Genomic DNA, 115,343 nt, shown 5'->3' on the forward strand with positions numbered 1-115,343 from the left:
CCCGTATCGCTGCGATTGTCCCGGCAAGTGCCCATGGCCAGCGTGCGAACAGAAACAGCGTCGCTTCCCAGCTGAGTATCTTGGCATCAACCGGCCTGAACGTGCCGGTACGGCGCCAGCGATAAGCGAATGCGATCAGCAGGAACGATTGCGGCAGGAAGTGAAGCAGAAAATCGGGATAGGACACATTGACGAAGTTCCGTCTTCCCATGAGCGCTATTATAGGCAGCATGAACATCAGCGCCATGAACAGCGAAAACAGCGGGTACCAGAGTTGAGAGAACAGGAATTGCGCTCTTAGCCGCGGTGGCAGGCACGGAAGCAGCTTCGGTGAATATTGCAGCAAGATCATCATCAGGCTGCGCGACCACTGGAACTCCTGCGTGATGAGGTCGGTAAAGGTGCTCGGACCATCGCCGTGAGCAATCGCATCGATGGCGTGAACGCCGCGCCAACCATGTGCATTCATCATGAGCGTTGTCGAATGATCCTCGGCGAGTTCGGGTCCGAGACCGCCGATCTCTTTCAGAGCCGCAGTGCGGACGGCATAGTGCGAGCCGATGCAGAGCGGCGCCAGGCCATTGTTGAAGCCGGCTTGCAGCGATCCATGCATGCTCGCTTCGGCATAAAGGCGACCCCGCGCGGACCAGCTCTCATGTGCGTTGCTGTCGCAGATGCTGGGCGCGGATACGTAGCCGATCGCGGGATCGGCGAACGGACGCAGCATCTGGTAAAGATAGTCCCGGCTCGGCACGTGATCGGCATCGAGCTGAACGACGAAATCATAACGTTCATAGCCATAATGGTCATAGAAGAAGGCGAGGTTTCCCTCCTTGCAGCGCGTGCGCCGCGGCCATGTCTGGCGGTGATAATCGTCCCGCCCTTTGCGGGTGGACAGCTGAACGCCGTGCCTGCGGCACCAATCGATTGTCGCAGGCGAAGGATCCTCGTCAGCGAGCCATGTGTCGTGCGGCACTTCCTGTGCGAGCATGGCCTGTAGGGTGCGGATAACGATATCGAACGGTTCCGACGGCGCCTTTGTCACCACCATCGCCACCCGGCTGCCTACCGGTAGGCGTAGCGGCCCGTTTGTCTTCCGCGCGCGATAGAATACGGCGACGAAATAGGCTGGAAGGAGGCTCGTCCATGCCAGAACGGTGGTGATCAGAATGGATCCGAGCGGATCGATATGGTGGCCCGGCAGGAGCCACCACCACCAAAGATAAGCGAGTGCGGCAAACCATATCGCGGCACAGACGATATATTCCGTGCGGCGATAGCCTGAGAGGATGGGAACCATCAGTGGCTCGTCCTGCGCGGCGGATCTTTTTATCTTGGGCATCCTCACGATTGCGTCTCCAATCCGAAGAATGGAGCTGCCGTTCGGATGATGGTTCCGATATCGGAGTACAGGGGTTGAAAGCCGAGTTTTTCGGCGGCGAGATCCGACGCGGCATAAAGCGCCGGCGGATCACCCGGCCGGCGAGGGCGCATCGCAACCGGCACGGAGCGTCTCGAGGCAAGTCCGATGGCGTCCAGAACCTCCCTGATCGACGTCCCGCGGCCGGTTCCGAGATTGATGGCGAGATTGGCGCCGCCCTCCATCAGATATTTGACCGCGAGAGCATGGCCGCGCGCCAGATCCATGACGTGGATGTAGTCGCGGACGCAGGTGCCGTCCGGCGTGTCGTAGTCATCGCCATAGACCTCGAGGCAGTCGATGGCGCCCGTCGCGGCGAGCAGCGCGCGGGGGATCAGATGCGTCTCCGGAGCGTGCCATTCGCCGAGCTCCTGCTCGGGGTCGGCTCCCGCCGCATTGAAATAGCGCAGCGCGACATAACGAAGCCCGTAGGCTGCCGCGTAGTCGGTCAGCATGTGTTCGGCGATGAGCTTCGTGCGGCCATAGGGATTTATGGGACGCTGCGGCTCACATTCGCGGATCGGCAATTGATCCGGTATGCCATAGACCGCGCAGCTCGATGAAAAGATGAGCTTGTCGATACCGGTGGTGCGGCAGGCTTCCAGTAGCGAATGCGTACCGTTGACGTTGTTGGCATAGTATTTTGCCGGCTGTTCGACGGATTCGCCGACATAGGCCGAGGCTGCGAAATGGATGACCGCTTCAGGCTGATATCTCCTGATGGTCTCGACCAGGCGACGCGTGTTGAGAATATCTCCCTCTATGAACGGTCCCCAGCGGACCGATCGAAGATGGCCGGTGGAAAGATTGTCATAGACGACCGGTTCGTAACCTTCTCTATGCAGAAGCTTGGCCGTGTGGCTGCCGATGAAGCCGGCACCGCCCGCGACGAGGATGGTGCGCGCAGACATCAGATGACCTCTACGAGTTCGCTGCCTTGCCGATGAAGCTGGCGTTCGAAATAGGCAACCGTCGACTTCAGGCCTTCGGCCAGAGCGACCGTCGGCTCCCATGCCAAGTCCCGTTTTGCGATCGTGATGTCGGGACGACGCTGGCGAGGGTCGTCGATCGGCAGCGGTTTGTAGACGACTTTCGACGGCGAACCCGTCAGCGTGATGACCTGTTCGGCAAGTTCGCGGACGCTGAACTCGGCCGGATTGCCCAGATTGATCGGCGAATGAAGCGCGGCGGGGCTGCTCATCAGCTGAACGAAGCCTTCGATAAGGTCGTCGACATAGCAGAACGAGCGCGTCTGCGATCCGTCGCCGTAGACGGTAATGTCCTGTCCCTTGAGTGCCTGGACGATGAAATTGGAAACGACGCGGCCATCATCGGGACGCATGCGCGGTCCGTAGGTATTGAAGATACGCGCGATCCTGATGTCCACGCCATGTCTCATATGAAAGTCATAGAAAAGCGTTTCGGCCGAGCGCTTTCCCTCGTCATAGCAGGAGCGTGGGCCAAACGAGTTGACATGGCCCCAATAGCGCTCCGGCTGGGGATGTACCTGCGGGTCTCCGTAGATTTCCGAGGTTGAAGCCTGGAATATGCGGGCCTGGTGCCGTGCCGCCAGTTCGAGCAGGTTCAGCGCACCGAAAACGCATGTCTTCATGGTATGGATCGGGTCTGCCTGATAGTGCACGGGCGATGCGGGACAGGCCAGATTGTAGATCTCGTCGACCGGCAGATCGATGGGATTGACGATATCGTGACGAACGAAGCTGAAGGCGTCGTAGCGAAGCAAATGCCGCAAATTCTCCGTCCGCCCCGTCGAGAAGTCGTCGGCGCAGATGACCTGACAGCCATCCCGCAATAGCCGCTCACAAAGATGAGAACCCAGAAAACCCGCGCCGCCAGCAATCAGAATTGTACGGCGTTCGGAATTTCTCGAATATAAATTCGTATATCTGAGCGGCATATTCATAGAACTCTCCACTTTTACGATGATACACAAACATAGATGCGACGGCTGTACTGCACACACGCCGTGTTTTTGCCTCGCAATCAAATATAGCTCCGGCGAGGACTATTGTTAATAAATTACTAATGTCTGAGGTTTCTGTCGTTATCAGGGAATTCGAGATTTTTACAATCTGTACATTTGTTGGCCGCGAAAGACTTTGGGTAAGCGACATGAAACGCCGCCAGCAGAAGCCGTCGCTGACCGCTTTCAAGCAGGGTCGTCCGGCATCGGCAGTCGGAATTGCCGTCTTTTCTGCTATTTGCCGCTGGGCACGAAGCATTGCTTTCGTCGCCAGCTAGAAAAACTGCCTTTGGATTCCAGACATTCGCAACGATCATTTTTGCAACGGGACGCTGTGCCCTGGCGGGTACGATACGCTTTGACAAGCGCTTCAAGTATGCGACCTGGTCGCTGCCGGCATTCCTTGAGCGATTATTATTGCGCCAGCATATCGGCCAGCGCATGCCGCATGGACGTGCTCGGGATACCGAAAAGGCCGCCATAGGGAAGATCGAGATCCAGGATGACAAACATGACGCTCGCCACCGAAACGATGGCGACGGCGACAATGGAGCCTGCAAGCGGATTTCTGGGGGCCTGAAGACCGAAGCTCAGAAACACCAGCATAAGCCAGAAGATCAGGACATCGAGAAACGGCGCTGAAAGCGAGCCATGCGCATCTTCTATGACGGTCCATCGCGCGACCATGAGATTGCTGAAGAGCTGATTGCAACGGGCGACAAGCAACTGATGCAAGGGATCGGTCGGCTGCTGGCGGGCAATGCCCAGCCCTATGTCGTTCAGGAGTGTCCCCAGGGTGGGTGCTTCGCCAATCAAAGGCAATTTTGATACGTCGGGATATGTCATTCCCGGCGGAAGCGGTTCTCCCGGCCATGTACTGGCAATGACGGCGGCGGTATAGCTGCGCAGGAGTTGTCTTTCACTGTCCAATGCGGCGCCGTAGTTTTTGAGGCAAACGTCCATTTCCGCCAGACCGGCGGCGTAGCGGTTGCGATCGTGGGACGCTGTTGTGAATGCGGTCAGCTCCGATGCCAAAAGCAAGCTCATGACAAGTGCCGCAAAAGTCACAAGCAAGGCCGTCACGACTCGAAGAAAGTCTATCGTCTCGGTGCCGCGGTGCGGAGCAGGCAGTCTGGTGCGCAATATCGAACCGATTGCGGCGCTCAATATCAGGAGAATAAACAAAACCAGCGTCCAGACGGCTTCTCGCGGCATCGAAAAATGCTCCAGCTACATCTGGCCATTGATTATGTCATGTATATCGATGGAGCGGGAGGGACAAAAACTTCGCGATCTCTCAGCATGAAGGCGTATTTTACTTGCGATATTCACATCGATAATGGAGATAGCGGGACAAGCTTGGAGTTGACGACATCGCTCCCTTCAAGACGAGCTCGATCCGTGGCCATTACCCGAAGAGCCGGGAGCGCAACCTGCGTCGATGACGACCCTAGCGGCACTAAAAATTGATCAGCATTATCAGGTGCTTAATGCAAAATCACTGGAGGTGAGTATTCGCGAGGATTCAAACGCTTGCACGATCGAGGCTTTCTACTGAGGTTTTTATAGCGGTGCTATCCTGTCGGCATTCAGTCAGGCTGTGGTGCGCAGGTAGTTTCTCCATAAGACAGCTCGCAGGCTAACAAGACCGGATGGTCGATGCTCGGCACGGGCTGCTCGTTGAGAAGAACCTCCACAGCGGCTGTAGCGATCTTCTGAATTGGTTGCTTCACCGTTGTTAAGCGCGGGATTGTCATATCGGAGAGCGGGATGCCGTCGAATCCAAGGATGGATAGCGCTGCCGGTATTGGGATACCAAGGTCATATGCCGCCCTCATGCAGCCGATCGCCTGCTGATCAGAGCTCGCAAAGATGGCGGTCGGACGTTCGTTGCGGGCACGCGCCAGCAGATAATTTCCCGCCAGCCGTCCGCTCTCATAATCGAAGTTGGCCTCGGCAACCAGCGGCGGGGCTGCGGTTCCCACGCTATTGCCGGCTTGTATCATGGCATCGAGATAGCCCTTGAGGCGATCATTGGCTGGAACGGAATGTTCAGGCCCTGAAATGAAGCCGATACGGCGATGCCCTAGCTTCAGGAGATATTCGACGCCAAGGCGAACGCCGTTGCGATGATCTGAGGCTATACCCGAATATCCCGGCATAAGACGGTCGACGACAACGATTGGCAGCCCTTTCGGCAGCTTGATCGGATGGAAATCGTTGCTCGGAACGAGAATGATGCCGTCCACCTTGCGGCTCGTCAGTTGCCGGAGACGGTCGGCTTCCTTCGTAGCGTGATCGAAGGATGTCATGACGATGATGTTGTAACCGTACGTGGCTGCGGCTTGCTCGGCAGATTGGACGAGTTCGGAAAAGAATGGATTGGTCAGGTCCGGGATGACGATGCCGATGAGGCGGCTGACCTTGCTGCGCATGCTTCTTGCGGACGGATCCGGCGTGTAACCGAGTTCCTCTATGATGGCGTTGACCCGCGTCCTTAATTCGTGCGTGACGGATGGGTGATCATTCAAGACTCTCGAAACGGTCCCGGTAGAGACCTCTGCGAGCTTGGCAACGTCGCGGATTCCGACCTTCAGCATAACGGAACATATGTCCTTTCTCTTCGGAACCAGTGGCCTTACCAAGAGCCTGATCCAAGCATCCCGCTAGCGGTCTCTACCGCCTTCATCAAAAGTCTGCACGTTAAACTTGATCGACCTAACGGAAAGCATTTCGCAGCGTCGTTGGAAACGGTTCATCGCATATACTGCAGCATACAAGCGAAAGTGCAACCCGTGCCATTTTTTTCGCCATTTCCACCGCCTTGACAATTTTCGGAGGCATTGTTACCCATTACGTGGTGAAACGGTTCATTGTCGTTGACAACTCAGGTGGAGCTGAGCCCAGGACCGTCCGGGAGGAGAGAAATGTCCAATTCTAGAAAGCCTGAATCCGTCTTGATCAGCGTCCCGCGTCGTGCGGCGTTGAAGCTTGGTCTTGCAGGCACCTTGGTACTTGCGCTGTCTTGCGGCGTGTCGCCAGCCTTTGCGGCCGGTAAGCCTAAAGTCGGCCTGATCATGAAGTCCTTGTCGAATGAGTTCTTCAAGCAGATGAAGGCGGGTGCCGACAAATATGCGGCTGAAAACAAGGAGAAGTTCGACTTCAAGGCCGTCGGCATGAAGGACGAGCGTGATTTTGCTTCGCAGGTCGATGCGGTCGAAAACTTCGTGACGCAGAAATACGATATCATCGTTGTCGCACCGGCCGACTCGAAGGCGATGGCCACTCCGCTTGCGAAGGCCGTAAAGGCCGGCGTCAAGGTCATCAATATCGACGTGCCGCTGGATGCCGACGCCAAGAAGGCGGCCGGTATCGATCTTGCCTTCTTCGGGCCTGACAACACTGAGGGCGCCAAGCTTGCGGGCGATGCGCTTGCCAAGGATCTGGGGCCGGGCGCGAAGGTCGTGATCCTGGAAGGCAATCCTGAGGCTGACAACGCCAAGGAGCGCAAGGTCGGCTTCATGGATTCCATCAAGAACGGCAAGCTCGAGCTTCTCGACAGCAAGACCGCGCATTGGGAGACGGAGGAAGCGAACACCGTCATGACGAATTTCCTGACGAAGTATAAGGATATTCAGGGCGTCATGGCCGCAAACGACTCCATGGCTCTCGGTGTCGTCAAGGCGCTCGATGCATCCGGCCAGAGCGGCAAGATCAAGGTTGTCGGTTTCGATAATATCCCGTCCGTCAAGCCGTTGATCAAGGACGGCAAGATGCTTGCCACCGTCGAACAGTATGGTGCCGAGATGGCGGCCATGGGCATCAAGTATGGACTTCGCGAGCTCGCCGGCGAAAAATTCACCGGTTGGGTCAAGACGAACGTCACGCTCATCACCGCCAAGGATATTAAATAGTCGAGGGTCCTTGGCTTCGAGGCTGAAGGAGGCGCCGGCTGCTTGGCCGGCGCTATTCGCTGCCCGATCGCTTTCCTGTTGAATGCTCCGACGTCGCTCGTTTTCGAGCGGCCTCGGCGTCAGCTATGGGCGGGTGCCATTTCCAATCCGAAATAGACCATGCGCGAGGTGGACGTGCCAAGCACACCAGATGACTACATCCTGAAGCTGGAAGGAATAGGCAAGCGCTTCCCGGGCGTCGTCGCGCTCAAAGATGTTTCCATTAGCATCGGTCGCGGCAAGGGACACGTCCTTCTGGGCGAAAACGGTGCCGGAAAATCCACGCTGATCAACCTTCTTGGTGGTGTCTTTAAGCCGGATGACGGTCATATCGTGTTCGACGGCGAGCGCTACGATCCGGCGTCTCCTCTGGAGGCCTTCAAGGCCGGCATTCGCGTCATCCATCAGGAACTGCATCCCCTATCCAACCTCAGCGTTGCTGAAAATCTTCTCTTCGAACATCTCCCGCGCCGATACGGCCTGGTGAACTACAAGCAAATGAACGCCAGGGCGGCAGAGTTGCTGGCCGAAGTCGGCCTCAACGTGGCGCCGACGACGCTTGCCAGCAGCTTGAGCGTAGCGCAGCTTCAGCTTCTCGAGATCGCCAAGGCGCTCTGTTACGAGAGCAAGCTTCTGGTTCTTGACGAACCGACGGCAACGTTGACCTCCAAGGAAGTCGATCGTCTCTTCGAAATTCTGAGGCGGCTGAAGGCGCGGGGCGTAACCACGCTTTACATATCGCACCGGCTCGAAGAGATATTTGAGGTGGGCGATGACGTGACCATCCTGCGCGACGGCCAACATGTGATCACGCGGCCGCTTGAAGGGCTAGGAATTCCAAAAATCGTTGAACTGATGGTAGGGCGCGCACTCGCGGAACATGACGCCTTTCGCGGCGATAGTGTCATATCGGGTGAGGCGCTCGGTATCTCCGGTCTGAAGGTGACGCACAATAGTCCGGAGATATCATTCTCTATCGCCAAGGGTGAAATCGTCGGCATTGCCGGGCTTGTGGGCAGCGGTCGGACCGAGGCAGTTCGCGCCATATTCGGCGCCGATGCAAAGGCCGCCGGAGAAATCCGCATTAATGGCGAGCCGGTCGAGATCAATTCGCCGAGGGATGCTGTCGCCGCAGGGCTGTGCCTGGCAACCGAAGACCGCAAGATGCAGGGCCTGATGCTCGACATGAGCTGCGCCGAAAACACCACCATCACAGATCTCGGCAAAATCTCCCGCAATGGCCTGATCAACCGGAAGATCGAGAATGAAAACTCGCAGCGCCTTGTACGCGAGCTGCGCATTAAAACGCCATCCATCCACCAGGTGGTCAGGACATTTTCCGGCGGCAACCAGCAGAAGGTCGTCATTGCCAAATGGCTGTTCCGCGGTCCCAAAGTACTGATTTTCGACGAGCCGACCCGTGGGATCGACGTGGGTGCAAAGGCCGAGATCTATGATCTTCTGTGGAAGTTTGCCGCCGAGGGAAAGGGTGTTCTGGTCGTCTCGTCGGACCTGCCGGAGCTCATCGGCATCTGCCACCGCATCATTGTTTTGTCGAATGGCAAGATTGCCGGCGAAATCGCCCGAGACCAATTCGAAGAGAGCAAGATTCTGTCACTCGCCTACAAGGAATACAGTCGTGTCCGGCAACATTGAAAAGAAGACCGAGGTCAAAGAGTCCAGCTTCTGGGACAAGCTCATTCGGATATCGATGAAGGAAGCGGGCGTTGCCATCGCCCTCGTTCTGATCCTGATCTTTTTCTCGGCGACAGCGCCATATTTCGCGACGCCAGAGAACTTTCTGAAGATCTTCGTGCAGATCGCCATCAACACCGTGCTCGCCTCGGGCATGACCTTCGTCATCCTTACCGGCGGCATCGATCTGTCGGTCGGCTCGCTGCTAGCGCTTTGCACTGTTATCGGTGCAACGATCATGGTCGATCCCAGGCTTTCTCCCTGGCAGGCGATCGTGCTGGCTTCGATTGCATCGATGGGAGCAGGCGCCGTGCTTGGTGCGATCAATGGATGGGTATGCGAGAAATGGAAGCTTCCGTCCTTCATCGTTACGCTTGGCATGTTGAACGTCGCAAGCGGCCTGGCGCGCGTCGTCAGTGACAACTCCACCATTACCGGCCTGCCTCAGCCTTTTGTCGATTTCGGTAACCTAATCTTCTGGGGCGTCTTTCCTTCAATCTTTCTGGTTGCGATCGTCGTCGTGTTTATCGGCTGGTTCGTGCTGCGTTATACTGTGTTTGGGCGCTTTGTCTTTGCGATCGGCACCAATGAGGAAGCCGTCCGGCTGTCAGGGCACGAGCCCAAAAGGTTCAAGATTGCCGTCTTCACGATTTCCGGGCTGACGGCAGGCATTGCAGCTATGGTTTATCTGTTGCGCCTCAATGTCGGCAGCCCGGTCGCGGGTATTGGCTATGAGCTCAATGCCATTGCAGCTGTGATCATCGGCGGCACCAGTCTTTCTGGCGGCAAAGGATCGATTGTGGGTACGCTGGTAGGCGCATGCATTCTGCAAGTGCTATCCACGGGCCTGCAACTGCTCGGTGCCGACGATAACATCAAGCCGATCGTCATTGGCGCAGTCATCGTGCTGGCCGTCATTCTCGACAGCTATCGCGGTCGATTGATGAGGATATTGGAAACGCGATGAATGATATTCAACATGGCAGGCCCCAATATTGCTTCCCTGCTCGAAGGTGAAGTCGTTTCGATAATCTTGAGCCGACGAATGTCTTCCTCACCGGGGACCCAGTTTGGGTGGTATCCGAGATCCACTTCTGAGACTGGCAAATCGCAGTGTCGCTATTCCACCATTCGAGAAGTTTCCGAACGCTCGCCTCCCTGATCGGATAGGCACTGACGGCTTTCCATCGAGGTGGGGTGGGACCGCTGTCCGTGCTTGATCGGTAAAAGGTGTCAATTTGTGGGGATGGCGCCGTACTGAAACACGATCGAGGTCGTGCGAAGCGACGGTTGCTGACATGATTTCATTCTATTGCTTTCGAGCCGCCGTAGGTGACTGTCATGCTTTTTATTCCATTTCCCTTCGCTGTCGCTATCGTGCTGCTCGTCCTGTTTGCCATGGTGTTCAAGCGAGGTGACGAACGGCCGGCCAATGTCCCGTTCCTGGCGCTTATCCTGGTCAGCGCTTTCCAGTCCGCGCTGTCCGGATTGCGATGGGGTTACGGGATCCAGGCCGTCATGTATGTGACACCCTTGGTCGCGGCGACCATGCCGCCGCTCGTTTACGCGGGCGTGTTCCAGCTGGTTAGGAAGAGTGCGCGACCGCCCTTCTTGCGCATCGGCATCCATATCCTGCCGGCAATCCTTGTTCTGATATCGATGATCGTTTGGCGCGATGCGATCGACGTCATCCTCGTTCTTACCTTTATCGGCTATGCAATCGCCATATTGCGCCTGATGCGGCCGGGAATGGACGCGCTTCGCCTTGCCGCCTTCGATGAAGCCAGGCCTGCCTATTATGCGATCCTGTTTGCGGCCGCCTCGCTGCTTCTTTCGGCGGCGCTTGATACGGTCGTGGCCTTCGATTTGATATGGATGCATGGCCGCTACGCGCCGACGCTCATTGTCGGTGGGAACCTCGTGGCGCTCATTATCTTGTCCGCCGCCGCCGCCGCCGCCAGCCGCAGCGGCGCGGCAAGGGAAGCGCCTGAGATCGCCGAGGTCCCGAAAGCGGATGCGGGAGATATCGAGACGATGGCTGCCGTTCAAGCGCTGATGTCGGACAAGCGGCTCTATGAGGATCACGACCTGACCTTGAACAGACTGGCGCGCAAGGCCGGCCTGTCGGCGCGTCAGATTTCCGAGGCGATCAACCGCGCCACTGGAAAAAACGTCTCGCAATATGTCAACGAGTTTCGTATCGCCGCCGCCTGCAAGCTGCTGACCGAAACCGAAAAGTCGGTCATCGAGATTATGTATGCGGTCGGCTTTCAGACGAAATCCAATTTCAATCGTGAGTTCCGGCGCGTGACCGACGTCACGCCCCTGGAATGGCGGAAGAAGACCCTGGCAGCCGCATAGGGGAGGCAAAAGTACCAGATCGCGATCAAGGACGATCTGGAACGCGTTCGAGGTCGAATTTCCTCCCGTCCCGTTCATGTTGGCGGCATGAACACGATCACCGAAGACAATCGCAAGCTCGCGGAAACGCTCAGGTCGCTTTCTCTTGAGCCTTCGTTCCAATCAGTGGAGCCGCCGCCCTGGAAAGATCGGCGGCTTGTCCCCTTGAGTATCCTGCTTGCGCTCGGCGCCAGCGTGATCGCAGTCACCGTCTTCTGGCCGGATATCGCACCTCAACTCAAAGGAGCATTGCAGCAGAAGCCGGACATCGCTCTCGCTCCAAGCATCACGCAGACGAGCGGCCAGGCAAGCCCGACAGCAAGCCAGGCGACCGCGAGCGTCAACGCATCCATTCCCGCTCTCAATCCGCCTCAATTGGCGGCTGTGTCCGAGATAACCGGTTCCGGCTACGTCGTTGCTCCCAGTATCGTGACCGTCTTTTCCAAATATGAGGGAGAGATCGCCTCAGTCGCCGCTCAAATCGGCGATCAGGTCGAAGCCGGGCAGGTTCTTGTTGGGATCGACGATATCAGCGCCGATTTTGCGCTTGAGCAGGCCAAGGCGGATAGCGATGCAGCGAAGCTTGTACTGGACGGAAAGATTCTCGAGTTGAAGCAGGCCGTCAGTTCACTGCAACGCAACGCAGCGCTTTCCGGGAAGAACGTTGTTTCGATCCAGGCCGTCGAAGAAGCGCAAACTGCGAGAGATACCGCACTCAATGCGGTCGATCAGGCGCGTCAAAGTTATGCCAAGGCGCAACTCGGCGTGAGGATCGCTAAGGAACATGTCGACGCGCTGATCGTGAAAGCTCCGATCTCGGGCAGGGTGACGCGGCTCGACGCCCATGTCGGCGGCCGGGTCCTAGCCCGGATAGACGGTATCAAGGAAAGTGAAAGCCTTCTGACGATCACCGATACCAAAAGCCTGGTGATCGACGCGGACGTGGCCGAAACCAATATCGGCGCGCTTCGGCCGGGCCTTCGCGGCGACGCCGTCCTCGACGGTTTTCCAGACAAGCCTTTTATCATCGAGATCTTGCAGCTTTGGCCGACCGTTTCACGCGAGAAAGGCACGATTACCCTGCGCCTTGCGCTCATCGAGCCACCCGAGGGCATCATGCCCAACATGGCCGCCCGCATTCGTATTTCGACCGTTCCAGCACAACAGCCAGGAGGCGCGCTTCAATGACCTCTTCGACAAGCAAAGAGCCCTACATCGCGCTCAGCGGAGTCAGGAAGGGATACAGGATAGGGACTGAGGCCGTCCCGATCTTTGCCAATCTGGACCTTGAGATAGCGCAGAGCGAATTCGTCGCCATCATGGGCCTTCCGGCTCCGGAAAATCGACGCTGCTCAATATGCTGTCTGGCATAGACCGGCCGGATCAAGGCCGCCTGCGTATCGGGGTCAGCAATCTCGATCAGATGGGCGAGTCGGCTCGCTCCTCCTGGCGCGCCCACAATATGGGGATTGTCTTCCAGTTCTATAACCTCCTGCCGATGCTGAATGCGGCCGAGAATATCGAGCTGCCGCTTCTATTGAAGCCGCTTTCGTCCCGGGAGCGTCGGGCTCGCGTCGACAAGGTCCTGGATCTGGTCGGACTTGCCGGGCGTCAGAAGCAATATCCGAAGCTGATGTCGGGCGGACAGCAGCAGCGCGTCGGCATCGCGCGTGCCATCGTCGCGGATCCGGCCCTGCTCCTCTGCGACGAGCCCACGGGCGACCTCGATCGCAGATCGGCCGACGAGGTGCTGGAAATGCTGCGCTTTTTAAACCGTGAGCTGGGCAAGACCATCATCATGGTCACCCACGATCCGCAAGCCGCAAGCTATGCTGGCCGAACGTTGCATCTCGATAAGGGTCAGTTCGTCGAGGAGGGGAGGGCCGAGGCATGACGTTCCTCGATCTCGTGCGAAAGAGCGCATGGCGAAAGCCGCTGCGTACGGTGCTGCTGATGATCAGCGTGGCCACGGCCTTTCTCATCTACGGCCTGACGACGAGCTTCATCGAAGGTAGCCAGGGTTCGTCGGCGGCCAGCGACGACATTCTCGGCGTCATGAGCGCGGCGGGCCGCACCCAGCCGCTGCCGATCTCCTACGTGAACCGAATTGCAGCCGAACCAGATGTGGCAGCGGTCGGCTACATGTCGCGCCTGCGGGGATTTGCGACGGTCGAGAAAAACATCGTTCCCGTGAGTGCTGCCGATCCTCAGCGTCTTTTGAGCTCGAATGGCAAGGAGCTCGGACTGACATCGGATCTGATTGCTGCACTCGGCAAGGACCGCAGTAGGGTTCTTGTCGGTCGCGCGCTCGCAGAGGCGCAAGGATGGACCGTCGGACGGAAGATCACGGTGGCCAGTTTCGATATGGCAAAGCAGGATGGCAGCCGCGACTGGCCCTTCGAAATCGCTGGCCTCTTCGAGGGCGAGAACGCGTCCACCGACACCTATTTCATGGTCGCGCAATATGACTACGTGAACGCGCTTAGAGCCCGCAACAAGGACACGGTCGACGCCTTCATCGTCCGACCGCAGCCGGGTGTATCGGCCGGAGAACTCGCCTCAAGGATCGACCAGTTGTTTGCCAATTCGGCCACGCCGACGCAGACCAGGTCGGAAAAGCAGTTCCTGGAGGCCTTCCTGCGCCAGTATGCCGATATCGGACTGATCGTGAACATGGTTGTCGGGGCGGCGTTCGTCACGCTGCTGATGATTGTCGGCAACACCATGGTCTATGCCGTTCGCGAGCGCACCTTCGAGATCGGTGTCCTGAAAACCCTGGGCTTTTCCGGGGCATGGATCATGGCGCTCATCCTTGGTGAAACGCTGTTCATATTTGTGGTCGGCGGGACCATGGGATTGGTGCTTGCATTGCTTGCAACGAAGATCACGGGGCCTGCAATCGGCCTGGTCTTTTCCAACGCCATTTTTGCAAAAGCTCTGGCGATGGTCACTCTGCTTGCGCTTGTATCCGGGGCCATTCCAGCCCTGAACGCGCTCAGGACCCCGATCATTTCCGCATTCAGAACGAGGTAGATCCATGTCTTCCAATGCCAGGCAAGCATTCGTCATGATCAGGGCAAACCTGTTCAGCCTGCCGCGACGCGTCTCCATCTCGGTCTCCATGGTGATCTCCGTGGCGCTGGTCGTTTGTGTTCTCACAGGTTTTCTGGCGATGGCGAGAGGCTTCGAGATCGCTCTGCAAAGTGCCGGTTCGAATTCGGTGGCAGTCATTCTGGGCGGAGGCACCAATCAGGAGGCTGGTTCAGACGTTCCGGCCTCGGTCATCCGCACGCTTGGCGCGATGACCGGCGATATCGGCATCACACGGGATGCCAACGGCATGCCGATCTTCTCGCGTGAAATCGTCGTCGCGGTCGATTGCAAATCGGGCAACGCTGGCACGGGCAGACTTTGGCCTTACGGGGTATGGACGCAAGCGGTCCGTCGATCCGTGACAATATAACCCTGTCGGCCGGGCGCCTATTTGCAGCCGGCACGCGCGAGATCGTCGTCGGAGACCGCCTCGCGCAGCAGTTTGGATTTTCGATCGGCAGCGTGGTGCGGCTCGGTACGGTCGACTGGACGGTGGTCGGTCTCTTCTCTGCGCAAGGCAGTGCGTTCGAATCCGAAATCTGGGCCGATCTCGACGCGGTTCGATCGGCCTTCGATCGTCAGGGGCAAGTGCAAAGCCTGCGCATGCGCCTTGCCGACCCCGCCTCGTTGTCACGACTGCAGGATAGGCTCGACGCCATCAAGACCACGCCGCTGCGTGCCGTCATCGAAGCCGAACTTTATGCGGCCCAATCGGCTCGCACCGCAAGCCTGATCCGGTTGTTCGGATGGCCGCTTGCGCTTTTGATGGCGGTTGGCGCAACCGCTGGCGCGCTCAACACCATGACGAATTCGGTCTCCGACCGCACCGTCGAGATCGCAACGGTCCGGGCTCTGGGCTTCAGCCGCATATCGGCGTTTCTTGGAACCTGGGTGGAGGCAGTCCTGCTCGCCGCCATGGGCGTGGTGGCCGGGCTATCGGCTTCGTGGCTCGCCTTCAATGGCTGGCAGGCAAGCACCGTCGGCGCCAATGGCGCGCGCATGGCCTTCCAGCTTTCCGTAACCGGCGATGTCATGGTAACGGCCGGTCTGCTCGGACTTGCAATCGGCATTCTGGGCGGCGCCTTGCCAGCGACCGTTGCAAGCAGGCTTCCCTTGACCGCAGCCTTGCGATCACGCGGATAAGATCCTGGCGTGACGTGGCAAAGCGTATAATTTGCAGAAATTTCAGGCGGCTTGATCGCAGTTGTCCTTCATGTTCCCTCTCGAGCAATATTCGAGTTCGATCTCGAGCAGCCTTGTCGCCTGGGCAAGCGCATCTTCCGCCTCCGCGAACAACAGTGACTTATCACCCATTCTGGCCTCGCCATAATTTTGGGCGCGCAGCAAGACGAGTTCGGCCAGATCGATGCATTCCGGCGTCGGTTGGATAAGGTTCAGGCAATAGCGCAGATTGATGGCAACCTCGATGGCGAATTCGGCGGCCGAGAAGCCCAGTATGGCGCCCGGCGGGGCTGAACGGGCCAGAAATATCCTCCAGTGTTGGGTCATAATACTCTCCCATCGGACCGATCGCGAAGGTGCTGCCACATCGCGCGTGCCAATTTTTTCAGAGACGTTATTAGGATCCCGACCACCGCATCTGCGTCGGCAAGGCCCCGGCGTGCCCGCAGTCATATCGGCCGGAGAAAATCGCTTTCAATCATGCAATCAGGCAATTGGGCTTCAGTCCGTCTTCTTCTCCGACGTTGGTCTGATGCCATGTCGACAGAAGGTCCCGGGCGCGATTGCTGAAGTCCAAGCCGGGCCTTGCCCATGCGATAAAACTTGACCCCTCGCGGTGTTGCGACGATCTGATATGGAGATCGGAATCTGCCAATCGGCGATTAAGGGCGGCGCTTTCGTGCCGGGGAACGATGACCGCCCGTCGCTGGAACGACTTCAAGCCTCAGGAGGCTACGGGTGTCATTGCGTCGAAAGCTTATTGCTGCCTTGCCATGCTTGTTGCTGACCCTGGTCAGCACGGCAATCCCCTACACTGTCAAAATTCACGGCGGTTCCGCGACATTTGCGCAGCAGATGGCGGAGGCCAAGGGAGGGAACGGCAATGGCGGTGGCAATGGTGGTGGCAATGGCGGCGGAAACGGCAATGGCGGAGGCAATGGAAACGGCGGCGGCAACAGCGGCAATGGAGGCGGTACACGGCAATGGGAAAGGAAACGACAAGGGCCAGTCGTCCAGCACCAAGAGCGCGACGCAAAGTCGGTCGATGCCGATCAGTCTACCGACACCGAACGGCTCGATGACCGTTCGCCACAAGGATGGCATGAGCGAAAAGATACAGAGTGGACGCTATGGTGATGCAGGATTCAAAGGCCCGCACGATCGTCAATCGCAATGCCACGGTTGCGGACGACAGCGGCTCAATCCTTCCTTCACTGACGGCGCCTTTCAAGTTCATCCCGGAATGCCATCGCAGCTTCCGTTCTGTTGCTCACTTCAAGCTTGGTGAAGATCTGGGTCATGTGATGCTTGATGTTTTTTCATGCAGATCGAGCTTCAGGCCGATTGTTTTGTTGCTCAATCCGGCGGAGGCCATTCCAGTACTTCCCGTTCCCGATCCGTCAGCGCTTTGAAGGTTTATTTGAGTGCTGGATCGGTTTCCGAAATCAGGCGAGCCGATAGTGTCGGTGCGACATAGCTGTCACCGGCGGCGATGCTGCGAATGATATCGGCAAGCATCCGAGACCCGACGCCTTTCAGGACATAGCCCTTTGCGCCGCTCTTAAGCGCCGCCATCACGTCATCGCTTGCCTCTGAGACCGTCAGCATCACGATCTTCTGGTCGGGTATCCGGTCGAGTATCAGGGGACAGCCTCCAGCCCTCCTCCGGCATCGAGATGTCGAGCAGCAAGATGTCCGGCCGGCATTCCGCTGCGATCCGCAGTGCGTCCTCCCCTGCTGCTCTTCGCCGACGACGCTAATCCGTCCATTTCGGTCAGACTTCGATGACGCCTTCCCTGAAAAGCGGTGATCGTCGATGACTGCCAAGCTGTATTGCAGCTGTCATCCTGTTCCTTTCCTCGATGTTCAAAGACATTCGAACGGTGGTTCCCCGGTTCGATGATAACGCTGAAACGGCCGCCAAGGCGTTCGACTCGATCCCTGAGACCGGCGAGGCCCAGTTTTTGCGGCCCGACGTCGTTCGGGTCGAATCCCGGCCCCTCATCGGCGACCTCGATCACGACCTGGCCATCTTCCAAGGATTGCACGACCTTTTGCCCGATCCCGCCGGCATGACGATAGCCGTTGTTCAAGGCTTCCTGGACGAAGCGATAGAGGCAGATCTTTGCGGAGGTGGAAAGATCAGCCGGTATCGCGCCCACGAAGAGCGCGACGGTGACGCCGGTGCGCCGCTCATGCGCGCGGATCGCGCGCCTCAGGAGATCGGTCAGGTTGTCCGTCTCGATGTGGGGCAGCATCAACCCGCTGCAGATGCCTCTGATTTCCGTCATCGCGTCGTCGAGGCTGGCTTTGATGGTGCGCAGCGATGCCTCGCGGTCGTCCGGCGCGGTAGCTGCACTTGTCAGGGTCTGGCTGTCCAGGCGCAAAGAGGCGTAAGCGACCAATTGCGCGGGACCATCATGCAGGTCGGCGCCGATTCGGCGCAAATAGCTCTCGTTGAGCGCAGCTGAACGCTGCGTCGCGCGTTGAACGCGCGCGCGCAGCGCCTCATTCTGCAGAAGAAGCGTCGACAACTCCCCAATGCGGCCGTTGAGCGCCTTGCGCTGATTGTCGATGGTGCGGCTGCCGCGCAGGACGATGATCGACAGAAGCGCGAAGAATGTCAGCGTAAACAGGGCAACCACAAGCCAGCTCAACAGCCGGGCCTGCGTCAGGCTGCCTTCGAAGTCGTTGGCCACCTCGTAAAACTCGGAAACGGCGACGACCTTGCCCGACCAGGGCTGCAGCACCGGATTGTAGATCTCCAGCAGCGGCTTGCCGCTATTACGCTCGGCAACGCTTTCCACATCATCGATCCGATTGAATTTGGCGACCATTCGACCGGAAAACGCGGTTCTGAGACTGTCCGAGAGTGGAAACTGCTTGCCGGAAAGATCCTTGTTGTTGGAGTAGAGGATCGTCCCGTCGTTGCGCCACAGCCGGAATGAAAACAGCCGCGTCCCAAGCGCGCCCTGGCCGAGTGTCTCGTCAAGGGCCCGTGTCACCGTGTCATCGAGGGCCCGGTTGGTTTGCATATCGGGTAGAAGCGGGGCGATGACGCTGTCGACGTAAAGGGCCGTCGTCGCCGCGGAATTGCGCGTTACCGCGTTTTCGATCAGGCTGGCAACGAAGTAGCCGACAACGAGCATCGCACAAATCGCGACGAAGCCGCCGGCGAGCAGAAACTGTCTGGCCAAGGATTGAGAGTTCCAGCGTTCGATCAGACCTGCCAGAGATAGTTTGTGTTTACGATTTTCTCGCGGAACCGGCATGGTCAGCACTGATCTCCCAACCCCTTATAGCTAGCCCAGCAGGATCGAGTGTCAACCATTGCCCGTCCGTATCGGTCATGTCGTTACCTGAAGACGGTATTGCTACCCGGCCGCCGCAATCTAAACGACCATCGGGCCGGATCAATCAGACAATGGTCCGAATGCCCAAGGCATAGGTCCGACCGCTGTAGAAACGTGGGATTTCGGCAATATTATAGTGCGCAATGATTTGCCGGATACAGCCGTTGCCTCGGGCGCCCGCCGTCTTTTTGAAGGAAATACGCATGAAAATCAGTTCTATCATTGGTACCGCAAGCCTCGGCCTGGTGTTGGCTGTCGCTCCCATGGGAGGAACTGCCGCCGGTTTCATACAGACGGCATTCGCAAAGGGCGGAAATGGCGGCGGCAATGGAAATGGTGGTGGTAACGGTAATGGCGGCAGCCATGGTCAAGGAAAATCCGACCACGCAAAGTCCGGTGACGACGACGCCAGCAGCACTTCCGCGAATGCGGCCACAGCGCCAGGCGCCTCATCGTCGTTGATGGCGCATCATTCCGAAAAGCACTCCAGGTCACACAGCGCAAGCGCGAAGTCACATGTCTCGAAGCCGGGCGAGGGCAGCCTCAATTCGCTCAGAAGAGACTACCACGCCTATTTGAACTCGAAGGATCCCAAGATGGCGGCGCTCTCAGCCTATGTGAAAGCATATGCAGAGTTCGAAATGCAATATGGAACGACGGCCGTGCCGACGGATCCCGCGCTCAGCGACAGCGCCTTGCGTTCGGCGCTGGCGCAGCTGTCGAACAAGCCAGTAACAGACCAGAGGCTCGCTGAAGCAAAGAGCATTCTCGGAGCCGGAACGAATAAGGGAAAAATCGCCGAGGTTCGTGATGCATTGGAAAAGCAGTCCACAACATCGGCCCCGGCTCAAAGCGATACGGTGACGGACGATTGAAGCGCCGCAACAACGGCTTTGCGAAGTGAGCATAACGACCACCGTGCGTCCGTATCGACAAGGTCCCAGGTCAACGTTTTGAGGGGCCGCGCGGCTGACGCCATTTCATAGCCGGTCCGCCCACCGGCTCTATCGCCGGGTCGAGCTTTCCCCCCGGACGCTGCTCGATCCGGCGATAGGCAATTTTCAGCCTGATATAGAGCAATTCCAGGAAAGTGCAGCGGCTTTCCTGGAGCAAACAAAGAGATGGAGCAGTTCGGAGTTTCCGTGAAAAACCGAACTGCTCCAGGCGATGATGCATAGCTGGTCGTTTCCACCAGATTGGATGCCGCAAGAGCTAAGCCTTGGGAGAGATGGAGAGCGTGTTTCCGCTCTCCATTTCGTTCGGTCACTCAAGAATCTGGATGACCTTGCGCGATGATGGTTCAACGATCACGCGTTCATGGTTGACCACAGCGTATGCATATCGGTGGTTTGTCGGAACGGTTCTTACGACGACCGTAGCCGGCAACGGCCGGCCGACGACCACCTGTTCGCGGACTACCATTCCATCATCGGGCAGGGGCTGTTCGCGGACATAGGTAACCACTTTCTGCGGCGGCGGATCGATGGCGGTGCCGACGATGGCGCCGGCCACGCCGCCTATGGCAGCTCCGACGGGTCCGCCGACTACGGCTCCGGTTGCGGCGCCACCTGCCGCGCCGGTGACGGTCGACGACTGGGCGAAGGCACATCCGGCGGCCAGGCCAAGTGAGAGTGCCGCAATACTAAGTACTTTCGTTTTCATCAGAATCTCCTTTCACCTGCTATTCGTCCGTCATTGACGGAGCTGTTGGTAAAACAGGACCCGGCTGCAATCTGTTCCTTTCCTTGGGCTTCAGTCGATTGAATTGGGACGAGGGTCGCAAGGGTGTTCGGACCAAAGCCTCAGCAGAGCGGACTCATGCTCATTTGAAGCTCCATTGCGGTGCGATCGTTGTCTTTCACGGGGTCCGTTCGATCCGCAGCGGAAATTTGCCAGGAACGAGAAGAGGTTCGAAACCAGCCTCGAACCGGCCCAGCCGGATCAATCCGGCCGAATAACGATAGCTGCCGTAGAACAGCGCAAGATTGCCCCAGGGAGCGAAATAGCAGAGATCTCCAGGCCTTTCGTTGCCGAAGGGGCCACTTCCAGCCTGGGTCAGTTTTCGCGGCAAGTAAGCGATCTTTTCGTTGTTCGCATAGTTATCGATCGTCAGCTCGAGCGGCAGCAAGGATGCGAAATCCGCCGCCGATGGATTGTCATAAAGGCTCGCGACCATGATCCGATTGTTGAATGTGAAACGTACCTTCATGCCATAGGTCTCCTCACTTGCCGGATTGCTGCCGTTCTGTCCGTTGGTATTGCCGGGGCGAATGACGGTTGCGATTGCGCCCGCGAGAACCAAACGGCGAGAGAGTGATCCAGCCTTCATGTCAAAGCCTGGTTGCCGAGCGCCATGCGACGATGGCAAAGAGCGACGACGCAAAGAGCAGCGTTGCGGCAAAGGCAAAAGTGATCCACCAGCCTGCGGCATCGAAGAGAGCGCCGCCAGCCGACGCGCCGATGGTGATGGCAAGCTGGATGGTCGCGACCTGCAAACCGCCTCCGGCTTCTGCGTCATCCGCCATGTATCTGCTCAGCCAGGTGCCCCATCCAACCGGGGCTGCGGTGCCGAAGAAACCCCAGCCCATCAGAAGCAATGCGGTAATGAAGGACGATGTGCCGAACAGGACGAGCCCCATTGCAACGATCGCCATGACGAAGGGGATTGCGGCAAGGACACTGAACAGCCGTATGCGCAGCAAATGGCTGACGGCGTATGTTCCCGCTACCCCCGCAAGGCCCATCAGCAGGAGAAGGAGCGACAATGTGGAGACGGAGACATCGGTGACGGTCTCCATAAACGGCCGTAGATAGGTGAATAGGGCGAACTGGCCCATGAAGAGCATCATGACCGAGGTCATGCCAAGCGCGACCTGAGGCCGGGCGAGCAGACGAAAGACGTTCGGCGCCAGCTCCCTGTCCCGCGAGGGCAGGGGCGGCAGGCTGATCCATTGCCAGACCAGAGCAAGCAACGCCAGCGGCACGACCGCGAAGAAGGTGCCGCGCCAGCCTATATAACTGCCCAGCAGGCTGCCCAGCGGAGCAGAAATCGTGGCTGCAACGGCATTTCCCGCGTTGAGCATGGCCAGGCCCTTCGGCACCGATTCCTCGGGCATGAGGCGCATGACGATGGCTGTCGACATCGACCAGAAGCCCCCGATCGCCACCCCAAGCAGGGCGCGTCCCATCATGAGGACGGCATAATTAGGCGCCAGCGTTACGATGATACCCGACAGGATGAGGACGGCGGAGAAGCATATGACCACGAGCCGGCGGTCCATGCCTCGCGTGATATTTGAAATGAAGAGGCTCGTCAGCACCGCGAAGACGCCCGAGATCGATATGGCCTGTCCCGTCCGGCCCTCCGTCACGCCGAGATCGCCGGCGATCGGCGAAAGCAGGCTGACAGGCAGGAATTCGGAAGCGATGAGGACGGCGACGCAAAGAGCCATCGACAGCACGGCACCCCATGCGGCGGGACGCTTTTCCGGGGTTGCCGTCGGTACGGATCGGGAGCTGTCATGCGGGTCGGCGGTGTCGCCGTCCAATGGTCGTGCGAGTGATTGCTGTGTCATGACCGTAAGATAGACGTTGCTCATTCCCATGATTAGCCATTGCAATTCGCTTGGACTTATCGATCTTTGACATCAATCGATTGTCGAGTCGGAGATCAGCGATGAAGCGTGAAGACCTGAATGAGATGCTGTGGTTTCTCGCGGTCGCGGAGGAACGGAGCTTTACGAAGGCTGCGGCGAAACTCGGTACGTCCCAGTCCTCGATCAGCCACGCGGTCAAGCGCCTGGAGGCTCGCATGGGACTTCGCCTTTTGACGCGCACAACCCGCAGCGTCGTGCCGACGGACGTGGGAGAGCGGCTTATCCGGTCGCTTGCACCACGACTTGCGGAGATCGAGACCGAAATAGACGAACTCATGGTGTTTCGGGATAAGCCTTCCGGCTCCGTGCGCATGACGCTCTCGGACCACGCTCTCAACAGCGTCGTCTGGCCGAAGCTGCGCCCCGTCTTGAAGGAATACCCGGACGTAAAGCTGGAGCTGAACATCGATAACGGCTTTCGCAACATCGTGGAGGAAAGGTTCGATGCCGGCGTCCGGCTTGGCGAAAGCCTGGACAAGGACATGATCGCCGTCAGGATCGGTCCCGATTGGCGTCTCGTTGCCGTGGCATCACCGGAATACTTTTCCGTGCATGGGGTTCCGGACCATCCGGAGGAGCTTGTCGTCCACATCTGCATCAATCACCGGCAGGCACGATCGGGTGGCCTCTATGCATGGGAGTTCGAGAAAGAAGGCAGGGAATTGCGCGTGCGCGTCAATGGGCAGCTGACCTTCAACACCTCTTACGCGATGATCGACGCAGCCTTGAGCGGATACGGTATCGCCTACCTGCCGGAAGATCTGGTTCAAGCGTCTATCGCGTCGGGACGTTTGGTTCAGGTTCTGGACGATTGGTCGCCGGTCTTCCCCGGCTATTATCTCTGCTACCCGAGCCGGCGGCAGAATTCGCCCGCATTCAGGATCATGATCGATGCCCTCCGACAGTGAGGGTGGCGACCCATGGGTGCCGTCGCGGGCGAACAAAGATCTCGGCTGCGTGGTTCCTTAAATCGGCATCGACATGGGAAAAATTATGAAGTATTTCAATATGTTATGGCGTCATCGGGGTGTCTTGAAGCACACCTGTTGCAGACAATCGTTCACCGGACGAATGCCTGCCTCGTCCACGACAGGTGCGATTTGAGGTGATCTTGAGCCGAATTTTTCACAATACCGGGGGCGGGACATTAGATTGGAGGAATGGTCGTTGCCCTTCACCTCGTCCGAAACAGGGTCGGCCAATCTCCGAGTTGGCTGCCGCCGCAGGTCCCCTGATAGGAAACCTCCGCCAGTTGAAACTGCATGCCATCCCATACCCATTCGGCAGTGAGCCCACAATCGCCGACTGCGCGCCCCCTGCCTGCCATCCGCAATGCTCCCGTATTCATATCGAAGCCCGGTTCCGTCAGTATTTTCAGTTCGGTTTCGTCGCCGCCGAAAGGAAGTTTCGGCTGAAACGGAACAGGGGCATCATTTCCATTCCGCGGCACGATGAAAGCCAGCGACGATCCTTGATAGGCGCCGATGATGCAGGGAATGAATACAAGGGCGTGATCTGCGTCGAGTGGGTAAGCTTCCTCCTTCAGATCTTCCCCTGATGTGTTGCCCTGGCATTCTTCCGCCTCAAATACGGCCTTGCCGGAATTCTTTGCTTGCAGGATAAGACGTTGTCCCTCCTCATCCGATAAAGCGATATCAATCTTTCGACGCGCGAGGATGGGCAAGGCAGGCGCGGCCGCGACGCTCGAAGCAGGAGCGGTTCCCCTCGTGATCAGAGCGGTCACATTCCCGAGGCGGTCTTGACGGTCATCCATATGCAACAGAGCAGCGACGATGCCATCGAGCGGAATCACCGCGTTGCCGGCCCCAACCTCCAGCTGGGCGGCGTTGCGCAAATCGGAAAGCAGTTCCATCACCGCCGCAGGATTGCTGGTCGAGATCGTTGTTGCGTCTTCGTCGCGGCTGAGCTGCCAGGCCGGTCCAAGATCCAACGATATCCCATCGGCGCGAAAATCGTTCAAGCCGACTGGAAAAGGGACGCCGATCGTCACCTCGGTGACTGCATCGGGACCGGCGGCGCGGTGAACGTGCATATCGGGACTGCTTATGACACCATTCTTGAAGCCCTTGGCTTCGCAGGTCAGACCGTTGTCGCATGCAATCAGCCAAGACTTGTAGCGATCATAGGAGGGATCCGCCGCGTTTGCCGCGCCGCCCAGAGCGAGGCTCGCCAGCAGGAGTGCCATGAGGCGCTTATGGAGATGCTTCATGCAGATCTTCCTTATCGGTCGCCTTGAATGAAGTTCAGATTTCTAATTTAGAAAATGCGCTCGAATAAACACTCAATACGTCCAGCCGGCCTATTGCCACAAGCTATGGTTCGCCTATGTATGCTTCGCAGGCCAAAAGAGGGCCGGGATTGCATTCATGGCGCAGATATCGTCCGATTTAATCTACAATTTTTCGACCCTCAATTTTCCCGAGAAAGATCGGTTTCATCTTTGGGTCAAGGACAATCACTGCGACTGCAGGTTACGGGACTTTGAATCCTGCCCGTTCGACGCAGAGGCGACCGGTGCCGCGCTTGGTCCGCTCATCCTGTCCGGTCGAAGGCTTCTTCATCAGGGTCGATCTCCGGCTTATGAGGTTCTCAGATCAGACCGGCGCATCCGGACCGACGGGTATGATTTTTACCGATTTACGTCAATTCTGAGTGGTCGCTTCACCTATCGATCAACCAACCCTTCGTCGATCAAGACGGCGGGCGACTTGTTCATACTCGATGCCGCCCAGGTCAACGACTGCCTGGTCGAGGCCGACAATGTCATTTCGGTTGCCGTTCCGAGGGATTTGTTGCCAAGTCAAACAGCGCTCCTGCATGGACATACGCTTACGACTGGCGTCGCACGTCTCCTGACCGATCATCTCGTTTCGCTGTTGCGCAATCTCACCAGGTTGCGGCCGCAGGAAATCCCCTATGTGGTGCAATCGACACTGCAGCTCCTGACATCAGTGGTTTCGTCCGCATCGGATGCGATGCAGGAGGGAGCCGGTCCGATACGCGAGCTGTTGCTTGGTCGTATCTTGCGCTACCTCGATGCGCACTTGCTCGAATCCGATCTGACGCCGGACCGAATTTGCCGCGATGTCGGGGTCTCGCGTGCGAAGCTTTACCATTTGCTCGAGGGCAATGGGGGCATCATGCGGCAGATACAGCGTAAGCGCTTGCGCCGGGCCTATCAGATGCTGGCGAATCCGAGCGGGCCGAGGCTCCATATAGCGGAGCTTGCGTGGAAACATGGTTTCTCGAACGAGAAGTACTTCTATCGCCTGTTCAAGGCTGAATTCGGCCATACGCCGGGCGAGACGCTGGAAATCATGTCCCGCTCGAATTTAGCGTCTGGATCGATTGCCCATGCCCACGAAAAGCCGGTGGACAGCCCCTCGGGCTGGACGTTGCCCTTTGGCGTGCCGGGCCGCTAAGTTCGTTTCGAGCATAAGATGTACGAATGTGCACTCGAAATGGACATGAGGAAACCGGCCGCTGACCAGGATGCCTTGAAGGATGTTTGGGTGTTGACTAGAAATCACCAAGTTTTCAACCGATCGGCACCCTCAATCCATGCTTGCCTCCAAACGTCTCTCCATTCTCCCGGCGGGCTATGGTCTGCTGATCTTCGCCGCGCTGACCTCGGCGGGTTCGGTTGCCGCTCCAGCGAGCGCGAAAGACCGGATTGCCCTGAAATCCGATGTGCCGGGTTTGAAAATTACCCGTCTTGCAAAATTGCCTGACGCACCAGACTCGGGCTCCTCCGGAGCGCCGTCATGCGGTGTATTGCCCGAGACCAAAAGCGCGGGTGGCAAGATTGCCTCTGATCTCGGATGGGGCGTGACCGGCGAGGCGAAACTTGGCCCCTATGAGGCCGTCAGCTTCGCGGGTGAGTTCGATCAGGCGGCCGGTTCGGCCTGCGCCATAGATCAAGGCAATGTCGCGCTCTTTGACGGTTCGAACTTGCTGGCTCTGATTTATGCCGACAAGAGCAGCAAGCTGACGATCGGCAGGATCACCGCGGTCAAGGACCATCTGCGCCTCCTCGCCGGCGATCTCGTTCAGATGCCAATTGGCGAGATCTGGCTTGGCGAAGGCCGGGACGTGGACGTGAAACCACTGGCGGCCGAGGAGCAGGTTTGTGACGGCAAGACAGTGGTGCCGAACGTCCATGGCAAGCCCATCACCGAAGCCCGACAGGCGATCATTGGCAAGGGGTGGCAGCCATTTCAGAGCCCGCCGCCATCCGACCCGGATCCTTTCGGCGATAGTATTCGCAAGATGGGGATTGTCGAGGCGACCGATTGTGCCGGCACCGGTTTGGCCTATTGCAGCTACTACTACCGCAAGGGTGACATGGAGCTGGATGTGAGCAGCTTTGGAGACGGCACACCGACGGTCTCGGATTATGATGCGGTCTGCGAGCGGTCGAAATGGCATAAGGCGCAGTAACGGCTGACGTCCGTCCGCGTTTTCATCCGAGTTCAAGTTCGATCAGCCTTGCTCGAGGTGACCTTGTGCCCCTCCTTGGGAGGAGAGACTGCGATAGGTCGTCTTGTCTCACTCACGCAGATTGCAAATATCCGGGTGCTGTTGGTCATATGAAATTCTCAAGGTTAGAACCTACGTGCACTTGTTATGGACGAGACTGCACAAGATGAATGAACTGCTGTCGTTGCCCGGAAGGGCTTTTCTGCTATCCTACTGAAATAGAATGGAAATTTGTCAGGAGCCGCAGTTCATTTTCAAAACCTCCGCTGAGGTCGTCTCTTATTCATCGTCGCGGCTGTTATGACGCGTTACGCTCCCTATTCCCGGCGCAAAGGGAACGAAGCTTTTCAACGCTATATGGAACCAAGTGACAGACCGGCCCGGCAGTCGCAAAGCTCGGTCGTGACCACGGCATGAGCAATCACGGAAATATGCATCAGTAGTTCGTCAACAGAGGAAATTCCCTTGCGTAAGATAATTTGCGGTTTTGCATTTGCCGCCCTCTCCTTCACGCCCGCCGCCGCCAGCGTATGTTCGCAGCACTACCAAAGCAGCGGTGTTCCCCTTGTCACTGGCGTGACCTATAAAACCTGGATGGAATTCCCCTCCGTCGGCCCAGCCGCTGCCTTCGATAAGGTATCGAGGGCGGTCCTGGCCGAAGGTTTTGTGGATGTGAATGTCGAGAAACAACTCGGTACGCTGACAGCTCAACAGGAAACGACAGGATCCGGCCGCCCGCAGACCTTGCGCGTCGTCGTCCGGAAGAGCGGCAAGGGCAGTCGTGTCGATGCCGTTTTCATGGTGCCACAGGGGCAGGTCGCTCCCAGCATGAGCGACAATCTCTGCCGCATCGTCAACGCGGTGGCTGAATAAGTATTGCGGCCATCGCCGAAAGTACTTGGCGATGGCATGCCGCACATCTCAAACGAAAGAGAGGCCGATGCCTCCCGCGCCCATCAGGAACACCACCACCCACGGTGGCGCGCGCCAGGCGGCGAGCAGCACGAAGCCCATCAACGCCAAGGCAAAATCATAGGGCCGTAGAACCGCGCTGGTCCAAACCGGATTATAAAGCGCCGCGCCAAGAATCCCGACGACCGCAGCACTTGCGCCGCGCAAGGCTGCCTGCGCTAGCGAATAGCGACGGAAATCGTCCCAGAACGGCAAGGTGCCGACCAATAGCAAGAAACCGGGCAAGAAGATCCCGACAAGCGCAATCGCCGCCCCGACGACGCCGTGCGGGGGAGGGCCTGTCACCGCGCCGAGATAGGCAGCGAAGGTGAACAGCGGCCCGGGGACAGCCTGGGCTGCGCCATAGCCCGCCAGGAACGTGTCCGCATTGACCCAGCCGGTGTTGACCACCTCCGCCTTCAGGAGCGGCAGCACAACATGTCCGCCCCCGAAGACAAGCGCCCCCGAGCGATAGAATGCATCAAACAGGGATAACCCCTGGGACCCGATAATGTTGGCGGCTATCGGCAACAGGACAAGGAGACAGAAAAATATCAACAGGCACGAAACGCCAATCCAGCGGGGAACTCCGAAAGAAAAATGGTGGGAATCCGACGATATCTCGCTACGGCAAAATAGCATTCCCATGAGCGCCCCTGCCATGATCGCCGCGACCTGACCAAACGCGCTCGAGACGAACACGACGATCAAAACCGCCGCGAGTGCAATGCTGGCCCGCTCCTTGTCGGGCGTCAAATTGCGTGCCATGCCCCAGACGGCCTGCGCGACGACTGCGACCGCAACAATCTTGAGACCATGAAGCAGGCCGTTTCCAATCGGTCCGCTGAAGGCAGTAGCCGCCATGGCGAAAGCGACCAACAGCAGCGCGGACGGTAGCGTGAAGCCAGCCCAGGCGGCGAAAGCGCCTCGAATTCCCCCGCGCAGCAAGCCGAGGGCAAAACCGACCTGACTGGAGGCCGGACCGGGCAAAAACTGGCACAGCGTCACCAGATCGGCATAGCCCTCTTCGCTGATCCATTTTCTGCGCGTGACAAGCTCATTACGGAAATAGCCCAGGTGGGCAATAGGCCCGCCGAATGACGTCAGGCCAAGCTTCAGAAAGGTTAGGAACACCTCGCGGGGCGTTCCTTGCGGGCGGCCGGTGGCGGCGTCAGGGATTGCTGCCGTCGAGGACTTCACGAAATAGCTCCTTGGCCTTTTCTCGCGCTATTCCCAGAGCTTCTTTTCCGAAAGGAGTCGCATTGTAAACTCTGCGATGGGTACGCCCGACGCGCTCGGTGCGCGAGGTGAGATAGCCTTTCTTCTCCATCGAATGAAGCATCGGATAGAGTGTGCCGGCACTGACCTTGTAGCCGTGATGCGCCAGTTCCTCGATCATCCAGAGCCCATGCAGGTCGTCTTCGGCTGCGTGAAAGAGGACATGAAGCCGGATGAAGCCGGAAAGAAGATCCTGATGTTCCATTCCTCACCATAAAACAATCTCACTCTCGAATTCCGATATCGGAAACCAAGATTAAGCACATCCCGTCAGGTAAGCAACTCAGCGACCGGCAGATTGCGCGACGGAAACTGCACGCCAACTTCGGCTAAGCCCGGAACCAATTTGGTTGCGGGGCAGTTAGGATCAAACAGAAAGAAGGAGCAGGCAGAGATAGGAGAATGTCATGTCGAATGTTTCGAGAACGGGAACCGACGATATCAACAACGCAACCAGCCGTACAACGTTCGGACGATCGGTCGAGAGCAAAGCCCAGTTGCAAGATGCAGCTACCCTCTCATCAGCAGTCGATGGTGTGGAGATGCTGAATATCTATCGCCTGGAACCCACCGCCGCTCCGGATGATCCGCGCTGGGACAATGCCCCCAATCAGGGCACGGTCATCGTCGCAGCCAGAAGTGCGGGCGATGCGCGCATCGTGGCGGCGGGCAACGAGCTTGATTTTATGGAAGTCGATGCGGCCCCCGCCGAAGATGTAACGACCAGTAATGCAAGTGCGTTTCGAGACGATAAGCTCTACACCGTCATCGAGATCGATCGCGGCCGAACCGACCTGAAACGAGGCTTATTGGAGGGCGAGGTCTCGGTCGATACGATCCTTCCCGTGCAAGTCGACCGCTGATCATCCAGCCTGACGGCGAGCCTTTTGGTGTCCGGAGCAGATCGGGTGGTGCAATTAAGTCGTTGGAACAAATCTTTCAAATCGCCGTTGCGTTCACAGGAGCGCCCCCCATACCGGCGGCCAGCGCTCACGCTCCTCGAAAGACGATTCTCCGTTCAATCTGAAATCATGACGGTGGAGGAATTCCTTTCCGCCAGATGAAGGAAGCGGCCGCTTCCTTGAATTGCCGCGATGGTCCGCTACATCCGCCTCCATAAGATCGGAGGAGATCTGCCATGCCCCATCGCGCTCCCACAGGAAGCGATTGCCGAATGCTCGCTGAAGCTGTGTTGCAATGGTATAGTTTCTATGAGGTGCCACCAGATGATAAGGCTTCGAGCGCCCTGGTCGGTGCGGCCATCGAATTCTTTCATGATGGTTATCACACGACTGAGGACGTCGCCGTGATGTTGATCGGAACCTATGTCGGCATCTGGCCGACGAAGATCAATGCGCCCACTTCGGCCGCCATTCACTGATGCGACCACTGGCATGGTCTTCTGAGGCGATTTACGGGGTGTCCTCGATGTCGAAGCGTGCGATCTTGCCGTTCGTCATGTGAAAGATATGCGTCACCCTTTTGTCCTTCAATCCATGGGGCTGGTCCTTTAGCGGCTGGCCATCGAGATCGAATACGGACTGGATCACCTCGACGGCGACGATACCATCATCGGTTGTCCGAATTGCAGCCGGTTCGACATGTGGACTGACGATCGCCCATTGCCGTGTCCAATAATCGCGCACGGCCCCACGCCCATGGACGTGGCCTCCCTCCATGCCGTTGGCCCAAGCAACATCGTCGGCAAGTTCGATGAGCACGCCGTCAATGTCTCTTGCGTTGAACGAGTCGTAGATGCGCTTGATAAGTTGCGTATGAGTTTCCGACATATCGTTTCCTCACGCTGGATTGAAAGCATCGCTGGGCACGACAGGGTCGAGCTTGCCAGCACGTCTGCCAATATATATATGTACATATGTAAATCACAGTCAACACGGGCAGAGGAAAAGCGGAAATGCAAGACGACGTGCTTTCCACGCCGGGGCATCTCATCAGTCTCGCAGCGCGCGGGTTTGCCCGTCTAAGCGAGGCACGCCTGAAGCCTCTTGGGTTTGGCGTCGGCCAATTGCCGGTGCTGGTCGCGCTGCAGAACGGGAAGGCAAGCACGCAGCGCGATCTTGCCCGCTTCGCCAAGGTCGAGCAGCCGCCGATGGCGCAAATGCTCGCTCGCATGGAACGGGACGGTTTGATCCGGCGAAACCCCCACCCGGAAGACGGGCGAAGCAGCCACATAATTCTCACGAAGGCCGCGAGGGACCGCATGCCTGATGCAATCGAAACCCTGTTCCAGGGAAATCGTGATGCACTTGACGGGTTTACGGAAGAGGAAGCGGTACAGTTCGTCGCCCTGCTCACGCGACTGATCGCAAATCTGGATCAAATCACCGGCGCGGAAGCTGACCGATCCAGCGACCAGGAGCAGAGGTGAGCCGGTGTGAGGCGTCGCCGCAAGCTGACGCGCTCAGATGACTTTGCGAACTTCCTGCTCAAAACTGAGGACATGATGCAGGGCAATCCGTTCGGCGGTATCGGCATCTCCGCGGCAGACGGCCTCGAGCATGAGTATCTGCTCCTGCACGACCTTATCGAGTTCCGGCGAGAGCTCAGGAAATCGCCGCATCGCAACGTGAAGTATGCGCAGCGAGAGATTGTGGTAATGATCGAGCGTGTCGAAGAGATACCGGTTCTTGGCACTTCGATAGATAAAGCGGTGAATACGTCGGTCGAGCGCAAGCAGGGCGTCGAGGTCCGTCGGCAGGGAGAGCGCCTTCAGCGCTTCGACCAGCTTGCCGGCTTCCAGGCGTTCCGGCTCACGCATACGTTCGGCCGCTAATCGGGTCGCCCAGGATTCGATCCTTGCCCTGGCTTCATAGATTGCCGTGAGGTCGCTGATATCGATCCTGCTGACGAATGTGCCGCGGCGCGCGTTGACGTCCACGAAGCCATCACGCTGCAGCCGCAGGAATGCCTCGCGTACGGGCGTGCGCCCGACGTCGAGGCGGCGCATCACGTCGTTCTCACGCAGGATGGTGCCGGGCGGCAGCTGCACCGTGATGATGTCCTCGCGCAATTGCAAATAGGTGCGCTCCGCCAATGTCAGCGTCACTTCCGGATCATCGAGCATTTCTTCCGACATCCAAGTGTCCATCCGTATCGTCTCCATCCTGAGAGTGATCCGGAGCGCGTCTCGCGGAATCACTTGACAATGTACTTCGATAATATACGCTGTAATATATTACAAAAATATAAGGAGGGTGAACATGATTAGCAACGATATTTTCCGCTATTTCCGGTTCAAACGGGGGATGGCTGCAATCCTGAGCTTCGGGCTTGGGCTGATGGCCGCCGCAACGGTTGTGAAGGCCGAAGACCTCGAAACCTTGAAGCCGGGCCAACTGCAGGTGGCCATCGAGCCGTATATGCCTTACACGGCATTGAAGGATGAAAAGCTTGTCGGGCTCGATAGCGACATTCTCGACGCAGTCGCCAAGAAGCTTGGCCTTAAAATAGAGACCACGGTGACCGATTTCCCCGGCATGCTCGCGGCAGTACAGTCGCAGCGCGTCGATATTACGATCGGCGGCATCGCATGGTCCGATGCGCGACAGAAGGCGGGGTTGTTCACCGATCCTCCCTACTATTCGCCGCCGGCCATGGCCGTGCATGGCGAAGCCACGTATCCCGACGTACAGAGCCTCGAAGGCAAGGCGCTTGGCACCGTAACCGGATATGTCTGGGCCAAGTCGATAGCCGAAGTCCCAAAGGCCGATGCGCGTACATACCCGACGGCCGACAGCGTCTTTGCGGATCTTTCGTCGGGAAGGCTGGATGTCGGCTTCCTCGATCCGCTGCTGATTATCTATCAGCAGCAGCAGCGGCCCGACATGAAGTTTCGGGTCGCTTATCTGAATGCCCCGACTGCGGAACAGGTTGCTGCGCATTCGGATTACAAATATTTCCAGCCCTATATGACCGGCTTTTACATTCCCAAGCAGGCTCCGAAGCTTGCCAAGGCGATCTCGGATCAGATCGACGCGATGTACAAGGACGGGACGCTTACCGCGCTCGTCACCAAATGGGGCGGCGATCCCAAGCAGTTCCTGGTTCCGTCGCCGGATATGGCGGCGCAGCGTCGTGGCGTGGATCGGCCACAGACCTGGTCTCCACCGTCAATCGCTGACTGACTTCCGGGAGAACGGACATGAACCTTTGGCAACCTCTGGCTCAAATGTTCCAAGTTCCCTGGAGCGAATATGCAGGCAATCTCGGCGAGGGTCTTTTACGGACCCTTGCCTACGCGCTGGCCAGTTTCATAGGGGCATCGGCTTTGGGTCTCGTGCTCGCTTTGATGCGCCTTCATCGGTTGCGCGTCGTGCGTCTGCCTGCTTCCATCTACACGGAGGTCTTCAAGAATGTTCCCCTGCTCGCCATCATCTTTGTCACCTATTTTGGCTTGCCTTCGGTCGGCATAAGATTCAGCGTTTTCGTCGCCGGCGTATTGAGCCTGGTATTGTTCTACGCAGCCTATCTGTCGGAGATCTTTCGCGCGGCGATTGCCGGCATCCATTCCGGGCAGAACGAAGCTGCCCAGGCGCTGGGGCTCAGCCGCGCGACGACCTTCGGTCATGTGGTCCTGCCCCAGGCTCTTCGTCTCGCGCTGCCGGGAACCAATACGATGTTCGTCGATCTGCTGAAGTCGACGTCGTTGCTGGTGACCATCTCGGCTGCAGAACTGATGACAAGGGCGCAATTGATCGCTTCAGAAACATTTCGCTCGCTCGAAGTCTATCTGGTGATCGCAGCGGTCTACTTCGCCGTCTGTTACCCCATCTCACAAAGCCTGCTCTGGCTTGAGCGCACTATTCACGCAGGCGTGCCCTTGTCGCCTGGCCGCCGCCGACGGCTGCGGCTGGTAAAGGCGTTGATTCAAAATGGGGGTTAGGCGAATGGCACATCTGACAGTCGAAACGGCTGGCATCGCGACCCGTTCCGATGGCGCCGCGGCAATCAAGATCAGGGACCTTCGGAAATCTTTCGACGGAAGGCTGGTGCTTGATGGGATCGACCTTGACGTTCCACGCGGGCGCATCGTCAGCATCATCGGCCAAAGCGGCGGCGGAAAGACGACCCTCATGCGGTGCGTCAATCTGCTCGAACAGCCCGACGGCGGCTCCATCGAAATAAATAGCGAGGCGATTTTTGTAAAAGGTATTGTCGCTTGCAAGGATCTTGCCGGGCTGCGCCAGCGCGTCGGCATGGTATTCCAGCGCTTCAATCTGTTTCCGCATTTGACCGCCGTGGAAAACGTCATCCTGGCACAGATGCACGCCGCGGCTGTCGGGGAGCGCGAGGCGGTGGAACGGGCAGTACGATTGCTGGCCCGTGTCGGGCTTCTGCACCGGGCGACGGCCTATCCGGAACAAATGTCCGGCGGGGAACAGCAGCGTGTCGCCATCGCGAGGGCTCTTGCTCTTTCGCCGACCGTGCTCCTGTTTGACGAGCCGACATCTGCGCTCGATCCGGAGTCGACCGGCGAGGTGTTGCGCGTGATGCGCGAGCTTGCAGGCGACGGTATGACGATGATCATCGTCACGCACGAGCTGCCATTCGCCCGGGAAGTGTCGGATTGGGTCGTCTTTATCGATGGCGGCCGGATCATCGAGCAGGGTCCGGCCGCGGATGTGCTCGACAATCCCAGGGAGTCTCGAACGGCCGCCTATGTCGCGAGATATGCAAAGCCTGCCTGACCGCAAGGTCCCGCCGGCGTATCCGCTTGGATGTTGGGTACGCCATCGATTGGGCTGTCTAAAGAATCATGGATGAGATGAATAGGATTTCGACAGATATCGCTGTCGTGGGCGGCGGCGTCATCGGCTTGGCAATTGCACTTCGACTTCGCGCCGATGGGCGTGAGGTTATGGTCATAGAACCGCGTGAGCCGGGTTCCGGCGCCTCTTACGGCAACGCCGGGACGGTCGCCGACTACGCGGTCATACCCGTTGGAACGCCGTTGGTCCTTCGAAATTTCATGTCGCTTCTTTTCGACCCGAACAGTCCTTTATCCATCAGGGCCTCGGCACTGCCAACCCTGTTTCCTTGGCTGGCGCGATTTGCCTTTGAATCCCTCCCTCACCGCTACCGGGAAAATGCCGGCCGGATTGCCGAGCTCGTTTCGGATGCCTCGTCGGCCTGGACCGAATTTGCCGCCGAAATCGATGCTTTGAATTTCCTGTCGGCAAAAGGCTGCCTCTATCTCTACCAAACGCGTGAGGCATTCCGGGCCGCGGGCGCCGACATAGATTTGCGCCGTCGCTACGGCGTTTCGCAGGAGCTCTTGTCGGCCGGCGACGTGCTTCAGCTCGAGCCACGGCTTCCGGAATTCGAAGGCGGCGGCCTCTTTTTTCCGAACGCGATCAATCTCAGCGATCCAGGCGAGGTGATGCGACTCCTCTCCTCGGCGGTGAAGCGGGCAGGTGCTGAATTCGTCCAGGCGTCCGTTACCGGTATTGCGCGCGAGCGGCACGGCGTTCGCATTGCGGCGCCGCCATATGACGTGCGCGCCCGCACCGTTGTCATCGCCGCAGGCGCCCATTCGCGCAAACTGGCCGCAGAGATTGGCGATCCCGTGCGGCTCGACACCGAGCGCGGCTACCACGTCGAATATGACATGCCGGAACTGCCGATCGAGCGGCCGGTTTGTCCGACGGAGCACGGGTTCTATTTTTGCCCGATGAGGGGCCGCCTGCGTGTCGCAGGCCTTGTGGAACTCAGTGGTCTGACGGCTCCGGAAAATGTCCGGCTCAAACAGACCCTGGCAACGCATGCGCGCAAATTCTTTCCTGAACTTGGGACGCCAAGTCGTTCCTGGTTAGGATTTCGGCCCTCAATGCCCAATTCCGTGCCGGTCATCAGGCCATCGAAGGGAGGGCGGGACGTTATTCTTGCTTTCGGGCACGGGCACATCGGCTTGACGTTGGCTCCCCGCACCGCCCGGCTGGTCAGCGCAATGCTGGCCGATTAGTTCATTCATCACGACCAGGTCCTGGCTTTTCAACTCACACTCGCAATGCGCGGTTAAAGCAGCGCCGTCTGAGTTGAGAATGCATTTGATTTGTCAACTCCTCAGCTGTGTTCGGTATGAACCAAACGAGGCTGTTTGATCCATCGACCACGCCTCGAATAGCGCGGCCCAAAGTCACGACGGCAAGGGTCCGTGGCTGGTCGAGCGGGACGGATCGGAAGCTTTGCCGCGCTTGCAGCCATGCGTCGAGCCGTCACAAAATGGCGGAGCTTTACAAAACGAACTAGTTCGTACATTATTACCATGAGGAGTGAGGGATGCTGCGTTAGCAGCACCGATGACCGTCAGGATGAACTTGAATGTCCTGCGACCGAGTCCGGCTAAAACCTGGATTCATCACGGTCGCGGCACTCTTTCGACATCGGAATGCTTCGGGGAGGAGCGACAATGACAACACAGGTTGAACATAAGACGCCCAGGCGGGCAGCGCTTGCGAGTTGGCTCGGAAGTGCGGTCGAGTACTATGATTTCTTCGTCTACGGGACAGCGGCTGCGCTTATTTTCCCAAAAATCTTCTTTTCGGCGGAAGATCCGCAAACGGCGGCCATCGCCTCATTTGCAACCTTTGGTGTTGCCTACATCATGCGGCCTCTGGGTGCGGTCGTTCTCGGTCACGTCGGCGACAAGTTCGGCCGCAAGAAGGTGCTGACGTTCACTTTGCTCCTTATGGGCTTTTCGACCTTCATCATCGGTTGCCTGCCGACCTACAATCAGGCTGGCATTCTGGCGCCTGTCCTTCTGGTTCTGGCGCGATTGCTGCAAGGCATTTCGGCCGCAGGCGAACAGGCCGGTGCCAGTTCCATGACGCTTGAGCACGCCCCTGAAAACCGGCGCGCCTTCTTTACCAGCTTCACATTGAGCGGAACGCAAGCCGGCCTGATCCTTGCAACATTGGTCTTCATCCCGCTTGGAAGGCTTGATGAAGCCGCATTGATGTCCTGGGGCTGGCGCGTGCCCTTCTTTCTGAGCTTCGTGGTTGTTATCGTCGGATTCTGGGTCCGCCGAACGCTCGCTGAAACGCCTGCCTTCCTGGAGGAAACAAAGAAGGGCGACGTCGCGAAAGTACCGCTCGTCTCGCTTTTCACCAACTATTGGGCCGATGTCCTTCGCATCATCTTTGCCGCGTTGATTTCGGTCGTCAGCACCATCTTCAGCGTCTTCACGCTGTCCTATGCGGTCAATACCATGCATATCGATCGCTCGACGATGCTGACCGTTCTGGTTCTCGCCAATATCGTGGCACTGGGCGCCATCCCGGCATGGGCCATTCTCGCAGATCGCATCGGCCGCAAGCCGGTGTTCATCTTTGGCGCCATCGGCTGCGCGGTGTTGATCTGGCCCTATATCTGGGCCATCAGCCAGAACAATCTCATGCTCGTCTTCGTTCTCGGCATTCTGCTCTCGGGCGTGGTTTACAGCGCTTCCAACGGCATCTGGCCGTCGCTCTATGCTGAAATGTTCGACACCCGCGTGCGTCTGTCCGGCATGGCGGTCGGCACCCAGATCGGCTTTGCGCTCGGCGGTTTCGCGCCGACGATCAGTGCCGCCGTGATGGGCACCGGGCCGATGGGATGGGTGCCGGTTGCCGTGTTTACCTCGATCACAGCCTTGATCGCTGCCGTCTCCGCGGCAACCGCTACGGAGACCTACCGAACGCCGATCGATCAACTTGGCAAGGACAGGCGAGGCTTTGCAGCCTCGGTTCGCCACGCCGACAGGACGGTCTAGCCGTTAGTCTCCTGACAGCGATGACATCAAGCGATCGCGGATGAATTTGTTGAAAATCGCCAAGTGAACGGGATGAAACAATGAAAACCTCGATCGCGACTGTTTCGATCAGCGGTGACCTCAAGGAAAAACTCCAGGCCATCGCCAAGGCCGGCTTCGATGGCGTCGAAATCTTCGAGAACGATTTCCTCGCTTTCGATGAATCGCCAAGTCAGGTCGGCCGAATTGTTCGGGACCATGGGCTGGAAATCACGCTCTTTCAGCCGTTCCGGGACTTCGAGGGCATGCCTGAGCCCCTGCGCAGCCGGACTTTCGATCGGGCCGAACGCAAGTTCGATCTGATGCAGGAAATGGGGACCGACCTCGTTCTTGTCTGCTCGAACGTCTCGTCCGCGGCGCTGGGCGGCATCGACCGCGCCGCGGCCGACTTCTTCGAACTCGGCGAGAGGGCGGCCAAGCGCGGCCTGCGGGTTGGGTATGAAGCACTTGCCTGGGGACGGCATATTCACGACCATCGTGATGCCTGGGAAATCGTCCGCCGGGCCGATCATCCGAATATCGGCCTCATTCTCGACAGCTTCCATACGCTTTCGCGCAAGATCGATGTCAATTCGATCCGGTCGATCCCGAAGGAGAAGATCTTCATCATCCAGCTTGCCGATGCGCCGCTGATCGACATGGATCTTCTCTACTGGAGCCGTCACTTCCGCAACATGCCGGGGGAGGGCGATCTTCCCGTGCTCGAATTCATGAAGGCCGTCGCCGCGACCGGTTACGACGGCTATCTGTCGCTGGAAATCTTCAACGACCAGTTTCGCGGCGGCTCGCCGACCGCCATTGCCGTCGATGGCCGGCGGTCGCTCGTCTATCTCGGCGACCAGGTTCGCCGTGCGGAGAACAGCAGCCTCACCTTGCCGCCCATGCCGGCGCGGGCCGACGTGGACGGCATCGCCTTTATCGAATTTACCGTGGACGAAGCCGAGGCGCCCGTTCTTTCAGATCGGCTCCGGGCGCTGGGCTTCCGACATGTCGGACGCCACAAGACAAAACGCGTCGATGTCTTCCGGCAAGGCGACATCAATCTGGTCGTCAACACCGATCCGGACGGGTTTGCCGGCGCCTCCTATGCTTTGCACGGGCAGTCGGCCTATGCGATGGGATTGTGGGTGGATGACGCCCAGGCTGCGATGGCGCGGGCCGTGGCACTTGGCGCTGAACGTTTCGAGCAGCCATTGAATCCCGGCGAGATCGAAATGCCTGCTGTCAGGGGTGTTGGCGGCGGTATCCTGTATTTTCTCGACCGCAGAAGCGCTCTTGCGCGCATATGGGAGATCGAGTTCGATCCTGTCAACGACGAGACAGATCTGCGACCGGTCGGCCTGACGGGGATAGACCATGTCGCGCAGACGACGAAATACGAGGAATTGCTGACCTGGCTGCTTTTTTACACGGCGATATTGAATGCGCATAAGACGCCGATGGTCGATATTATCGATCCTGCCGGGGTCGTTCGCAGCCAGGTCGTCGAAAACGAGCCGGGTAGCTTGCGCATCACGCTGAACGGTGCGGAAAATCGCAACACCTTGGCCGGGCGCTTTATCGCCGAGACCTTCGGTTCGGGCATTCAGCATCTGGCGTTCGCAACAGACGATATTTTCACGGCAGCGGCTGCCTTATCGAACAACGGTTTTGCCACCCTGATGATCTCGCCCAACTATTACGACGATCTGGAGGCGAGGTTCGGTTTGGATCCGGCCTTCACCGATCGCCTGAAGGCCCACAACATCCTTTATGATCGCGACGATCACGGCGAATATTTCCAGCTCTACAGCCCGACCTATGGCGAAGGCTTCTTCTTCGAAATTGTCCAGCGCAGCGGCTATCGCGGATATGGTGCGGCGAATGCCATCTTTCGCATCGCCGCGCTCCGGCGTCACCTGCGGCCGATTGGTCTGCCGAAACTTTAGGCTCTCCCCATTCGCGTAAAGCCTGTGTTAAAGCTTTGATCTTCAATGATGGGCAGGGGACAGACCCAGGAAGACGGGCAGGGCATGACGAAAGCGCAAGCGGCCAAGATCGAGCGTCTGACGCGAAAGAACGATCCAGACGCGACCAAGGAAAATATTCTGAAGATCGCCACCGAGGAATTTGTCGCAGCCGGTTTTTCCGGTGCGCGCGTCGATGAGATCGCCGAGCGCACCAAAACGTCCAAGCGCATGATCTATTATTATTTCGGCAGCAAGGAAGGGCTCTATCTCGCCGTTCTCGAGCAAGCCTATACGAAGATCCGCACGCTCGAGAGCGAGCTCGATCTCGAAAACATGCCGCCCGTTCAGGCGATGGCGCAATTGATCGCAAGCACCTTCGATCATGATGATCAGAATCCGGATTTCGTGCGCCTGGTCAGCATCGAAAACATCCATCGTGCCGAGCACATGAAGCGTTCGGTCGTCCTGTCTGAGATGAATATCGCAGTCATCGATACCATCACGGATATCCTCGAACGCGGCTATGCCGACGGTAGCTTCGTGCGTCGGGTGGATCCCGTCGATCTGCATATGATGATCAGCGCCCAGTGCTTCTTTCGCGTTTCCAATCGCCACACGTTCGGTGCGATCTTCGAGCGCGACCTGTCCTCCGAGGAGCTGAAGAAGCGGCACAAGTCATTGATCGTCGATGCTATTCTCGCTTTTCTGAAAAATCCTTCCTCCGTGCCATCATTATGTATATAAAATAATGCTTTAGCAGATTGTGGGGCAAACGTGTAATCATGAAAATTGATTATCTTTCTACACGCTATGTCTCGCGAAATTCTATGACGTACCCTCGGGTCACTGAGCTTAAACCGGCTTGAGGCTAGTATCTCCCAATTTGTCGGAACGGCTGCTCGTTTGCTTCTTCCCACGCAGGTCAATCACCTCCTAAAATATCCAGTTTTAGCGGCCAATGAATTTGGTGAGAAAAGTAAATACAATTCTTTGTCATATACTTAGGCGCTTGAAACTTTAAATTTTAGTACTGATGTAATTTTACAATATCTGCGCGCAATAAGTCGTATAAATTAACTAAAGTAACGACTAGGGGAGCGCTGAGGATGAAAAGTAGAATTTTTATGCTTGCTGGCGTAACGTTTATATCAGGATGCACATCTGTTCCTCGTTTTGATGGAGAAGACCCCAAAACAATCTCAACACTGTCGAGTGTCATCAAGTGTGAGGTTCAGGATACATTTAGGAGATTTGGCAAAGGATCGAACATTGATCCCGAGCGTTGGCTTCTCACATATACGATAACATCCAAAGCAGAAGAAACTGCTAGTGCGAGCGCTGATCCACTTGGATGGATTATTCCCGCACATATCGACAAGCTGGTCTTTAGCGGAAGCGCGTCAGTCAAAAGGGACGCGACTAGAACCGGCACGGCGGAATACAACATGCGTCTCAACGACAAGGATCAGGCAGCATGTAAGGACGCAAGGAGTTCGCATATCACCGTAACGCCGGCGGACTTTAAACTGAGGGAGTGGGCCAAGCAATTGGAAGTATCGAGCGGGAAACCCGACGCTTTTAGCTATACCGTCGATGTGGTCATCACAACGACCGCCTCGCTCGGCAGTGATCTAGCCAATGGTCACTTCTCAGGAACGTTGGGAACAGACGGCATGCGGCAAACGACGAGAACTGTAGAGTTCAATTTTGCCGAGCTTGTCGACAAGCGTCCAACAGAAGTATACGTCACTAACTTCCCTGCTAAATCGTTTGTCCTGCCTTCTGAAGGCGGAAAACCGTTCCACGGTGAACTTAAAGAAATCCTTCCGCAAGGATCGGTTATAGTACCCACTTCACCTTCGCGTAAGTTGCGGCCAGAGCTCGATATCGAAAAAGCGATTGAGCAAAATCGCCAGCAACGAGGTCAGAATCGTATTGATGACATCAGGAGAGGTCTGGATTTCTGATCATCGTTTTCTCTTTGCAACGGCTTCATAGGGTAGGTAATCAGAAAGGCGCGAACTTGGTCGCCTTTCTGACCCCAGCTCGTTGTTGATTTCCACCTCTTAATCAGCCGTTCCCCCTTTGAAATGGCGCATCGCCGTATCGAAAATGATATCCGCGATCCACATCGCGCCGACACCGAGGACAAAGGTGATGGCATTCAAAGCCGAAATGGCCTGACACACAGCCGTTTGATCTGGACCGGGGATCTTCCTGGAGCGAGAAAGCATGCCTCATATTGACTTTACGTACTAGTTCGTACATTTTGCAGGCAAGCCTGTGGCATGGCTTTGATTTGCCGCTCGGGAGGAAAAATTGAATACTCAAGCCGCCATTATTCCGCGCCAGCTTCATGTTGGATTGATTGGTGCCGGCATCGGCCGCTCGCTGACGCCGGCCATGCACATGCGCGAGGGTGAGCATTGCGGCCTGTCCTATCGCTACGATCTCATCGACCTGGATGTTCGTGGCCTTTCCGTGTCGGACCTGCCGGCTCTCATCGATGAGGCCGAGGCGCAAGGTTTTGCCGGTCTCAACATCACCCATCCCTGCAAACAGGCGGCCGTCGCCCTGATGGACGAGCTGTCGCCCGATGCGCAGACGCTGCGATCCATCAATACGGTCGTTTTCCAAGGAAGCCGCAGGATCGGCCACAATACCGATTGGTGGGGATTTGCCGAAAGCTTCCGACGCGGGCTGGCCGGCGTTTCACTCGATCATGTCGTGCAACTGGGTGCCGGCGGCGCCGGCGTTGCCGTTGCCCATGCGGTGGCTGAGATGGGCGTGCATTCGATCGAGATATTCGATCTGGACCCCATGCGGGCAAGGGCACTCGTGGATCAGCTCCAGCCGGCACATGCTGACTGCCGCTTCTCGGTTGGCCATAATCTTGCCGCGGCCCTGGATGCAGCTGATGGCCTGGTTCACGCAACGCCAACCGGCATGGCCGCCTATCCGGGGCTGCCGCTCGACGCACAGCTTCTATCGGATCGCCTCTGGGTCGCCGAGATCGTCTATTTCCCGATCGAAACCGAATTGGTAACGCTCGCAAAGAAAAAGGGATGCCGCGTGCTCGATGGCGGCGGCATGGCGGTATTCCAGGCGGTGAAGGCTTTCGAATTGTTCACGGGCATCCGTCCGACGGCCGAGCGTATGATGCAGCACTTCAATTCTCTGCGCTCCATAATCTGACGACTGGATGGCCTCCCGTCCGCCGTGGGCTGAAGCATCTCCTTTGCCAAATTTTGCCATTGCAGCTATAGCGATTTGCATGAGTACGATGAACATTTCTCTGCCCGAACATCTTAAGACCTTCGTCGACGAGCAGGTGGCGGGCTGCTAACGATTTGCTCCAACGATGGACATAAAGCTCTCAGATCTGAAACTCCGGTCGACGCTCCTGATGGCGCGCTCCCGATAGACAGGTGTCAGAAGGCCGCCAACAAACCGCGCTGTCCGGAGATCAGTTTCGCCCGTTCGATGTCTTTGCCAGCATCTCGCTCAGCGTTGCCGCCGAGAGCATGGCTTCGGCCAAAAGCTTCTTGAGCTTCTGGTTCTCTTCCTCCAGCGCTCTCACCCTTTTGGTGTCGAGACCTGCATTTCCAAACTGCAGGGATTGCCACCGATAGAAGGTCGGCTCACTGATGCCGTGTCTATGGCAAACATCTGCCACCTTCACTCCAGCTTGGTGCTCTTTCAGAATGCCAGTAATCTGGTCGTCGTCGAATTTTCTCTTGCCCATCACCGCTTCAGTCCTCACGAAATGCTCTGTTGAAGCTGTCAAGAAGTGGTCTGACGGCATAGAAGGCCACGCTGCTTTTGCCCGTTTCGATCAGTGCCTGTGCGGGCATGCCCGCGACCAGTTCGACATCACTCATTTTCGCCAGCCGCTCGTCCGTTACACGGATTGTCGCTGCAAAGTAGGGCTGGCCGCTCTGCGCATCGGTGAGGCGGTCCGCTGATACATACTCGACCCGGCCTTTCAGGAGTGGAACGCGCCGCTGATTGTATGGAAGGAGGTGAACCTGTGCCTCGAGCCCCGCATGGACGAGATTGATGTCTTCCGGTCTGAGGTGGGCAGACACGATAAGACGATCGGCGCGCGGGAGAAGATCGACGAGCGGTTCGCCCGCGCCGATCACCCCACCGGCTGTATGGATGCGCAGGTTCATGATTGTTCCATCGTCGGGCGCACGGATATCGGTCCTTGAAAGTTGGTCGTCGATCGCCCGCAAGCGTTCGCGCAACTGCATGATCTGGCTTTCCGTATCGCGCATGCCTTGTGCGACTTCGCTCAACCGGTCGCTCTCGAGCTTTGCGAGATCGGCCTGTGACTCGCTGATCACCTGGTAGGCGCGAGAGATCTGCGCCTCTACTTGACCCTGCTGGCCATCCAGGTCTGCTTTTTCCCGCTGGAGGTTGAGAAGTCTGCTCTTTCTTTCCAGTCCTTTGGCGCTGAGGAGCGTAACCTGATCCAGTTCTTCCTGCGAGATCGCGGCTCTATCGGTCAGTGCTGCCTTCTGCGCGCCAAGTCCGACGATTTCCTGCCGCACCTGCGCGATTTTTTCATTGGTGATCCCGACTTCCGCCTGCATGACCCGGCGCCGCGCTTCGAAGATTTTCTGTTGCCCGGTCAGAATCTCGCTGACCGAAGGATCTCTGTCCATTGCCGCCCTGAGGTCTTGCGGATAGGCGACATGGTCGCCGCCTGTCTGCTCCACAAGCAGACGGGCGCGGCTTGCTTCGGCGTCCCAAAGTTGCCCTTGAATGCTGTCGCGCTCCGAACGAGACTTCGTATCGTCGAGTTTTATAATGATTTGCCCGGCCGTGACCGCATCGCCGTTTTTGACGAGTATCCGTTGCACAATTCCGCCTTCCAGATGCTGAATGGTCTTACGGCTGGACTCCGGTTCGATAACGCCCGGTGCAATCGCAGCGCTCTTCAGCGGCGCCAGAACCGACCAGATTCCCAATCCGACTATGAAGATGCCGATCAACAGGTTACCTGTCCAAATGACGCCTCTGAGCCTCGGCATGGGCGAAGGGGGCGCAGGTCCGCGCTGCTTCAACTCGTTTACTGGCGAATAGGCCGCCTGTCGCGCGGCTGTGGCTGCCGATTGCTGAGCGAGCCGCTGGCTCGTCCTTGACGAATTTGAAAATCCCGCCGGCATTGCGTCCAGTCGAACAAGGGTCATGGCAGCGTCCTCCCTACGTTCCCGTTCGCGATGATGGTTGAAGATAAGTTTCATAAATCTGTTCGCTATCGCCGAAGGCAGCCACCGTCCCGTTGCGCATAATGGCAATCTTGTTGGTGACGGGCAGGATTCCCATCCGGTGAGTTATGATAACGACGGTCATCCCCCTGGATTTCATGCGCTCGATCGCCTTGAACAGCATGCGTTCGCCGTCATAATCCAGGCTCGAGTTCGGATCGTCGAGAACGATAAGAGACGGATTTCCATAGGCCGCCCGTGCCAGCCCCAGCTGTTGGCGCTGAGCTCGAAGGAGCAGGTTTCCGCCTTCGCCGATATTGGTCTCGTAGCCCTGGGGCAGCCGCATGATCGCCTCGTGCAATCCAACCAGCTTCGCGGCGTCGATCGCTTTGACGGGATCTCCTCCGTCCAGCCGGCCTATCACATCCTTGATTGCTCCGCCGAAGAGTTCGATGTCCTGCGGCAGGTATCCGACGTGGTGGGTCCCCCCGCAAAGACGCAGAGCTGAGATATCTACCCCACCAAGAAGAGCACATCCGCTCGTTGCTTGCACAACGCCGGCCATGACGCGACCCAGTGTCGATTTTCCCGACCCCGACGGGCCGATGAGCGCTACGCAATCACCCGGCGCGAGGCGCAATGTGATGCCAGTCAATATTTGCCTGTTGGCGAATGGCTGAATATAGCTGACGTTATCGAGAACGAGGCCATTGGGTTCCGGTTGCGGCACCGTTCGGGCATCGTGTTCCGATGCAACGGCGATCAGCATTCCGTTCAAGCGATTGAAGGCATTCCGCGCAAACGTAAAGGAGCGCCATGCACCTATTGCACCCTCGATTGGTGCGAGCCCGCGCCCGAGCAGCAAGCTTGCAACGAAGATGATTCCGGGACTGCTGTTGCTCGCAAGCACCAGCCATGTAGCGCATCCCATCATCAGGATTTGCGCGAGCGTGCGGATTGCTTTGGAGAAACCGAGAATGATCTCCGTTCGATGCATCGCGCTGTCCTGCGCCCTTCTTGCCATTTCCGCATCGCGATATACGACCAGCGCTGCGCCATACTGCATGCCCATGGCCCGGATCACCTCGATGTTTTTGAGGGCGCTCGCAAATCGCAGGTAGCTCCTCGAAAGGGCAAGATTGGCGCGGCCAAGCGGCTCTCGCGTCGCCAGTTCCGTCAGGAACGCAAACAGCAGAAGTGCCACTGCGCTCAGAAGACCGATGGTCCCCAGCAGCGGATGAACAAGAAAGAGCAGGAGGAGGAAGACCGGCGCCCAGGGAACGTCAAAAAAAAGGGAGCTGGCCGGTGAATCGAGGAACTGGCGTAATGCGGCCAGGTCCCTGTAGCATTCCGTGGCGGCTCCTGCTTCGGCGCGAGCGGCATATTCGAATGATGCGGTGAGCACCATCGGCCGCAGCCTGTGATCCAGCCAGCTGCCGATGCGCGAAAGAGCTGCCCTGCGCACGATATCCAGCGTGGACCCGACCAACACGGCCATGGCGATGATCATCGTCAGCATCAGAAGCGTGTCAGCGCTTCGGCTCGACAAGACCCTGTCATAGATCTGCAGGAGATAGATGGAAGGCGCCAGAAGAAAAAGATTGTAGCCGCAGCTATAGAGGAAAACCAAACCGAATGCTCCGGCACAAGCCCGGAGCGCAGCAACGAGCTGCGTCTGTGGGCGCGATAGCTTTGCGGAAAGCGTTGCCATTATCAGATCTCGCTGCATTTGATACTGACAAGAAGAGGCTACTGGCTGGTTTCTCAACCTATGAGGGTCGCCGGCAGAAGCCGGCGACCCTCAGGATCTGAGTTCATGAGCCAAGATGGCTGAGATCGATATGACCGAAGTCGTTTGCGAAATGATCGAGAGCGTTGTTCACCGTCGTCGTTTCCGGATCCGTGTGAACCAATGCTGACGAGATATCGCCGCCCCGAGCCATGTTCCCGTTACCGCCGTTGCCGCCGACGCCTGCGAGGATGGTGGCATGCTGATCAGCCAGAAGCTGCGTATATTGTGTCGCGGTCGTAGCGGCACTCACCGCGGCCACGTCGCCGCCGCTCGAGTTTCCTTGATTGCCGTCGGAGTGGGAATCTCCCCCCGCGCCGCCGGCGCCGGTGTTCGTGACCGAGGCCAGGAAACCGTTCTGGGCCTGAGCAAAGCCACCAGTTCCGCCAGTGCCGGCGCCCCAATCTGCTGTCTGCCAAACATGATCGCCGTTGTGCAGATCGGTGGATGCTCCTTCGACCGTTTGCACATTGGCGACATGCGCGACCGGGTTGTAGTCAATATTCCCATAGTTGTAGCCACCACCACCGTTGCCGGCATTCGCGTCGCCAGCATCCGGGTTATTGAGTTGAATCGTGTCAGACATTAGTGGAATAGGCATTGATGTCCCTCCTTCTACTTCGTTTCGTCCGGGTTTCTTCTACGGCGTGGGTATCCAGCATCTCATCGCCAGCCAATACAACCACAGGTAAATACTACCCGCAATTTGAATTGCGAGCTATCTAGCTATTCGGCGATGTTCCTTCGGGCGTATGGTTGGAGGCGACGGAGCGTTATTCTGACTTAGCAGTTGGTGATTTGGCGCGGGATCGCGTGATCATCATCATGTCTGCGACCCGGTCGAAGCGACGCCGTTTTTCGAAGCAAGGGCCGCCCAAGCGAACCGGCTGAATTCCGGGATTCTGATCGGGCTGCGCTTGGCGGAGGAGATCCTGTTCGGGACCGAAAAAACTAGTGTGTTCCGGCGCGAAAATGGGGTGCACGATGTCGAACCTGTAATCCAAAATTGGACTTAGTGGCCTCAAACGCGCACAGCGGGGCGCTGAATCCATGACAGCCAAATGGCTACAGAGCTAGCCAATCGGATGTAGACGAATTGCAGGCTCTGTTTTTCTCACCTTCAGATGCACAATGCCCTGAACAATTCGGGCGGCATATGCTGCCCGCTTGGTGGACCTGCGGTTGATCGTGGAATGGAGACGGTAATGACGGAAATTCGTCCCTTATCGGAAGACTTGCCCAAAACAGGCACCGATCAAAACCTCGCCTCCAATTCGGCTGCGGGGCATCTGGCGCTGGTGCCGACCTGGCTTCCATTGGATGTCGCTTCTGGCCCGATCTACAATTCAGCCGGCAGCGGCGGTGACGGGATAAGCGTAGGCGTGATCGACAGCAACGCATTGGCCGTCTTCATGCCCTCCAATGCCGCTATTGCGGGACCTCATTCGAGTGCCGACGCCTTCCAAGGCAATGATGCGCTCATCAATCAGCATCCCACCGAAATGGCTGGGATCGGCGGGAATGGCGGAAGCGGCAATGCTGCCATCGGCGGCGGCGACGCCAATCATGCCGGCACCGGGGGCAATGGTGTCTTTTACGGTGGTCTCGTAAGCACCGAAGTCGCGCTGTTTGCCCCCGTGAACACCGCGGTGGCGGCGGGCCCCGGCGCAGTGGCCCACTCTGACCAATCGAACAACGCACTGTTCTTGCAGGGCGCAACCCAGATGGGCGGCATTGGTGGCTCGGGCGGAGACCATAACGTCGCGGGCCATGATGCATCGATGAGCCCGGGAACTGCACTTACATTTACCGGCGACAATTATGCGGGCCACGGCGGCGGTGGATTTTTCGTCGGCAGCATGGTCGACGTGAGTGTGGCCATCTTCTCACCGATCAATATCGCCGTGGGCGCCGCGGGCGGATCGGCGGAGGCCCATCAGACAAACAATGCAATTTTTGATCAGGGCACCATGCAGATTGCCGGCATGGGCGGCGACGGCGGCGGCTTCAACATGTCGTCGGGGACGATCTTTACCGGCAGTCATGAGGGTGGCGGTGGCGGGATCGGATCGGCAACCGGCAGCATGGTAGACGTCAATCTCGCCTATTTCCACCCCATCAACATTGCCGTTCCCGCGGGTGGGACGGCGGACGCCCAACAGATCGATCATGTCCTCTATGATCAGCATGCGCTTCAGCTGGCCGGCATCGGCGGCCATGGCGGAGGCGGCAACCTCACGGATGCCCATTCGGCTCTCGTGGACGACATTCTGAGCTTCATGCATACCTAGCGGATAGCCTCCCCACTTGCATTTCGGAGGCTCAATTGCGCGAAACCATTCTTCCTGCCATTTTTCAAGCCATATGCTGGATCAGTTCCTCTGCTCGGGCTTTCGCCTCTTGAGCCGATATGGCGAGGAACGCGCTTCATTGATATACCCAACATTCGACCATGACCTTATCGGCATTGTGCTCGATTTCCGCTGCTTTGAGTTGAGATATGGAATCAAACCCAGGTTGATGGGCAGCTTGTCACATCCAACGACCCTTTCTGTATGGGTTGTAGCAGATCGATTGTCTTTTCAGTGTGTTTGAAAGCTTTGTTGACTCGCTTGCTGCATGTGAATTCGGCAAGCATTGTAAGATGTACAACGACAAGTCGATTCTAGTATGTTCTCATAGATAGGTATTTCAACACGTTATACATGCCTTGGTTGTCTATCGCTGAGGTCTCGTAGACTATGAGAATTATCGTGAGAGATAAGACTATTGATATCGAGAATACCTCTTTTTTCTGTCATGACATGAAGAAAGAGCAGGAATAATATGTGTCGCTGTTGGTCTGCAAATTTTCCGGGGAGCACGCAGGTGTCCAACAGTGCTAAAACCAAGCGCCCGATGCGGCGCAATGTACCGACTATTGTCGTTATTCAGCATTCTACACTGGCGCGGACGACTGTGGTGAAGCTTCTTGAGCATGAACTCGCCGGGTGGAATTTTATCGATATGATCTCGACCGAGAGTCTTGATAGAGCTCTTGGAGCTGAGGTGCGTTTGATTGCACTAGATCTGGCCGGCAGAGGTGTTGAGAGCACAAGCCTGCGTGATGATCTCGCGGCAATTGCTGTACGTTTTCCTGAGGCGCCTATCACATTGCTCTTAGGAACGGATGACGTCAACATAGTCCGTCAGGCGCTCGAGATGGGCATCCGCGGCTTTTTCTCGACTTCACTTCCCATTGACATTGCCCTTGCCGGTCTCCGCCTCGTTCTGGCAGGAGGAACATTCTGCCCGCAGCTATTGGGAGCTGTTGCAAACGGCTCAAACGAGCATACTCCGGCCAGAAATGAGGCCGAAAAAAGCTTGGATGACAGGACGCAGTATTTGGCGATTGCCGATTTCACTCCCCGCGAGGCGGATGTCCTCGCGGAGTTGCAATGCGGCTGCTCGAATAAGGTAATTGCAGGAAAACTCAATTTGTCGGGGCATACGGTGAAGATGCATTTGCAACACATAATGCGTAAGTTGCAGGCGCAGAACCGCACTGAGGTGGTTGCCCGCTTGATTCAAAGAGCCACCGGCGGGCCTGATGCCTCGCCAAGTTAGGCGATGTCGCCCGTTCGGGGGAACCGTCGCAATGTTTTGGTTGGGTTTCGGAGCACGGTTTGACCCCACATAGACGCCGAGGATTGCTCCCTGACTCGCAACCTTGCCACAAACTTCGCCGGGTCTTCCCGTGGGATGCGGGGCGCCTCCTTAAGAGGTGCCCTGCTTGGGTTCTGGCGCGAGATGAGCCTGGCCGCGGTGCGGTTGATCGTGCATCAGGAGTTGGAGGCGGCCTCGATCGCGAAGTCGCGATATGAGTGCAGCTTACGGCCCAGAAGTTTGGTCAGCCGTTCGACATCGCCAGCCTCCGGGATCATGCCATCGCTGACATAACGCTCGGCCATCAGCCGCATCTCATAAGCGGTCCACCTGGGCATGAAGGTTGCGAGGTTCTGCTCGAAGCCACTGGGGTCATCGCCGCCATAGGCAATCGGACGCCCCAGAACATCCGACCAGATCGCCGCCACGTCTTTGCCGGTAAGCGTGTCGGGGCCGACCAGATTGATCGTCTCGACCGGTAGCTTGCCGGAGGCTTGGTCACGACGGACGAGCTCGATCGCAGCGATTTCGGCGATATCGCGGACGTCGACCATCGCGATCCCCTTGTCGCCGATCGGCATCGGATAGACACCGTGGTTGAAGATGACGTCCTTGATCATGAGTTCATTGTCGATGAAGTAGGACGGACGCAGGATCGTGGCGTTGAAGCCCATCTGCTCGATCATCCGCTCAGCCCCGGACTTGACGGCAAAGTGCGGTACGTTGACGAAGCGGTCGGCGTGAATGACAGACAGGTAGACGACCCGATCGACGCCAGACTCCCGGGCGATGTTCAGGGTGATGATCGCCTGGGTGAATTCGTCTCCGGTAACGGCATTGAGCAGGAACAGCGTCTTGACGCCGCTGAAGGCAGTACGCAGCGCGTCGATATCCAGCAGATCGCCTTGCGCGACCTCGACGCCGGCCGGGAAGGCGACCTTCGAAGGATCACGGGTGAGAACGCGCACGCGGGCGTCACGCTTGACGAGCTGCTCGACCACATGGCGGCCGACACGACCGGTGGCACCTGTAACGAGAATAGTCATGGTGTTTTCTCCGGGTTGGTTTGCTTGACACCCGGACTATGATCGGTTCACCACAGAGCCGATAGCCGCCGAATTTGGACGCACCGTCTCATAGGCGGGACGGATTGCTAAACCCGAAGAGGCCGCGACGAGCTAACGCGTCGCATCATAGAGCACAACACGAAGGCCGGGCTTGTCTTCCGAAACCAGAATGCTGAGGTGGCGGGTCAACCAACCCACTTGTGGATCGCGCAGCTCGATTTCCGTGTCGCCAATTCGAACGATTTCGGGATCGACCCACCAGTCGTTTATGCGCAGCATATTGGGCCGTGGCGCCCGAAAATCTTCAAACAGGAGGTAGGCGGCCTCGTTGAAGGCCAGCACGTCCCAAGACCAGGAACGGGCATGATGCCTCGCTGTGTCGGGCTGGTTGACACCGCGAATATGGATGGTCCACTGATAGTCCGATAGACCGTCAATCGGGGATGCGCTGTCTCGCAGGTGAAACATAGATGGACCTTCTCGCTCTCGCCGATTTCAATCTTGTGGCCCGTTACGGCGGCTTCGGCAAAGCGGCGCGCGCCACCGGCCGGCCGAAGGCGACCCTGTCGCGGCGCGTCGCGGAGCTGGAAAGCGGTCTCGATCTGAGGCTCTTCGAGCGAGGTGCCCGTGACCTGAAGCTCACCGAAGAAGGGCGGGCGCTGTTCGAACGGACAGGCGTTCTGCTTGCCGAGCTGGAAGAGACAGCTTCGGCGATTGCGTCCGGCGGCCACAAGCCGAAGGGGCGACTGCGGATCAGCGCGCCTCTCTTGTTCTCGCAGACTGCGATGGGAAAGATCGCAGCCGGCTTTGCCCTCGAATATCCTGAGGTGAGGCTGGAGGTGACCACCGAGGACCGGGCGGTCGACATGATCGAGGAGGGCTATGATCTGGTCATCCGGGTCAATCCGGATCCAGATGAGACCTTGGTCGGGCGAGCGTTCCTGCGCGATCGGCTGGTTGTCGTGGCTAATCCCAATCTTCTCCGGCCGATTGGCGATCTTCCCGTGCCGGGCGTCGTGCGGGGATCGAGCGACCGGCAGACATGGGAGGTCAGGACCGCCGCCGGCCGGTCGACAATCATGATCGAACCCGTCCTCGCATTGTCGTCACTTGTCATGGTTCGGGATGCAGTCAGGGCAGGCGTTGGTGCGGCACGTCTTCCTGTTTCGCTGATAAGTCACGACCTTGCCGATGGGGCGCTCGTCGAATGGGGCGAGATCGACGCACCTGAGATTACCTTGTGGGCGCTTTATCCATCGCGACGGTTGCTTAGTGCACGCGTCTCGGCATTTCTCGATTTTCTGAAACGAGCCTTCCCCCATGGAACACCTGATGAGCTTGCTGCCTATGTCGGCAAATGACAGTAGACTCAGCACCGAAGCCGTGATTTGGCACAAGATGCGCCAGAATTTTCGTGAGCGCCGTGGTATCGCGCACGGCACGACTTCCCGCGAAAGCTCCTCAAGCCCTTCCAAAAACCTGACCAGGCTCAATTCTTGCGCCGCGGTGCTTTGCCCTGGGGCATGCTGCGTTTCGGTAGGGAACGCCGATCTTTCAGGAGGTGCAAAAACAGATTCCGTTTTCTCCCGTGCTGGACAAGATCAATGTCACTGACAAGTTTTGCACCACCCGCGCGTCGCTCCAGGGTGATCTTGCGACTATGGAAGGCTTCCAGCTCAGCTCGATGCGCGACGCTTACGATGGTAACTTTCGGCAATTCGTGGATCACCATCTCCATCATCTTGTCTTGGCTCTTCTCATCGAGTGCAGACGTTGCCTCATCGAGCACGATGATATCGGGATCATGTAGCAGAAGGCGTGCAAATGCGAGCCTCTGCTTTTCGCCACCCGACAATGTCTGGTCCCATGGGGCATCTTCCTCGATCTTGTCGTTCAGATAATCGAGTGCCACTTTGTCAAGGGCCGTCTTGATCTCATCCAGCGTCCAGCTATCGGCGGCGGCGGGATAGGCGACTGCGCGGCGAAGTGTCCCGGAAGGGATATAAGGCCGTTGCGGCAACATGAACAGCCGTCTGTCGACGTGGAAATTGACGCTGCCGTCACCCCACGGCCAAAGACCCGCGATGGCTCGCACCAGCGTGCTCTTGCCTGTACCGGATTCTCCGGCTACGAGCACCCGCTCGCCTCGTTCGATCACGACCTGGGTTTCCTTGACCACGGCGGTGCCGTCGTCCAACGACACGGAGAGATCGTTTAGGCTGAGCATCGCATCACCTTCAGTTTCACCGCGCTTGATGCGTCCCAAGGCGTCGCTCTGTTCCGCCCGCTCGAGCCCGTCAAGCGACATCATCAGCGAAGCAATGCGCCGTGCACAGGCGTTCCAATCGGCGAGACGGGGGTAGTTGTCGACCAGCCATCCGAACGCGCTCTGAACGATGGCGAAGGCAGAGGCAGCCTGCATGACCTGTCCAAGGGTCATGCTGCCTTCGAGAAATTTGGGCGCGCAAAGCAAAATCGGCACGACCGGCGCAAACAGGCTCGACCCCTGCGACACAAGCGTCGTGCGCATGTGCTGGCCTGCAAGGAAGGCCCATTGCCTGAGCACGTTGGCAAATGTCTTGTCGAGGTCGTTACGCTCCTCCTCTTCGCCGCCGAGCAATGCGATGCTCTCGCCGTTTTCCCGCACATGCGTCAGCGTATAGCGAAATTCGGCTTCCGCCTGATTTTTGACCTCGGAAACATGGACGAAATGGCGACCGATGACCGCCATCGAGCTGGAGGTGATTGCGGCGTAGAGGACCGCAGTGATGACGAGGAAGCCTGGAATAGTGACGGTCGAACCTCCGATTGTCAGGGTCAGGGCGCCACCAATCGTCCAGAGCACCACGATGAAGGTCGAAGCCGACAGGAATGCGGAAATGACACCAGCGATGAAATCGACAGGCGATTCGGTGGCGATCCGCAAATCCTCCGAGATGCGCGCTTCTGGGTTCTTGTGGTCGCCGCCGATGAGGTTCAACTGATAATAGCGGCCGTTTGCGAGCCAACGCGCGATGACTGAGTTCGTGAGCCAGGAACGCCAGCGACGCTGAATCGCCATACGAAGGAAGACTTGTGTAACGACAAGGGCTACACTTCCGAGCGCGAGTGGCAGGAAGACGGCGCTTAGAAAATATACGACGTGAGCATTGCGCTGCTCTATCGCGTCAAAAATTGCGCGATTCCAGATATTGATCCCATACTGGAAGCCGACATTGGTGCCAATCAAGGTCAATAGGCCGATTGAGCACGGCCAAGCGAGCCCATCGCCGCCGCTGCCCCAATAACCGCGCGCGCTAATCCAGAAGCGCGTCAGCAAATACCTTTTTCGCGCCTGCTCGGCCTCGTCAGGCGTCAATGCTGGATCGGGTTCAATGGCATCTGGCGGCTGCTCGACCTCGACAGTCGATGCCTTCTTTTGGCGCGACCTCTTGGCACCACGGAGCTTGATGCCGTCGACCGATTTCGGTTTGGATTTAGCGTCGGTCATAGGCACGACAACGGCTTAAAAATCAAAAAGTTTCATGAATGCCAGTGTTGAACATGGCATCGGAGGGGTCGCCGGCAGTCTGTCACGCAAAATGATGGTGTGGCTGTTCGACGGCCTTGGGGAACCGTCCGTCGCAAATGACGTTTCAGTATCAGGAGGAATTCACTATGTGCCCGCAAAAGCCAATAACTGCACCGGTCTGCGCGCCCGGATTTGGATTGCCGAACCCCATACAACATTACCCCCAGCAATTGCCCCCTCTTGCCGCTTCAGAGAGCGAGAAAGAGGCGTATGAAGAGGGAATCAAAGCTGGAAAGCGTGAGGCGGAAGACAAAAAGAATCCCTATCCCGCCAGCAGCGAACAGGCCAAAGCTTATGAGCATGGCTACCTCGATGGTCAGAAAATCCGATTTGAAGATTTATTTTAGCGATGGACGATTTCGGCGCGCTGCGCGGAAGATGAGCATGCAACAGGCACGGCACATCTCAGCGACATTGCCGGCCGTTCGACGCTTGGTCGGCGCTGCGCTACGCTACCGCAGCACCAACCACCTCTACCGTGTTCCCCGTTGCCGAATTAGGTTCCAGCCCTCCAAAGTAGTGCTGGGGCATGACAGATACGCTTTGTGACTTTAAAGCTGCTTTTATCGATACCTGACGCGTGTTACCGTGCTATCAATCATCGTAATGAGGGATTTTACTAGCTTTTCAAAACAGCAATCGGAACTCTTTTAACATAGTGCATAGCTGACTTTGAGTACTTTACTGGAACGTTGTGAATTCGCGGGAGACCTGCGAACATAAAGGCGGTTTCTCTTCTGGCGATTTCCTCATGGACAAAAAATTCGATGCGATCGATGTTGAAGTTGGATCACGCATCCGACTGCGCCGGGAGGAATTGTCAATTGCGCAGGATATATTAGCCGAGAAGCTTTGCATAAGCCCTCAACAGCTCGACAGATGTGAATGCGGCATCGAAAAACTCGGTGCCAGTCGCCTTCTCCGCATTTCTGAAATCCTCGGTGTCCCGGTCATGTTTTTCTTCAGAAGCGTATCGGACGACGCCCTTCCTTCTATGGAGGCGATAGCTGATTTTCGACTTGCCAAGCATCATAAGGCCGTTCTGCACACAGCCTTATCGGGGATTGAAGACAAGCGGTTGCGGGCAAAGATCCTCGCTTTTGTGCAATCAAGCAAACCTGACAACGAGCGCTGACCTAGCAAGATGACATTTCATTTAACGACACTCGGCAGTTGCGCCCTTTATGATGAGAAGGGTGATCGCATGAACGTGCCAAAACAGGCGCTGCTCATGCTTGCCTATCTCTATGATTGTCGACGATCGATGCCACGGAAGGATCTGGCGGCTTTTCTCTGGCCCGGCAATCTTCAGGCCGCCGGCGCCAATCTGAGGTCGACCCTCCTGCGTTTGACGACCGCGACGTCCAAATCCTCCAGGCAGCTGATCAGCGATGTTGCGGCGAACCTCACATTGAACTTCGACGCATTGCGGTGCGACCTGGATACTATCGAAAATACGTCCGGCGTTGCCAGGCTTAGTGCGCTCGCCGATGCCGTCGCCAAGAATTTTCTGCCCACTTACGGCAGCGGCTCCGGAGCCGTGGCTGTCTGGGTGCGCGACGTTCGGGCACGGCTGGCAGGGGAGCTGCGAGCGGAATTCTTCAAGACAATGGGCCAACCCTCCTGGTCCCAAAATCGCAGCGAATTGAAGCGTGCAGCCATGCTTCTGCTGGATTGGGACCAGACCGATGATGAGGTCAGGGCGGCGCTTGGCGAGAAAATCACGTCTTACAGTCAGTTGATTGGCGGAACGAAAGATCCGAATTCAAGCCATTCGGCTCAAGATATGCTTCCGGTTGCCGCCGACAACCTAGTGCCGCGTATCGCCCTGCTTCCGCCTGAGACGCTGGAGGAGTCAGAGCGAGCCGGATCGGTCGCAAATGCTGTTATCGAAGACCTGACGATCAGTCTTTGCGTCGACCGAAGCGTATCCGTAGTCGCTCCCTACACCGCCGAGCAGATCCGCTCCTCAAACGACAAGGCTGGGCTTCTCAAGCAACATAACGTGGTCTATGCGCTCGATACGAAGAGGACGGGCGACAGCCTTTTCGCACAGCTGATTTTCATGCCGCGGGATGAAATTGTCTGGGCAACGCGCGTCCAGCTGAATAGCGCGGCCATAACGGAGCATCGCAACGCGATCGCCACTGCCATCCAGAACTCCATTATCGAGCGTGTTGGCGCCTTCCACCACATAGTTTCCGATTTTGGTTGCAAGCCTGAGGCCTATTTTGCCTATCTCGAGGGCGTGCAATGCCTGTCCCGCCTAGGTCTTCAGAATGTCCGTCGCGCGCGCAAGCATTTCAAGCAGGCTCTCGAGCATGAGCGGGGTTTTGCGGCGGCACTTGCGGGCATCGCTAGAACGTTGACGATGGAATGGGTTCTGACGGCCCGCGGCGATGGCGATCTGTTGCATCAAGCGGAAAAAATGGCGGCGGATGCAATCCGCGATGACAGCCAGTTCGCCGGAGGCTTCAAGGAAATCGGCGTAGCCCGGCTCTACCGCGGAAATATCGACGGCAGCCTCGAGGCCTTGTCGAATGCCGAGGACCTTAGCCCGCACTATGCTGATGTGATTTGCAGCCACGCCGACAGCCTTACCCATGGCGCCAATCCGAAAGCGGCATTGGAGAAGGTTGCAACTGCGCTTGATCTTAATCCGCTTGCCCCGGACTATTATTATTGGACCGCGGCAGGAGCCAGCTATTTCCTTGGGGAATATACCGAAGCATTGGCTTATCTGGACAGGATGAGAGATCCAGGGCCGGCAAGCAGGCTCGCGGCCGCAAGTTGGGCAATGCAAGGGGATCTTGCCAAGGCTAAGACATATCGACTGCGCGCCCTGCGCGATAATCCGAATTTCGATCTTGAGGCATGGTTGTCCATGATTCCAAACAAGGAAAAGTGGCAAACAGAGCATTACAGGGAGGGCCTATTGAAGGCCGGCTTTTAAAAGGAAGAAATTATGGCAGGTGCAGTTCTGATTGGGATTAAAGGCGAAAAAGGGCTCTGGCTGGTTGACCTCGAAAAGGGGACTGTCGTGCGATATACGCACAGGCTGTCGGGTGATCTGGCGAAGGCTGAATCCTGGCGGGCGAAAGGGGTCAGAGTGGAGAAAGATGTCGATTTCGCCGTGGCGTTAAAGTCGGCAAGCTCCGCGGCCTCAGGCCTTTATGAGGGTTAGGCGCTCGTTGATCGGTGTCAAACGACTTTAGAGCCTGCTCTCCCGGCGAAACCTTGTCGAGGGTTTGGCCCTATCTGGGTCGGCTTGGCATAACCCGTGTCGGCCGCCAGACCGAGCTCGATCGAATAGGCATTCCCGTTTGGTGCGCCTACGCCCCGAACTCCAAGGCGATCGTCGTCGCCCAGGGCAAAGGTCTGGACGACGTTTCCGCGAAAACATCCGCGGTGATGGAAGCGATCGAGCGATCGGTCGCGACCCAACCCTACTGTTCAGCGTTGATGGCAAGTCAAGATGATCTTGCCTCCGGCGACTATCCGATGGATTGCCTGGACGATCTGCTGGCGATTGGCGCGCAGCCGGTAGAAACCACTGAACAGATCAGATGGTCTCAAGCCCGCGATCTGGCGAAGAACGCCTCGATATTCGTCCCTTTCGAGGCCATTCATCTTGACCGAACGCATGTCAGCCCACGCTTTTGGGTGTCATCGGACGGATTGGCGTCCGGGAACACTTGGCACGAGGCAGTCCTGCATGGGTTGCTGGAGCGGATAGAGCGGGATGCTTGTGCCCTCTGGAATGTTGGCGAGCCGGAGTGTCGGTACGCACGCCGGATAGATCCGCATAGCATCGAAGATGAGGATATTCGCGAGATGCTGGAGAGGATTTTCTCGGCGGACTTCGATCTCGCCCTTTTCGATGTGACGAGCGATCTAGCCGTTGCCTCCATCGTCGCGTTGCTGCGGCCGAAAGGGGATGACGGCGCGCTCAGATATGCCGACTTGACCATGGGGGCAGGCGCATCCTTATCCCCCAAGGTGGCCGCAGCCCGGGCAATTTCCGAGGCCGTGCAATCTCGAATGACGTTCATCGCCGGCGCTAGAGATGATCTTGTGCCTGAGCTGTTCTCACGCCGTGCCGATCCCGCCCATCTGCAATCGTTCCGGGTTCGATACACGACGAACCTCAACGAATTGCCGACGATGCCCGCCGAGTCTGCGCGAGATGCACTCGACCACCTTGTCGAGACTCTGTTGGGATGCGGTATTGACCAGCTTTATGCAATCGAGCTGGCACCCGAATGGTTGCCGGCATCGGTCGCAAAGGTTTTCGCGCCGCAACTCGAACATCCGGACGGGGATCGCCGAATTCGTTTCGGCAGCCGCGCGCTGTCAAAGGGTTTCCTATGAAAATGATCTTCGTAGGTCCAAGCCTGCCCGATGCCATATCGTTTGCCGACAGCACGATGGTCATACGACCGCCGGCGTGCCAAGGCGACGTCGTTAGAGCTCTTGAGGATGGCGCGGCTGGCATCGGCCTTATCGACGGTCAGTTCGAGTTCGTCGCGCCGGTCTGGCACAAGGAGTTACTCTTTGCCCTATCCCGAGGTATCCCGGTATTTGGGGCAGCCAGCATGGGGGCGCTCCGCGCGGTGGAATGCCAGGCTTACGGCATGGTCGGCGTTGGTCGGATTTTCGATGATTATGCTTCCGGGCGCCGGGAGGAGGATGCCGACGTCGCGCTCCTTCATGGCCCGGCGGAATTGGGCTATCCAACTTTGTCGGTACCACTGGTCAATATCGATGCGACACTCGAGGCTGCGATTGGCCAAGATATTATCGGTAGGCAAGAGGCTTTACAGCTCTCCCAGGCAGCCCGGCGTGTATTTTTCAAAGATCGGACCTGGAAGCGTGTTGCCGAAGCCGCCGATATGGACACGGAGCAGGTGAGGGCGCTGGTTGCAAAAGCCTGGACCGACCAGAAGCGTCTGGACGCCATCGAGCTCATGCGCGCAATTGCCAAAGCGCCGTTGCAAGGGCGTACGGTAGACTGGTCTTTCAATGCGACACCGCTGTGGCGCAAACTCTTTCCACAACTTATTCGGACGTAATTTACCGATAAATACAACTAATGCATGCGCAACGTTTTTGCAACGCACACCATCAATCGAAATATGGCAGTCTCCCCCTATCAAATCATTTGTTGAGGCTTGTAAGCGTGAGCGATTTTGAAGCACAGGAACGTCAGGGCGAGATCTTGGCTCTTATAAGAATGATGCGGTATGCCGGCCAAACCGCCAGTGGACTCGATGTACCGCAGGCGACGTCTCTTATCGAGGCGGCACAAGCTGCTCTTCTTTTGGTTTTAGGGATCGAGTTCCCGATGCTGTCAGCTGCGCATTTGAACGCGCTTGTCAGTGACACGTATGGTCACTGCTAGCAAAACATTGGCGACTTAAACATCGACTTGATACCGAGCTGGCAAAGAGAAACTTCAAGAGATCCAGCTTGTTGAGAAGGGCGTTAATCAAGGTGGGCTTGCCCGTGAGAAAAATAGGTTCCACCGATACAGTGGGCATCGTCGCAGACTTCAAAGAACCTCGAGGAAACAAGAGGATCCTGCCCGTGGCGTTTGCAGCATTTATTGTCGCGTGGCTTGCTCTCGTCTGGGATATCTGCCGTTCGCTGAACTGGCTTTGATCTCCGACTTTGAAAAGGCATGTTGAAATGAGCCCGATCCGGCCTGCCAGGACATCATTTGTCGTGCCTGTAGGCGTGGTCAACGGCCGAAAAAAACCTAAGAGAACTCAGCCGGCATAGGGCAGTCGCTGCCGATGCCAAGCTCACATGGAGTTGCCGGCGGTCTCGCGGTGGAGACGATCATGGAAGGGTTGAAACGTTTTACAAAAGGCGATTTGTCGCAAAGCGAACTCGAAGTCATAAAGCAAGTGTTTGACTTAGTTACGAGGCAGAGCTGGTTCGACGATACTCAATACAGCCGGGAGGGTTTTGCCGCCGCGCTGGTCAGCTTGTTTCGATGCGGAATGATTAATCCGACGCAGCTGGAAAGGATCGCGATGTTTTGGGCATTGAGCGACTTTTCCCAGAGCATGTCGAGTGCCCAACGGACTAAACTGAAATCACTCTACAGTCGAGGCGAGGTAGAGCGGCAAGTTTGCTATTGAAAGGAGTCGAGCCTTCGATCGGGCTGATTTCGACTTGCCTACGGCCATGGAAATCAAACAGATAGAAAGTGTTTGAGGCGCATGCGATTGCAGGACCATGGCGGTGACAATTGCGCTTTTTCCCGCGGTCTCAAGCCAACCGTCTCCTCGGCCGCACCGCTCACTCTCGTTCAGTTCAATACTTTCAGGACGACTTTGCCTCGAATGTGCTCGTCCTGGAGCGCCTTTTGTGCCGCCGCCGCCTGACGAAGTTCGAAGGTGCGGTCGACGCGGACCTTTACCTTGCCGCTGTCGACGAGGCTGGCGATCTTCTGGAGCTGGGCGCCATTCGGCTGCGCGGTATAACGGCCGGTCCTGATGCCTTGGGCCTCGGCGCGCTGTCTGTTGGGCTCCGCCAGGGTAGAAATCAGCGCACCGCCGCTTTTGATGACCGAAAAGCTCCGTTCCTGTGTCTCGCCGCTCACGAGATCGAAGACGAGATCGACCGGTTCGACGATAGTCTCGAAGCGTTCGGACTTGTAGTCGATGATCTGGTCGGCGCCCAAGTCACTCAGGAAGTCCCGGTCAACCGCTGAAGCCGTGGTCGCTACCCAGGCACCCCTGGCTTTCGCGAATTGAATTGCGAGGTGGCCGACGCCGCCGGCGCCGCCATGGATGAGAACGCGCTGGCCGGCTTGCAGCTTGCCGTGGTCGAAGAGACCTTGCCATGCGGTGATACCCGCAAGTGGCACCGCCGCGGCTTTGACGTGGTCCAGAGTTTCAGGTTTCCTGGCGATTTCGTCCGATTTTGCGATCACGAACTCTTCGTAGCCGCCGTGATCCGGTGCCAGAAAGGCGAAAACGTCGTCACCCCTCAGAAAACTTGAAACCGACTCACCTGCATCAGCGATTTCACCGCTTACGTCGCGACCGAGCACATAAGGGAAATCTTTTTCAGTGACGACAGGATACTTGCCCTCGCGCATCTTCGCATCGACCGGATTGACGCTCGCGGCAAAGACTTTGATGACGACTTCGTCGGTCGCTGGTATCGGCTGCTCGATTTGGTCGAGCTGCATGACCTCCGGTCCACCAAAACGATGAATTCGTACGGCTTGCATCGTTGAATCTCCTTGCTGATTAAATCTCCGAACCGCAATCGGCCGATGTGATACCGGCGCATGCTCGTGTCATCCAGGCGATACAATCACAGCCCGTCGCGGCGCTTCGCAGGCCCCTTGAGAAGTGAGAGTTCTCTTCTCCTCTCAAGCAGATAATCGACATAGCCGATGCAGGCGCAGACAAGCAGGCTACCGCTTACAGCAAAAATCATCAGCAATCCGGTCACGATCAGTATCGTCATCATTGGCACCTGATTGAACCGCGGCACCTGACCGCAACCGAACAAGCCACTTTGTCGGAAGTTCCCAAAATGTGAGATACGAAGAACGAGTGAACGAGAGCGCTTATGCCCGCTTCAAATATCGCCATGCCGCTATGCTGCCGAGAAGTTGAGCGCTGCCACCACAAAGCATGGCCGTGATGAAGCCGAGCGGCGGTTCATGGAAAAATGCAAAGACCGATCCGAGTGCTGCCACGCCGATGGTTGCGCCGACCATGCGAGCGACGTTGATGAGTGCGCTTGCGGTTCCGGCGCGTTCGCTGCCGACACTTGACACCGCGACCGCCGTAAGCGGCCCAGTTGCCAAGCCCATGCCGATACCGGTCAACAGCAGACCGAATTCCTCGGCGATCAACAGGTTTTCGACGAAAGCAATACCGAGCAGCAGGTTTCCCAGACCCATTGCCGCCAGCCCCAGCGTAATCATTCGCTGCTTGCCAAGATGTTCTGAAAGCGAGCCGGAGAAAGGCGATATCGCCACAAAGCTCAGTGCCATGGGCAGGAGCGCCAGGCCGACTTCGGTCGGACTCAATCTGTCGAGGCTGAGCGAGGTGAGCGGAAACAGAAAGAGCGTGCCATACATGCCGAAAGTCATTGCGGCCGTTCCCGCCATAGCGCCGCTGAATTGCCCGCTGGAAAACATCGGGATCGGCACGAGGGCGCGCTGATCCAGGCGCCGTTCCACCACGATGAAAAGCGAGAGCAGAACGAAGCCGAAAAACGCCAGCAGAACCGTCCAGAGCACGGGAAGATGCGAGGATTCAATGGCTGCAAGGGTAATGGCGCCCAGCGATACTATGCCCAGCATCTGACCGAGCGCGTCGAACGATCTTCCCTTCCGGTCCGCGCTCTCCGAGACCCAAAGCAATGCCCCGATGGCAGCGACCACACCGATGGGAACGACGACCAAAAAGACTGCCCGCCAACCGAAGCCGTGGATCAGATATCCGCCGAGGCTCGGCCCGATGGCAAGCGACACACCGTTGCATCCCGCCCAGATGCCGAGCGCCTGGCTACGAACCTTCTCGTCCGGATAGATCACCCGAATGAGCGAGAGAGAGGCCGGGATCAGAAGCGCCGATCCAAAGCCGGTTACCGCGCGGGCGGCGATCAGGATCGCGATCGTCGGAGCCAGGGCACATCCAAGGCTTGCGATTGTGAAGATGATGCAGCCGATGATGAAAATCAGGCGCCGCCCGTAAAGATCAGCCAGCAGGCCGCCGCTGATAAGAAGGGCGGCGTAGACGAGATTGTAGGCATCGACGACCCACTGCAATTGGGTCACCGAAGCCGCGAGGCTCTTGCCGATCGGTTGAACAGCGAGATTGACAACCGAGGTGTCAACTTGCGCGACGATCACGCCCAGGCAAAGAATGACGAGCGAGGCGGGATGCAGTTTCGAAAGTGATTTCTCGCGTTGCGCGATCGAATGCATGATGGTTCCTTTCGGAAACAAACGTAGCGCAATTAAATTGGTTTCACTTCGAGCGCGATCGAAGTGTTGTGGCAGACCCATTGTAAAATCGGCGCCGGGAATGGTCGTTCGGCTGCCGCTGCCTTCAGAGCGTCGCAGGGCCTCGCCCGTCGCATCCGCAAGCCTTGGCTTAGGAAGACTTCGTTCGACGGGTGACAATTTCATCCTTGCGCGATGACCTCGGCGCTACGCTCGTGCATTTAGCCACCTGATCCAGGGTTAATTTCGCATTTCCTATTGCGCGCCGCCTGATGCGGCGAGGAACAAATGTCCGGGGTCGTCGTTCAATCGAGAAGATGCGGAAAGCGAGGAAATGCGGAGCGTTCGGTCGACTGCACGAACGCTCGCGACAGCCGTTCCGGGCGCGGAGTTGACGGTGGACCACAAATCCAAGGGAGAGCAAGATATCCGCACGACGCCGGCGGCCTATTTAACCTGAGAGCCGATTGCACCGAATAGGGCGATCCGCAAATCTGGTCGGGTCCGAAGCCGGTATTTTCGAAGGCCTCGAGCCGTGGATAAAAGGCGACGAGCGCAGTTCAACAAAGTGCCTGGTGCTGAATGTCGACCACCTGTGTCAAGATCGACATCTCTGTTTCCGAATGCCGCACCATAACCGGGTGGATCTCATCCAATACGTGCCGATGCAGGAGGGCAAACAATGCGTCGTTCATGTTTGCACCATCGAAGATTTCGGGATCATCACAGGCAACATTGATGGTCCGTTCCACCACGCGGTTTACAGCCGCTTCGCTGACGAGAAACCTGCGCGCCCTATTTATCAGCATGGCGCGGAGTGTCGGATCTTTTGGGAGTTTTGGCGGTTCCAGAGGGGTCATTATGCTTTCCACGTCCTTGCAGGCGGGAGCGCATATCAACCCTCAGTCGTCACTGCCTACGAGATCGGTTGGCGACGATGTTTCGATAGTACTCCTTCGCGGATAGGAGTCCATGTCGAATGCGGTGGCAAGGCAATGATGACGACCGGGATGTTCAAATGGTAGCCGTCATAGCCTCAAAAGCCGACAATGCTGCAGCTAAGCGGCTTTGCTGATGCCGTCATCGCAAGCAAAGCTATCGCCAGAACCGCTTGGCGTCGAGGACGTCGTCGAGGGCCGCCTGCGCGGCAGCGATCAATGATCCCTTGTCGGCGTGCAAGATGACCGATGCGGCCTCGGCATGGTCTCGCAGGCCGTGCTTGTCCAGCACGCTGGGGCCGGTTGCCAGGTCGTTCAGCGCTCCAAGCCGATCCTGCAATTCTCCCATGGTCTTTATGAAACGCTTGTGGCGACGGGCTTTCTTGTGGCCGGCAAACAATGATTTGAAGAATTCCGCGGCGTAGCGCAGCTTCTTGGCGTCCTTCCTTGCCTCGTGCCGCCGCTCGTCGTCGACACGTGCGAGATCGCGGCCGTGCTTCTTCAGCTTTTTCCGCATCTTGTCGAGGGCCTCGACCGCCTGTTCGGCGATCGTCTTGTCTTTCGCCGGCCCATCCAAATAGGTGCCCGTGTGCAGCCATTCATGAAAATCCAACAAGAGCGCTCTGGCGCGGGGCGATCCCAGCGCTTTCTCGGCCTCGTCATAGGCCGCCTCGCGGGCTTCCTGCAGCCTGTCCGCCAAACTCCCGTCTTTCGCCTTCGGCAGAAGCACGTCGATGTTGCGGGCTTCGCCAAGCACGCCAGCCAGCCAGCGGAACTCGTCGGATAGTCGACCAGCTTCATCGTCCAGGAGCGGCTTGAAGAGCGAAATGGCGGATCGCAACCGCCGCATCGCGACGCGTGCCTGGTGAAGCGCTTCGGCGCTTCTCCGGTGCAGCAGCACGGTCTCGTTCAATCGAAATTGGCGGAAACAGGCTTGTGCTATGGTTTGAAACCCTTCCATGGCGCTCGATCGCCACTCCAGGTCGATTTCCTCTGATTTATATACGTGCGGCATTGCGTCGAGCAGCCGGTAGCCGCGCTCGGCCTTGGAGTGGACGCTGAACCTGAATGGAACGATCGCCTCGATCTTGCGCGCGAGAGCAAACAGGTCCTTCGGGTCGCCGTCCTTCAATTCCAGCTCTATCTCGCAGATGGGCGTCTGCCGTTCAGCCTCCGCGGCGGCGCCCCGATCGACAGCGAGTTCGATCTTGGAGCCGTTCTCGATCAGGCTCCAGATCCTGCGGTCGATGGAAACCTCGAACTGGGGAAAGAGATCTCCCCGGATGTCACCGAACTGATTGAGAAGAGGGCTCGTATGGTCGAGGACGGGGACGTCCGTCTCGACGGCGGTCTCCCATTCCGACCGGGCGAACAACGACGCGCCGGGACCGGTGGCCTTCACCGTCTGTGTCATCGCAGCACCGGAACGGCGAATCCGGAGTGTGAATCCTGCGTCGAAGAGCCTGCGGTCGTCCGTGTCGAAATAAACCGAATGCTGCTCGACCGTCTCGGCGGGTTCGCCAAGAAGGTCCGAAGAGACGAGGCTATCCATCTCCAAACGTGACAGGTCAAGCTTCAGTTCGATTTCAGCCACCTTGATACTCCCCGTGCCCCTGTGATCCGTGGAACGTTTTCGCAGTAGGGATAGTTCAATCGTCTCACATCCAGATGAAAGCACGCTTTCTCCGCAAGATCACCGTCTGACGTGATGAAATCGACCAAAAGCAAGGGTGGGACCACGGTAAAATCGGAGAAACGGCCAAAGGCCTGCCCTCGATTATCGCGGGTTTTCTTCCGTTGAGCATCGCAGATGACGAGAAGGCGACGTCGTTTCGCTGGCGGCCGGCTAATGGTGCTTGAAATATTGCACCTCGCGCTCGTGCTTCTCTGCCGCCTCGCGGGTTTTGAAGGTGCCGAGATTCCTGCGCTTGTTTGTTTTCGGATCGACCTTGCGCGAGTAAAGCCGGTATTCGCCGGATTTCAGTTTGCGGATCATGGCCATGTTCTCCGTTGAAAAGGATTTAATCCTCACAGGCCTGTTCTGGTTCCAATGGAACCGATTGGCGCAATGCGGTCGCGCCCCCGGCCACATCGTGAAAGCCGGAATGATCGCAGGTGCTGCCCTCACCTAGATCACGTCCGGTTTAATCAGGGTCATATTCGCTATGCGTCCGGCAGGCGTCTCATGGCGATAACGGATTAGTTGCCATCAGATATCGCGTCTGCTTACCTCAACCAGCTATCGAGGTCCGATATTATCGGCGATTCGCGGAGGGAAATATCAGTGCCAGCAAAAAATGCAACATCGACCGGCCATGAAGCGAGTGATGCAAGCTGGCTCGATCTTCATTTTGAGTCATCACGGCCGGAATACGAAGACGCACTTACCCAGGTTGGAATGCAACAGGGCTGGAGCGTACTCGACGCGGGATGTGGGGGCGGAAGCTTCCTCCCGCTCATCTGCGAGCTGACTGGTTCCAACGGGACGGTGGCAGCTCTTGATCTTGCGCCTGAGAACATTCAACGCGCCGAGAGCTTGATTAAGGAGGTCCCGGATCGGCCGAAGGTGGTCACCCGCGTCGGCAGCATTCTGTCACTCCCCTTCAATCATGCTTCCTTCGATTGCGTGTGGTCCGCCAATGTTATGCAATATCTCACGCCAGCGGAATTTCAGCAGGCGACGGATGAGGCGAAACGCGTATTGAAGCCCGGCGGCATCCTCGCCGTGAAGGATTTCGATTCAACGCTTCTGCAGATATTGCCTATGGATCGCGGCGTATTTACCCGCTTCATGACGGCGCGATTGCAGACGTTCCGCGACAAGGGTGTGCTTGGCACCGATTGTGGCTCTTCGCTTCCCACACGTTTGCGTGACGCAGGGATGGAGATCGTATGGCGCAAAGGCTGGCTCGTTGAACGGTGGGCCCCGACTGGCGAGCACACGCGCAATTATGTACGCGACTTAATCTCCTATTTCACGACTGTAGCGCCGGATTACGACCTTCCTGAAAGCGATCAGTATTATTGGAAGGAACTGGCAGCAAATCCAGAGAGCCTGCTTGATCAGCCTGATTTCTGCTACCGCGAATTCTTCGTTCTAACGGTTTGCAGGAACGCGGCAATCTAAGAGCACGTCCGTTTTTTAATCAGGGTCATATCCTGCAGCCGCGAAGTAGTTGGCGCATTCGTAGGGCCTCTAGGTCACCGACTCATAAGATCGTAGCCAGATACGAATTGAGGCGAGCTGGATAGATGCGAGGAAGTTGTCGTCGCGTTTGTCATATCGTGTTGCGATGGCCCGGAAGTGTTTGAGTTTGTTGAAGAACCGCTCGACAGCGTTGCGTTGTTTGTAGAGCCGTGAGCTGAAGGCAGGAATATTGACCCTGTTTGGCATGGGACGGATACAGCCCCATGCTCCACGTGCTTTGAGGTCTTGTCGCAGCCTGTCGCTATCATAAGCGCGATCAGCCAGAAGTATTTGACCAGGCCCGATGGTCGCAAACATATCGGTCGCCGAGCGTCCGTCATGGGCCTGTCCGGCTGTCAGCTTTAAGCGGATCGGTCGGCCATCGGCATCGACAAGAGCATGGATTTTGGTTGTCAGCCCGCCGCGCGAGCGACCCATGCAACCGGATCGCTCGTCTTTTTTTGACCGTTGGCAGCATGTTGGTGAACGCGGATCGACGAGCTGTCGATCATCTGGATGTCGCCATCGTAAGCTTCTGATATTGCATCGAGAATACGTGCCCAATGCCCCGCATGACGCCATCGGTTAAAGCGGTTGACACAGGTCGTATAAGGGCCATAGCGCGCGGGAATATCCGCCCACGGCGCACCAGTTCTCAGCCGCCAGAAGATCCCATTCAATACGCGTCGGTCATCAACGCGGGCCTTACCACGAACCTTTGTCGGCAGAAGGGGTTCGATCACCGACCATTCGAAATCCGTCAAATCAAAGCGCGCCATCTCTGCCTCCAAGCCTGACAGACAGAGAATCACAAATCATTCAAATCCAAAACTATTTTATGGGTATGTGACCTAGATCGGCGGCATGCGGAATCTTCCGGGAACAATTGGCCATTCGTCTGGTTGTCGCTTAGGCGGCAACGAGAAGCTTAGAGATGACCGCGCTCGCTATGTGCTCCGGCTGCCAGGCAAGGGCGCGGGGCTTTCGCGGAGCGGATGTCAGCCGGGAAACGCGTCGGCAGGACGTGATTGCCCGATATGGGCTCGCCCGAGGCCATTTTTCTGGCCGTTTATGCCTAGCGCCTCATTACATTCATGACCAGGGAGACAACGAAGAATATCAGGAAGATGAAGAAGAGCACTTGTGCAATTGACGCCGAGGCACCGGCAATGCCGCCAAATCCTAGGGCGCCCGCGATCAGGGCTACGACCAGAAATACCAACGCATAGTAAAGCATCTTACTCTCCATTTGTTGTTGAAATGGAGAACGGAGCAGCTATCAGTTTGTTCCATAGTCAATAATAAGGTTTAAGCGGCAAACATCGCTTCTCGCGAGTAAGCCTTGCGGCCATCGTCAGCCGGCGGCGGCGGCTCGGCGGCTTCCAGATACATTCCCGCCGGCACAATGAGCGCGAACCAAAGACTGGCGCCAAGCAGAAACAAGGCTGTCGCCCCGTCGTCGACATGAACACAGAAGGGAAAGACGATAGAGGTGAACAGCACCGTCAGGCGAACGGCCCATTCGCTTTCGCGCTTGCGAATTGCAACGGCAGCCAGTGCACGATAGGCGCGCACATCATAGGTCCCCGTGGTCCGACCGAACGCCAGCATCCGGATCGATGGAATGGAGAGCATCAACAGCGCGGCAAAGGTCAGCCTGTAGACAGTGCCTGCCAGAAAGAAGCCGCTCGCGGACAGAAGCAACAAAATGACCAGGAGATTCCAGAAAGGAGCAAGTGTCCGCGGCGATTGACGTGTGTGCTCGTGCCACATCCGCAGCGCCATCGCTCCACCATCAAGCAATGGTCGATCAACATAACGATTGATGAATTCCATTCCGCGCCCTTCCAAAGCCGTGGGGAAGCCAAAACCAGAAAAATTCGGCATCAGCGTGGCAAGCGACGATTATGATGAAAATAGACGCTGATCCCAGTGCCGTGCGGCGGCGAGAGGGAACAATCCGTTTTGAGCTTGGTTCATTGGCTGATCTTGCGGATTCGCGCCCGTTCGGCGGGCATCCGAGATGCCTGGAGGCCCTGAATGTCATGAAGCACCTTGACCAAGCCATACAGATCGCGCTCGAAGCGCATGAGGGGCAGACCGATAAGACGGGGCGCCCCTTCTTCGAACACTGCCAGCGGATCGCGCTTCTCGTTTCCGGCGAGGAGGCCCGCACGGTCGCCTATCTTCACGATGTCGCCGAGAAGGGAAGGGGGTGGACGCTCGATCGATTGAGAGAAGAGGGGTTTCCTCCAAGGATCGTCTCCGCCGTCGACGCGCTGACGCGGCGATCGGACGAGCCGGACGACGAATTCGTCTTGCGGGCGGCGTCGAATGCACTGGCGCTGCCGGTGAAGAAGGCCGATCTGGAGGATAATCTGTGGCAAAGCGAGCAAATCGGCAAAAGCGGCGAGAAATATCAGCGTGGTTTGCAGATCTTGCTGATGATTGCTGGGAAAATCTAACGCTGCGGTCCGCCGCCGATCCTCATTTCAGCTGTTTAATTCAGGCGATCACAGATGAAATCCGTGTCTTCCGGCAAGGAGGGATGATGCCTTGCGACGGTGGCTTTGCTCGGCAGACTGCTTGAGGGAATCGGCGATCTTCTTGGCGCTTCGCTGTTTGAAGACGTCTTTGCCGAGATCGCTTGCGTGACGGGTGCCGTTCTGCGGCATTCGCATAGCAATCGGCGTCCGTGATCCTTAGCGGCCTCATTGAATCCGCTGAAGTAACAGCCGCTGCCAAAAAATTGATGGCTATCCGGAACATCCGCGCGGTGTCGCGGTTCGGCATATCTGGATGGGCAAGCCAAAGGTATTCGGCTCGTGGTGAGCGGAGGTGGGCTGTGCCGATATACGATTTGAAGGATTGCGATCGATGAACCAGTCTTTACAAGAAGAAGCCGTGCGCTTGCGCGCCTATCAAATATGGCAGGACGAAGGGCAACCGGAGGGTCAGGAACTTATCCATTGGCGCCGGGCAACCCAAGAGATCCTTGCCGAAGACGGGCGACAGCCAATGGAGATGGATGAGACGGAGGCCGTGACGCAGGCGCCGCCGCCGCCGCAAGCACCGCCGGTTCTTTCGTCCGAGCAGAAGTAGCGCCGGCGCCCTCAGACGTCCCCACGGGCATCGGTGTCTTGTCCCTCCGAGAGTGGGCAAAAGACGGCAGACCTAATGTCGAGTATAACCGACCTCAACGCCGGCGGCCCCCCGCCGCTTTCCATGGCTGTTGATTAAGAAAAGGGAGAGTACAATGATCCGGAAATCTCTACGAAATCAGACCTATCCGTTGACTCCGACCGAACTCAAGCTTTGCCAGCGCGCCTTCGACGCCTTCCTTGTCGAGCGGAGTGCTGCGCGGGACAGCGAAGAAGCAGAAGTAGCGGCAGCGCTGATCATCGAGCTATATCAAAAGGGCATCCGGGATGAGAAGCAGCTCTTGCTTCTGGCGAAGGCCGCTGACGGACGAGCCTGATTTTCCGCTCGCATCATGACTTGGCCTCATACGCGTGGCGGTGGAGCATAGTGTATGGGATCACGGTCCGGCGGATCGTAAAGGCCGCGCTTCTCGTCAAATTGCTCCCAGCCGCTTTGAGCGTAGAATGCCCGGCGCGCCGCAATATTGATCCGCGGCACGCGATCCAGAATTTCATTTGCAAGCGGAACTTGCGCCTGTCCGATGCGGCCGATGACCAGCGTACCGCCTCGGCGTACGCTTTCGGCATAAACATTGGCATCGTCGTCCGAGATGCCCGAGCCGGTCAATGTTCCCATGACACCTCCCGTCGCGCCGCCGAGGACGGCGCCACCCGCCGTGCCTACCAGCATTGCGACAAGCCAGCCTGCGGCGACAACGGGACCTACACCGGGAACCGCGACGATGCCCAGGCCAGCCAGAAGGCCGCCCGCCGCGCCCGCTACGGCTCCGATGCCGGTGCCCATGGTCGCATCCGTTACCGTTTGGGTTTGCCCTTCGTCGATCCTGCGACCATCAAGCGTGCGAGAGATGATGGAAATGTCCTTGGACGCAATTCCGGCATCTTCCAGCAGCTCGACGGCAAGCTTTGCCTCGCAATATTCATCGAAAAGTCCGGCGATCATCGGCATGAACGGCTCCTTTCGTTGGCTGAAGCGATCGTCTGCAAATTTAACTATTTGAAAGACCACATGTTCCGCACTCACGCCTACTATTGAAGGCTCATCGAGTTCCCGAAGGTCATCCTTCCCATCTGACGAGGCCTGTCGGAATCCGCGAGGCGGCCGCTCAATTTGCTTCCAGCCAGCGCAGCACCGCCAGTTCGTCCTCTTCCATCCATTTGAGGATGGCAGCTCTTCTTCGCACGCGCATCTTGACGATCTCGCCGAGGCGGCCGTTCTCGAAATCCTCGAATACGCGGGGATGGATATAGGATCCGCGACAGACGGCGCGCGTGTTGACCAATTTCGCCGCGACGCCGTCGATGACATTATTGATCTGTCTTGCTCTTCCTCTTGCGGTGTCCGCCGGCTCGAGCGCTGAAAGCGCCGTTGCCGCCATGCGCGTGGCGCCCCATATGCGAAATTGACGCGAGCTGAAATCGCAGCTCATTGCTTCGCGAATATAGGCATTGACGTCCTGCGAGCGGATCGGATGGATCAGCCCGTTTTCGTCCGCATATTGAAACAAGTGCTGGCCGGGCAGCTCCTGAAGCATGCGAATGGCGCGGATGATCCGCCTGTCCGTGACGTTGAGGCGCCATTCCTTGCCGGACTTACCCTTGAAGCGGAACCGCAGGCGTGATCCGATCGCTTTTACATGGCGACCGCGCAGTGTTGTCAGGCCATAGGAGCCATTTTCAAGAGCATAAGCCTCGTTGCCGATACGAATAAAGAGATTGTCCATCAGCGAGACCACGGTTGCGAGCCCCTTCGCCAGACCGGGTTTGCGTCGCCGGAGATCGGCATCGACGCGCTTGCGAATGGCAGGCAACGCTCGTCCAAACTCGGCCAGTTGCGCAAATTTCTCGCTCTCGCGCATGGCGATCCAGCGGGGATGGTAACGGTATTGCTTGCGCCCCCTTGCATCGCGGCCGACCGCCTGCAGATGGCTGTTCGGATCCGGCGATATGATCACATCCGTATAGGCGGGGGGAATTGCCAGGGCAGATAGCCGATCGAGCTCTCTCGCGTCGGTTATTCTTTGTCCATGTCGATCATAGTAGGTAAAGCCTGCGCCGCTTCTTTTGCGGGTTATGCCTGTCTCAAGGCCTGCCAGATAGACGATCTCTTCGTTTGCCGAGGCGGACCGATTGTCGATCTGCCTGCCCGATGGCCTGGCTCGCGCACGATCGACTGAATCTTCTGCGAGACTACCCTCCGCCGTCGATGCATCGCCGTTCTCATCGGGTATGATGGCCTCTGTTTTCACCCACGCACCGCCGTCAATCGTCGCCCTTCTGTTTCAGGGCATCGGAGACCCGGCGCTTGCGCGGGTGATCGATATTCTCGCCGCCATCCTGGGCTGGACGATATCCGGCCGGCTTTGACCCGGCCGGCCCTTCCCATCGCGGTGATTGCTCCGCGGTCCCGGGTGCGCTGTCGCGTGGCTGTTGATGTTTCACTGCGCTCTCCCTTTGAACGTTCGATATGTCAGATCGTCGTGACGTCTCGTTTTCGCCAGTGAAACCGTTGGCACGCTGCATTGTTCCTTGCGGCCCGGCCAAGGGCCAGGGCTGTTGGGTGATCTCACCAGGGAGCGTTCTGGCGAGGGGTGGAACTTTCAATCCCAGTTTTCGTTTGTCCTTATTGTGCTTCAGACCGCTTTGCGCTTTCCGGCGCGGCGTGTGCTGCTGCAGGTTTTGGCAAGAACAACGATAGGAGGACGCTATGAGTAGCAGACCACCACCGGTTCCCGAAGAAAACCGAAGCCATAAGGGCGTTGGCGATCACGCCAGACCGTCCGTATCCGACCGTCGCAAGCCTGATATGTCGGTCGATCCCGACAAGAAGGGCGAGCAGGGAAACAGCAGGATCAACACCAGCCACCAAGGTCATCAACAGGATCGATAGGAGGTGCCAATGTCCACCTCGACCAAGACGCCGGCCAGCATCCGCCAGGGCGGTCCCGGCGCATCGCATAAAAATGCCAAGGCGCCGCTGAATACTCCGAAGCCGCCCGCAGAGCCAGACCGGCGCGACCGCAGCAAGGTTTCCGGCGGCGGCGGAGAACGTGATCGTCATCACGGCCACGATCCGACGCGGAAAGGCGGCAAGTAGGACAGGCGTTCAAGCAATTCCAGGAAAAGTGCACAGCAGTTTTCCATCGGGAATTGCAGGCTCGTCTTTCCGGATGGCGGCTTGCAATTTCAGCAATCATCGATCCTCCGGCTCTCTATCGGAGACGGACGATCGATAGGGTCAAGAAGCACCAGCTTGTCCGCTTCTGCTAGACGCCGGTTTGCGAGTGTCTGCCGCCTGGCCTGGAAATGTTTGAAAGCGCTGATCCGGCCGCTCCGCCGCTGGCCTTCACAGCAATGTCCGCCAAAGACAGAATGCCGACCAGGCGTTTGTCACGGCTGACCACGGGAAGGCGGCGAAGTTGCTGGTCGCCGAGATTTTGCATGACGTGATCAATCTCTTCGTCCTCGAAGCAGTATTTGATATCAGAGCTCATCACATCGGCAATCTTCGCGTCCGGTCCCTTGCCTCGGGCAATGGCGCGGATGGCGATATCTCGATCCGTAATGACGCCGACAAGGCGGTCATTATCGCCGATCGGGACCACGCCGGCGTCGATATCCGCCATGATCAAGGCGGCATCCCGGATCGATTGGTCGGGACGGGCAATGCGCACGTCGCGTGTCATAGCTTCACTGACTTGCATGATGGACCTCCATTTGGCACTTGCTCCCACGTGCACGCCGAACAAGCGCGGGATGTAAATGTTCCCGGCCTGATCGGATGCACGGAAAATTTGAGCGACCCTAACGCGAGAGACCTCGAATAGCCCTCTGCTTCCCCGTTTGGAGCGGACGACGCAGCCGCTACTTGTCTTTGCCAGCCAAGCTCTTAAGTGAATCCATAGCGTATCCAATGGAGGTTCCGGTGTTCAAACATCTGGTTTTGCTTACCCTTGCGCTCATCCCGACAGCGGCATTCGCGCAATCGACCGATCTCGAGGCAACCTGCAAAACGGTGGCCAAGAATTTTTTCCTGTCCGATGGGCTCTCGATCGGCGCGATCCAATCCTTTCCCGAACTGAAGCCGCCCGGTGTGCGCATGGCTTATTCCACCCGGCAGGGAACGGCGCCCTCGGAGATGAGCGACACGTTCGAATGCGAGTTCGACAGGGCGGACAAGCCTCATAACCTTGCCAAGTTCTGCGTATCGACCACCTGTTACGCGGCTAATGACCAGGATGCCGACCGGAAACGACGGTTCGAGGAAATGCGCATTCTTTTGCAGAGAGCCGAAAAGTAAGCGGCATCTTGCAGCGCCCGGTTCACGTCGCGATCGCTGTCGAGCCATACCGTCCATTCGCCCTGACCCGGCGCAAACGCGGCTTAAAGCCTGCCCTCGCAAAACTGTGGGCGGTTCTGCGATAAAGAGCGGGTAGGTTGCAGGCGAGTGCGGCAACCCATTCGGGTAGGTACGTCTAACTTACGCTTGATGCTAATATTCTAAATGTCGGCCCGGACGCCACCCGCGAGCCGAAAAGTGCAGCGTCCGGCGGCAATCAATATGCCCCATTCATTGTCGTCGGACGCACACCAGCTTGAAAGAGCGGCTCGCTCAATAAGGCCCCGGGAGGCGCCGAAATACCCATGCTGAATGCTTGCTGTATCAGTTGTTCGTCAAAAATGGACGTAGGAGCCGGATAGGGATCTGCCTAATGTCCCAGGCCATGAAGGCAGAGTGATCGCGATGTGACAGTGAACCGTCGGCGAGCGTCGATTGGAGGAAGGCGGCCTCATGGCCCCTGTGCTGATAGGGCAAATTCACCTTCAACGATGCAACCGTTCGCGAAACTATACGAGCGATAGTGTTTGGAGAAAGCACAATGGAGCGTTTTCGCAGTGTAACGAGTGGCTGTCTGTCGCCGGAGCAGACCGATACACTTCATAAAGTGCTGGCTAGCATCACCAATCAACCATGGTTCGACAAGAGTGAACGCTCTTGCGAAATCTTAGCCGAGCGGCTGACGATTTTGATCAAGATGGGAATAGAAAACGCTGCTCACCTTCAAACTATCGGCGTTTCCTGGGCGGTGAACGACTTTATTCGCAACGGCGCAAAAACGGATCGGGCGAATCCGAGGAATAATGCGCTCGGGATCGAGCGGCTTTCGATTCCAGCGCCGCGCGTCTTTTAGGACGCGTCAAGGACGCTGTAACGCTTTGAAATGCTGCAGAAGCCTCCGCCGGTGGCGGAAGCTTCAAGGTGCTCGGAAAGACGGGCGCTGTTCGAAACGTCCTGATCGCGGCTCACTTTCGCACGACTTGCCTAGTGCTGGCCGATGAGATTCCTGCATGCGCGGATCGTCAAAGCCATGACGGTGAGGGTCGTACCGGCGATACCGCTGCCGGGGAATGCGCTGGCGTCCGTGACGATGACGTTGGATACGTCCCAAAGCTGGTTATAGGGGTTGAGCACGGAATTACTGGGGTCATCTCCCATCCGCGCGCCGCCCGTCTCGTGAATTGCCGCGCCCATGCACATGGTCTTGCGGAACCATTTGCGGAACATGAAGCGGCTGAAGGGATCGGCGTCGGGGAAGGCGCCCCGTCCCATTTCCCTGAGGCCGGTGGGGGAGCCGATGAACTCCAGATCTCCGCCGACGCCACGCACCATGTCGATCAGTACCTCTTCCTGCTGACGGAGAAGCGCCTGTTCCTCTTCGCCCATGACGCAGCGGATGTGGGGAACGGGAATCCCCCAGGCATCCTTTCGCCGTGCGTTGAGGCTTATGCGATTATCCGCATAGGGCAGCATGCGGCCGAAGCCGAAGAATGCCAGCCGTGCCGGCTCGTCATCGGGCGTGGGTGCCCGGCCGATGCTCCCCTGGTAGTCGAAATCGCCTCGCTCTGCGTCGCCGGTTCCGAAACGCGGCACGAAGATGCCGCCCGAGGGGTTATAGAACGCATCGACAGGCGCGGAATCGTCCAGCGACCATCCCTTCGCCTTGGCGAAGGAGCCGAAGGCAAGGCAGGGCAGCTGATCCATGAAATAGCGCCCGAGCGCACCCGAGCTGTTGCCAAGGCCTTCGGGATGGCGCGGGGATGCCGAGTTCAGAAGCAGCCGCACGCTTTCGATCGGCGATGCCGAGAGCACGACGAGGGCGGCGCGTGCGGTCTCGACCTTGCCAGTGACACGATCGATGAACTCGGCACCCGTTGCACGGACGCCTTGATCATCGGTCACGATGCGGCGGACGATGGCATCGTGGCGGATGGTCAGCCGGCCGGTCGCAAGCGCCTCCCTCAAGGGCTTCGGCGTACGGTCGGCATCGGGTGCGATATAGCGCCAGGACACGACATGCCGTTGCGGCCAGAGACCCTCAACCTCGTTCTTGAAGACCTCTTCGGCCGGCGTCAGTTTCGCCGGACGAGCGTAGATGCCGTCCGGCAGCGTTTCCACCCCGTCGGGATTGCCGTAGAGCCCGAGAGAGGTTTCGACCTCGTCGTAGTAAGGCACGAGATCGTCGTAGCCGACCGGCCAATCCACGCCCTTGCCGGTGCGAGACCGGATCTTGAAGTCGTCGTCGGTCCAGCGCAGCAGCACGCGGCCGAAGCTGTGCAGGCGGCCGCCGCCCTGCCGGCCGCGAATCCAGAGGAAAGGCGCGTCCTTAGGGGTCGTGTAGGGATTTTTCCGGTCGTTGACGAAGAAATGGCTGAAGCGTTCGGTAAAGAAGGCAGCGCGCGCCTGTATCGGCTGCCCCTTTATGGTAGCGCGTGCGCGCTCCCAGATGTTGATGCTGCTGGCCGGCAGCTTCTTGCGCGACGGATCGAAATCCCCCTGGCTTACCGCCGGACCAGCTTCGAGCAAAAGCACGGAAAGCCCTTGAGCGGTCAATTCCCTGGCGGCAAAGGAGCCGGCGGCGCCGGAGCCAATGACCAGCGCGTCATAAACAGTCTGAGACATAGATATATTCCGTATATTTCAGAGACGGACGCCGTCGGCGTCAAAGAGGGAGGCCTTGGCGATATCGATGCCGGGCGAGATTGCTGCGCCGGGCTGAAGCACCGCGTCGCCCATGATGCGATAGGAGAGGCTTTGCCCGGCCCAATCGAACCAGACAACGGTGTCGGCGCCCATCGGCTCGACCACGGAGACGATGCCGGCGATGGTCGGCAGGGCTCCCGCTCCTCCGTCCGGAGCAATATGTTCCGGACGGATACCGAGTGTCACGGGACCCGCCTTGACGGACGCCAGAAATGGATAATTGGTGAGATCGATGGTCAAGCTGCCGCTCTCGAAGACCAGGGCAGCAGCGTTGATCGCGATCTCACCCTTGATGAAGTTCATCGCCGGTGCGCCGATGAAGCCCGCAACGAAGAGATTGGCGGGGCGGTGATAGATCTCAGAAGGGCTCCCAAGCTGCTGGATCACGCCGTCCCTCATGATGGCGATGCGGTCCGCAAGGGTCAGCGCCTCGATCTGGTCGTGCGTCACATAGATCATCGTATTGCCGAGGCTCTGGTGCAGCTTCTTGATCTCGACGCGCAGTTCGTTGCGAAGCTTGGCGTCGAGATTGGAGAGCGGCTCGTCGAACAGGAAGACATCCACCTCGCGGACCAGCGCCCGGCCGATCGCAACGCGCTGGCGCTGGCCGCCAGAGAGTTCCGAGGGGCGGCGATCGAGCAGATTTTCCAGATGCAGCAGAGATGCGGTGCGGGCGATGCGCGCCTCGATCTCCGGCTTGGGCAGGCCGGCGACGCGCAGGCCGAAGGAGAGGTTCCTGCGCACCGTCATACGAGGGTAAAGCGCATAGGACTGGAAAACCATGCCGATCCCGCGGTCCTTCGGTTCCTCCCAGGTCACGTTCTTGTCCGATATCCAGATCTCGCCATCGCGAATGTCCTGCAATCCGGCGATCGCGTTCAGGAGCGTCGATTTCCCACAGCCGGATGGGCCGAGAAGCACCAGAAATTCGCGCGGAGCGATGTCGATGGAGAGCTTCTCGATGACGCTGTGGTCACCATAGGCGATCTTGAGGTCTTTGACCGATACGGCAGGCTGCATGGCATTACCCTTTGACGGCGCCGGCTGCAACACCGCGCAGGAACCAGCGGCCGGAGAAGAAATAGATGGCGAGCGGAACGACGGCGGTCAGGATGGTGGCGGCCATGTTCACATTGTAGGCGCGTTCGCCCATGGTGGTGTTGACGATGTTGTTGAGCTGGACAGTCATCGGCAGGTTGTCGCGCCCGGCAAAGACGAGGCCGATCAGGAAGTCGTTCCAGATTCCGGTGAACTGGAAGATGGAGGCGACGACCACCATCGGCACCGACATCGGCAACATGATCTCGAGAAAAATGCACCAGAAGCCGGCGCCGTCGACGCGGGCAGCCTTGCAGAGCTCTTCGGGGATGGCGACGAAATAGTTGCGGAACAGCAGCGTGACCAGCGGCAGGCCGAAGATGACGTGCACGAGGACGACGCCGGCCACCGAATTATAAAGGCTTAGATTGGCGAGCAGCCGCACCAGGGGGTAGAGGAAGATCTGATAGGGGATCAGGCCGCCGGCCATCAACAGCCCGAACAGGAGGTTCGAGCCCTTCGGCCGCCAGAGCGATAGTGCGTAACCGTTGATCGCCCCGATGAAGACGGAAATGACGACGGCGGGCACGGTGATCTTGACCGAATTCCAGAAGCCGACCCGCACGCCGAGGCACTGCGTGCCCATGCAGGCTCCCGACCAGGCGGTCTTCCACGCATCGAAATCGATGGTGGCGGGCAGGGCGAAGATATGGCCCTGGCGGATTTCCTCCATAGACTTCAGCGAGGTCACGAGCATGGTGTAGAGAGGCAGCAGGAAGAACAGCGCCGACAGGATCAGGAAGGCGTAGAGCCCGATCTGGCCGCCACTGAGCCTGGACGGCTTGGGACCACGAGGATGGGGGTGGGTTGTCATCAATGCGCTCCCCTCCTTCTGGCGCGTATGGCCAGCGCATAGCGGAACGGGGCGACGGCCATGACGACGGAGAGCACCAGCACGGTTGCACCGGCGCTGGCGAGCCCGAGGTTCTGGCGTTCGAATAGATTGTCCATGATGAATTTCGCAGGCACTTCGGTCGAGTAGCCGGGGCCGCCGCCGGTCTGCGCCACGATCAGATCGTAGGTCTTGATCACGCCCATGGAGAGCAGCATGCCCGAAGCGGCAAGCGCCGGCCCGAGTTGCGGCAGGATGATTGAAAGATAGATGCGCCAGACCGGTATGCCGTCGATCTGGGCGGCTTTCCATTGCTCCTCGCCGATGCCGCGCATGCCTGACAGTGCGATGACCATGACGAGACCGGCGCCTTGCCAGACGCCGGCGAAGACCACCGTATAGATCGCCATGTCGCGATTGACGATCCAATCGAAGACGAAGCCCTGCCAGCCGAGCGCCCGCACGGTTGCCTGGATGCCGAGGGTCGGGTTCAGCATCCATTGCCAGATGAGCCCCGTGACCACGAAGGACATGGCATAGGGATAGAGGAATATCGTGCGGAACGCGCTTTCGAAGCGAACCTTGCGATCAAGGGCCGCCGCCAGTACGAAGCCAAGGGCGAGGCATCCCGCGACATAGAGCACGCCGAAGATCAGCACATTCTCCAATGATGCGAGCCAGCGCGAATTTTTAAACAGCCTGGCATATTGGGCAAAGCCGACATAGTTCGACGACGGGAAGATCGTCGAATCCGTGAAGGACAGCCGGACCGACCAGACCATGGTGCCGATATAGACGAAAATTGCGGCGATCCATGTCGGCAGGAGTGCAAAGGTCGCAGCCAGGGAACGTCTGCGCTTGGCTTGCATGAGCAAACCCTCTCAAAAGAACGGAATGAGCCGATCGACGATCACACCGTCGACCGGCCGAAACAAAGGCGCTATTCGAAGATCCCGAAAAACTTCTCGGCACCGGAGGCGCTGCCTTCCGATGGGTTGCTCCAGAACTCGTCGACGAAGTCGTTGAGCGCGCCCGCCTGCTGCGGCGATAGGATCAGCGCCTGATCCGGAACGATCTTGCCGGCGCTCATCAGCTCCAGGCCCTTCTGCGCGCAAACATCGAGTTTCGACTTGTCGACGTCGGTGCGCATCGGCACCGAGCCCTTCTTGAGCGAGAATTCGACCTGCACGGTCGGATCCATGGCGACTTCGGCCAGCAGCGCCTGTCCCTTTTGCGATGCCGCATCGGCGATCTTCGGGAAGGAGAAGGCGTCGGCGACATAGACCATGCCGGGGGATTGGGGAGCGAGCATGCAGCCGTAGTCCTTGCCAAGCTGCTTGCCCGCCGCAACGAATTCGCCCTTGGCCCAGTCGCCCATGAATTGTACGCCCGCCTTGCCGGTGATGACCATCGCGGTGGCATCGTTCCAGTTCCGCCCGGGCGCGCCCTCATCGACATAGCCGCGCAGCTTGCCGAGAATATCGAGCGTCTTCTTCACGCCCTCGACGGATGCATCACCCTTATCCTTGTCGCCATAGATCTTGAGGAAGCCGTCGATACCGACCTGCGTCAGCAGGATCATGTTGAAGACCTTGGATTCCTGCCAGGATTGGCCGCCCCAGGCAACCGGCTGCACGCCGGCGGCCTTAAGCTTGTCGAGTGCCGCGAAGAATTCGTCCCAGCTCTTGGGCTCCTCGTTCACGCCGGCCTTGGCAAAGGCATCCGTGGAATAGAAGACCCAGCTCTCGCCATGGGCACCGGTGGGCGAGAGATAGACCTGGCCATTATAGGTGATGAGGTCATGGATCGATTTCGGCAGCACATCCGCCCATTTGCCGGCCTTGGCGATATCGTCGATCGGGTTCATGAGCCCCTGACTGACGAAATCCGTATTGGCAAGGCCGATCACCGCTTGCTTGGCGGCCGGCGGATCGCCGGCGACCAGCCGGTTCTGGAAGGCGGCATCGGCGGCACCGAAGCCGGCAATGGACGAATCCTTCCAGACGCCGCCGCGCTTTTCGAACTCCTGCTTGATGACATCGAGGGCGGCTGCCTCGCCGCCTGATGTCCAGGAGGTCATGACTTCGGCCTTTGCCTTGTCCTCGGCATCGGCAGGCGCGGAGGCCGCCGCAAGTGCTGCCCCCAACATGAGCAATTTCATCGTATTCTTCATTGTTCCACCTCTTCAAGAAGGCCCTCTTTGCGGGGCCATTGGTTTTCAGGTCATGAAATCAGCGATAGATTGGCAGCAATGCCTGCCGCACGAGCGTCAGGCCGTTGGCGATGTCGCCGACCGGATCGGGCGCGGCATCCAGCTCGAGAATGGCCCAGCCTTCGAAACCGCGGTCCCGCAGCAGCCTGATCCAGCCCGGCCAGTCGACACGGCCGAGGCCGAAGCCGCAGAAATAGGGACGGTGACGATCGTGGATATGCTCGTCGATCGGCGTGTCGGCGGGCATCGGCCCGAGCGCATCCTTCCAATGGGCGATGATGACCCGCTCGTGATGGCGTTCGACGACCTGGAGTGGGTCGGAACCGGCAACGATGATATGGGCCGTGTCGGGGCACATGTGGACATAGGCCGGATCCGTCAGCAGCATCATGAGATCGACATCGCGCGAGGCTGCAAAGATCGAATGCGCTTCCGTGTGCAGGGCAAGCCGCACGCCCTTTGTGTAGAGGATTGCGCCAAGGCGGTTGAGAAAATCGGCAATCTTGCGGGCCTGCGCGAAATCGAAGAAGCGCACGGGCTCGGAACCCGGCGTCTGGCGCAGCGGCGCGCCGATGACCATGATATCGCTGCCGCAAGCCTTCAAAAACGCGGCATATTTCTCCGCCTTTTCGATGATGGCTGCCTGCGCCGACGCTTCGGTGAAATCGCCAGCTGCCTCGAGTTCGGCAAAGAAGCCGCTTGCCAGTGTCAGGCCGCGCCTGGAAAGCTCGGTCGCGAAGGCTTCGACCGAACCGTAGGTTTTCGTCGCATCCTGCCAGTTGAAAGGAGAAAAGGTCAGCTCGACACCGGTGACGCCGGATGCCTCAACGGCATCGAGGATCTTGTCCCAGAAGGCGCGGGGTTCGCTACGAGAAAGGGCGATGATGCCGTCGTAATCCTCGACGCCCCAGAAGTCGGGATGGAAAAAGGTGACGAGATCCACGCCAAAGCGAAGCCGTTCGGTCGAGCTCATGATGCAGTCCGTTCTCAAGGATAGGGACAATCGCTTGCGGAACGCAGTCCGCAGCGAATAATCCATAATGATTTCATTGCGCTATCATTTGGCAATCGTTTGCCATATCGTGATAGTAGACCAGTCGTTTCCATATGCAAGCGATTTTTGGCAAACGTTTGCTAAACGAAGGGAACTGCCATAGCATCCGCCGCGTCAGGCATCGGGAAGGAAACAAAAAAGTGAAAGATAACAAGGATATGCCCCTTGAGGAGCATTCCGGGCCGTTGATGGCCGATGTCGCGAGGCTGGCAGGGGTCGCGATCTCCACGGTCAGCCGTGCCCTTGCCAATCCCGGACGTGTCAACGAGAAGACGCGCGCCAAGATCGATGCGGCCGCCAAGCAGCTGGGCTATACGCCGAACGCCATGGCTCGCGGCCTGCGGGTCGGCAAATCCAACACCATCATGATCATCCTTCCAGGATCGCTCTACTACGGCGTCTCCCAGGTCATCCCGCAGGTCCTGCAGAGCATCAACAAGGCCCTGCTGCAGAATGGCTACAACCTGATGATCGCCAATCTCGGCCGCGACCCGGAGTCGGAACGGCATATTCTCAATCTCGCCTTCGGCGGCACCATTCGCGGCGCCATCATCCTGTCGTCTAAGCTGCCGGAGATCGATGGCCGGTCTCTGGCCAATGCCGGCCTGCCGATCGTCTCCATGCTGCTCGACATGAGTGACGCCGGCGTAGCGAGCGTCGTGACCAATGATCGTGAGGCGGTACGGGACGCGGTTGCGGAACTGATCAGGATGGGTCACAGGCGCTTTTTCTACATCGCAGGTCCGCAGGACAATTATCACGATGTCGAGCGCTATGGCGGCGCCCTGGAAGCCCTGCGCGATGCCGGGATTTCGAAAGAAGCGCTGCGGCGGTCCGGAGGCAATCTCGATTACCAGAAGGGCTTTGAGATCGGCGTCCAGGCTGCCGCCGATTTCGTCCTGCTGAAGGATCGGCCGACGGCGGTGATCGCCACCAGCGATGACATGGCGATCTCCTTCGTCAGCCGCATACGGCAAACGGGCCTGCGCATTCCCGACGATCTGTCGGTGATTTCCTTCGACGGTGCGCCGGTCTGCGAATTCTGCTTCCCGCCCCTCTCGACGATCGAACAGCCGTTCGAGGAAATGGGCCAGGCCGCCGTCGCTCGCCTGCTTGATGCCCTCGGACAGGCGGCGAAGGTGCAGGACCTGCGCGTCACAATCCGCAGCAGGCTGATCCTGCGGGAGAGCGTCGCCCCGCCGAAGAATTGAAGCGAGTGCGCCATGTGATGCGATTCGGGCGATCTGAGGAGATGGCCGCCACCACCCGATATCCCAGGGGCGCGGCTTGCCATGAAAGATCATCAGGCGGGGGCTTTATGCGCCTTGCGCTCTTACGAGGCGATGCTGCGCGGCTCGACCATGATGGCTTCGATTCCCGCCGCCTCTTCATCGAAGAACGATCGCCGTGCTCCGCCGCGGCGATAATCGCTCCATCTGTGCTCATGACAGAAAAACTGGTTTTCCCCATCGCCGACATCGTAGCCAAGGCTGCCCCGCTTCAGGCAGCCAGGATATTCGCAGTAATGGCTCTCCAAGGCGTGTATTTCGCGGGAGAGCGTCATCTCGGCTGCATCGTCGGTCATCGTCGAATCCTTTTTGCCTCGTCCCGTCTTGCCCGAGCCAGACATGGAATCAGTTCATTTTCGGAAGCGTCGGTGCGAACGGTAGGTTTCAGATGGTTAACCGACGGTTTCGGACGCGCGGCACAATGGGTGCACGGCTTCGGTTGAAGATCACGGTGAGGAAGTGAGCGGGCGGAAAAAGCGGCGCGTCGGGAACATGCCCATCCCGGCGTGGCTCTCAGGTTATGATTCCGCAAATGATCTATTGCAGCGTCGTGCTATGCGGCTTAGCGGCAAGGGCCGGCAATTGTGCTTCAAGTCCGCGTTGAACGGCCGCGACGACCTGGGGATTGCGAAGTCTGACGGCCTTGCGGATCATCAGCTCCTCGTTGATGATCGCCCGCATGCCCACCGTGAACTTGTGCAGGCTGAATTGCTCGGCATGTGCCCGCAGCGCTTCGGGGTGAAAGCGATGCTCCGTCGCCTCAAAATCGAGCACGGCGTCGATCAGGGCATCGACAGACTGCGTGTTGAACAGAACACCGCTCAGGCCGGGCACGACGGTCTCCAGCGCTCCGCCGCTTCCATAGGCGATAACCGGCCTTCCGCTTGCCATGGCTTCGACCGGAACGATGCCGAAATCTTCTTCGCCGGGAAAGATCAGGGCGCGGCACCGCGCCAACTTCTCCTTCAGCACCGCAAACGGCGTTCGGCCCAGGAAAGTGATGGTGGGACCGGCAATGCGTTTCAATTCGTCCATCTGCTTGCCTTCGCCGATGATCACCAGCTTGCGGTTCATCCGGGTGAACGCCTGCACGGCGAGATCGATCCGCTTATAGGGGACCAGCTGGCCGGCGCAGAGATAGAAGTCTTCGATCGATGCGGCCGGGGCGAAGTCATCGACATTGACCGGCGGATAAAGCACCGTCGCGGGACGCCGGTAATATTTGCTGATGCGATCGCAAACATGATGCGAGTTGGCGACGAAACGATCGACGCGCAGGCTGGTATTGACGTCCCAGGAGCGCAAAAGCGGCGCGAGCACCGGCAGCATCAGCCGTGATGCGAGCCCTGCGTGGGATCGGTAGAAATGATAGTGATCCCAGAGGTAGCGCATCGGCGAATGACAATAGCAGACATGCGTTGCCTGCGGCGGCGGAATGATGCCCTTGGCCGGGCCTGACTCGCTGGAGATGATCAGATCGTAATCCGAGAGATCGAAACTCTCGAGCGCGAACGGCATGAGCGGCAGAAGCGATTGATAGCCCCTGACCGCACCTGGAATCCGCTGCAGGAACGATGTGACGATCTTGTGTTTGCGGATCTTCTCCGAAACGCGGCTTTCGTCGTAGACGAGAGTGAAGATGTCGGCGTCGGGATACATGTCGCAGAGCGCCTCGACGACTTTCTCTCCACCCCGCATCGACACAAGCCAGTAATGCACGATCGCTACCCGCATTGTTCTTCCCTCCATGGGTCGAAACAACATTGGCCAGACGGCAACTTTTGCGACAGGGCCCACATCGGTTCACTACGGCATCCAAATGGCCGAAGGGAGTAACCAAAAGATTTAGCCGGGGATCGAAGCCTGCACACAAGGATATACCCACCCGCCTAAGAAACTGCAGGAACATCTCCTTCCCTGTCAGAAATGATAAGCCCTGTTGCTTCGGTAGGGGATTTACACGCTATGCGTTCGACTGCTGATCTCGTTGCATGGCGCCCTCGGTTGCCTGACGGCGCAAGCGACACGAAAGCGAGATTTCGGCTCATGTTTAGAGTTTCAGCTTTGCCTTACCATTCCATCTCCAGGCCGCCTCGGCTCATGGCGCCATGGCTGCTGGCATTGATGCTTTCCAGCGCGGGCGTGTTCCAAACCACCAATGTCGCCGCGGCGAGCGAGGTGTACCACGTCGGACCGCAGGCCCGGATCAAGATCGCCATTGTCGAATGGATCGCCGCAACCGGCGAATACAAGGAATGGACGGCGCTGAACGGCGAATATGTCGTGTCGCAATCGGGCTCGATTTCAATTCCGATGATCGGGCAGATGCAGGTCGGCGACAAGACCGTCGACGACATCAGTGCCAATATCGGCGAAAGGTTGAAGCAGATCACCGGCTTGGCGGTGGCGCCCACGGCTTCGGTCGAGGTTGTCAAATATCCGATGATTTACGTGTCCGGCGCAGTGGAGAAGCGGAGCGAGCTGGAATTCAGGCCGGGCCTGACCGTCAGGCAGGCGATCGCCATGGCCGGCGGGCGCGAGCGCCGCTCCAGCCAGACGGGGGATTCCTCCGAGGCGCAGCAGATCAGCTATGCGGGAGAAATCAGCCGTATGGAGCTGCAGCTGAAGCAGCTCGGCGCGCGGCGGGCGCGCCTGATGGCGGAGCTCAATGATCAGCCGGCAATCACATTTCCGCCGGAGATCAAGGCAGCGCCGCAAGGATCGGCGGTCTCGCAGATCATGACGAGCGAGCTCGATCTGTTCAATGCCAGGGCCGAGGCCTTGCGCCAGCAACTTGCCGCGGCCGCGGATCTGGAAGTGCTGTTGCGCAACGAAATCAACATTCTCGATGAGAAGATGTCGTCGCAGGACGAGCAGGTGAAGATTGCGCAGGATGAATTGAGCGATATTTCCAAGCTGGTCGACACCAAGATCCTGACGACGTCTCGCAAGACCTCGCTGGAACGGATCGTTGCCGAGATGCAGGCCGGCAAGCTGGACCTCGTCGTCGCATCGATGCAGGCAAAGCAGAAGCTGAACGAGACCGAGCGCGACGCACTCAATCTCAAAGGCCAGCGCAAGACGGAAGCCGGACAACAGCTCCAGATCGCCGAGACGGAAATGGAGGATACGAAGCTCAAGCGAAACACGACGCTGCAGCTGCTGCAGATTTCCGGCGCCTCGCTCACGCGTAGCCAGAGCATGAAGGCGCTCGATCTCCAGCCACTTGAATACTGGATCACCCGAAACGGCGACGAGGCCGCAGCCATCAAGGCGTCGGAAGCGACCGAGCTGCAGCCAGGGGATGTTCTCGATGTGCGCTACAATATTTCCGGAAGCCTGGACGGCACGACGCTTTCGTCGGTCGATGCCGGTCAATCGCAATAACGATAAGTGAGCCAAGGGGGCGAGTGATGGTAGTTCACGAGATCGGCAAAGGCTTGCGCAGCACGCCGTCGGACAGCAAGACCATGGGGGACAGCGAATATATTTCGTTTCGCGATGTCTGGCGTTTCGTACAGCGCCACTGGCTGATTTTTGCCTTGTTCACCGCCGCCGGCCTTGGCATCGGCATCTTCTACACGGTCACGACCCAACCGATCTATCTGGCGACTACACGCCTCGTCATGGATCCGGACCAGGGGCGCATCGTCTCGCAGGATGCATTCACCGGCACGGTCATCATCGAGGCCGCCGAAATTGCAAGCCAGGTCGAGATCGTCAAATCGGAGGCGATCGCACGCGCCGTTGTCCAGAAACTCAACCTCACCGAAGACCCCGAGATCATAGGCGGCATGTCATGGCAGGCCGCCTTGCGCGACAGGATGCGCGCGATCGCCAGTTATTTCAGGTATGGCGACGACGGCGCAAAGACCGAGGCCAGCGACGACGACGTGATGCGCCGGACCATGGCATCATTCCTCTCTCGGGTTTCCGTCAATCGCGTCGGCCAATCCTATATTCTCGAGATCGGGTACAGCTCGGTCGATCCCACCAAGGCGGCGCAGGCGGCAAATGCAATTGCGGAAGCCTATATCAGCACCGGCCTGTCCGACCGCGCTTCCGCCGCGCAGAGCGGCGCCAGATGGCTGGAGACACGCCTGATCGAAGTCGGCAGGCAGGCGCGCGAAGCATCCATGGGCGTGGAGGAGTTTCGCGCCAAGAACGGCATCATGGAGATCAGTAAGTCCTCATCCCTCGATCAGCAGCAGCTGTCCGAAATCAGCAGTCAGGCCGTTGCGGCCAAAGCGCAGACCGCGGCCGAATCGGCCAAGCTTGTGACTCTCAACCAGCTGATGGCGGGCAGCAAGATTGAGGGGGATGTCGACGAGACGATGAACAACCCGCGCATACAGAAGCTGCAGGAAGATCTCGGAGTCGCAACGACCAAGCTCAACAACCTTAGAAGCCGGTATGATGCCGACAATCCAGCCGTCATTGCCGCCCAGCAGGAAATCGATCGGGTAAAGGGTGACATGCGCAAGGAGTTCGAGCGCATCCAGTCCGTCTACAGGGCAAATCTGGATGTCGCCAAGACCCGCGAGAGGCTTCTGAGTGACGAGTTGACCTCATTGAAGGATGCGGGAACGGACAAGAACTTGGCGCGGGTGGAGCTGTCGGAGATGGAAAGCCGGGCCACCACCTATCGCCGGATGTACGAAAGCATATTGCAGCAGCTGATCGGTGCGCTGCAGAAGGAATCCTTTCCCCTTGGCAATGTTCGCGTCGTGACGGCTGCCGCGGTGCCGCTTTCAAAGACCTGGCCGAAATCCTCTTTCGTGCTGCCCTTTACGGCCATGCTTGGTCTGGCGGCCGGCGTCATGGCGGCTCTTTTGCGGGATGGTCTGGATCGGCGCGTCAGCTCCAGCGAGAAACTGCGGCGCGAATTGGGGATCAGCTCCCTGGGCCATGTTCCTGTCTATGTAAGCCCACCGTTCCTGTCCGGAAGCATGGTGGCGACGAATGCCACGTGGCGACGAACGATGCTGCCGCTGAGATCCGTGCTGGATACGCCCTATTCGCAATTTTCCGAAGCCCTGCGCGGCGTCAAGCATTCGATCGACTCCGCTTTCCCGCCGAATGCGCCGATGGTGGTCGGCATCACCTCGGTCGGCACCGGCGAGGGCAAGACCACGATCGCAACCAATCTCGCACAACTCTACCAGCATGAGGGCGCATCCGTCGTGTTGATCGATGCCGACTTCCTCAATGCAAGACTGAGCTGCGTGGTGACCGAGTCCGGCACGGAATTCGGCATGGAGGCGCTGAGCATCAACGACGTGCCGCGCCGCTATGCAGTTGCCCAGGAGGGTGGCCTGCTCGTTGCCAAGTCCGATCATGAGCCCGAGGCGGAAATCGTGCAGGGCCATGGGGGTGTTCCGGTCGTCACCGTCGACGAGACCGAAAAATCCGTCGCCACCTTTCAGCGCTATGGGCATCTGCCGGCGCTGAAGGCCGAGATCGACCTGCTGCGGCGGCGATACAAGGTCGTCATCGTCGACATGTCGGCTTTCGAGGATTCCGCCGATACCCGCGTCATCTGCAGCTATCTCGAAGGTATCATCGTGGTCGTCGGCCAGACGAACAAGATGACCGTCGAACGATTGTCGGATGCGCTTGCAAGCTTCGGCACGTCGGCGATCAATGTCCTCGGCATCATCGCCAACCGCAGCTACGAGAAACGTCATGGCCAGCAGACGCGCCTTTGGCGTCGCAGACTGGATGGACGTCAGGTGCGTGCGTCCGCAAGGCGCCTCACGGGCCACGCGACGAGCCGTCCCTTGAAGATCGCCCTAGGCATCGCAAGCTCGGGCCGCCGCGATATCCTGTCGTCCATTCTTCCGCATATCGCCAATCAGACGCGCAAACCCGACGAGATTATTGTCTGCCTGTCCTCGCCGGAGGATATCGATCCGAGCTGCCTTCGAAATCTCGACATTCCAGTCCAGGTTCTGATCTCCGAACGCGGTCTTTGCCGTCAGCGCAACAGGATCCTCGACAACGTCAAGCATGCGGACGTCGTTCTTTTCCTCGACGACGATTTTCTGATGACCTCGACCTATGTCGAGGAAGCGGAACGGCTGTTCCAGCTCCAGCCGGACGTGGCCATGTGTACCGGCAAGGTCCTGGCGGACGGCATCACCGGTCCTGGCATCTCCGTTCGCGACGGCTTACGCTTGGTCGATGGCAAGCGCCGGCGGCGATCCGAGCCTGCCATGCAGATTCGGCCAATCTACAATGCCTATGGCTGTAATATGGCAATCCGCATGGCGATCGTCAGAGCCGCCGCGCTGCGCTTCGACGAGAACCTGCCTTTCTATGGCTGGCTCGAGGATGTCGATTTCAGCAGGCTCGTTGCCCACTACGGCCTGGTTGTCAGCGCCAGGCAGCTGGAAGGTGTCCACCTCGGCACCAAGGGCGGCCGGGCGGGCGGCGTCCGTCTCGGCTATTCGCAGATCGCCAACCCGCTTTACCTCATGCGCAAGCGGACCATGAGCGTGCCGCAGGCCGCAGCCCAGATCGGCCGCAATCTTGCCGCCAATCTCGTCAAGGTCTGGCGGCCGGAGCCCTGGGTCGATCGCAAGGGACGGCTGAAGGGCAACGTCATGGCATTTCGCGATCTGCTCAAAGGCAGGCTGGCGCCACAGAATATTGAAGCATTGGAGTAGTCCGGTGGCGCCTCCGTTCGGTCTCGATCGCGTCGTCGTCATCAACGATCGCTCCGTCCGGGTGGGCGGAGCATCAAATCTCGCGATTCTTTCGGCCGATTTGCTGCGGAGTGCGGGGGTCGCGGTGACCTATTTCGCCGGCGATGCCGCCGGGTCCGACCCGCCGGCAGCGGAAACCATCAATCTGGCGGCGCAGCCGTTGATGCAGCAGGCGCGTCTCAGCGCATTCGCCAGCGGTCTTTACAGCCGCCAAGCCCATGCCTCGCTGAAGGATCTCATTTCGCGCATCGACACCGAAGGCACCATCTATCACGTCCATGGCTGGTCGAAGATCCTCTCGCCTTCGATCTTTCGCGCTCTATGGCCTGTCCGCGAGCGCGTCGTCTTGCATGCCCACGACTATTTTCTCTCCTGTCCGAATGGAGGGTTCGCCAATTACCGCAAAAACCAGGTCTGCCCCCTGGCGCCGATGTCGATCGGATGCCTGACGACAAATTGCGACAAGCGCGGCTATCACGAGAAGATCTGGCGATCCGCGCGCCATCTGGTGCGGGAGCATTATTATCCCGTCCGGCAGGTTGCCGCCAATATCGTGGTCGTCCATCAGCGCATGCGCGATTATTTCGTGCGCGGGCAAGTGCAGACGAGCAACATAGAAACGATCCGCAATCCGGTCGAGCCCTTCCTCACGCGTCCGACGGATCCGTGGAAAAAGCGCGATTTCTTCTTTGTCGGGCGGCTTGAGCCGGAAAAGGGATTCGAGGACGCGGCGATCGCGGCGCGGCTAGCCGGCGTCAAGCTGCACATCATAGGTGACGGCGCCGGCCGGGCGCGCCTGGAAAAGGACTTTCCGGAGGTCGTCATTCATGGCTGGAAATCCAAGGACGAGATGCGCGTCATTCTCGAGGAGGCGCGCGCGCTCGTCGTTTCGTCGCGGGTGCCCGAACCCTTCGGTCTGGCGGCGCTCGAGGCGGTAACAAGCGGCATACCCGTGATTCTACCCGACGCCGCACTTCTGGGCGAAGAGCTTGCAACGCTTGGATGTGGGATTACCTTTCAGAGCGGCAAGGTGGAGACGCTCGCAAGCGGAATCCGCCGGCTTGCCGGCGACGATATGCTACTTCGTTTGATGAGCGTGAACTGCATCCGCCGGTCGGGCGACCTGGCCCACACGCCGGCATCGTGGCTCGAGGCTCTGCTGACGCTGTACGACGGTGTTCTGAAGCGCGCAAATGCGGTCAGGATGCCCCCAGGAACGACCATGGACGCTGACATTCCGGCCGCGGGTCGGCTGATCGATGAGACGAGCTGACGCTTGTGGTTAGATGCGCGTTCGCCCCCTACGCCAATGGGACTAGCCCAATGCCCGCAGGGTCAATTGTCAATGATGAGGGCAGCTGGCAGCCTCTGAAAGAAGCATACGGGTGGTGAGGGCCAGAGCCATGTTATCGACTGTTGACGGCGTTGCCCACGGCGAGAGAGCTCGCCGCGACGTGAAGCGGGCGGAACGGCAGGGCCGCTCCAAACGCATTGCCGACATTCTTCTTTCCGGAGTAGGATTGCTGTTTCTGGCGCCGGCGCTGCTTGCGATCGCGATCGTATTGCTCCTGGTCGACGGCCGTCCCATCATCTATCGCCACACACGCATCGGCCGCGACGGCCGCCCGTTCGAATGCCTGAAATTCCGCACGATGCGCAAGGATGCCGACCGGCAGCTGGCAGAGCTTCTGGCTCGCGACGAGAACCGAAGGCTGGAATGGCTGTCCACGCAGAAGCTGACGAGCGATCCGCGCGTTCATTGGTTCGGAAAATATCTGCGGATGAGCAGTGCCGACGAGCTGCCCCAATTGCTGAATGTTCAGCGTGGCGACATGAGCCTGGTCGGGCCTCGCCCCGTCGTTGCCGCGGAACTCGAGCGCTACGGATCCGACCTCTATTGCTATCTGGGGGTGCGGCCCGGCATCACCGGTCTTTGGCAAGTCAGCCGCCGCGCCGACACCACCTATGAAGAGCGCGTCCAATTCGATCTGGACTATTTCCACAGCCGTTCGATGCGCACCGACTTTGCCATTCTCGTCAAAACCGCCGGCGTCGTACTGCTCGCGCGCAATGAAAAAGAACGTCTCACCAAATGAAGAACGCAGCTGCAGCAACCCATACGACGACACAGAAGATCACCAGCATCCACCGAAGGAGGTATTTCTGTCTCGATCTGCCCGGCGATCCTGGGGCGATGCGATCATGGTTTTCGTCGTTCATAAGGGGCTCTGCGTGGTGTTTCATGATGTTTGCCGGCAAGCTCCTATTCTATTGCCGAGAATTTCGATCCGGCCCTGGCGGCCAAGGCAGAAGTATTTGTGAAATAAAATCGTATAGTTCCGGCATTCCCCGCTTGCAGGCAGCGCTTCATTGCACGGAATCATGTCCTGAATGGGAACGCTACGGACTTTATCTGGTGCAAAACTGGATGAGACTACGCAACTGCTTGCGATATTTCGCGAAATTTTCTCAATCAAATGCCGTGAAAACGAGTTTCGCCCCGTGTCTGCTCGCAGGGATGGGGCGCTGATGGACAGTTTTCCGCTTCGCCGCAAGAGCCTTGGGTGGACTGGCCTGCGGCACTGGCTCCGCTCCCGCATGTCGTCGGTCGTCGGCGACGGAGCATCGACGCTCGTTTCGAAAATCGTCTCGCAGGTCGTCCAGCTCCTCATATTCCTTGTCGCCGCTCGCATGCTGGAATCGACGGAATTCGGCCTCTATGCTTTCAGCTCCGCCATCGTGGTCATGCTGGTCGTGATTGCGGAAGGCGGATGGGGCGAATTCGTCATGAAGGCCGAGTGCAGCGCGCGGGAACTCGACCAGGTCGGCACGATTTCGATCATTGCCGGCACGCTCGTAACGATCGTCGGCTTGACGGCGGCGGCCGTTGCATGGCTCATCTTTCGGCGGCCTCACGAAGCGCTGCTTCTGGCTCTCTTCAGCTGCTGGTTCCTGCCATCGTCGCTTTATGCCGTTTATGACGGGCTGCTGGTCGCCCGAGGTCTCCTGCGCAAACAGGCCGTAATCCGGATGGCCAGCGAGACGGCCGGGCTTTGCAGCACCATGCTGGGACTGTGGCTGGGGTGGAACGTCTTTTCGCTTGTGGCCGGACGGCTCGTGTCGCAGCTGGTCTGCCTGGGCGCCTCCGCAGTCGTGCTCGGCTGGTATCCCAGAATATACCTGACCTGGCCGCTCGCGCGCGAGATTCTCGAATTTTCGCGCCATATCCTGTCGAACCGGCTGATCGTCTTTCTGCGCTCCTATTCCGGAACATTGGCGATCGGCAGTTTTCTCGGCCTTGCGGAGGCGGGCTATTACCGTGTCGCCGAGCGCATCGTCGCGGCATTTTCCGAGCTCATCGGCGAGCCGGCGCGGATGCTTGCCTGGACGCTGTTTCGCCGGTCCGCAATGGTGATGAGTTCAGACGGAAGGCCTGTTCGTGACACCGGGGCCGCCGCGACGGTTTTCATGATGGTCCTCATGGCAATTTCCACGCCGATCTATCTCGGCCTCTCGCTGATTTCGTCCAATCTGATCGATGTCGTACTCGGCGACAAGTGGGCGCCTGCGGCAATCCTCGTGACGATACTCTCCATGAAGCAGGTTCTTTTGACGCCAGGCTATGTGACCGAGGCTCTGCTATCCTTGTCAGGCAATATCAGGCGCATGCCGGCGACCTTGCTGCTCAACGCATTGGTTTCCGTCTCGCTGATCCTCATTCTGGCACCTTTCGGCGTCACGGCTGCGGCATGGGGCCAATGCGCCGCATCACTGATCTCCTTTTTGACCTCGGTGCATCTGCAGAAGAACTATGGGGGCCTCGGCTGGGGAAAGGTCTTGCGCAAGAGCGGCTATGTCGTGGTCGCGATCGCCCTGATGGCGGCGGCGGTCTACGCGCTCGGCTATTTCGCCGAGACGCTCAGCATGCGGCATGTATTGACCGTGTTGCTGCAAGTTGCCGCCGGCAGCGCGATCTATGCCTGCACGCTATTCGTTCTGGAAAAGATGTTCGGAGGCACGGCCTCAATTCTGTCGGTCAGGCGATAATGGCGGCGACCAGCTGGCACGGACGAGGAGAGGGATGATGGCGACGTCGTTGTGGTCCAGTTCATCGTGGTCGGAATACGCGCGCACGGTTTTCAAGGGAGCGAAGCAAACCGCCGCCCAGGGACTTTCGCCTCTGCGGCTCGCCAGGGGACGGCTGACCTATCTTTCCCCCTTTCCGCGACGATTTACCGGCGCTTACGGCTCTTACGACGCGGCCATGGCAGCCGCCCGCAGGCGGACATTGGCCGGTTACGATCACGAGGAGATCGCAAGCGTCGCCTTTGCCAAAATGTGCCAGGTGACGCCGTGGGATTATCCGGTGCTGTTCTGGATTCGCAGCCTGCTGCCCGAGATCGATGGTCTCGTCGATGCAGGTGGTCATATGGGAACGAAATATCGCGCCTTTCGTCCTCTGCTGCCGCTGGAGAGCCCGTTTCGCTGGGTCGTCTATGATCTACCCGCCATCGTTCATGCCGGACAAGGTCTTGCCCAAAAGGAAGGCTTGACCGGCCTCGGCTTTGTCGAGCGGATCGAGGATGCAGGCGCCATGCCGTTGTTCCTCGGGTCGGGGCTCATGCAATATCTCGATATGCCGCTCTCCAGCCTGCTGATGAAAATGCCCTCTCGGCCGCATCACGTGATCCTCAATAAAGTCGCGCTCCGCCAGGACAGCACCATCGTTACGCTTGAACGGATCGGCGGGTCATACGTCCCCTACCACATGCACAACGAGGCTGAATTCATCGCGGACATCACAAGGCTTGGGTATAGACAGGTCGATCGCTGGTCCATTCCCTCCTTGTCGCACGCAATCGACACTCATCCTGAGCTGGGACGCAGCGAAAGCGCCGGATTCTACTTTCGACTTGGGTAGCCTTGAAGGAGGGACAGATCCAGTTCGTTGACACGAGGCTTGCGCGACTGTGCGGCCGCATACCGTTGCTTGAGATGGTCGGCGAGCCGGATCGACAAGGCAAGCAGCGTCAACGTCGGATTGGCGTGGCCGGATGTCGGAAACACGGAACTGCCGGCAATGAACAAGCCATGGGTGCCATGAACCATGGCATTGGTGTCGACGACGCTTGTTCGCGGATCGGTTCCCATGCGGGTCGTGCACGAAGGATGGGCCATGTCCATGAACATGGCACCCGTATTTTCGTCGGCAATGATCCAGTCCGGCAGCCGTGGTTTCGGCAGTCCGACGCGGACGAATTCATTCGAGATTGTCAGTGCAAGCCGTTTGACGCTATCTGTTTCGCGCGTGCCAATCTTCCAGTCGATGCGTGCCAGCGGTTGGCCGAGCTGATCGCGCTGGTCGGCAAGCGTGATGCGGCTTTCGGAATTGAGCTGCTGTTCCACCATGACGTCGAAACGCAATTCGGTCGAGCGGTGCGAAAGTCCGCGCTTACGGATGAGGCGATCATAAAGTCCTGACACAATCATATCAGTCGATTTCGCAACTGCGAGCAGATCGCCCTTGAACGTCTTGCTTGCTCCCTTCGTCAAGCGCTTGAGCGCCGCCCAGGGATCGTCGTCGGCGTGGACCTGAACGGGATAGGCGGCACAATTGGTGAGGCCTTCGCGCGCCTGCATTTCCGGGCTCAGGGACAGCCCCCTGAGATAGAAATGCGTCCGCCCGCCGTGACCAAGGCCGTAGAAATTGAAATGCCGCGCAATGGCGTCAATATCGCGCCCTGTGAAGCGGCAGAGCGAGGTCCGGGGATGATCACAGAGATAGCGCCCGACGACGTCATGCGCGTTGCCTATGCCCGCGGGCAGCACGGAATTCGACGCAAGCAGGAGGCGTGCATTCTCGACGCCGCCGCCGCAAAGAACGACCGTATCGGCGCGGACGCTTGCGCTCCGGCCGGTCGGACTTTTGAGATCCAGCGAGGTCACCCTCCGGCCCTGGCTGTCGAGATTGATCTGGATCACCGTGGCATGCAGCAGAAAATCTATATTCGTTGCCCTGATGTCGAGGGCAAGGCGATTGAACCGCATCGGCTCCGCGCGCGGATGCCGCATATGACTGAACTGCCAGAAGAAGGGCCGCAGCAGCTGGGTGTCGAGACCGAGATCATCGGGGCGCGAATGCAACAGGGCAAAGAGGCTTTCATCATAAACATTAGGCCCGAGATTGAGCAGTTCCCCGGCGCGATCGAGAGCCGGCAGCAGTTCGCGACGCTTGATCGGCCAGCCGGAAAGCGGCAGCCAAGGTCGGCTGTTGAAGTCGATTTCATCGAAGGCGGCGCATTTGCCGATCCATGTATGGCTGCTGCCGCCAAGGATGCGGTTTCGCAACTCAAATGCCGGAATGTCGTTCAGCCACGCCAGGTTGCCGTTATAGCCTCGCCCTTCGGGTGTGGCGTTCGCCGCACTGAAAGGCTGGCCTATATTTTCGACGGCGTTCAACGCCTGAACCTCGGCCTCGTAATCATGGCCGCCGCTTTCGACGACGAGAACGCGGATCTGCGTATCGGCAAGTTCGCGCGCGATCGCAATTCCTGCCGGTCCGCCGCCGATAATGGCAATATCTGCATATATTTCAATGCCATGTGGCATAGAGCTCAAGTCGCGGCTCATCATGGTCGTTTTCCATCCGCTTTTCTCGTTTTTACCAGCATTGCGAGCGCGCGGATAATTGTTCGATTGGCATAGGCGGGGATGACATCTACCGATTTCGGATAGGTGCTTTGATCGTTTGCGATGTTCTTTTTCAGTCGGAAAGCCATGCTGAAAACGGAGCGATCACACGCTAGGCTCTCCTGCAAATGCCGTGTTTCCTGGGGAGCGAAAACTATGGCCAAGGTTGGGTTACGGGAATGGTTGGCGCTCGCGCCGGTGTTTGCCTCTGGAAAGCTGGCACGTTACAGCGACGAAACCGGCGGCCCGCTGGGGCGTTTCGAGGCCGATTTCTGTACCAAGTTCGGCGTGCGGCATGCGCTCACGACAAGCAGCGGAACCGGGGCCCTGATTTCGGCCCTGGTGGCAGCCGGCGTCGGGCCTGGCGATGAAGTGCTGGTGCCCGCCTATACCTGGATCGCAACCGCCGCTGCGCCCTTGGCGGCCGGCGCAGTGCCCATTCTGGTCGATGTCGACCACACGCTCACCATGGATCCGCAGGATATCCTGCGCAAGATCACGCCGCAGACGAGGGCAATCATTCCTGTCCATATGTCGAACATGGTCTGCGACATGGACAGCATCATGCGCATAGCCCGCGAGAATAATCTCGTGGTGATCGAAGATGCCTGCCAGGCCGTCGGGTTGCGCTACAAGACTAAGCGGGTCGGCACGATCGGTGATTTCGGGGCGTTCAGCTTCAATCAATTCAAGAACATAAATTGCGGCGAGGGCGGCGCGTTCGTGACCAACGATGCGCGGCTGTTCGCGCGCGCCCGCATGTATCACGACATCGGCTCCATGTTTCGCGGCCATCTCGACAATGCCAACGAGCCGCCCATGCTGGGCGTGAACTTCAAGGCGAGCCAGATCCAGGGGGCGATGCTGAACGTACAGCTGAAGAAGCTCGATCCGATGATTGCCCGCATGCGCGAGCGTTACGACGTGATGAGCGAAATCTTTGCCAAGAACACGCGGCTGATGGTGGGCCCGCATAATGATGTCGGCAATGCGGCGGGGCTTCACGTCATCTTCGAGACCTCGGAAGAGGCAAAGAGATTTGCCGAGGAAAACAAGCGCGGCGTCTATCGGCTCTTCGATTCCAGCCGCCATGTCTATACCAACTGGCAGCCGATACTGCAGCAGCGCACCGGCCATCCGGCGATGAATCCGTTTCACTGGACGGATCGGAAAATCGAGTACACACCGGAGCTCTGTGCGCAAACGCTGGATATTCTGAAGCGCAGCTGTCGCATCAGTCTTGGGGAGAACTATCCCGTGGCTCTGGTTGCGCACATGGCTCGGCGAATGTCGCGACAGGCCAAATCCATACCCACCAACCTCTTCTATGCAACGATCTAGCATGGAGAGTATCGGCCCTGACGTCATCGATGTCTGGAGCTGGAGGCTGGACGCGCCGCCGACCGATCTCGGCGCGTCCACGACATTGCTGTCCCTCGACGAACGCGCTCGGGCGGATCGCTTCATTCATGACCATCACAGGCTTCGCTTTGTTGCGGCCAGAAGCGGGATGCGGCTGATATTGGGGCGCTATCTCGGCCTTCCGCCACAAGCGATCCGCTTCAACTATGGCGACCATGGAAAGCCTTCGGTGTCGGCTGGCGGCGCCGCCTCGATTCGTTTCAATCTCAGCCACAGCGCCGATCTAGCCGTCCTTGCCGTGTCCGATCGCTACGAGCTCGGTGTCGATATCGAGGAAATCCGGTTTCTGAAGGAGGACGTCGCAAAGCGGTTCTTCTCGCGCAGGGAGTATGGGACGCTTCGGTCTCTGCCGGCGGAATGCTATCTGGATGGTTTCTATCGCTGCTGGACGCGCAAGGAGGCCTTCATCAAGGCGCATGGCGCCGGGCTGTCGCTGCCGCTGGATAGCTTCGATGTCACCTTCGACTGGTCTAGTGAACCGCGATTGGAACGACTGGAAGGGGAGCCCGACGCGCCGGAAAACTGGATCGTTCTGGAGCTTGCGACGCCGATCAACTTCGCCGGCGCGATTGTTGCCTCGACTGGAGGACGCCGGCTTCGCCTATGTTATCGCAGTGAGTGCACGGCTCAGATGGTCAGCCTGGCATCGAGAATGTAGCGCCCACCCGTCTCATCGAAATGGTGGCAACCGTGCAGCCCGGCCTTGAAGCCGGGCGTTATGGTACGAATGCGACGCTCGCGATAGTCATCGAGCGTGAGCGTCTCGATCTCCATGATGTTGAGCCCGTAACCATAGATGCCGTGCGCATTGTGCTGCGAAGGTCGCAGGAGCCTGCCGTCATGTTCGAAGATGCGTCCGGCGCCGCGAGCCTCCGTGCTGCCGATGACGACGGGATTTCGTTTGTGAGGCTTGATGCCCGTGAGCGCCGGCCCATCGACCTCGAACAGGTAGAGCTCGCTGCAATGATCTTCGTAGGCATGAAAATCCGACAGGTTGGTGAAGAGCCACCATTTGCCGCCGTGACGGACAAGAATGCTGTCGGCGGGTGATTGTCCCTCGAAGGCCGTGGCATGCAGCTCCCATTTCAATGGAAACTGGGAGCATCGCCAGATCTCGAGGCGCCGCGCCTGATGCGTTTCCGGTATCATGAAGATCTGATCGCCGTCGCGGAATATGAACGGATAGGAAAGATGATAGGGGCGCTCCAGCGCGACCCCGACCTGTGTAAGTGCGTCTCCGTCGAAGCGGCCGACCGCGATATGCGCCTTGTGGTCGCCGCGGGCATAGGTCTCGTAGAACAGATAGCATTTGCCCTCGTGCTGGAAGAGAAACGGATCGGCCTTGATGCTGTTGTCGGAAGGGGGGATCTCGACCGCCTCGCTCGGATCGAAGTCATCGATCTGCCCGTATCCCGTATAGAGGGTCCACACGGCGGAATCGATATGGAGCCTCGCCTTGATCGATTTATATGCCCTGGTCGAGACAGAGCCCGCGACGATGCTACCGTAACGAAGGAGGTCGCCGAACGTCGGCGGGCGCGCGTCGGTTGCATCAACGAGGGCGGGCGGATCGAACTGTCTGACGTCGGCGAGCCGTGCCAATTCGCGCATGAGAAGCGTCACGCCTCGCTCCCGCACGAAGGCGCTCAATCTCGCCGCACTTGGCTTGGTGTTGAATGCTGCCCTTGCAATCTCCCGCTTGCCGGCTTTACCGCCGCATCGTGCATAAAGAGCGATATCCGCGGTCGGAGCACGCGCCAGAACCTCGGCATATCCGAACCAATCCGCTTCGGCGGATCGCTGGTCGGAGAAATTGAAAGCCCATTCTCCGAACGGCAATGCTGCGACCGCATCGTCGGCCATGCCTCTCGGGGTCGTGCGGATGACAAGGTCGAGCTTCAGGCGACGCAGCATTGCGCCGGTGATGTTGTCGGCAACACACGTCTTATCGCCGTCGGCTTCGTAGCAATCGATAAAGTGGCGGTGGCTATCGAAATATTTTGACGCATAGGCCGGCTGGCGCGCAAGGACGCTGGCCTCCAGCCGCGCGCTCCAGGATAACAGCTTCGACGTCGCGCCATCTTCGAACGGATTGGGATGAGTGAAAACCGCCGCCAGCTCCAGAGAGGGTTCCGCGAGGATTCGATCCAGGATCATCAACTCCCAATTCTCGAGCGCGCGCCCGCGCGCAACAAGGATGCCGATCCTCAATGGGTTGGTCTCGTTCATCACTTCTTCCCCTTATGGCTCGGCTCTTTCCACGCCATTGGACGAATCGAATGGGTAGAGCATGATATCCTCCGAAAATTGCCTGCCCTTTTCGGTATCATGCTCTAGCCGCCGGCGAGTTTGCCAGAGAGTGTCGACGCCAGGTCGCGGATACCGTTGCTGGTGAGCGAATCCTCGTGCCAGCCATCGATATCGACCACCGGGCAGTCGTCCCCGATCGCATCGCCCCATCCGAACCGCAATTTGCGCGCCCGAGGATTGGTTGCGCTGCTTCGCAGCAGCACGATGCTGGGATCCTTCGTCTGCGGCGGCTTGTAGCGACGTGCTGACGCCACCAGCAACTTGGTAACGGCCTCGTTCGCTTCCTCTTCAGGCGAATACTGGCCAGCCTTGACACCGAATATCCTCAAAAGCGACAGCGAGACTTCGAACTCCTTGAGATAGTCGATCAGCCGGATACGGCCGGAGAGCAGCTTTCGGGTGAAATAGGCAAGCCGCTTGCGCCGCCGTTCGCGGTTCCAGCGTGCCTGCTCCCGTTTCGGCAGGGATACGAAAAAGCCCGGAGCCCATGCGTCGATGATTGCCGTGGTGCCGACATCGATGCCTCGTTCCTGCAATTGCCGTCCGACTTCCAGCGCCAGGATTCCATTGACGCAGAGCCCGACGATGGCAACACGACCCACGGCCTTGTCGATCCGCATGGCGTCTATCGCGCGGCTGGCTATATCCTCGATGCTCAGGCGATCCAGGCCGTTTGCCAGATCTGCGTGGAACATGTTGACATTGTGCACCGAGACGCTGTCCGGCAGCTCGTTGGCGAGGCGATAATACAGGAACGGATGATTGAGCGTATAAACCGTACCGGCCCCCGTGCCATGCTTGCAGGTGATCAGTTCCCATGGGTTTACCGACTTTTCCTGGGCTGCCGGCGTCGGATCGACATTGAAGATCGCCGCTGCAAAGCCTGCAAACGTCGGCTGCTTGAATAGAAGCTGCAATGTCGGTGCTGCTTCGAATCTTGCGCGTATTTCCGATAGGAGCCGTAACGCGAGGAGCGAGTGGCCGCCGAGTGCGAAGAAATCATCATCCGGACGTATTTGCGGAACCTGTAGGACTTCTTTCCAAAGCTCAGCAAGCGCTTCCATTCGCGTATCCGCCGGCGATTTGCTTGTGACGGCGCCATCCAGCGGCGCAACCTCGGCGGAAGCTGCCAGGTGTCGTTCCGGCGCAGCGAGCGAAGAAAGCGGCGCCTCAGGGTGATCGAGAGCAATTTCATAAGCATTCCGCCATAGTTGCAGGAGGCTTTCGATCGTGCTGGCTTCGAAAAGATCGGCATTGTACTCGATCGACATGCGCCAGCCGGTCGGCCGGCCGATCATGATGAAGCTCAGATCGTAGATGACGCCGGGAGACTGCGAGGGCGAGCTGATCAGCTCGAAACCGCCATAGCGCCGATCTTCGAGAAACGCCTTCTGCAGATTGAAGTTGACGGAGATCAGCGGATTGCGTGCCGGGTCACGCACCGGATTGACGAGTTCCACGAGCTTGTTGAACGGCATGCGCTGATGGTTCAGCGCTCCTTCGATCGTCGCGCTGACGGAACGTATATGCTCGGCAAAGCTGGTATCGGAGCCGAAGTCGAAACGCAGGACCAGATTGTTGATGAAGACGCCGATCAGGTCTTCCAGATCGCTTTGTTCGCGACCGGCGATCTGCGAGCCGAACAGAACGGTCGGGGCCTGTGTCAGGCGATGGAGGGCCGCGCTCAGGACCGCGGCGCCGAAGCTGTATTGCGAGACGCAGTGCGTACGCGCCGCCGCATCCATGCGATCGGTGAAAGCGGGCGCTTGGGCGGTGGAAAGAATGTCGCCGCGATTGGTCTTGACCTGACCGCGCGGTCGATCGGGGGCTACCTCGAAATAAGGAGCGCCCTGCATCGTTTCCCGCCAGAAGGCTTTCTCCGTCTCGAAGCCGTAGCTTTCCAGATATTCCTGCTGCCAGAGGGCATAGTCGCCATATTGCAATGGCAGCTCCGGCAGGACCGGCGCGCGTCCCGCATCGATCGCCGCCGCTATTTCGCCGACCTCGCGCCCAAGGACGCGGATGGACCAGCCGTCGAAGCAGCTCTGATGCGCGGTGATCAACAGAAATCCGCGCTCGTTTTCGGCCATCAGCAGGGTGACGCGGAAGAGGCCCGGAGTGCTAAGATCGAAGGGCGCTTGCGCGGTCTCCTCGCCGATCGACAGGATTCGTGCCTGACGCTGCTCCGGCGGCATGCCGCGAAGATCGATCACCGACATCTTGAAATTGACGTCGCCGACGGCCTGCTGGAATGGCCGGCCGCTTTTTTCGATGAAGCGGGTTCTCAGTATTTCATGACGCTGGATGACTTTTCGAAAGGCCGCTTCGAGAGTCACGACCTTGAATGAACCCCGGATTTCCCACCGGACCGCGACATTGAGCGCCGGATTGCCGGGATTGAGCTGATCGAGAATCCAGCAGCGCAGCTGCGTCTGCGTACAGGGAAATTCGCCGATGATCTGCGGTTCGGCAAGGGAACCGCTTGGACTATTGTCGACTGTACTCATAGAGATGCCCCCAGGCCGCGGCGTGCGCCGTTACGAAAATCTCGCAGTGATGGTATGTGGAGTTGAACCGGATCGGACGGAGCCTCTGCCTGGCTGTCGGCAAAGGCAGCCAATGCGGCGATCGTCGGATGACGCAGCAGATGTTTTGCTTCCAGCGGCAAGCCGTCGTCGCGCATGCGGGCGGCGATGCGGAAGATGGCAAGCGAATCTGCGCCGAGTGCGTAGAGATTGTCATCGATGCCAATATCGCTAAGGCTTAGAACATCCTGCCAGATCGCCAGCAACCGTTGTTCCATCTCGGTTTTTGGCTGGACCTTGGCTGGCGCAGCTCCCCGCTGCGGCACGCCGCGCTGCTGCAGGGCTTTGCGGTCGAGCTTACCGTTGGCGGTGTGCGGCAGCTCGCTTTCCATCACCCAGAAGCTCGGGATCATATGTCCGGGCAGACTGGCCTTGGCATGTGCGGCGATATCGGCCGTCAATGCGTCATTGCCGGCTGTGTCAGGCACGATATAGCAGACCAGCGAGCGATCGCCCTTGGCGTTCTCGGCGACGACGGTGGCACATTGGCGTACACCTTCCGCCTTGGAGATGACGGCCTCTATGTCGCCGAGCTCGATGCGGAAGCCGCGCAGCTTGACCTGCTGGTCACGCCGCCCGAGCAATTGCAGCGAGCCATCCGCCAGCCGCCGCCCGACGTCGCCGGTCTTGTAAAGCCGCATCGGCCTGCCGATCGCGAAGCAATGCGGGACGAAGGCTTTCTCGGTGAGATCGAGGCGATCGAAATAGCCTTCCGCCAAGCCGTCGCCACCGATATACAGCTCGCCGACGACGCCGACTGGCGCGATATTCTCGCTTTGGTCGAGAATGAAGAGCTGGGTATTGTCGATGGGATGGCCGATGGTGATCGGCTGATCGGCATCCGTGATGCGTTGCAGGGATGACCAGATCGTCGTTTCCGTCGGGCCGTACATGTTCCAGAGTTCGCCGCCGATACCAAGCAGCGAGCGTGCCAGCTCCCTGGGCAGGGGTTCGCCGCCGCAGAGCATTTTCAGCGTCCGCCGCTCCTTCAGGCCGGCTTCGACCAGCATCTGCCAAAGCGTTGGCGTGGCCTGCAGCACCGTGGCATCCTGTTCGTCGATGAGCTTGACCAGTGCAAAGCCGTCCTGGACCTGGCTGCGGCTGGCAATGACGACCTTTCCGCCCGATATCAGCGGCAGGTAGAGTTCCAGACCGGCGATATCGAAGGAGATGGTCGTGACTGCGACAAGCGTGTCATCAGCGCCAAAGCCCGGTTCCCTCGCCATGGAGAGAAGGAAGTTTGTCAGGGATCGATGTGAAACCTCGACCCCCTTGGGCATGCCGGTCGAGCCCGACGTGAAGATGATATAGGCGGATGCGGTCGTATCGACAGGCAGGGTCTTCAGGGCAAGGCCGGTCATCGAACCGATCGCCTTGGCATCCTGGTCGAGCCGGATAACGGGAGCGTCCTTGGACGCAAGCCGGGCCATGTCGTCGCTGTCGCAAATCAGGCCGCCGATGCGGGCGATATCCAGCGTCTGCAGCAGGCGCGGTTCCGGATGAGCGGGATCCATCGGGACATAGGTATGTCCTGCCTTCATGACCGCGAGCAGGGCGACGATCATGTTCAGCGAGCGCTCGACCAATATTGCAATGCGCTGGCCGGGATCGGGAAGCGCCATCTGGAGGTAGAGAGCAAGCTGGTTCGAGCGCGTTTCCAGCTCGCCATAGGTGAGTGTCTGGCCGTCATGTTGCGCGGCGATGGCATTCGGCTGTTCGGCTGCCCGTTTGGAAAAGAGCGAGAAGACGAACTGATCGTGGTCATGGGGCACAGCCGTCCGATTGAGATCGTCGACCAGCCAGGATTTCTCCTCCGCCGAGAGCAGCGACAGTTCACCGACCTTGTGATCCATGTCTTTGGCCAAGGTGGCTGCAAGCGTCGAGAAGTGACTGATCCATCGTTCCACGGTGGAGCGGTCGAAGACATCGGCATTGTAGTCGACGTCGATGCGGATGTGGTCGCCTGCCTCGATCATGTTGAAGAACAGGTCGAAGTTGGAGAAGGCCTTCGCGTTCGGCTCCATCGTCGGCTTAAGATCGCCGAAGGATGATCCGCCGGCCATGCGTTCGAGGTTGAACTGTATTTCGGTAAGCGGCAGGCGGCGCGGATCGCGCTTGGTATCCAGTTTGCGCACCAGCGTGCCGTATGTGTAATCCTGATGTTCAAAGGCCTGGAAGACGAGCTGCTGCGTTGCCTTCAAGTGATCCGCGAACGGCTCCGTCAGCGATACCGCCTGACGCAGCGGCAGCAGGTTGACGCAATGGCCAACGAGGATCTGGCCGTCGAGCAGGCTTTGACCAGCCGATGGAATGGCGATGACGATATCGTCCTGACCCGACAACCGCGATATCATCACCTGGAGGGTCGCCAGCAGCGTCGAGAACAGCGTGGCGCCCGATTTGGCGCCCTTCTTCTTCAGCGCCTTATAGACGTCGGCATCGATATAGCCGGTGCAGCTGCCGCCCGCGAAGCTGCGATATTCCGGACGCGGCCGATCGAGCGGCAGGTCGGGAAGGTCGGGAACCGTCTTGAACTGATCGAGCCAGAACTGTTCGGTCGCCTGGGATTTCTCCGGCCTGGGGGAAAGCTCCGTCGAATAGGTGGCGAAGGAAAGGGCCGGCTGGAATTCCGGACCATTGCCCGTCCTCAAAGCCTCGTAGGCGGCCGTAAGCTCTTCGACGAAGGTGTTGATCGACCAGCCATCGCAGATGATGTGATGGGCCGTGAAGACCAGCACGTGCCTGTCGGCTGCGAGCTTGACGATGCTTGCGCGAACCAGGGGGCCGTTGATGAGATCGAAGGGCGTATGAGCATCATCGTCTACAAGAATGGCAAGGCCCTGGTCATCGATGTCCTCAAGGATCGGCAGGTCGAGCTTGAAATCCGGAATGAAACGGAAATGTTCGCCGCCGCGGTCAAAGCGAATATGAAACGCGTCGTGGCGCGCAATAACCGTGTCGAAGGCCTTCCGGATGGCTGTCTCGTCGAGTGTTCCTTCCAGCGTCAGCGAAAAGGACTCGTTGAATGAGCAGGAGGCTTCGTCACCCGCCTGGGCTGCGAGCCATATTTCCGTCTGTGCCTCCGTCAGCGGCGCGGAGTCCGGCCTCGCGACGGATGCCTGCGTCGGCTTTGCCGATACGGATGGATCTTCCTTTGCCGTGAATATTCCGACGCCCTGCATGGCGTCGAGACTGTCGCGGAAGGCTTTCGCGATCGTGCGGAAGTCGTCTTCGCTGTGGGCTGTCGTCAGGAAGCAGGGGTAGCCGTCCTGTATGTGGACGCCATTTAGCCGCATCTGGGCATAGAACAGCGCGCCGAGCGGATCCTGGCTGGAGAAGTCGGTGGCGAACCAGCTCTTGTAGCCATGAACCACGTCGGCGATGCCGCGCCTGGCAAGATCGGCCCTGATCTCAGCGACCAGCGCTTCCGTTCGCTCGGCGACACGGCTGTAGAGAGCCGATCCCTCTCCCTTGATGTGGTGCAGCACGGCGTCGGCGGCTGCGAGCGTGAGGGGATGACGGACGAAGGTACCGGCAAAGAATGTCGGCGCCGTCATGGGCACGGAGCTGTCGCCGTAATCCCAATAGCCGCCGTCGAGCGCATCCATGAAGCGCGGGCTGCCGACAAGCACGCCGATCGGCATTCCGCCGCCGACGACCTTGCCATAGGTTGCCATATCGCCCTTGATGCCCCAGATCGCCTGCATGCCGCCGGGATCGACGCGGAACCCGGTGACGACCTCATCGAAGACCAGGGCGAATTCGGACTTGGTGGCGATGTCACGGAGTTCCAGGACGAATTCACGCGGCTGCAATTCGGGATGACGGCTCTGGATCGGCTCGATGATGACAGCCGCTATATCGGCGGCGTTGGCGCGGATGAAGTCGAGGCTTTCCGGAGCGCCATAGCGCAGCACGGTCATGTTCGACACCGAGGCCATCGGGATGCCGGAGGCGACGGGCAGGGCGATCGGCTTGTCGGCGCGATTGCGGCCCTTGACCAGCACTTCGTCGAACTGGCCGTGATAATCATTGGCAAAGACCACGACCCGATCACGGCCGGTGACGGCGCGGGCAAGCCGCATCGCAGCCATGACCGCTTCCGAACCGGTATTGCAGAAGGTGACCCGCTCGTGACCGGTTACCTCGGCAATCATTTTTGCGACGTCGCCGGCAAGCGGCGTCTGCGGGCCGATGGCAAATCCCCGGTCGGCCTGAGCCTTGACGGCGTCGATAACGAAATCAGGGGCATGACCGAAGGCCGTCTGTCCGAAACCATTGACCAGATCGACGTATTGGTTGCCGTCGACGTCCCAGATATAGGCGCCCTTGGAATGGTCGCAGACGATCGGGAACACCATCTCCTTCCAATCCGCCCGGAAGCCCGAGGCGGAACGGGGATCGGCCAGATGTCCGCGATGACCCTGGGTGAAGCTCTTTGATTTGGCGTTCTTGGTTTCGTAAGCCTTGGTGAGGCTGGTGATGAAATCCTGCTTGGCCGCGGTAATCTCCGGCGCCAGGCTCTTGGCATTCGGGCGATAGAGCTTGATGCGTTCGGTGCCGAAATCGCTTTCCGTCGCGGCGGGGGCAGAAGGCGCACTTATTGTCGGTTGCGGCACCGGCGCAACCGCTGCCACCGGCATCGCGCCCGAGGTTAAGGGGGGCTGGGCTCCGCTCTGCATGGCCTGCAGCATCAGCAGCTGTTGAGAGAACAGGGTCTGCGCCATCTGGATCTGGGATTGCAGCACGGTGGCGAGATCCGAAGCCGCGGCCGGCATTGCTGCAGCTTGTGTAGCGGCAGGCATGATTGGCGCTGACACGATTGGTGCTGACATAACCGGCATCGGCGCGGCCGCGATGGCGGCGGCGGATGGCGCGGGTTCAGCCGCCTTTATCGCCTCGGGTGGCATCTGCTGATCGAGGTGGACGGCGAGATCGGCAACGGAGGGGATATCGCTCAGCAATTCCCGGAAGGAGATTTTGACCTTGAAGTCTTTTTCGATGCGTTGCGCGAACTGACCGACGAAGAGCGAGTCGAAGCCGAGCTCCAGGAATGTCGCCGCCCGTTCGTCGGGGCCTAGCGTTTCACCCGACATGTCGCTCAATAGCGTCAGAAGGGCCGTTTCCAATTGCGGCAGGCGGCTGGAGATGGAAATTGATGCTGCAACATTCATCGCTTGTTTCTCCTCGGTGATGTTGACGTCAGAGACAAAGGGTCCGTTTTCGGGATGGCTCTCCGGATTGGCGGAGGCGCTCAGGCTTGACGCGCGGCGCGCGGATGGGGGCGCGTCGATCCAATGACGCTGTCGCTGGAATGGGTAGGTGGGCAGAGACAGACGCCGCCGCGCAGCCGATGGAAGAGCCGGCCAACTGAGCCGGCAGCCCGCCATCCATACCTTGCCATGCGCTTCGGCGAGAGTTTCGGCGGCAGAGGAGGCCCGGTCATGTTCCGGCAGGGATTGCACGACGGCGGCAAGCTCGTCACGTGCGATCGTCTGGGCGGCAAACACCGAAAGCGTCCGCCCCGGACCGACTTCGAGTAGAACCGGCTTGCGGTCGCGACAAAGCGTGACCAGGCCATCGGCAAAGCGGACGGCATCGCGGCAATGCATGGCCCAATAATTGGGAGACGTCATCAGCTCGGCGGTTTGCCAGTCGCCGGTAACGCCCGAGATGAATGGGAGCGTCGCGGTGCCATAGGTTACCTTTTCCGTCTCCTGGCGGAGCGCAAGAGCCGCGTCTTTCATCATTGCGGAATGAAAGGCGTGTGATGTGTGCACGCGGCTGAAGGCTATATCGGCGGCTTCAAGCGCTGCGCATACCTTGTCGATATCGCCGAACGGCCCGGAGATGACACAAAGCTTCGGAGCATTGATCGCGGCGATCTCGGCATCGCCTTGCAGAAAGGAAGCCGTCGTTGTGGCGTCGGCGCGAACGGACACCATCGCGCCCTGCGGCTGATGCTGCATCAGCCGCCCGCGATTGGCCACGAGGCGCAGTCCGTCTTCGAAGGAAATGACGTTGGCGAGCGTTGCGGCAACAAACTCGCCAACGCTGTGACCGATCATGGCATACGGTTTGACGCCGCGGCTGAGCCACAATCGGGCAAGCGCATATTCGACAAGGTAGAGACAGGGTTGGGCGATCCGGGTTTCGCGTTGTTCGTCGGTGATCGCCTGCGTTACCGGGCCGGTGTGGCAGATGTAGTCACGCAGGTCGAGGCCGAGAGTCATTTTCAGAAGCTCGGAACCACGATCGATCCAGCGGGCAAATTCCGGCTCGGAGCTGTAGAGGCCGGCGCCCATGCCGACATATTGGGCGCCCTGACCGGGAAACATGAACGCAACCGGCGGCCGATCCGCGGCAACGAGCGATTGATAGCTGTCTGTCGTCAGCTTGATGATCGCTTCCTCGACACTTCCGGCGGCAACCGCCAGCCGATGGCCGAACTCGCGCCGCCCCGATTGCAGCGTGTAGGCAAGCTGCGCGATCGAAAGCTTCGGGTTCTCGGCGAGATGGTTACTCAAATTGGTGCGCATCTGCGCAAGGGCCGGCTTGTCGCGCGCCGAAAGGGGGAGGATGTAGTGCCCTTCTACCTCTTTGGACGTAGTCGATGGATGAGGAGCCTCCTCCAAAACGACATGGACATTCGTACCGCCGACGCCGAATGCGCTCACCCCGGCTCTGCGCGGCACCTGCCCCTGCGGCCAGTCGATCATTGCGGTCGGAATGTAGAAGGGACTTCCTTCGAGATTGATGCGTGGATTGGGCTGAAGATAATTCGGCATCGGCGGGATTTTTGCGCTCTGAAGCGCCAGCGCCGTCTTGATGAGCCCGGTTACGCCGGCTGCTGCATCCGTATGGCCGATGGTGCCCTTGACCGATCCAAGCGCGCAACTGGCGGCTCCCGGCGCGCCGTCCGCAAAGGCTCTCGTCAGGCCATTGAACTCGATGGGATCGCCGAGCGGCGTCGCGGTGCCGTGGCATTCGATATAGCCGATCGTCGAGGGGTCGACGCCCGCATTAGCGATCGCGGTGGCGATCGCCTCGGCTTGCCCCTCCACGCTCGGCGCCGTGAAACCGATCTTGTCGCTGCCGTCATTGTTGATGCCGTAGCCGCGAATGAGCGCATAGATATGATCGCCATCCTGAAGCGCATCCTCATAGCGCTTCAGGAGAACGACGCCGGCGCCGCTCGCAAAGACCGTCCCGGCGGCGTCGGCGTCGAAAGGTCGGCAGGTGCCATCCGGCGAGGCCATGCCGCCTTCCTGATAGATGTAGCCCCTCTTTTGCGGAATGGTGACCGAGATGCCGCCGGCAAGAGCCATGTCGCAGCCATAGGTAAGCAGATTCTGACACGCCTGTGAAACGGCAAGAAGCGAGGTCGAGCATGCCGACTGCAGCGTGAAGGCGGGGCCGCGCAGGTTGAACTTGTAGGCGACGCGGGTTGACAACGTATCGTTGAGCGCGCCGACAAGCTCATGGAACGAGCCGATCTGGTAGTTCGATGTGAACTCCTCCGCCTTGACGCGATCGCGCAGGACGTTGTTGATCAGATAGGTCGGCATCGAGGAGCCGGCGAAGACGCCGATCGGGCCGGCATAGCGCTGCGGATCGTATCCCCCGTCCTCGAGCGCTTCCCAGCATATTTCCAGGAAGATGCGATGCTGCGGATCGGTGACGGCAGCCTCGCGCGGAAACATGCCGAAGAATTCGGCGTCGAACATATCGGCATTGTCGAGATGAGGTCTTGCGGCGACATAATTCGGCTGTGCCCGCTCCTCGTCGGTGAACGCGTCTTCGATTTCATCCGGCGAGAAACGGGAAAAGGCGTTCTTTCCTTCGAGCACGAGCTTCCAAAGTTCATCGACGGAGGGGGCGCCCGGGAAACGACCGGACATGCCGATAATGGCGATGTGCCCGGAAATTTGTCCGTTCAGATCCTCGCTCTCTTCGAAATCACGCTGTTCGCCCTTCTCCTGGTGACTTCGTTTCATAAGGAGCTCCTGCGGATGTGAGAGATTGCTTTCTTTTGCAGTGCGGCGCGCTGGGCCGCCGCGGCAATCCGCGTTGGGCCAGGCGTCCTGCCGTCCAGATAAAGTGCCAGTTCCCGGATGGTCGTATGGCGCAGCAATGCAACCACATCGATCGAACGACCGAGCCCTTCCTCAAGACCGGCATGAATTTCCATCAGTTGCAGGGAGGTGCCGCCAAGGTCGAAGAAGTTCCTGTCGACATCGACGGCGGCAAGGCTCAATGCATCCTGCCACAGCGCCGTCAACAGCTCTTCGGTCCGGCTCCTGGTATCCATCGGCTTCGCCTGCATTTCGACAGGCGGCGGCAAGAGTTTGGAGCGATCGACCTTGCCGGCTGCCGTGAGCGGCAGGGTGTCGACGATGACGGCGGCGCTCGGGATCATATAGGCCGGGAGCGTCATGCGCAGCGTCGCCATGACGTCCTGCGTAAGGTCGGCGCCCGCGCCCATATGGCTTTCCTTGGGGCATAGATATGCAACGATGCGTTTCAGGTTCTCGCCCTGGACGTGGCAAAGGACGATGCCGTCGGTAAGGCGCGGATCACGCCTGAGCGCGGCTTCGATCTCGTCGAGCTCTATGCGCTTGCCATTGACCTTGACCTGCCTGTCGCGGCGTCCCTTGAAGGTAACGGTGCCATCAGGTTTCATGGAGGCCATGTCGCCGGTCAGATAGAAGCGTGTCGCGCCGTCCTTTGTGGCGATGGTCACGAATTTCTGCTCCGTCAGTTCCGGGTGCTTGAAATAGCCGATGGCCAGGCCATCGCCCGATATCGCCAACTGGCCTTCGATCCCGGGCGGAACGACGCGCAATTCCTCGTCCAGGATGGCGATCCCTGTATGCGCGATAGCCTTGCCGATCGGCAGCTCGCCGCCTGAAAAACTGGGCAAGACTTGGAAAGCGGTAGCAAAGACCGTCGTCTCGGTCGGGCCGTAGACATTGGTAAGCTTGCAGCCGGGATGGTGTTCGAGAAAACGCCGGGCATGAACGGCCGAACCTACATCGCCACCGAAAAGAATATGACGAAGCTTCGGCAGGGATGCGCGGGCATGATCTGCAAAAAGATTGAACAACCCTGTCGTAAGGAAGGAGATGCTGACATCCGTCGCTCGCATGAAGTCGGACAGGCGCGAAATGGAAAAATCGGCATCCGGCATGATTGCCATTGTGCAACCATTGAGAAGCGCACCCCATATTTCGAAAGTCGACGCGTCGAAGGAAATAGTGGCCGTGTGAAGAATGACGTCGTCCCGGCGGAAATCGATATAATTCTGGTCGAGAACGACCCGCGCAATGGCGCGATGGCAGATCATTGTTCCCTTGGGGCGCCCGGTCGAGCCGGACGTGTACATGATGTAGGCGAGATCGGCGCCGGTGATCGTCGGTGCTGTCGGAGCAACCCGCGGTTGGCTTGCCATTTCGGCGATAATGGCATTTGCCTCGATGACCTTGGCATTCATGCTCGGCACACTGCAAAGCTTATCGCCAAAAGCTGAATCGACGAAAATGACCTTCGGCAGGCATTCGCCGATGACGAAATCGAGATGTTCGATCGGGAGGGCGGGATCAAGCGGGAGATAGGCGCCGCCGGCCTTGAGGATCGCCACCTTGCAAATGATGGCGTTGGCGCTCCGCGGCAGGAAGAGACCGACAATATCGGCCCTGTGGACGCCGATCCTGACCAGATGCAACGCAAGCGCGTCGGATATCCGGTCGAGATCACGGTAGCTGAGCCTGGTGTCGCCATAGACAAGAGCGCTTGCCTCCGGTGTCGCCCGAGCCTGAATGCGCAGCATTTCGTGAAGGCAAAGGTTGCAATCGTAGTGCAGGCCCGCTGCACCAGTTGTTTCTGCTCGAGCCTCGTGGTCAATCATCATCACCCTCCGGGTCATCCTGCGACTGACGATGGCACGGCATGCGATGCCTGATCGTCCATCGCAGAATTTCACGCTGCGGCAAAAGCACCAGTTGATCATTGGGATGATCGTCCTCACCACCGAAAGTCGTAAGTCCTGGGGGTGCGTAGCCAATTCGTCGGAAACATCCGATACGGCGGTAACAACTCGGCCAAAAGCATTACGCATGGCAGCAACGGCAACAGGCAACGAGTGCCATGCAAGGTACATTCTCAATCACGCTGATCGAGACGATGCTGAGTTGGGTTGGTGATGAGGCAGCTACCTGAACTGGTAGGCTCTGACGTAATCCACAAACATGAAGGATGGATCAGCCGCGGCCATCTTCGTTATGCCTTCGACGATACCGAGATCGACGAGCATATACATGGGCTGG

General features: G+C 58.6%; 102 protein-coding genes and 5 pseudogenes (2 of these 107 running past the window's edge). 55 read left to right on the top strand and 52 right to left on the bottom strand.

Annotated elements, in window-relative coordinates; translation table 11 throughout:
* The 3 genes in view from CCGE531_RS27370 to CCGE531_RS27380 are tightly spaced (at most 2 nt apart) and all read right to left on the bottom strand, a layout consistent with a single transcriptional unit that may run on beyond the window.
* Positions 1–1,342, bottom strand: partial view of a glycosyltransferase family 2 protein gene (locus CCGE531_RS27370; protein ID WP_120669777.1) — the 5' portion only. The gene continues 509 nt to the left of window position 1, outside the view; the window shows 1,342 of its 1,851 coding nt (coding positions 1–1,342); the start codon lies at positions 1,340–1,342; its stop codon lies off the left edge, out of view.
* A gap of 2 nt (positions 1,343–1,344) precedes the next feature.
* Entirely contained in the window at positions 1,345–2,331 is a 987-nt protein-coding gene (gene galE / locus CCGE531_RS27375; RefSeq protein WP_120669778.1) for a UDP-glucose 4-epimerase GalE, read from the bottom strand.
* A complete protein-coding gene (locus CCGE531_RS27380; protein WP_120669779.1) occupies positions 2,331–3,344 on the bottom strand; it encodes a UDP-glucuronic acid decarboxylase family protein in 1,014 nt (337 codons plus the stop codon). Before CCGE531_RS27380 ends, galE begins: the two co-directional genes overlap by 1 nt.
* Positions 3,345–3,466: 122 nt before the next feature.
* Here CCGE531_RS27380 and CCGE531_RS34465 point away from each other — a divergent pair, with 122 nt between their 5' ends.
* Positions 3,467–3,682 carry a hypothetical protein gene (locus CCGE531_RS34465; RefSeq protein ID WP_162944045.1) on the top strand — a complete coding sequence of 72 codons (216 nt, stop codon included), beginning with the start codon at positions 3,467–3,469 and terminating at the stop codon, positions 3,680–3,682.
* Between the two features lie 136 nt (positions 3,683–3,818).
* On the opposite strand, the gene CCGE531_RS27385 is transcribed toward CCGE531_RS34465, so the two are convergent.
* Positions 3,819–4,619, bottom strand: a complete 801-nt coding sequence (locus CCGE531_RS27385; protein ID WP_120669780.1) for a hypothetical protein — start codon at positions 4,617–4,619, stop codon at positions 3,819–3,821.
* A gap of 374 nt (positions 4,620–4,993) precedes the next feature.
* Positions 4,994–6,004 (bottom strand): LacI family DNA-binding transcriptional regulator, encoded by a 1,011-nt coding sequence (locus CCGE531_RS27390; protein WP_120669781.1) that lies wholly within the window; start codon positions 6,002–6,004, stop codon positions 4,994–4,996.
* A gap of 327 nt (positions 6,005–6,331) precedes the next feature.
* On the opposite strand from CCGE531_RS27390, the gene CCGE531_RS27395 reads away from it, so the two are divergent.
* The 8 genes and pseudogenes from CCGE531_RS27395 (at position 6,332) to CCGE531_RS27430 (ending at position 15,688) form a co-directional block, all read left to right on the top strand.
* Positions 6,332–7,318 carry a sugar ABC transporter substrate-binding protein gene (locus tag CCGE531_RS27395; protein ID WP_120669782.1) on the top strand — a complete coding sequence of 329 codons (987 nt, stop codon included), beginning with the start codon at positions 6,332–6,334 and terminating at the stop codon, positions 7,316–7,318.
* 159 nt (positions 7,319–7,477) lie between these two features.
* Entirely contained in the window at positions 7,478–9,013 is a 1,536-nt protein-coding gene (locus CCGE531_RS27400) for a sugar ABC transporter ATP-binding protein (RefSeq protein WP_120669783.1), read from the top strand.
* Positions 8,997–10,019: an ABC transporter permease gene (locus CCGE531_RS27405; RefSeq protein WP_120669784.1), complete on the top strand. Its 1,023-nt coding sequence runs from the start codon at positions 8,997–8,999 to the stop codon at positions 10,017–10,019. Before CCGE531_RS27400 ends, CCGE531_RS27405 begins: the two co-directional genes overlap by 17 nt.
* A 374-nt stretch (positions 10,020–10,393) precedes the next feature.
* On the top strand, positions 10,394–11,413 hold the full coding sequence (locus CCGE531_RS27410; protein ID WP_120669785.1) for an AraC family transcriptional regulator: 1,020 nt from the start codon (positions 10,394–10,396) through the stop codon (positions 11,411–11,413).
* Between the two features lie 87 nt (positions 11,414–11,500).
* Positions 11,501–12,640, top strand: a complete 1,140-nt coding sequence (locus CCGE531_RS27415) for an HlyD family efflux transporter periplasmic adaptor subunit (protein ID WP_120669786.1) — start codon at positions 11,501–11,503, stop codon at positions 12,638–12,640.
* Positions 12,637–13,346: pseudogene (locus CCGE531_RS27420) on the top strand (ABC transporter ATP-binding protein). Before CCGE531_RS27415 ends, CCGE531_RS27420 begins: the two are co-directional and overlap by 4 nt.
* Entirely contained in the window at positions 13,343–14,485 is a 1,143-nt protein-coding gene (locus CCGE531_RS27425) for an FtsX-like permease family protein (RefSeq protein WP_120669787.1), read from the top strand. Before CCGE531_RS27420 ends, CCGE531_RS27425 begins: the two are co-directional and overlap by 4 nt.
* 4 nt (positions 14,486–14,489) lie before the next feature.
* Positions 14,490–15,688: pseudogene (locus CCGE531_RS27430) on the top strand (ABC transporter permease).
* Positions 15,689–15,730: 42 nt separating this feature from the next.
* Here CCGE531_RS27430 and CCGE531_RS27435 read toward each other — a convergent pair.
* On the bottom strand, positions 15,731–16,054 hold the full coding sequence (locus CCGE531_RS27435) for a hypothetical protein (RefSeq protein WP_120669788.1): 324 nt from the start codon (positions 16,052–16,054) through the stop codon (positions 15,731–15,733).
* A 453-nt stretch (positions 16,055–16,507) separates the two neighbouring features.
* On the opposite strand from CCGE531_RS27435, the gene CCGE531_RS34470 reads away from it, so the two are divergent.
* Positions 16,508–16,864, top strand: a complete 357-nt coding sequence (locus CCGE531_RS34470; RefSeq protein ID WP_162944046.1) for a hypothetical protein — start codon at positions 16,508–16,510, stop codon at positions 16,862–16,864.
* A gap of 74 nt (positions 16,865–16,938) precedes the next feature.
* Here CCGE531_RS34470 and CCGE531_RS27440 read toward each other — a convergent pair.
* Positions 16,939–17,573 (bottom strand): annotated as a pseudogene (locus tag CCGE531_RS27440) (response regulator transcription factor).
* 9 nt (positions 17,574–17,582) lie between these two features.
* Positions 17,583–18,999, bottom strand: a pseudogene (locus CCGE531_RS27445) (sensor histidine kinase); the annotation flags it as partial.
* A 269-nt stretch (positions 19,000–19,268) separates the two neighbouring features.
* Here CCGE531_RS27445 and CCGE531_RS27450 point away from each other — a divergent pair.
* The gene (locus CCGE531_RS27450; protein ID WP_348633048.1) at positions 19,269–19,955 is read left to right on the top strand and encodes a hypothetical protein; all 687 of its coding nucleotides are present in this window, start codon (positions 19,269–19,271) and stop codon (positions 19,953–19,955) included.
* A gap of 70 nt (positions 19,956–20,025) precedes the next feature.
* Here CCGE531_RS27450 and CCGE531_RS34475 read toward each other — a convergent pair whose 3' ends face one another.
* The 4 genes from CCGE531_RS34475 to CCGE531_RS27465 form a co-directional block, all read right to left on the bottom strand.
* Entirely contained in the window at positions 20,026–20,256 is a 231-nt protein-coding gene (locus CCGE531_RS34475; RefSeq protein ID WP_162944047.1) for a hypothetical protein, read from the bottom strand.
* A gap of 87 nt (positions 20,257–20,343) precedes the next feature.
* The gene (locus tag CCGE531_RS27455) at positions 20,344–20,742 is read right to left on the bottom strand and encodes a DUF1236 domain-containing protein (RefSeq protein ID WP_120669790.1); all 399 of its coding nucleotides are present in this window, start codon (positions 20,740–20,742) and stop codon (positions 20,344–20,346) included.
* Positions 20,743–20,938: 196 nt separating this feature from the next.
* Positions 20,939–21,409, bottom strand: coding sequence for a cyclophilin-like fold protein (locus CCGE531_RS27460; RefSeq protein ID WP_120669791.1), 471 nt, complete (start codon positions 21,407–21,409; stop codon positions 20,939–20,941).
* Between the two features lies 1 nt (position 21,410).
* Positions 21,411–22,679, bottom strand: coding sequence for an MFS transporter (locus CCGE531_RS27465; RefSeq protein WP_245459480.1), 1,269 nt, complete (start codon positions 22,677–22,679; stop codon positions 21,411–21,413).
* Positions 22,680–22,756: 77 nt separating this feature from the next.
* Here CCGE531_RS27465 and CCGE531_RS27470 point away from each other — a divergent pair, with 77 nt between their 5' ends.
* Positions 22,757–23,644: a LysR family transcriptional regulator gene (locus CCGE531_RS27470; protein WP_120669793.1), complete on the top strand. Its 888-nt coding sequence runs from the start codon at positions 22,757–22,759 to the stop codon at positions 23,642–23,644.
* A gap of 266 nt (positions 23,645–23,910) precedes the next feature.
* Here CCGE531_RS27470 and CCGE531_RS27475 read toward each other — a convergent pair whose 3' ends face one another.
* Complete coding sequence (locus CCGE531_RS27475) at positions 23,911–24,966, bottom strand: DUF1176 domain-containing protein (RefSeq protein ID WP_120669795.1); 1,056 nt, start codon at positions 24,964–24,966, stop codon at positions 23,911–23,913.
* A gap of 157 nt (positions 24,967–25,123) precedes the next feature.
* On the opposite strand from CCGE531_RS27475, the gene CCGE531_RS27480 reads away from it, so the two are divergent.
* From CCGE531_RS27480 to CCGE531_RS27490, 3 genes are all read left to right on the top strand, one after another.
* Positions 25,124–26,179, top strand: coding sequence for an AraC family transcriptional regulator (locus tag CCGE531_RS27480; RefSeq protein ID WP_120669797.1), 1,056 nt, complete (start codon positions 25,124–25,126; stop codon positions 26,177–26,179).
* 139 nt (positions 26,180–26,318) lie between these two features.
* Complete coding sequence (locus CCGE531_RS27485) at positions 26,319–27,197, top strand: hypothetical protein (protein ID WP_120669799.1); 879 nt, start codon at positions 26,319–26,321, stop codon at positions 27,195–27,197.
* A gap of 504 nt (positions 27,198–27,701) precedes the next feature.
* Positions 27,702–28,109 carry a hypothetical protein gene (locus tag CCGE531_RS27490; protein WP_205586525.1) on the top strand — a complete coding sequence of 136 codons (408 nt, stop codon included), beginning with the start codon at positions 27,702–27,704 and terminating at the stop codon, positions 28,107–28,109.
* Between the two features lie 48 nt (positions 28,110–28,157).
* On the opposite strand, the gene chrA is transcribed toward CCGE531_RS27490, so the two are convergent.
* Together chrA and CCGE531_RS27500 are read right to left on the bottom strand one after the other, a co-directional pair.
* A complete protein-coding gene (gene chrA / locus CCGE531_RS27495; RefSeq protein ID WP_120669801.1) occupies positions 28,158–29,387 on the bottom strand; it encodes a chromate efflux transporter in 1,230 nt (409 codons plus the stop codon).
* On the bottom strand, positions 29,359–29,670 hold the full coding sequence (locus tag CCGE531_RS27500) for a PadR family transcriptional regulator (RefSeq protein WP_120669803.1): 312 nt from the start codon (positions 29,668–29,670) through the stop codon (positions 29,359–29,361). The genes chrA and CCGE531_RS27500 overlap by 29 nt, the downstream gene beginning before the upstream one ends.
* Positions 29,671–29,872: 202 nt before the next feature.
* Between CCGE531_RS27500 and CCGE531_RS27505 the strand changes: the two genes are divergently transcribed.
* Positions 29,873–30,328: a hypothetical protein gene (locus CCGE531_RS27505; protein WP_120669805.1), complete on the top strand. Its 456-nt coding sequence runs from the start codon at positions 29,873–29,875 to the stop codon at positions 30,326–30,328.
* 311 nt (positions 30,329–30,639) lie between these two features.
* Positions 30,640–30,846 carry a hypothetical protein gene (locus tag CCGE531_RS27515; protein ID WP_120669807.1) on the top strand — a complete coding sequence of 69 codons (207 nt, stop codon included), beginning with the start codon at positions 30,640–30,642 and terminating at the stop codon, positions 30,844–30,846.
* 31 nt (positions 30,847–30,877) lie between these two features.
* Here the strand turns inward: CCGE531_RS27515 and CCGE531_RS27520 are convergent, their stop codons facing one another.
* Positions 30,878–31,255 carry a nuclear transport factor 2 family protein gene (locus CCGE531_RS27520; protein WP_120669809.1) on the bottom strand — a complete coding sequence of 126 codons (378 nt, stop codon included), beginning with the start codon at positions 31,253–31,255 and terminating at the stop codon, positions 30,878–30,880.
* A gap of 125 nt (positions 31,256–31,380) precedes the next feature.
* Between CCGE531_RS27520 and CCGE531_RS27525 the strand changes: the two genes are divergently transcribed.
* On the top strand, positions 31,381–31,854 hold the full coding sequence (locus CCGE531_RS27525; RefSeq protein WP_120669811.1) for a MarR family transcriptional regulator: 474 nt from the start codon (positions 31,381–31,383) through the stop codon (positions 31,852–31,854).
* Positions 31,855–31,887: 33 nt separating this feature from the next.
* Here CCGE531_RS27525 and CCGE531_RS27530 read toward each other — a convergent pair whose 3' ends face one another.
* Entirely contained in the window at positions 31,888–32,574 is a 687-nt protein-coding gene (locus CCGE531_RS27530) for a GntR family transcriptional regulator (RefSeq protein ID WP_120669813.1), read from the bottom strand.
* Positions 32,575–32,686: 112 nt separating this feature from the next.
* On the opposite strand from CCGE531_RS27530, the gene CCGE531_RS27535 reads away from it, so the two are divergent.
* The 9 genes from CCGE531_RS27535 (at position 32,687) to CCGE531_RS27575 (ending at position 43,418) form a co-directional block, all read left to right on the top strand.
* Positions 32,687–33,610: a transporter substrate-binding domain-containing protein gene (locus CCGE531_RS27535; RefSeq protein WP_120669815.1), complete on the top strand. Its 924-nt coding sequence runs from the start codon at positions 32,687–32,689 to the stop codon at positions 33,608–33,610.
* 17 nt (positions 33,611–33,627) lie between these two features.
* Positions 33,628–34,368, top strand: a complete 741-nt coding sequence (locus CCGE531_RS27540) for an amino acid ABC transporter permease (RefSeq protein ID WP_120669817.1) — start codon at positions 33,628–33,630, stop codon at positions 34,366–34,368.
* Between the two features lie 4 nt (positions 34,369–34,372).
* Positions 34,373–35,173: an amino acid ABC transporter ATP-binding protein gene (locus CCGE531_RS27545; protein WP_120669819.1), complete on the top strand. Its 801-nt coding sequence runs from the start codon at positions 34,373–34,375 to the stop codon at positions 35,171–35,173.
* A gap of 77 nt (positions 35,174–35,250) precedes the next feature.
* The gene (locus tag CCGE531_RS27550) at positions 35,251–36,447 is read left to right on the top strand and encodes an FAD-dependent oxidoreductase (protein WP_120670572.1); all 1,197 of its coding nucleotides are present in this window, start codon (positions 35,251–35,253) and stop codon (positions 36,445–36,447) included.
* Between the two features lie 447 nt (positions 36,448–36,894).
* Positions 36,895–38,235 carry an MFS transporter gene (locus CCGE531_RS27555; protein WP_120669821.1) on the top strand — a complete coding sequence of 447 codons (1,341 nt, stop codon included), beginning with the start codon at positions 36,895–36,897 and terminating at the stop codon, positions 38,233–38,235.
* An 80-nt stretch (positions 38,236–38,315) separates the two neighbouring features.
* A complete protein-coding gene (locus CCGE531_RS27560) occupies positions 38,316–40,202 on the top strand; it encodes a sugar phosphate isomerase/epimerase and 4-hydroxyphenylpyruvate domain-containing protein (RefSeq protein WP_120669823.1) in 1,887 nt (628 codons plus the stop codon).
* 84 nt (positions 40,203–40,286) lie between these two features.
* Positions 40,287–40,967, top strand: coding sequence for a TetR family transcriptional regulator (locus CCGE531_RS27565; RefSeq protein WP_120669825.1), 681 nt, complete (start codon positions 40,287–40,289; stop codon positions 40,965–40,967).
* A 362-nt stretch (positions 40,968–41,329) separates the two neighbouring features.
* Positions 41,330–42,190 (top strand): hypothetical protein, encoded by an 861-nt coding sequence (locus CCGE531_RS34480; protein WP_162944048.1) that lies wholly within the window; start codon positions 41,330–41,332, stop codon positions 42,188–42,190.
* Between the two features lie 352 nt (positions 42,191–42,542).
* Positions 42,543–43,418, top strand: coding sequence for a shikimate dehydrogenase (locus CCGE531_RS27575; RefSeq protein WP_120669829.1), 876 nt, complete (start codon positions 42,543–42,545; stop codon positions 43,416–43,418).
* A gap of 271 nt (positions 43,419–43,689) precedes the next feature.
* Here the strand turns inward: CCGE531_RS27575 and CCGE531_RS27585 are convergent, their stop codons facing one another.
* From CCGE531_RS27585 to CCGE531_RS27600, 4 genes are all read right to left on the bottom strand, one after another.
* Positions 43,690–43,968: a transposase gene (locus CCGE531_RS27585; protein WP_162944049.1), complete on the bottom strand. Its 279-nt coding sequence runs from the start codon at positions 43,966–43,968 to the stop codon at positions 43,690–43,692.
* Between the two features lie 7 nt (positions 43,969–43,975).
* A complete protein-coding gene (locus CCGE531_RS27590) occupies positions 43,976–45,421 on the bottom strand; it encodes an HlyD family type I secretion periplasmic adaptor subunit (RefSeq protein WP_120669833.1) in 1,446 nt (481 codons plus the stop codon).
* Between the two features lie 13 nt (positions 45,422–45,434).
* A complete protein-coding gene (locus tag CCGE531_RS27595; protein ID WP_120669835.1) occupies positions 45,435–47,150 on the bottom strand; it encodes a type I secretion system permease/ATPase in 1,716 nt (571 codons plus the stop codon).
* A gap of 103 nt (positions 47,151–47,253) precedes the next feature.
* Complete coding sequence (locus CCGE531_RS27600; RefSeq protein WP_120669837.1) at positions 47,254–47,829, bottom strand: PE-PGRS family protein; 576 nt, start codon at positions 47,827–47,829, stop codon at positions 47,254–47,256.
* A gap of 604 nt (positions 47,830–48,433) precedes the next feature.
* Here CCGE531_RS27600 and CCGE531_RS27605 point away from each other — a divergent pair.
* Together CCGE531_RS27605 and CCGE531_RS27615 are read left to right on the top strand one after the other, a co-directional pair.
* On the top strand, positions 48,434–49,519 hold the full coding sequence (locus CCGE531_RS27605) for a hypothetical protein (protein ID WP_120669839.1): 1,086 nt from the start codon (positions 48,434–48,436) through the stop codon (positions 49,517–49,519).
* Between the two features lie 535 nt (positions 49,520–50,054).
* Positions 50,055–50,834: a response regulator transcription factor gene (locus CCGE531_RS27615; RefSeq protein ID WP_120669841.1), complete on the top strand. Its 780-nt coding sequence runs from the start codon at positions 50,055–50,057 to the stop codon at positions 50,832–50,834.
* Between the two features lie 215 nt (positions 50,835–51,049).
* On the opposite strand, the gene CCGE531_RS27620 is transcribed toward CCGE531_RS27615, so the two are convergent.
* Both CCGE531_RS27620 and CCGE531_RS27625 read right to left on the bottom strand, forming a co-directional pair.
* Positions 51,050–51,919 carry an NmrA/HSCARG family protein gene (locus CCGE531_RS27620; protein WP_120669843.1) on the bottom strand — a complete coding sequence of 290 codons (870 nt, stop codon included), beginning with the start codon at positions 51,917–51,919 and terminating at the stop codon, positions 51,050–51,052.
* Positions 51,920–52,051: 132 nt separating this feature from the next.
* Complete coding sequence (locus tag CCGE531_RS27625) at positions 52,052–52,408, bottom strand: hypothetical protein (protein ID WP_120669845.1); 357 nt, start codon at positions 52,406–52,408, stop codon at positions 52,052–52,054.
* A 2-nt stretch (positions 52,409–52,410) separates the two neighbouring features.
* On the opposite strand from CCGE531_RS27625, the gene CCGE531_RS27630 reads away from it, so the two are divergent.
* Positions 52,411–53,301: a LysR family transcriptional regulator gene (locus tag CCGE531_RS27630; RefSeq protein ID WP_120669847.1), complete on the top strand. Its 891-nt coding sequence runs from the start codon at positions 52,411–52,413 to the stop codon at positions 53,299–53,301.
* 128 nt (positions 53,302–53,429) lie between these two features.
* Here CCGE531_RS27630 and CCGE531_RS27635 read toward each other — a convergent pair whose 3' ends face one another.
* Positions 53,430–55,430, bottom strand: coding sequence for an ABC transporter ATP-binding protein/permease (locus CCGE531_RS27635; protein ID WP_120669849.1), 2,001 nt, complete (start codon positions 55,428–55,430; stop codon positions 53,430–53,432).
* A gap of 167 nt (positions 55,431–55,597) precedes the next feature.
* On the opposite strand from CCGE531_RS27635, the gene CCGE531_RS27640 reads away from it, so the two are divergent.
* The 8 genes from CCGE531_RS27640 (at position 55,598) to CCGE531_RS27675 (ending at position 61,657) form a co-directional block, all read left to right on the top strand.
* The gene (locus tag CCGE531_RS27640) at positions 55,598–55,858 is read left to right on the top strand and encodes a hypothetical protein (RefSeq protein ID WP_120670574.1); all 261 of its coding nucleotides are present in this window, start codon (positions 55,598–55,600) and stop codon (positions 55,856–55,858) included.
* A gap of 404 nt (positions 55,859–56,262) precedes the next feature.
* Positions 56,263–56,646 carry a helix-turn-helix transcriptional regulator gene (locus CCGE531_RS27645; RefSeq protein ID WP_120669851.1) on the top strand — a complete coding sequence of 128 codons (384 nt, stop codon included), beginning with the start codon at positions 56,263–56,265 and terminating at the stop codon, positions 56,644–56,646.
* A gap of 69 nt (positions 56,647–56,715) precedes the next feature.
* Positions 56,716–58,464, top strand: coding sequence for a hypothetical protein (locus CCGE531_RS27650; protein ID WP_245459482.1), 1,749 nt, complete (start codon positions 56,716–56,718; stop codon positions 58,462–58,464).
* Between the two features lie 12 nt (positions 58,465–58,476).
* Entirely contained in the window at positions 58,477–58,695 is a 219-nt protein-coding gene (locus CCGE531_RS27655; protein WP_120669855.1) for a hypothetical protein, read from the top strand.
* A gap of 14 nt (positions 58,696–58,709) precedes the next feature.
* A complete protein-coding gene (locus CCGE531_RS27660; RefSeq protein ID WP_120669857.1) occupies positions 58,710–59,882 on the top strand; it encodes a YcaO-like family protein in 1,173 nt (390 codons plus the stop codon).
* Positions 59,879–60,583, top strand: a complete 705-nt coding sequence (locus CCGE531_RS27665; protein ID WP_120669859.1) for a TfuA-like protein — start codon at positions 59,879–59,881, stop codon at positions 60,581–60,583. The genes CCGE531_RS27660 and CCGE531_RS27665 overlap by 4 nt, the downstream gene beginning before the upstream one ends.
* A gap of 107 nt (positions 60,584–60,690) precedes the next feature.
* Positions 60,691–60,912, top strand: coding sequence for a hypothetical protein (locus CCGE531_RS27670; protein ID WP_120670576.1), 222 nt, complete (start codon positions 60,691–60,693; stop codon positions 60,910–60,912).
* Positions 60,913–61,354: 442 nt separating this feature from the next.
* Positions 61,355–61,657 (top strand): hypothetical protein, encoded by a 303-nt coding sequence (locus CCGE531_RS27675; RefSeq protein WP_120669861.1) that lies wholly within the window; start codon positions 61,355–61,357, stop codon positions 61,655–61,657.
* 170 nt (positions 61,658–61,827) lie between these two features.
* Here CCGE531_RS27675 and CCGE531_RS27680 read toward each other — a convergent pair whose 3' ends face one another.
* From CCGE531_RS27680 to CCGE531_RS27705, 6 genes are all read right to left on the bottom strand, one after another.
* Positions 61,828–62,757 carry an NADP-dependent oxidoreductase gene (locus CCGE531_RS27680; RefSeq protein ID WP_120669863.1) on the bottom strand — a complete coding sequence of 310 codons (930 nt, stop codon included), beginning with the start codon at positions 62,755–62,757 and terminating at the stop codon, positions 61,828–61,830.
* Positions 62,758–62,843: 86 nt separating this feature from the next.
* Positions 62,844–63,002 (bottom strand): hypothetical protein, encoded by a 159-nt coding sequence (locus CCGE531_RS27685; protein WP_162944050.1) that lies wholly within the window; start codon positions 63,000–63,002, stop codon positions 62,844–62,846.
* A gap of 100 nt (positions 63,003–63,102) precedes the next feature.
* A complete protein-coding gene (locus CCGE531_RS27690; protein WP_120669867.1) occupies positions 63,103–64,473 on the bottom strand; it encodes an MFS transporter in 1,371 nt (456 codons plus the stop codon).
* 578 nt (positions 64,474–65,051) lie between these two features.
* Positions 65,052–65,351, bottom strand: coding sequence for a hypothetical protein (locus CCGE531_RS27695; RefSeq protein ID WP_120669869.1), 300 nt, complete (start codon positions 65,349–65,351; stop codon positions 65,052–65,054).
* 235 nt (positions 65,352–65,586) lie between these two features.
* A complete protein-coding gene (locus CCGE531_RS27700) occupies positions 65,587–67,023 on the bottom strand; it encodes a CHAD domain-containing protein (RefSeq protein WP_245459484.1) in 1,437 nt (478 codons plus the stop codon).
* A gap of 252 nt (positions 67,024–67,275) precedes the next feature.
* Positions 67,276–67,425: a hypothetical protein gene (locus CCGE531_RS27705; protein WP_120670580.1), complete on the bottom strand. Its 150-nt coding sequence runs from the start codon at positions 67,423–67,425 to the stop codon at positions 67,276–67,278.
* Positions 67,426–67,713: 288 nt separating this feature from the next.
* On the opposite strand from CCGE531_RS27705, the gene CCGE531_RS27710 reads away from it, so the two are divergent.
* Positions 67,714–68,556 (top strand): class I SAM-dependent methyltransferase, encoded by an 843-nt coding sequence (locus tag CCGE531_RS27710; protein WP_245459486.1) that lies wholly within the window; start codon positions 67,714–67,716, stop codon positions 68,554–68,556.
* A 69-nt stretch (positions 68,557–68,625) separates the two neighbouring features.
* Here the strand turns inward: CCGE531_RS27710 and CCGE531_RS27715 are convergent.
* The 3 genes from CCGE531_RS27715 to CCGE531_RS27725 form a co-directional block, all read right to left on the bottom strand.
* A protein-coding gene (locus CCGE531_RS27715) for an IS5 family transposase (protein WP_120663716.1) occupies positions 68,626–69,395 on the bottom strand; the annotation gives its coding sequence in 2 pieces (ribosomal slippage) (positions 68,626–69,081 and positions 69,084–69,395; 768 coding nt in all).
* Positions 69,396–69,691: 296 nt separating this feature from the next.
* Positions 69,692–69,853: a DUF1328 domain-containing protein gene (locus CCGE531_RS27720; protein WP_015343210.1), complete on the bottom strand. Its 162-nt coding sequence runs from the start codon at positions 69,851–69,853 to the stop codon at positions 69,692–69,694.
* Positions 69,854–69,924: 71 nt separating this feature from the next.
* Positions 69,925–70,452, bottom strand: coding sequence for a hypothetical protein (locus CCGE531_RS27725; protein WP_205586526.1), 528 nt, complete (start codon positions 70,450–70,452; stop codon positions 69,925–69,927).
* A 209-nt stretch (positions 70,453–70,661) separates the two neighbouring features.
* Between CCGE531_RS27725 and CCGE531_RS27730 the strand changes: the two genes are divergently transcribed.
* The gene (locus CCGE531_RS27730) at positions 70,662–71,081 is read left to right on the top strand and encodes an HD domain-containing protein (RefSeq protein ID WP_120670584.1); all 420 of its coding nucleotides are present in this window, start codon (positions 70,662–70,664) and stop codon (positions 71,079–71,081) included.
* A gap of 84 nt (positions 71,082–71,165) precedes the next feature.
* Here the strand turns inward: CCGE531_RS27730 and CCGE531_RS27735 are convergent.
* A pseudogene (locus tag CCGE531_RS27735) lies at positions 71,166–71,297 on the bottom strand (DUF3175 domain-containing protein); the annotation flags it as partial.
* Between the two features lie 196 nt (positions 71,298–71,493).
* On the opposite strand from CCGE531_RS27735, the gene CCGE531_RS27740 reads away from it, so the two are divergent.
* A complete protein-coding gene (locus tag CCGE531_RS27740; RefSeq protein WP_120669875.1) occupies positions 71,494–71,718 on the top strand; it encodes a DUF2934 domain-containing protein in 225 nt (74 codons plus the stop codon).
* 154 nt (positions 71,719–71,872) lie between these two features.
* On the top strand, positions 71,873–72,094 hold the full coding sequence (locus CCGE531_RS27745) for a hypothetical protein (protein WP_120669877.1): 222 nt from the start codon (positions 71,873–71,875) through the stop codon (positions 72,092–72,094).
* A gap of 26 nt (positions 72,095–72,120) precedes the next feature.
* Here the strand turns inward: CCGE531_RS27745 and CCGE531_RS27750 are convergent, their stop codons facing one another.
* From CCGE531_RS27750 to CCGE531_RS27760, 3 genes are all read right to left on the bottom strand, one after another.
* Positions 72,121–72,726 carry a hypothetical protein gene (locus tag CCGE531_RS27750; RefSeq protein ID WP_245459487.1) on the bottom strand — a complete coding sequence of 202 codons (606 nt, stop codon included), beginning with the start codon at positions 72,724–72,726 and terminating at the stop codon, positions 72,121–72,123.
* 157 nt (positions 72,727–72,883) lie between these two features.
* Positions 72,884–73,882, bottom strand: coding sequence for a DNA topoisomerase IB (locus CCGE531_RS27755; protein WP_120670586.1), 999 nt, complete (start codon positions 73,880–73,882; stop codon positions 72,884–72,886).
* A 157-nt stretch (positions 73,883–74,039) separates the two neighbouring features.
* On the bottom strand, positions 74,040–74,219 hold the full coding sequence (locus CCGE531_RS27760) for a hypothetical protein (RefSeq protein WP_120669878.1): 180 nt from the start codon (positions 74,217–74,219) through the stop codon (positions 74,040–74,042).
* Between the two features lie 265 nt (positions 74,220–74,484).
* Here CCGE531_RS27760 and CCGE531_RS27765 point away from each other — a divergent pair, with 265 nt between their 5' ends.
* Positions 74,485–74,667 carry a hypothetical protein gene (locus CCGE531_RS27765; protein ID WP_120669879.1) on the top strand — a complete coding sequence of 61 codons (183 nt, stop codon included), beginning with the start codon at positions 74,485–74,487 and terminating at the stop codon, positions 74,665–74,667.
* Between the two features lie 9 nt (positions 74,668–74,676).
* Entirely contained in the window at positions 74,677–74,874 is a 198-nt protein-coding gene (locus tag CCGE531_RS27770; RefSeq protein WP_120669880.1) for a hypothetical protein, read from the top strand.
* Between the two features lie 169 nt (positions 74,875–75,043).
* On the opposite strand, the gene CCGE531_RS27775 is transcribed toward CCGE531_RS27770, so the two are convergent.
* Positions 75,044–75,481: a CBS domain-containing protein gene (locus CCGE531_RS27775; RefSeq protein ID WP_120669881.1), complete on the bottom strand. Its 438-nt coding sequence runs from the start codon at positions 75,479–75,481 to the stop codon at positions 75,044–75,046.
* Between the two features lie 221 nt (positions 75,482–75,702).
* Between CCGE531_RS27775 and CCGE531_RS27780 the strand changes: the two genes are divergently transcribed.
* A complete protein-coding gene (locus CCGE531_RS27780; protein ID WP_120670588.1) occupies positions 75,703–76,077 on the top strand; it encodes a hypothetical protein in 375 nt (124 codons plus the stop codon).
* 580 nt (positions 76,078–76,657) lie between these two features.
* Positions 76,658–76,969, top strand: a complete 312-nt coding sequence (locus tag CCGE531_RS27785; protein WP_120669882.1) for a hypothetical protein — start codon at positions 76,658–76,660, stop codon at positions 76,967–76,969.
* Between the two features lie 131 nt (positions 76,970–77,100).
* Here CCGE531_RS27785 and CCGE531_RS27790 read toward each other — a convergent pair whose 3' ends face one another.
* The 6 genes from CCGE531_RS27790 to CCGE531_RS27815 form a co-directional block, all read right to left on the bottom strand.
* The gene (locus tag CCGE531_RS27790) at positions 77,101–78,738 is read right to left on the bottom strand and encodes a GMC family oxidoreductase (RefSeq protein WP_120669883.1); all 1,638 of its coding nucleotides are present in this window, start codon (positions 78,736–78,738) and stop codon (positions 77,101–77,103) included.
* Positions 78,739–78,756: 18 nt separating this feature from the next.
* Positions 78,757–79,839 (bottom strand): ATP-binding cassette domain-containing protein, encoded by a 1,083-nt coding sequence (locus CCGE531_RS27795; RefSeq protein ID WP_120669884.1) that lies wholly within the window; start codon positions 79,837–79,839, stop codon positions 78,757–78,759.
* A gap of 4 nt (positions 79,840–79,843) precedes the next feature.
* The gene (locus tag CCGE531_RS27800) at positions 79,844–80,731 is read right to left on the bottom strand and encodes a carbohydrate ABC transporter permease (protein WP_120669885.1); all 888 of its coding nucleotides are present in this window, start codon (positions 80,729–80,731) and stop codon (positions 79,844–79,846) included.
* Positions 80,731–81,618: a sugar ABC transporter permease gene (locus CCGE531_RS27805; protein WP_120669886.1), complete on the bottom strand. Its 888-nt coding sequence runs from the start codon at positions 81,616–81,618 to the stop codon at positions 80,731–80,733. Before CCGE531_RS27805 ends, CCGE531_RS27800 begins: the two co-directional genes overlap by 1 nt.
* 71 nt (positions 81,619–81,689) lie before the next feature.
* Entirely contained in the window at positions 81,690–82,922 is a 1,233-nt protein-coding gene (locus tag CCGE531_RS27810; RefSeq protein ID WP_120669887.1) for an ABC transporter substrate-binding protein, read from the bottom strand.
* A 58-nt stretch (positions 82,923–82,980) separates the two neighbouring features.
* Positions 82,981–83,934: a sugar phosphate isomerase/epimerase gene (locus CCGE531_RS27815; RefSeq protein WP_120670590.1), complete on the bottom strand. Its 954-nt coding sequence runs from the start codon at positions 83,932–83,934 to the stop codon at positions 82,981–82,983.
* 221 nt (positions 83,935–84,155) lie between these two features.
* Here CCGE531_RS27815 and CCGE531_RS27820 point away from each other — a divergent pair, with 221 nt between their 5' ends.
* Complete coding sequence (locus tag CCGE531_RS27820; RefSeq protein ID WP_120669889.1) at positions 84,156–85,226, top strand: LacI family DNA-binding transcriptional regulator; 1,071 nt, start codon at positions 84,156–84,158, stop codon at positions 85,224–85,226.
* Between the two features lie 122 nt (positions 85,227–85,348).
* Here the strand turns inward: CCGE531_RS27820 and CCGE531_RS27825 are convergent, their stop codons facing one another.
* Both CCGE531_RS27825 and CCGE531_RS27830 read right to left on the bottom strand, forming a co-directional pair.
* Positions 85,349–85,600: a hypothetical protein gene (locus tag CCGE531_RS27825; RefSeq protein WP_162944026.1), complete on the bottom strand. Its 252-nt coding sequence runs from the start codon at positions 85,598–85,600 to the stop codon at positions 85,349–85,351.
* Between the two features lie 241 nt (positions 85,601–85,841).
* A complete protein-coding gene (locus CCGE531_RS27830) occupies positions 85,842–87,038 on the bottom strand; it encodes a glycosyltransferase (RefSeq protein WP_120669893.1) in 1,197 nt (398 codons plus the stop codon).
* Between the two features lie 366 nt (positions 87,039–87,404).
* Between CCGE531_RS27830 and CCGE531_RS27835 the strand changes: the two genes are divergently transcribed.
* The 6 genes from CCGE531_RS27835 to CCGE531_RS27860 all read left to right on the top strand — a co-directional run bounded on the left by CCGE531_RS27835 (position 87,405) and on the right by CCGE531_RS27860 (position 96,932).
* Positions 87,405–88,691 carry a polysaccharide biosynthesis/export family protein gene (locus CCGE531_RS27835; RefSeq protein ID WP_245459489.1) on the top strand — a complete coding sequence of 429 codons (1,287 nt, stop codon included), beginning with the start codon at positions 87,405–87,407 and terminating at the stop codon, positions 88,689–88,691.
* A gap of 26 nt (positions 88,692–88,717) precedes the next feature.
* Entirely contained in the window at positions 88,718–91,972 is a 3,255-nt protein-coding gene (locus CCGE531_RS27840) for a Wzz/FepE/Etk N-terminal domain-containing protein (RefSeq protein ID WP_120669896.1), read from the top strand.
* Positions 91,973–91,976: 4 nt separating this feature from the next.
* Positions 91,977–93,284 carry a glycosyltransferase family 4 protein gene (locus CCGE531_RS27845; protein WP_120669898.1) on the top strand — a complete coding sequence of 436 codons (1,308 nt, stop codon included), beginning with the start codon at positions 91,977–91,979 and terminating at the stop codon, positions 93,282–93,284.
* 130 nt (positions 93,285–93,414) lie between these two features.
* Entirely contained in the window at positions 93,415–94,107 is a 693-nt protein-coding gene (locus CCGE531_RS27850) for a sugar transferase (protein ID WP_120669900.1), read from the top strand.
* A gap of 433 nt (positions 94,108–94,540) precedes the next feature.
* Positions 94,541–96,058 (top strand): oligosaccharide flippase family protein, encoded by a 1,518-nt coding sequence (locus CCGE531_RS27855; protein ID WP_245459491.1) that lies wholly within the window; start codon positions 94,541–94,543, stop codon positions 96,056–96,058.
* Positions 96,059–96,092: 34 nt separating this feature from the next.
* Positions 96,093–96,932, top strand: coding sequence for a methyltransferase, TIGR04325 family (locus CCGE531_RS27860; RefSeq protein ID WP_245459493.1), 840 nt, complete (start codon positions 96,093–96,095; stop codon positions 96,930–96,932).
* Here the strand turns inward: CCGE531_RS27860 and CCGE531_RS27865 are convergent.
* Positions 96,914–98,644 (bottom strand): GMC family oxidoreductase, encoded by a 1,731-nt coding sequence (locus CCGE531_RS27865; RefSeq protein ID WP_120669906.1) that lies wholly within the window; start codon positions 98,642–98,644, stop codon positions 96,914–96,916. The two genes, CCGE531_RS27860 and CCGE531_RS27865, sit on opposite strands and share 19 nt — an antisense overlap.
* Before the next feature lie 213 nt (positions 98,645–98,857).
* On the opposite strand from CCGE531_RS27865, the gene CCGE531_RS27870 reads away from it, so the two are divergent.
* Together CCGE531_RS27870 and CCGE531_RS27875 are read left to right on the top strand one after the other, a co-directional pair.
* Entirely contained in the window at positions 98,858–100,042 is a 1,185-nt protein-coding gene (locus CCGE531_RS27870) for a DegT/DnrJ/EryC1/StrS family aminotransferase (protein ID WP_120669908.1), read from the top strand.
* Position 100,043: 1 nt separating this feature from the next.
* Positions 100,044–100,781, top strand: coding sequence for a 4'-phosphopantetheinyl transferase superfamily protein (locus CCGE531_RS27875; RefSeq protein WP_120669910.1), 738 nt, complete (start codon positions 100,044–100,046; stop codon positions 100,779–100,781).
* Here the strand turns inward: CCGE531_RS27875 and CCGE531_RS27880 are convergent.
* From CCGE531_RS27880 to CCGE531_RS27900, 5 genes are all read right to left on the bottom strand, one after another.
* The gene (locus tag CCGE531_RS27880; RefSeq protein ID WP_120669912.1) at positions 100,751–102,352 is read right to left on the bottom strand and encodes a hypothetical protein; all 1,602 of its coding nucleotides are present in this window, start codon (positions 102,350–102,352) and stop codon (positions 100,751–100,753) included. The two genes, CCGE531_RS27875 and CCGE531_RS27880, sit on opposite strands and share 31 nt — an antisense overlap.
* Before the next feature lie 104 nt (positions 102,353–102,456).
* Positions 102,457–104,940 carry a condensation domain-containing protein gene (locus tag CCGE531_RS27885; protein ID WP_120669914.1) on the bottom strand — a complete coding sequence of 828 codons (2,484 nt, stop codon included), beginning with the start codon at positions 104,938–104,940 and terminating at the stop codon, positions 102,457–102,459.
* Positions 104,937–113,015: a non-ribosomal peptide synthetase/type I polyketide synthase gene (locus CCGE531_RS27890; protein WP_120669916.1), complete on the bottom strand. Its 8,079-nt coding sequence runs from the start codon at positions 113,013–113,015 to the stop codon at positions 104,937–104,939. The genes CCGE531_RS27885 and CCGE531_RS27890 overlap by 4 nt, the downstream gene beginning before the upstream one ends.
* Positions 113,012–114,928 carry a non-ribosomal peptide synthetase gene (locus tag CCGE531_RS27895; RefSeq protein WP_245459494.1) on the bottom strand — a complete coding sequence of 639 codons (1,917 nt, stop codon included), beginning with the start codon at positions 114,926–114,928 and terminating at the stop codon, positions 113,012–113,014. The genes CCGE531_RS27890 and CCGE531_RS27895 overlap by 4 nt, the downstream gene beginning before the upstream one ends.
* Before the next feature lie 300 nt (positions 114,929–115,228).
* Positions 115,229–115,343, bottom strand: partial view of a glycoside hydrolase family 16 protein gene (locus CCGE531_RS27900; RefSeq protein WP_245459496.1) — the final stretch only. 806 nt of this gene lie beyond the right edge of the window; 115 of the gene's 921 nt are visible here — the last part of the coding sequence; its start codon lies beyond the right edge, outside the window — the gene reads right to left on this strand; its stop codon occupies positions 115,229–115,231.

The sequence above is a fragment of the Rhizobium sp. CCGE531 genome, assembly GCF_003627795.1.
Classification (GTDB): domain Bacteria; phylum Pseudomonadota; class Alphaproteobacteria; order Rhizobiales; family Rhizobiaceae; genus Rhizobium.

Coding starts and splice junctions, on each gene's coding strand:
- CCGE531_RS27385 (WP_120669780.1), bottom strand. CDS start 4,619: ATGCCGCGAGAAGCCGTCTGGACGCTGGTTTTGTTTATTCTCCTGATA.
- CCGE531_RS27895 (WP_245459494.1), bottom strand. CDS start 114,928: ATGATGATTGACCACGAGGCTCGAGCAGAAACAACTGGTGCAGCGGGC.
- CCGE531_RS27850 (WP_120669900.1), top strand. CDS start 93,415: ATGTTATCGACTGTTGACGGCGTTGCCCACGGCGAGAGAGCTCGCCGC.
- CCGE531_RS27885 (WP_120669914.1), bottom strand. CDS start 104,940: ATGAGTACAGTCGACAATAGTCCAAGCGGTTCCCTTGCCGAACCGCAG.
- CCGE531_RS27830 (WP_120669893.1), bottom strand. CDS start 87,038: ATGCGGGTAGCGATCGTGCATTACTGGCTTGTGTCGATGCGGGGTGGA.
- CCGE531_RS27555 (WP_120669821.1), top strand. CDS start 36,895: ATGACAACACAGGTTGAACATAAGACGCCCAGGCGGGCAGCGCTTGCG.
- CCGE531_RS27725 (WP_205586526.1), bottom strand. CDS start 70,452: ATGGAATTCATCAATCGTTATGTTGATCGACCATTGCTTGATGGTGGA.
- CCGE531_RS27705 (WP_120670580.1), bottom strand. CDS start 67,425: ATGATCCGCAAACTGAAATCCGGCGAATACCGGCTTTACTCGCGCAAG.
- CCGE531_RS27400 (WP_120669783.1), top strand. CDS start 7,478: ATGCGCGAGGTGGACGTGCCAAGCACACCAGATGACTACATCCTGAAG.
- CCGE531_RS34480 (WP_162944048.1), top strand. CDS start 41,330: ATGAAAAGTAGAATTTTTATGCTTGCTGGCGTAACGTTTATATCAGGA.
- CCGE531_RS27875 (WP_120669910.1), top strand. CDS start 100,044: ATGGAGAGTATCGGCCCTGACGTCATCGATGTCTGGAGCTGGAGGCTG.
- CCGE531_RS27645 (WP_120669851.1), top strand. CDS start 56,263: ATGGACAAAAAATTCGATGCGATCGATGTTGAAGTTGGATCACGCATC.
- CCGE531_RS27605 (WP_120669839.1), top strand. CDS start 48,434: ATGACGGAAATTCGTCCCTTATCGGAAGACTTGCCCAAAACAGGCACC.
- CCGE531_RS34475 (WP_162944047.1), bottom strand. CDS start 20,256: ATGCATCATCGCCTGGAGCAGTTCGGTTTTTCACGGAAACTCCGAACT.
- CCGE531_RS27720 (WP_015343210.1), bottom strand. CDS start 69,853: ATGCTTTACTATGCGTTGGTATTTCTGGTCGTAGCCCTGATCGCGGGC.
- CCGE531_RS27410 (WP_120669785.1), top strand. CDS start 10,394: ATGCTTTTTATTCCATTTCCCTTCGCTGTCGCTATCGTGCTGCTCGTC.
- CCGE531_RS27745 (WP_120669877.1), top strand. CDS start 71,873: ATGATCCGGAAATCTCTACGAAATCAGACCTATCCGTTGACTCCGACC.
- CCGE531_RS27630 (WP_120669847.1), top strand. CDS start 52,411: ATGGACCTTCTCGCTCTCGCCGATTTCAATCTTGTGGCCCGTTACGGC.
- CCGE531_RS27810 (WP_120669887.1), bottom strand. CDS start 82,922: ATGAAGAATACGATGAAATTGCTCATGTTGGGGGCAGCACTTGCGGCG.
- CCGE531_RS27380 (WP_120669779.1), bottom strand. CDS start 3,344: ATGAATATGCCGCTCAGATATACGAATTTATATTCGAGAAATTCCGAA.
- CCGE531_RS27500 (WP_120669803.1), bottom strand. CDS start 29,670: ATGGAACATCAGGATCTTCTTTCCGGCTTCATCCGGCTTCATGTCCTC.
- CCGE531_RS27640 (WP_120670574.1), top strand. CDS start 55,598: ATGTGCCCGCAAAAGCCAATAACTGCACCGGTCTGCGCGCCCGGATTT.
- CCGE531_RS27685 (WP_162944050.1), bottom strand. CDS start 63,002: ATGATGACGATACTGATCGTGACCGGATTGCTGATGATTTTTGCTGTA.
- CCGE531_RS27560 (WP_120669823.1), top strand. CDS start 38,316: ATGAAAACCTCGATCGCGACTGTTTCGATCAGCGGTGACCTCAAGGAA.
- CCGE531_RS27690 (WP_120669867.1), bottom strand. CDS start 64,473: ATGCATTCGATCGCGCAACGCGAGAAATCACTTTCGAAACTGCATCCC.
- CCGE531_RS27485 (WP_120669799.1), top strand. CDS start 26,319: ATGCTTGCCTCCAAACGTCTCTCCATTCTCCCGGCGGGCTATGGTCTG.
- CCGE531_RS27650 (WP_245459482.1), top strand. CDS start 56,716: ATGAACGTGCCAAAACAGGCGCTGCTCATGCTTGCCTATCTCTATGAT.
- CCGE531_RS27695 (WP_120669869.1), bottom strand. CDS start 65,351: ATGACCCCTCTGGAACCGCCAAAACTCCCAAAAGATCCGACACTCCGC.
- CCGE531_RS27785 (WP_120669882.1), top strand. CDS start 76,658: ATGGAGCGTTTTCGCAGTGTAACGAGTGGCTGTCTGTCGCCGGAGCAG.
- CCGE531_RS27465 (WP_245459480.1), bottom strand. CDS start 22,679: ATGAGCAACGTCTATCTTACGGTCATGACACAGCAATCACTCGCACGA.
- CCGE531_RS27530 (WP_120669813.1), bottom strand. CDS start 32,574: ATGGACACTTGGATGTCGGAAGAAATGCTCGATGATCCGGAAGTGACG.
- CCGE531_RS27615 (WP_120669841.1), top strand. CDS start 50,055: ATGTGTCGCTGTTGGTCTGCAAATTTTCCGGGGAGCACGCAGGTGTCC.
- CCGE531_RS27775 (WP_120669881.1), bottom strand. CDS start 75,481: ATGCAAGTCAGTGAAGCTATGACACGCGACGTGCGCATTGCCCGTCCC.
- CCGE531_RS27425 (WP_120669787.1), top strand. CDS start 13,343: ATGACGTTCCTCGATCTCGTGCGAAAGAGCGCATGGCGAAAGCCGCTG.
- CCGE531_RS27515 (WP_120669807.1), top strand. CDS start 30,640: ATGCTCGCTGAAGCTGTGTTGCAATGGTATAGTTTCTATGAGGTGCCA.
- CCGE531_RS27865 (WP_120669906.1), bottom strand. CDS start 98,644: ATGATGAGCCGCGACTTGAGCTCTATGCCACATGGCATTGAAATATAT.
- CCGE531_RS27600 (WP_120669837.1), bottom strand. CDS start 47,829: ATGCCTATTCCACTAATGTCTGACACGATTCAACTCAATAACCCGGAT.
- CCGE531_RS27535 (WP_120669815.1), top strand. CDS start 32,687: ATGATTAGCAACGATATTTTCCGCTATTTCCGGTTCAAACGGGGGATG.
- CCGE531_RS27765 (WP_120669879.1), top strand. CDS start 74,485: ATGAGTAGCAGACCACCACCGGTTCCCGAAGAAAACCGAAGCCATAAG.
- CCGE531_RS27815 (WP_120670590.1), bottom strand. CDS start 83,934: ATGAGCTCGACCGAACGGCTTCGCTTTGGCGTGGATCTCGTCACCTTT.
- CCGE531_RS27475 (WP_120669795.1), bottom strand. CDS start 24,966: ATGAAGCATCTCCATAAGCGCCTCATGGCACTCCTGCTGGCGAGCCTC.
- CCGE531_RS27770 (WP_120669880.1), top strand. CDS start 74,677: ATGTCCACCTCGACCAAGACGCCGGCCAGCATCCGCCAGGGCGGTCCC.
- CCGE531_RS27520 (WP_120669809.1), bottom strand. CDS start 31,255: ATGTCGGAAACTCATACGCAACTTATCAAGCGCATCTACGACTCGTTC.
- CCGE531_RS27590 (WP_120669833.1), bottom strand. CDS start 45,421: ATGACCCTTGTTCGACTGGACGCAATGCCGGCGGGATTTTCAAATTCG.
- CCGE531_RS27470 (WP_120669793.1), top strand. CDS start 22,757: ATGAAGCGTGAAGACCTGAATGAGATGCTGTGGTTTCTCGCGGTCGCG.
- CCGE531_RS27880 (WP_120669912.1), bottom strand. CDS start 102,352: ATGAACGAGACCAACCCATTGAGGATCGGCATCCTTGTTGCGCGCGGG.
- CCGE531_RS27505 (WP_120669805.1), top strand. CDS start 29,873: ATGTCGAATGTTTCGAGAACGGGAACCGACGATATCAACAACGCAACC.
- CCGE531_RS27390 (WP_120669781.1), bottom strand. CDS start 6,004: ATGCTGAAGGTCGGAATCCGCGACGTTGCCAAGCTCGCAGAGGTCTCT.
- CCGE531_RS27680 (WP_120669863.1), bottom strand. CDS start 62,757: ATGCAAGCCGTACGAATTCATCGTTTTGGTGGACCGGAGGTCATGCAG.
- CCGE531_RS27540 (WP_120669817.1), top strand. CDS start 33,628: ATGAACCTTTGGCAACCTCTGGCTCAAATGTTCCAAGTTCCCTGGAGC.
- CCGE531_RS27860 (WP_245459493.1), top strand. CDS start 96,093: ATGATGGCGACGTCGTTGTGGTCCAGTTCATCGTGGTCGGAATACGCG.
- CCGE531_RS27730 (WP_120670584.1), top strand. CDS start 70,662: ATGAAGCACCTTGACCAAGCCATACAGATCGCGCTCGAAGCGCATGAG.
- CCGE531_RS27480 (WP_120669797.1), top strand. CDS start 25,124: ATGGCGCAGATATCGTCCGATTTAATCTACAATTTTTCGACCCTCAAT.
- CCGE531_RS27655 (WP_120669855.1), top strand. CDS start 58,477: ATGGCAGGTGCAGTTCTGATTGGGATTAAAGGCGAAAAAGGGCTCTGG.
- CCGE531_RS27585 (WP_162944049.1), bottom strand. CDS start 43,968: ATGGGCAAGAGAAAATTCGACGACGACCAGATTACTGGCATTCTGAAA.
- CCGE531_RS27460 (WP_120669791.1), bottom strand. CDS start 21,409: ATGAAGGCTGGATCACTCTCTCGCCGTTTGGTTCTCGCGGGCGCAATC.
- CCGE531_RS27790 (WP_120669883.1), bottom strand. CDS start 78,738: ATGTCTCAGACTGTTTATGACGCGCTGGTCATTGGCTCCGGCGCCGCC.
- CCGE531_RS27665 (WP_120669859.1), top strand. CDS start 59,879: ATGAAAATGATCTTCGTAGGTCCAAGCCTGCCCGATGCCATATCGTTT.
- CCGE531_RS27415 (WP_120669786.1), top strand. CDS start 11,501: ATGAACACGATCACCGAAGACAATCGCAAGCTCGCGGAAACGCTCAGG.
- CCGE531_RS27635 (WP_120669849.1), bottom strand. CDS start 55,430: ATGACCGACGCTAAATCCAAACCGAAATCGGTCGACGGCATCAAGCTC.
- CCGE531_RS27455 (WP_120669790.1), bottom strand. CDS start 20,742: ATGAAAACGAAAGTACTTAGTATTGCGGCACTCTCACTTGGCCTGGCC.
- CCGE531_RS27550 (WP_120670572.1), top strand. CDS start 35,251: ATGAATAGGATTTCGACAGATATCGCTGTCGTGGGCGGCGGCGTCATC.
- CCGE531_RS27395 (WP_120669782.1), top strand. CDS start 6,332: ATGTCCAATTCTAGAAAGCCTGAATCCGTCTTGATCAGCGTCCCGCGT.
- CCGE531_RS27795 (WP_120669884.1), bottom strand. CDS start 79,839: ATGCAGCCTGCCGTATCGGTCAAAGACCTCAAGATCGCCTATGGTGAC.
- CCGE531_RS27835 (WP_245459489.1), top strand. CDS start 87,405: ATGGCGCCATGGCTGCTGGCATTGATGCTTTCCAGCGCGGGCGTGTTC.
- galE (WP_120669778.1), bottom strand. CDS start 2,331: ATGTCTGCGCGCACCATCCTCGTCGCGGGCGGTGCCGGCTTCATCGGC.
- CCGE531_RS27620 (WP_120669843.1), bottom strand. CDS start 51,919: ATGACTATTCTCGTTACAGGTGCCACCGGTCGTGTCGGCCGCCATGTG.
- CCGE531_RS27855 (WP_245459491.1), top strand. CDS start 94,541: ATGGACAGTTTTCCGCTTCGCCGCAAGAGCCTTGGGTGGACTGGCCTG.
- CCGE531_RS27565 (WP_120669825.1), top strand. CDS start 40,287: ATGACGAAAGCGCAAGCGGCCAAGATCGAGCGTCTGACGCGAAAGAAC.
- CCGE531_RS27870 (WP_120669908.1), top strand. CDS start 98,858: ATGGCCAAGGTTGGGTTACGGGAATGGTTGGCGCTCGCGCCGGTGTTT.
- CCGE531_RS27740 (WP_120669875.1), top strand. CDS start 71,494: ATGAACCAGTCTTTACAAGAAGAAGCCGTGCGCTTGCGCGCCTATCAA.
- CCGE531_RS27675 (WP_120669861.1), top strand. CDS start 61,355: ATGGAAGGGTTGAAACGTTTTACAAAAGGCGATTTGTCGCAAAGCGAA.
- CCGE531_RS27525 (WP_120669811.1), top strand. CDS start 31,381: ATGCAAGACGACGTGCTTTCCACGCCGGGGCATCTCATCAGTCTCGCA.
- CCGE531_RS27805 (WP_120669886.1), bottom strand. CDS start 81,618: ATGCAAGCCAAGCGCAGACGTTCCCTGGCTGCGACCTTTGCACTCCTG.
- CCGE531_RS27625 (WP_120669845.1), bottom strand. CDS start 52,408: ATGTTTCACCTGCGAGACAGCGCATCCCCGATTGACGGTCTATCGGAC.
- CCGE531_RS34465 (WP_162944045.1), top strand. CDS start 3,467: ATGTCTGAGGTTTCTGTCGTTATCAGGGAATTCGAGATTTTTACAATC.
- CCGE531_RS27435 (WP_120669788.1), bottom strand. CDS start 16,054: ATGACCCAACACTGGAGGATATTTCTGGCCCGTTCAGCCCCGCCGGGC.
- CCGE531_RS27825 (WP_162944026.1), bottom strand. CDS start 85,600: ATGACCGACGATGCAGCCGAGATGACGCTCTCCCGCGAAATACACGCC.
- CCGE531_RS27750 (WP_245459487.1), bottom strand. CDS start 72,726: ATGCCGATGATCGCCGGACTTTTCGATGAATATTGCGAGGCAAAGCTT.
- CCGE531_RS27545 (WP_120669819.1), top strand. CDS start 34,373: ATGGCACATCTGACAGTCGAAACGGCTGGCATCGCGACCCGTTCCGAT.
- CCGE531_RS27890 (WP_120669916.1), bottom strand. CDS start 113,015: ATGAAACGAAGTCACCAGGAGAAGGGCGAACAGCGTGATTTCGAAGAG.
- CCGE531_RS27595 (WP_120669835.1), bottom strand. CDS start 47,150: ATGGCAACGCTTTCCGCAAAGCTATCGCGCCCACAGACGCAGCTCGTT.
- CCGE531_RS27840 (WP_120669896.1), top strand. CDS start 88,718: ATGGTAGTTCACGAGATCGGCAAAGGCTTGCGCAGCACGCCGTCGGAC.
- CCGE531_RS27800 (WP_120669885.1), bottom strand. CDS start 80,731: ATGACAACCCACCCCCATCCTCGTGGTCCCAAGCCGTCCAGGCTCAGT.